Origin of the sequence: Streptomyces sp. NPDC096324 (assembly GCF_044763015.1) — a bacterium.
In the GTDB taxonomy this organism is placed as follows: domain Bacteria; phylum Actinomycetota; class Actinomycetes; order Streptomycetales; family Streptomycetaceae; genus Streptomyces.
This window is the reverse complement of sequence record NZ_JBIWFK010000009.1, coordinates 344,539-456,608: the sequence shown is the minus strand read 5'-3', so window position 1 is coordinate 456,608 and position 112,070 is coordinate 344,539. Positions and strand designations below refer to the sequence as shown.

Annotated in this window: 102 protein-coding genes, 1 tRNA gene and 2 pseudogenes (2 of these 105 only partly in view); 57 read left to right on the top strand and 48 right to left on the bottom strand. The window is 71.4% G+C overall.

Annotation, left to right across the window (positions count from 1 at the left end; genetic code table 11):
* From ACIQ7M_RS27005 to ACIQ7M_RS26970, 8 genes are all read left to right on the top strand, one after another.
* Nucleotides 1–128 carry the final stretch of a hypothetical protein gene (locus ACIQ7M_RS27005; RefSeq protein WP_403648910.1) on the top strand. The gene continues 208 nt to the left of window position 1, outside the view, so the window shows 128 of its 336 coding nt (coding positions 209–336); the start codon falls outside the window, past its left edge; its stop codon occupies nt 126–128.
* Nucleotides 128–985, top strand: a complete 858-nt coding sequence (locus ACIQ7M_RS27000; protein ID WP_403648907.1) for a protein spdB — start codon at nt 128–130, stop codon at nt 983–985. Before ACIQ7M_RS27005 ends, ACIQ7M_RS27000 begins: the two co-directional genes overlap by 1 nt.
* Nucleotides 982–1,629, top strand: coding sequence for a GGDEF domain-containing protein (locus ACIQ7M_RS26995; protein ID WP_403648904.1), 648 nt, complete (start codon nt 982–984; stop codon nt 1,627–1,629). Before ACIQ7M_RS27000 ends, ACIQ7M_RS26995 begins: the two co-directional genes overlap by 4 nt.
* A complete protein-coding gene (locus ACIQ7M_RS26990; RefSeq protein ID WP_403648901.1) occupies nt 1,629–2,009 on the top strand; it encodes an RRQRL motif-containing zinc-binding protein in 381 nt (126 codons plus the stop codon). Before ACIQ7M_RS26995 ends, ACIQ7M_RS26990 begins: the two co-directional genes overlap by 1 nt.
* Nucleotides 2,010–2,101: 92 nt before the next feature.
* Nucleotides 2,102–4,348 carry a cell division protein FtsK gene (locus ACIQ7M_RS26985; protein ID WP_403648898.1) on the top strand — a complete coding sequence of 749 codons (2,247 nt, stop codon included), beginning with the start codon at nt 2,102–2,104 and terminating at the stop codon, nt 4,346–4,348.
* 140 nt (nt 4,349–4,488) lie between these two features.
* Nucleotides 4,489–4,743: a hypothetical protein gene (locus tag ACIQ7M_RS26980; RefSeq protein ID WP_328554309.1), complete on the top strand. Its 255-nt coding sequence runs from the start codon at nt 4,489–4,491 to the stop codon at nt 4,741–4,743.
* Nucleotides 4,744–4,759: 16 nt separating this feature from the next.
* Complete coding sequence (locus ACIQ7M_RS26975; RefSeq protein ID WP_403648895.1) at nt 4,760–4,954, top strand: hypothetical protein; 195 nt, start codon at nt 4,760–4,762, stop codon at nt 4,952–4,954.
* Between the two features lie 11 nt (nt 4,955–4,965).
* Entirely contained in the window at nt 4,966–5,433 is a 468-nt protein-coding gene (locus ACIQ7M_RS26970) for a hypothetical protein (RefSeq protein WP_403648892.1), read from the top strand.
* A gap of 35 nt (nt 5,434–5,468) precedes the next feature.
* Here ACIQ7M_RS26970 and ACIQ7M_RS26965 read toward each other — a convergent pair whose 3' ends face one another.
* A complete protein-coding gene (locus ACIQ7M_RS26965) occupies nt 5,469–6,116 on the bottom strand; it encodes a hypothetical protein (RefSeq protein ID WP_403648889.1) in 648 nt (215 codons plus the stop codon).
* A gap of 27 nt (nt 6,117–6,143) precedes the next feature.
* Here ACIQ7M_RS26965 and ACIQ7M_RS26960 point away from each other — a divergent pair, with 27 nt between their 5' ends.
* The 6 genes from ACIQ7M_RS26960 (at nt 6,144) to ACIQ7M_RS26935 (ending at nt 12,209) form a co-directional block, all read left to right on the top strand.
* Complete coding sequence (locus ACIQ7M_RS26960) at nt 6,144–7,007, top strand: hypothetical protein (RefSeq protein WP_403648886.1); 864 nt, start codon at nt 6,144–6,146, stop codon at nt 7,005–7,007.
* The gene (locus ACIQ7M_RS26955) at nt 7,004–7,837 is read left to right on the top strand and encodes a bifunctional DNA primase/polymerase (RefSeq protein ID WP_403648883.1); all 834 of its coding nucleotides are present in this window, start codon (nt 7,004–7,006) and stop codon (nt 7,835–7,837) included. The genes ACIQ7M_RS26960 and ACIQ7M_RS26955 overlap by 4 nt, the downstream gene beginning before the upstream one ends.
* Nucleotides 7,838–7,839: 2 nt before the next feature.
* Complete coding sequence (locus ACIQ7M_RS26950; RefSeq protein WP_403648880.1) at nt 7,840–9,315, top strand: ATP-binding protein; 1,476 nt, start codon at nt 7,840–7,842, stop codon at nt 9,313–9,315.
* Nucleotides 9,316–9,768: 453 nt separating this feature from the next.
* The gene (locus ACIQ7M_RS26945) at nt 9,769–9,981 is read left to right on the top strand and encodes a helix-turn-helix domain-containing protein (RefSeq protein ID WP_403648877.1); all 213 of its coding nucleotides are present in this window, start codon (nt 9,769–9,771) and stop codon (nt 9,979–9,981) included.
* Nucleotides 9,982–10,046: 65 nt separating this feature from the next.
* Nucleotides 10,047–11,228: a tyrosine recombinase XerC gene (gene xerC / locus ACIQ7M_RS26940; RefSeq protein ID WP_403648874.1), complete on the top strand. Its 1,182-nt coding sequence runs from the start codon at nt 10,047–10,049 to the stop codon at nt 11,226–11,228.
* A gap of 435 nt (nt 11,229–11,663) precedes the next feature.
* Nucleotides 11,664–12,209, top strand: a complete 546-nt coding sequence (locus tag ACIQ7M_RS26935) for an NUDIX hydrolase (protein ID WP_403648871.1) — start codon at nt 11,664–11,666, stop codon at nt 12,207–12,209.
* A gap of 12 nt (nt 12,210–12,221) precedes the next feature.
* On the opposite strand, the gene ACIQ7M_RS26930 is transcribed toward ACIQ7M_RS26935, so the two are convergent.
* Nucleotides 12,222–13,469 (bottom strand): hypothetical protein, encoded by a 1,248-nt coding sequence (locus ACIQ7M_RS26930; RefSeq protein WP_403648869.1) that lies wholly within the window; start codon nt 13,467–13,469, stop codon nt 12,222–12,224.
* 180 nt (nt 13,470–13,649) lie between these two features.
* On the opposite strand from ACIQ7M_RS26930, the gene ACIQ7M_RS26925 reads away from it, so the two are divergent.
* Nucleotides 13,650–14,147, top strand: a complete 498-nt coding sequence (locus ACIQ7M_RS26925) for a GNAT family N-acetyltransferase (protein ID WP_403648866.1) — start codon at nt 13,650–13,652, stop codon at nt 14,145–14,147.
* Nucleotides 14,148–14,206: 59 nt separating this feature from the next.
* Here the strand turns inward: ACIQ7M_RS26925 and ACIQ7M_RS26920 are convergent, their stop codons facing one another.
* Complete coding sequence (locus ACIQ7M_RS26920) at nt 14,207–14,341, bottom strand: hypothetical protein (protein WP_263974428.1); 135 nt, start codon at nt 14,339–14,341, stop codon at nt 14,207–14,209.
* Nucleotides 14,342–14,503: 162 nt separating this feature from the next.
* Here ACIQ7M_RS26920 and ACIQ7M_RS26915 point away from each other — a divergent pair, with 162 nt between their 5' ends.
* Nucleotides 14,504–15,127 (top strand): class I SAM-dependent methyltransferase, encoded by a 624-nt coding sequence (locus tag ACIQ7M_RS26915; protein WP_403648863.1) that lies wholly within the window; start codon nt 14,504–14,506, stop codon nt 15,125–15,127.
* Between the two features lie 239 nt (nt 15,128–15,366).
* Here ACIQ7M_RS26915 and ACIQ7M_RS26910 read toward each other — a convergent pair whose 3' ends face one another.
* Entirely contained in the window at nt 15,367–15,867 is a 501-nt protein-coding gene (locus ACIQ7M_RS26910) for a DUF402 domain-containing protein (protein WP_403648860.1), read from the bottom strand.
* Nucleotides 15,848–16,777, bottom strand: a complete 930-nt coding sequence (locus tag ACIQ7M_RS26905) for a GNAT family N-acetyltransferase (RefSeq protein ID WP_403648857.1) — start codon at nt 16,775–16,777, stop codon at nt 15,848–15,850. Before ACIQ7M_RS26905 ends, ACIQ7M_RS26910 begins: the two co-directional genes overlap by 20 nt.
* A 71-nt stretch (nt 16,778–16,848) precedes the next feature.
* Here ACIQ7M_RS26905 and ACIQ7M_RS26900 point away from each other — a divergent pair, with 71 nt between their 5' ends.
* Nucleotides 16,849–17,223, top strand: a complete 375-nt coding sequence (locus tag ACIQ7M_RS26900; protein WP_355769415.1) for a GntR family transcriptional regulator — start codon at nt 16,849–16,851, stop codon at nt 17,221–17,223.
* A gap of 133 nt (nt 17,224–17,356) precedes the next feature.
* Here ACIQ7M_RS26900 and ACIQ7M_RS26895 read toward each other — a convergent pair whose 3' ends face one another.
* Nucleotides 17,357–18,451, bottom strand: coding sequence for a DUF5925 domain-containing protein (locus ACIQ7M_RS26895; protein ID WP_403648855.1), 1,095 nt, complete (start codon nt 18,449–18,451; stop codon nt 17,357–17,359).
* Nucleotides 18,452–18,803: 352 nt separating this feature from the next.
* Here ACIQ7M_RS26895 and ACIQ7M_RS26890 point away from each other — a divergent pair, with 352 nt between their 5' ends.
* Complete coding sequence (locus ACIQ7M_RS26890) at nt 18,804–19,610, top strand: SGNH/GDSL hydrolase family protein (RefSeq protein WP_355769420.1); 807 nt, start codon at nt 18,804–18,806, stop codon at nt 19,608–19,610.
* A 109-nt stretch (nt 19,611–19,719) separates the two neighbouring features.
* On the opposite strand, the gene ACIQ7M_RS26885 is transcribed toward ACIQ7M_RS26890, so the two are convergent.
* The 4 genes from ACIQ7M_RS26885 to ACIQ7M_RS26870 form a co-directional block, all read right to left on the bottom strand.
* Entirely contained in the window at nt 19,720–21,369 is a 1,650-nt protein-coding gene (locus tag ACIQ7M_RS26885; RefSeq protein WP_403648851.1) for a protein kinase, read from the bottom strand.
* A gap of 45 nt (nt 21,370–21,414) precedes the next feature.
* Nucleotides 21,415–23,379: a nickel transporter gene (locus ACIQ7M_RS26880; protein WP_403648848.1), complete on the bottom strand. Its 1,965-nt coding sequence runs from the start codon at nt 23,377–23,379 to the stop codon at nt 21,415–21,417.
* A complete protein-coding gene (locus ACIQ7M_RS26875; protein ID WP_403648845.1) occupies nt 23,376–25,064 on the bottom strand; it encodes a tetratricopeptide repeat protein in 1,689 nt (562 codons plus the stop codon). The genes ACIQ7M_RS26880 and ACIQ7M_RS26875 overlap by 4 nt, the downstream gene beginning before the upstream one ends.
* Before the next feature lie 170 nt (nt 25,065–25,234).
* Nucleotides 25,235–26,776, bottom strand: coding sequence for a DUF4331 domain-containing protein (locus tag ACIQ7M_RS26870; protein ID WP_355769751.1), 1,542 nt, complete (start codon nt 26,774–26,776; stop codon nt 25,235–25,237).
* A 283-nt stretch (nt 26,777–27,059) separates the two neighbouring features.
* Here ACIQ7M_RS26870 and ACIQ7M_RS26865 point away from each other — a divergent pair, with 283 nt between their 5' ends.
* From ACIQ7M_RS26865 to ACIQ7M_RS26855, 3 genes are all read left to right on the top strand, one after another.
* The gene (locus ACIQ7M_RS26865; RefSeq protein ID WP_355769754.1) at nt 27,060–27,602 is read left to right on the top strand and encodes a sigma-70 family RNA polymerase sigma factor; all 543 of its coding nucleotides are present in this window, start codon (nt 27,060–27,062) and stop codon (nt 27,600–27,602) included.
* A 55-nt stretch (nt 27,603–27,657) separates the two neighbouring features.
* Nucleotides 27,658–28,446, top strand: a complete 789-nt coding sequence (locus ACIQ7M_RS26860; protein ID WP_389849922.1) for an anti-sigma factor domain-containing protein — start codon at nt 27,658–27,660, stop codon at nt 28,444–28,446.
* Nucleotides 28,447–28,561: 115 nt separating this feature from the next.
* Nucleotides 28,562–28,831 carry a hypothetical protein gene (locus tag ACIQ7M_RS26855; protein ID WP_355769758.1) on the top strand — a complete coding sequence of 90 codons (270 nt, stop codon included), beginning with the start codon at nt 28,562–28,564 and terminating at the stop codon, nt 28,829–28,831.
* Nucleotides 28,832–28,988: 157 nt separating this feature from the next.
* On the opposite strand, the gene ACIQ7M_RS26850 is transcribed toward ACIQ7M_RS26855, so the two are convergent.
* From ACIQ7M_RS26850 to hmgA, 4 genes are all read right to left on the bottom strand, one after another.
* Nucleotides 28,989–30,197 (bottom strand): CaiB/BaiF CoA-transferase family protein, encoded by a 1,209-nt coding sequence (locus tag ACIQ7M_RS26850; RefSeq protein WP_355769761.1) that lies wholly within the window; start codon nt 30,195–30,197, stop codon nt 28,989–28,991.
* Between the two features lie 70 nt (nt 30,198–30,267).
* A complete protein-coding gene (locus ACIQ7M_RS26845; RefSeq protein WP_403648840.1) occupies nt 30,268–31,482 on the bottom strand; it encodes a type ISP restriction/modification enzyme in 1,215 nt (404 codons plus the stop codon).
* Between the two features lie 41 nt (nt 31,483–31,523).
* Nucleotides 31,524–32,273, bottom strand: a complete 750-nt coding sequence (locus tag ACIQ7M_RS26840) for a GntR family transcriptional regulator (protein WP_355769767.1) — start codon at nt 32,271–32,273, stop codon at nt 31,524–31,526.
* A 49-nt stretch (nt 32,274–32,322) separates the two neighbouring features.
* The gene (gene hmgA, locus ACIQ7M_RS26835) at nt 32,323–33,663 is read right to left on the bottom strand and encodes a homogentisate 1,2-dioxygenase (protein ID WP_386985187.1); all 1,341 of its coding nucleotides are present in this window, start codon (nt 33,661–33,663) and stop codon (nt 32,323–32,325) included.
* A 192-nt stretch (nt 33,664–33,855) separates the two neighbouring features.
* On the opposite strand from hmgA, the gene ACIQ7M_RS26830 reads away from it, so the two are divergent.
* The 8 genes from ACIQ7M_RS26830 (at nt 33,856) to ACIQ7M_RS26795 (ending at nt 43,501) form a co-directional block, all read left to right on the top strand.
* Entirely contained in the window at nt 33,856–34,365 is a 510-nt protein-coding gene (locus tag ACIQ7M_RS26830) for a hypothetical protein (protein ID WP_403648836.1), read from the top strand.
* Nucleotides 34,366–34,561: 196 nt separating this feature from the next.
* Nucleotides 34,562–35,179: a TetR/AcrR family transcriptional regulator gene (locus ACIQ7M_RS26825; RefSeq protein ID WP_355769774.1), complete on the top strand. Its 618-nt coding sequence runs from the start codon at nt 34,562–34,564 to the stop codon at nt 35,177–35,179.
* A gap of 144 nt (nt 35,180–35,323) precedes the next feature.
* Nucleotides 35,324–37,582: a molybdopterin oxidoreductase family protein gene (locus ACIQ7M_RS26820; RefSeq protein WP_403648833.1), complete on the top strand. Its 2,259-nt coding sequence runs from the start codon at nt 35,324–35,326 to the stop codon at nt 37,580–37,582.
* Nucleotides 37,583–37,733: 151 nt separating this feature from the next.
* Nucleotides 37,734–38,525, top strand: coding sequence for a hypothetical protein (locus ACIQ7M_RS26815; protein ID WP_403648830.1), 792 nt, complete (start codon nt 37,734–37,736; stop codon nt 38,523–38,525).
* A 52-nt stretch (nt 38,526–38,577) separates the two neighbouring features.
* Complete coding sequence (locus ACIQ7M_RS26810; protein ID WP_403648827.1) at nt 38,578–39,291, top strand: class F sortase; 714 nt, start codon at nt 38,578–38,580, stop codon at nt 39,289–39,291.
* 239 nt (nt 39,292–39,530) lie between these two features.
* On the top strand, nt 39,531–40,874 hold the full coding sequence (locus ACIQ7M_RS26805) for an ABC transporter ATP-binding protein (RefSeq protein WP_386985179.1): 1,344 nt from the start codon (nt 39,531–39,533) through the stop codon (nt 40,872–40,874).
* A 145-nt stretch (nt 40,875–41,019) separates the two neighbouring features.
* Entirely contained in the window at nt 41,020–42,408 is a 1,389-nt protein-coding gene (locus tag ACIQ7M_RS26800; RefSeq protein ID WP_403648824.1) for an aldehyde dehydrogenase family protein, read from the top strand.
* A 10-nt stretch (nt 42,409–42,418) separates the two neighbouring features.
* Entirely contained in the window at nt 42,419–43,501 is a 1,083-nt protein-coding gene (locus tag ACIQ7M_RS26795) for a Zn-dependent alcohol dehydrogenase (RefSeq protein WP_403648821.1), read from the top strand.
* A 363-nt stretch (nt 43,502–43,864) separates the two neighbouring features.
* Here the strand turns inward: ACIQ7M_RS26795 and ACIQ7M_RS26790 are convergent.
* Together ACIQ7M_RS26790 and ACIQ7M_RS26785 are read right to left on the bottom strand one after the other, a co-directional pair.
* A pseudogene (locus tag ACIQ7M_RS26790) lies at nt 43,865–44,815 on the bottom strand (DMT family transporter); the annotation flags it as partial.
* Nucleotides 44,816–45,009: 194 nt separating this feature from the next.
* Nucleotides 45,010–46,839: a glycoside hydrolase family 15 protein gene (locus tag ACIQ7M_RS26785; protein ID WP_403648818.1), complete on the bottom strand. Its 1,830-nt coding sequence runs from the start codon at nt 46,837–46,839 to the stop codon at nt 45,010–45,012.
* Here ACIQ7M_RS26785 and ACIQ7M_RS26780 point away from each other — a divergent pair.
* Nucleotides 46,838–47,029, top strand: a complete 192-nt coding sequence (locus ACIQ7M_RS26780; RefSeq protein WP_403648815.1) for a hypothetical protein — start codon at nt 46,838–46,840, stop codon at nt 47,027–47,029. The genes ACIQ7M_RS26785 and ACIQ7M_RS26780 overlap by 2 nt on opposite strands.
* A 7-nt stretch (nt 47,030–47,036) precedes the next feature.
* Here the strand turns inward: ACIQ7M_RS26780 and ACIQ7M_RS26775 are convergent, their stop codons facing one another.
* On the bottom strand, nt 47,037–47,921 hold the full coding sequence (locus ACIQ7M_RS26775) for a universal stress protein (RefSeq protein WP_403648812.1): 885 nt from the start codon (nt 47,919–47,921) through the stop codon (nt 47,037–47,039).
* 304 nt (nt 47,922–48,225) lie between these two features.
* On the opposite strand from ACIQ7M_RS26775, the gene ACIQ7M_RS26770 reads away from it, so the two are divergent.
* Together ACIQ7M_RS26770 and ACIQ7M_RS26765 are read left to right on the top strand one after the other, a co-directional pair.
* On the top strand, nt 48,226–48,726 hold the full coding sequence (locus tag ACIQ7M_RS26770; protein WP_403648810.1) for a hypothetical protein: 501 nt from the start codon (nt 48,226–48,228) through the stop codon (nt 48,724–48,726).
* Nucleotides 48,727–48,763: 37 nt separating this feature from the next.
* A pseudogene (locus ACIQ7M_RS26765) lies at nt 48,764–48,971 on the top strand (VOC family protein); the annotation flags it as partial.
* 277 nt (nt 48,972–49,248) lie between these two features.
* On the opposite strand, the gene ACIQ7M_RS26760 reads toward ACIQ7M_RS26765, so the two are convergent.
* Nucleotides 49,249–49,890, bottom strand: a complete 642-nt coding sequence (locus ACIQ7M_RS26760; protein WP_403648807.1) for a TetR/AcrR family transcriptional regulator — start codon at nt 49,888–49,890, stop codon at nt 49,249–49,251.
* An 89-nt stretch (nt 49,891–49,979) separates the two neighbouring features.
* Here ACIQ7M_RS26760 and ACIQ7M_RS26755 point away from each other — a divergent pair, with 89 nt between their 5' ends.
* The 3 genes from ACIQ7M_RS26755 to ACIQ7M_RS26745 all read left to right on the top strand — a co-directional run bounded on the left by ACIQ7M_RS26755 (nt 49,980) and on the right by ACIQ7M_RS26745 (nt 52,171).
* A complete protein-coding gene (locus tag ACIQ7M_RS26755; RefSeq protein WP_403648804.1) occupies nt 49,980–51,131 on the top strand; it encodes an acyl-CoA dehydrogenase family protein in 1,152 nt (383 codons plus the stop codon).
* Between the two features lie 65 nt (nt 51,132–51,196).
* Nucleotides 51,197–51,451 (top strand): YiaA/YiaB family inner membrane protein, encoded by a 255-nt coding sequence (locus tag ACIQ7M_RS26750; RefSeq protein ID WP_355773336.1) that lies wholly within the window; start codon nt 51,197–51,199, stop codon nt 51,449–51,451.
* 93 nt (nt 51,452–51,544) lie between these two features.
* Complete coding sequence (locus ACIQ7M_RS26745; RefSeq protein WP_355773334.1) at nt 51,545–52,171, top strand: TetR/AcrR family transcriptional regulator; 627 nt, start codon at nt 51,545–51,547, stop codon at nt 52,169–52,171.
* A 30-nt stretch (nt 52,172–52,201) separates the two neighbouring features.
* Here ACIQ7M_RS26745 and ACIQ7M_RS26740 read toward each other — a convergent pair whose 3' ends face one another.
* Nucleotides 52,202–52,663: a MaoC family dehydratase gene (locus ACIQ7M_RS26740; protein WP_355773332.1), complete on the bottom strand. Its 462-nt coding sequence runs from the start codon at nt 52,661–52,663 to the stop codon at nt 52,202–52,204.
* Between the two features lie 106 nt (nt 52,664–52,769).
* On the opposite strand from ACIQ7M_RS26740, the gene soxR reads away from it, so the two are divergent.
* Nucleotides 52,770–53,321, top strand: coding sequence for a redox-sensitive transcriptional activator SoxR (gene soxR / locus ACIQ7M_RS26735; protein WP_403648799.1), 552 nt, complete (start codon nt 52,770–52,772; stop codon nt 53,319–53,321).
* 16 nt (nt 53,322–53,337) lie between these two features.
* On the opposite strand, the gene ACIQ7M_RS26730 is transcribed toward soxR, so the two are convergent.
* Both ACIQ7M_RS26730 and ACIQ7M_RS26725 read right to left on the bottom strand, forming a co-directional pair.
* Nucleotides 53,338–54,444 (bottom strand): RNA ligase (ATP), encoded by a 1,107-nt coding sequence (locus ACIQ7M_RS26730; RefSeq protein ID WP_403648796.1) that lies wholly within the window; start codon nt 54,442–54,444, stop codon nt 53,338–53,340.
* 157 nt (nt 54,445–54,601) lie between these two features.
* Nucleotides 54,602–55,204, bottom strand: a complete 603-nt coding sequence (locus ACIQ7M_RS26725; RefSeq protein ID WP_355773326.1) for a hypothetical protein — start codon at nt 55,202–55,204, stop codon at nt 54,602–54,604.
* A 296-nt stretch (nt 55,205–55,500) separates the two neighbouring features.
* Here ACIQ7M_RS26725 and ACIQ7M_RS26720 point away from each other — a divergent pair, with 296 nt between their 5' ends.
* Nucleotides 55,501–58,293 (top strand): penicillin acylase family protein, encoded by a 2,793-nt coding sequence (locus ACIQ7M_RS26720; RefSeq protein WP_403648793.1) that lies wholly within the window; start codon nt 55,501–55,503, stop codon nt 58,291–58,293.
* Between the two features lie 75 nt (nt 58,294–58,368).
* Here the strand turns inward: ACIQ7M_RS26720 and ACIQ7M_RS26715 are convergent, their stop codons facing one another.
* Nucleotides 58,369–59,691 carry a serine-threonine protein kinase gene (locus ACIQ7M_RS26715; RefSeq protein WP_403648790.1) on the bottom strand — a complete coding sequence of 441 codons (1,323 nt, stop codon included), beginning with the start codon at nt 59,689–59,691 and terminating at the stop codon, nt 58,369–58,371.
* Between the two features lie 122 nt (nt 59,692–59,813).
* Nucleotides 59,814–61,061, bottom strand: a complete 1,248-nt coding sequence (locus tag ACIQ7M_RS26710; protein WP_403648788.1) for an exo-beta-N-acetylmuramidase NamZ domain-containing protein — start codon at nt 61,059–61,061, stop codon at nt 59,814–59,816.
* 218 nt (nt 61,062–61,279) lie between these two features.
* Here ACIQ7M_RS26710 and ACIQ7M_RS26705 point away from each other — a divergent pair, with 218 nt between their 5' ends.
* The 3 genes from ACIQ7M_RS26705 to ACIQ7M_RS26695 all read left to right on the top strand — a co-directional run bounded on the left by ACIQ7M_RS26705 (nt 61,280) and on the right by ACIQ7M_RS26695 (nt 64,357).
* Nucleotides 61,280–62,044 carry an SDR family oxidoreductase gene (locus ACIQ7M_RS26705; RefSeq protein WP_403648785.1) on the top strand — a complete coding sequence of 255 codons (765 nt, stop codon included), beginning with the start codon at nt 61,280–61,282 and terminating at the stop codon, nt 62,042–62,044.
* Nucleotides 62,041–63,702 (top strand): class I adenylate-forming enzyme family protein, encoded by a 1,662-nt coding sequence (locus ACIQ7M_RS26700; protein WP_403648782.1) that lies wholly within the window; start codon nt 62,041–62,043, stop codon nt 63,700–63,702. The genes ACIQ7M_RS26705 and ACIQ7M_RS26700 overlap by 4 nt, the downstream gene beginning before the upstream one ends.
* A 61-nt stretch (nt 63,703–63,763) precedes the next feature.
* Nucleotides 63,764–64,357 carry a TetR/AcrR family transcriptional regulator gene (locus ACIQ7M_RS26695; RefSeq protein ID WP_328454182.1) on the top strand — a complete coding sequence of 198 codons (594 nt, stop codon included), beginning with the start codon at nt 63,764–63,766 and terminating at the stop codon, nt 64,355–64,357.
* 212 nt (nt 64,358–64,569) lie between these two features.
* Here the strand turns inward: ACIQ7M_RS26695 and ACIQ7M_RS26690 are convergent, their stop codons facing one another.
* The 6 genes from ACIQ7M_RS26690 to ACIQ7M_RS26665 form a co-directional block, all read right to left on the bottom strand.
* Nucleotides 64,570–65,784, bottom strand: coding sequence for an acyl-CoA dehydrogenase family protein (locus ACIQ7M_RS26690; protein WP_403648778.1), 1,215 nt, complete (start codon nt 65,782–65,784; stop codon nt 64,570–64,572).
* Between the two features lie 6 nt (nt 65,785–65,790).
* Nucleotides 65,791–66,813 carry a phosphotransferase family protein gene (locus ACIQ7M_RS26685; RefSeq protein WP_403648775.1) on the bottom strand — a complete coding sequence of 341 codons (1,023 nt, stop codon included), beginning with the start codon at nt 66,811–66,813 and terminating at the stop codon, nt 65,791–65,793.
* A 214-nt stretch (nt 66,814–67,027) separates the two neighbouring features.
* Nucleotides 67,028–67,357, bottom strand: coding sequence for a DUF202 domain-containing protein (locus ACIQ7M_RS26680; RefSeq protein ID WP_355764376.1), 330 nt, complete (start codon nt 67,355–67,357; stop codon nt 67,028–67,030).
* A complete protein-coding gene (locus ACIQ7M_RS26675; protein ID WP_355764373.1) occupies nt 67,354–67,746 on the bottom strand; it encodes a DUF202 domain-containing protein in 393 nt (130 codons plus the stop codon). The genes ACIQ7M_RS26680 and ACIQ7M_RS26675 overlap by 4 nt, the downstream gene beginning before the upstream one ends.
* A 72-nt stretch (nt 67,747–67,818) precedes the next feature.
* Nucleotides 67,819–68,334 carry an NUDIX hydrolase gene (locus ACIQ7M_RS26670; RefSeq protein WP_389849843.1) on the bottom strand — a complete coding sequence of 172 codons (516 nt, stop codon included), beginning with the start codon at nt 68,332–68,334 and terminating at the stop codon, nt 67,819–67,821.
* Nucleotides 68,335–68,413: 79 nt separating this feature from the next.
* Complete coding sequence (locus ACIQ7M_RS26665) at nt 68,414–69,307, bottom strand: DMT family transporter (protein WP_355764367.1); 894 nt, start codon at nt 69,305–69,307, stop codon at nt 68,414–68,416.
* Nucleotides 69,308–69,606: 299 nt separating this feature from the next.
* Between ACIQ7M_RS26665 and ACIQ7M_RS26660 the strand changes: the two genes are divergently transcribed.
* The 5 genes from ACIQ7M_RS26660 (at nt 69,607) to ACIQ7M_RS26640 (ending at nt 75,621) form a co-directional block, all read left to right on the top strand.
* On the top strand, nt 69,607–71,262 hold the full coding sequence (locus tag ACIQ7M_RS26660; RefSeq protein ID WP_403648771.1) for an FAD-binding dehydrogenase: 1,656 nt from the start codon (nt 69,607–69,609) through the stop codon (nt 71,260–71,262).
* Between the two features lie 253 nt (nt 71,263–71,515).
* On the top strand, nt 71,516–72,466 hold the full coding sequence (locus ACIQ7M_RS26655; RefSeq protein WP_403648768.1) for a hypothetical protein: 951 nt from the start codon (nt 71,516–71,518) through the stop codon (nt 72,464–72,466).
* Nucleotides 72,467–72,506: 40 nt separating this feature from the next.
* Nucleotides 72,507–74,072 (top strand): APC family permease, encoded by a 1,566-nt coding sequence (locus ACIQ7M_RS26650; protein ID WP_403648765.1) that lies wholly within the window; start codon nt 72,507–72,509, stop codon nt 74,070–74,072.
* Nucleotides 74,073–74,288: 216 nt separating this feature from the next.
* Nucleotides 74,289–75,002, top strand: a complete 714-nt coding sequence (locus ACIQ7M_RS26645; RefSeq protein WP_386988831.1) for a molybdopterin-dependent oxidoreductase — start codon at nt 74,289–74,291, stop codon at nt 75,000–75,002.
* Nucleotides 74,986–75,621, top strand: a complete 636-nt coding sequence (locus tag ACIQ7M_RS26640) for a cytochrome b/b6 domain-containing protein (protein ID WP_403648762.1) — start codon at nt 74,986–74,988, stop codon at nt 75,619–75,621. Before ACIQ7M_RS26645 ends, ACIQ7M_RS26640 begins: the two co-directional genes overlap by 17 nt.
* 142 nt (nt 75,622–75,763) lie before the next feature.
* Here the strand turns inward: ACIQ7M_RS26640 and ACIQ7M_RS26635 are convergent, their stop codons facing one another.
* Nucleotides 75,764–77,161, bottom strand: coding sequence for a gluconate:H+ symporter (locus ACIQ7M_RS26635; protein ID WP_355764354.1), 1,398 nt, complete (start codon nt 77,159–77,161; stop codon nt 75,764–75,766).
* A 151-nt stretch (nt 77,162–77,312) separates the two neighbouring features.
* Nucleotides 77,313–77,840: a gluconokinase gene (locus tag ACIQ7M_RS26630; protein WP_403648758.1), complete on the bottom strand. Its 528-nt coding sequence runs from the start codon at nt 77,838–77,840 to the stop codon at nt 77,313–77,315.
* A gap of 130 nt (nt 77,841–77,970) precedes the next feature.
* Between ACIQ7M_RS26630 and ACIQ7M_RS26625 the strand changes: the two genes are divergently transcribed.
* Entirely contained in the window at nt 77,971–78,672 is a 702-nt protein-coding gene (locus ACIQ7M_RS26625) for a FadR/GntR family transcriptional regulator (RefSeq protein ID WP_355764352.1), read from the top strand.
* Nucleotides 78,673–78,686: 14 nt separating this feature from the next.
* Here ACIQ7M_RS26625 and ACIQ7M_RS26620 read toward each other — a convergent pair whose 3' ends face one another.
* The 6 genes from ACIQ7M_RS26620 to ACIQ7M_RS26595 form a co-directional block, all read right to left on the bottom strand.
* Complete coding sequence (locus tag ACIQ7M_RS26620; protein ID WP_386986578.1) at nt 78,687–79,061, bottom strand: YchJ family protein; 375 nt, start codon at nt 79,059–79,061, stop codon at nt 78,687–78,689.
* 4 nt (nt 79,062–79,065) lie between these two features.
* Nucleotides 79,066–80,493 carry a M1 family metallopeptidase gene (locus ACIQ7M_RS26615; RefSeq protein WP_389848396.1) on the bottom strand — a complete coding sequence of 476 codons (1,428 nt, stop codon included), beginning with the start codon at nt 80,491–80,493 and terminating at the stop codon, nt 79,066–79,068.
* Nucleotides 80,494–80,566: 73 nt separating this feature from the next.
* Nucleotides 80,567–84,442, bottom strand: coding sequence for a Pls/PosA family non-ribosomal peptide synthetase (locus ACIQ7M_RS26610; RefSeq protein ID WP_403648753.1), 3,876 nt, complete (start codon nt 84,440–84,442; stop codon nt 80,567–80,569).
* 338 nt (nt 84,443–84,780) lie between these two features.
* Nucleotides 84,781–85,776 (bottom strand): polysaccharide deacetylase family protein, encoded by a 996-nt coding sequence (locus ACIQ7M_RS26605; protein WP_403648750.1) that lies wholly within the window; start codon nt 85,774–85,776, stop codon nt 84,781–84,783.
* A 34-nt stretch (nt 85,777–85,810) separates the two neighbouring features.
* Nucleotides 85,811–86,836, bottom strand: coding sequence for a glycoside hydrolase family 11 protein (locus ACIQ7M_RS26600; RefSeq protein ID WP_403648747.1), 1,026 nt, complete (start codon nt 86,834–86,836; stop codon nt 85,811–85,813).
* Between the two features lie 337 nt (nt 86,837–87,173).
* Nucleotides 87,174–87,261: transfer RNA gene (locus tag ACIQ7M_RS26595), tRNA-Leu, on the bottom strand.
* Between the two features lie 187 nt (nt 87,262–87,448).
* Between ACIQ7M_RS26595 and ACIQ7M_RS26590 the strand changes: the two genes are divergently transcribed.
* From ACIQ7M_RS26590 to ACIQ7M_RS26580, 3 genes are all read left to right on the top strand, one after another.
* Nucleotides 87,449–88,774, top strand: coding sequence for a M20/M25/M40 family metallo-hydrolase (locus tag ACIQ7M_RS26590; protein WP_403648744.1), 1,326 nt, complete (start codon nt 87,449–87,451; stop codon nt 88,772–88,774).
* 216 nt (nt 88,775–88,990) lie between these two features.
* The gene (chpH, locus tag ACIQ7M_RS26585) at nt 88,991–89,224 is read left to right on the top strand and encodes a chaplin ChpH (RefSeq protein ID WP_386986593.1); all 234 of its coding nucleotides are present in this window, start codon (nt 88,991–88,993) and stop codon (nt 89,222–89,224) included.
* A gap of 213 nt (nt 89,225–89,437) precedes the next feature.
* Complete coding sequence (locus ACIQ7M_RS26580) at nt 89,438–90,457, top strand: chaplin family protein (RefSeq protein WP_403648741.1); 1,020 nt, start codon at nt 89,438–89,440, stop codon at nt 90,455–90,457.
* A gap of 192 nt (nt 90,458–90,649) precedes the next feature.
* On the opposite strand, the gene ACIQ7M_RS26575 is transcribed toward ACIQ7M_RS26580, so the two are convergent.
* Nucleotides 90,650–90,838, bottom strand: a complete 189-nt coding sequence (locus ACIQ7M_RS26575; RefSeq protein WP_081223519.1) for a DUF5703 family protein — start codon at nt 90,836–90,838, stop codon at nt 90,650–90,652.
* Nucleotides 90,839–90,885: 47 nt separating this feature from the next.
* Here ACIQ7M_RS26575 and ACIQ7M_RS26570 point away from each other — a divergent pair, with 47 nt between their 5' ends.
* Nucleotides 90,886–91,581: a hypothetical protein gene (locus ACIQ7M_RS26570; RefSeq protein WP_389848385.1), complete on the top strand. Its 696-nt coding sequence runs from the start codon at nt 90,886–90,888 to the stop codon at nt 91,579–91,581.
* A 323-nt stretch (nt 91,582–91,904) separates the two neighbouring features.
* Here the strand turns inward: ACIQ7M_RS26570 and ACIQ7M_RS26565 are convergent, their stop codons facing one another.
* Complete coding sequence (locus ACIQ7M_RS26565) at nt 91,905–94,136, bottom strand: helix-hairpin-helix domain-containing protein (RefSeq protein ID WP_403648737.1); 2,232 nt, start codon at nt 94,134–94,136, stop codon at nt 91,905–91,907.
* On the bottom strand, nt 94,133–95,116 hold the full coding sequence (locus tag ACIQ7M_RS26560) for an aldo/keto reductase (protein ID WP_389848381.1): 984 nt from the start codon (nt 95,114–95,116) through the stop codon (nt 94,133–94,135). The genes ACIQ7M_RS26565 and ACIQ7M_RS26560 overlap by 4 nt, the downstream gene beginning before the upstream one ends.
* 144 nt (nt 95,117–95,260) lie before the next feature.
* On the opposite strand from ACIQ7M_RS26560, the gene ACIQ7M_RS26555 reads away from it, so the two are divergent.
* Both ACIQ7M_RS26555 and ACIQ7M_RS26550 read left to right on the top strand, forming a co-directional pair.
* Nucleotides 95,261–96,316 carry an LLM class F420-dependent oxidoreductase gene (locus ACIQ7M_RS26555; RefSeq protein WP_355764319.1) on the top strand — a complete coding sequence of 352 codons (1,056 nt, stop codon included), beginning with the start codon at nt 95,261–95,263 and terminating at the stop codon, nt 96,314–96,316.
* 227 nt (nt 96,317–96,543) lie between these two features.
* Nucleotides 96,544–97,332 (top strand): ferritin-like domain-containing protein, encoded by a 789-nt coding sequence (locus ACIQ7M_RS26550; RefSeq protein ID WP_403648733.1) that lies wholly within the window; start codon nt 96,544–96,546, stop codon nt 97,330–97,332.
* Between the two features lie 13 nt (nt 97,333–97,345).
* Here ACIQ7M_RS26550 and corA read toward each other — a convergent pair whose 3' ends face one another.
* Entirely contained in the window at nt 97,346–98,344 is a 999-nt protein-coding gene (corA, locus tag ACIQ7M_RS26545) for a magnesium/cobalt transporter CorA (RefSeq protein WP_355764383.1), read from the bottom strand.
* Between the two features lie 98 nt (nt 98,345–98,442).
* Here corA and ACIQ7M_RS26540 point away from each other — a divergent pair, with 98 nt between their 5' ends.
* The 4 genes from ACIQ7M_RS26540 to mshC all read left to right on the top strand — a co-directional run bounded on the left by ACIQ7M_RS26540 (nt 98,443) and on the right by mshC (nt 101,950).
* Nucleotides 98,443–99,129, top strand: a complete 687-nt coding sequence (locus ACIQ7M_RS26540; RefSeq protein WP_355764313.1) for a histidine phosphatase family protein — start codon at nt 98,443–98,445, stop codon at nt 99,127–99,129.
* Between the two features lie 115 nt (nt 99,130–99,244).
* The gene (locus ACIQ7M_RS26535) at nt 99,245–99,835 is read left to right on the top strand and encodes a DUF3090 domain-containing protein (protein WP_355764310.1); all 591 of its coding nucleotides are present in this window, start codon (nt 99,245–99,247) and stop codon (nt 99,833–99,835) included.
* Nucleotides 99,799–100,626: an SCO1664 family protein gene (locus tag ACIQ7M_RS26530; protein ID WP_389848373.1), complete on the top strand. Its 828-nt coding sequence runs from the start codon at nt 99,799–99,801 to the stop codon at nt 100,624–100,626. Before ACIQ7M_RS26535 ends, ACIQ7M_RS26530 begins: the two co-directional genes overlap by 37 nt.
* 94 nt (nt 100,627–100,720) lie before the next feature.
* A complete protein-coding gene (gene mshC / locus ACIQ7M_RS26525; RefSeq protein ID WP_403648729.1) occupies nt 100,721–101,950 on the top strand; it encodes a cysteine--1-D-myo-inosityl 2-amino-2-deoxy-alpha-D-glucopyranoside ligase in 1,230 nt (409 codons plus the stop codon).
* 97 nt (nt 101,951–102,047) lie between these two features.
* Here the strand turns inward: mshC and ACIQ7M_RS26520 are convergent, their stop codons facing one another.
* The 7 genes from ACIQ7M_RS26520 to ACIQ7M_RS26490 all read right to left on the bottom strand — a co-directional run bounded on the left by ACIQ7M_RS26520 (nt 102,048) and on the right by ACIQ7M_RS26490 (nt 111,738).
* On the bottom strand, nt 102,048–102,665 hold the full coding sequence (locus tag ACIQ7M_RS26520; RefSeq protein WP_403648726.1) for a hypothetical protein: 618 nt from the start codon (nt 102,663–102,665) through the stop codon (nt 102,048–102,050).
* A gap of 63 nt (nt 102,666–102,728) precedes the next feature.
* On the bottom strand, nt 102,729–104,477 hold the full coding sequence (locus ACIQ7M_RS26515; RefSeq protein ID WP_403648723.1) for a S8 family peptidase: 1,749 nt from the start codon (nt 104,475–104,477) through the stop codon (nt 102,729–102,731).
* 327 nt (nt 104,478–104,804) lie between these two features.
* Nucleotides 104,805–105,956: a PAC2 family protein gene (locus tag ACIQ7M_RS26510; protein ID WP_403648719.1), complete on the bottom strand. Its 1,152-nt coding sequence runs from the start codon at nt 105,954–105,956 to the stop codon at nt 104,805–104,807.
* A 348-nt stretch (nt 105,957–106,304) separates the two neighbouring features.
* On the bottom strand, nt 106,305–107,921 hold the full coding sequence (locus ACIQ7M_RS26505; RefSeq protein ID WP_386989210.1) for an FAD-dependent oxidoreductase: 1,617 nt from the start codon (nt 107,919–107,921) through the stop codon (nt 106,305–106,307).
* 19 nt (nt 107,922–107,940) lie between these two features.
* The gene (gene glpK, locus ACIQ7M_RS26500) at nt 107,941–109,479 is read right to left on the bottom strand and encodes a glycerol kinase GlpK (RefSeq protein ID WP_403648715.1); all 1,539 of its coding nucleotides are present in this window, start codon (nt 109,477–109,479) and stop codon (nt 107,941–107,943) included.
* Nucleotides 109,480–109,595: 116 nt separating this feature from the next.
* On the bottom strand, nt 109,596–110,384 hold the full coding sequence (locus tag ACIQ7M_RS26495; RefSeq protein WP_403648712.1) for an MIP/aquaporin family protein: 789 nt from the start codon (nt 110,382–110,384) through the stop codon (nt 109,596–109,598).
* 589 nt (nt 110,385–110,973) lie between these two features.
* Nucleotides 110,974–111,738: an IclR family transcriptional regulator gene (locus ACIQ7M_RS26490; RefSeq protein WP_355774955.1), complete on the bottom strand. Its 765-nt coding sequence runs from the start codon at nt 111,736–111,738 to the stop codon at nt 110,974–110,976.
* Nucleotides 111,739–112,005: 267 nt separating this feature from the next.
* Here ACIQ7M_RS26490 and metH point away from each other — a divergent pair, with 267 nt between their 5' ends.
* Nucleotides 112,006–112,070: the beginning of a methionine synthase gene (metH, locus tag ACIQ7M_RS26485; RefSeq protein ID WP_403648709.1), read on the top strand. The gene runs 3,463 nt beyond the window's last position; the window shows 65 of its 3,528 coding nt (coding positions 1–65); it begins with the start codon at nt 112,006–112,008; the stop codon falls past the right edge of the window.

The following is a 112,070-nucleotide window of genomic DNA, read 5'->3' as shown; positions in this document are numbered from 1 at the left end:
TCCACGTGCAGTGCAACAGCCGTACCGGCGTGCTGAACGCGCAGACGAGGTACGGCGGTGCGGACATCGAGCTGACCGGCTACACCCAGGTGCCCGCCGGCGTGCGGATGCCCGCGGGGGTGGCGTGATGGCCCGCCCGACCGCTTTACCCGCCGTCGCGGTGACGGCGGTGTCCCTGGTCCTCACCCTGGCCGTGGTCGTGATGTGGCTGGGCTCGGCGATGCCGTGGCCGGTCGCATTCGTGGTCGGTCTCGGTATCGACGGGGGCTGGCTGGCCACCCTCGCCTACGAACGGCGCCTGGCCGCGCAGGGCGACCACTCCGACGCCGTGACGGCGGTTGGCTGGTCGTTCGGTCTGCTCGCCACCGGCGTCCTGGTCGCCCACGCCCTGACCGCCGAGGCAGACAGGGGCGCGTGGCTGGCGGTGGCGTGGCTGCCGCTCGCGGCGAAGGCGATGTGGCTGGTGCACGGGCTGTGGGAGCGGACCGCACTCACCCCGAAGGCACTCGGAGCGATCCGCGGCATCCAGCAGGAAGCGCGCGACGAAGCGGCCGTGGCGCGTGCACGGCTGCGGGCGGAAGCCACGACGGAGGAGACCCGGCTGACGGCCGTGACACAGGCCGGCGCGCGCGTCGCCCGCGTCCAGGCCACCACCGCCAAACGGCTCTCTACGGCATGGTCCACGCTGGAAGCGGTCCGGACCGGTGAGGACACAGGCAGGGCACTGACCAGCGTGACGACCCGCGTCACGCCCGACGTCACACCCCGCTGGGAGCTCCCCATCTGGGGACCCACAGAGCCACTGACCGCCCTGGAATCCGGGCCCGCTCTTACCGACGCCGAACTTGACGCGGTCGTTGAAGAGATCCGTACCAGCCGCGTTCCCGCGCTGTCCTACCGCGAGATGGCGACCCGCTTCCGCGCGGCCGGCCACTCCGCCTCCGAGGTCCGCCTCCGGGCCGCGTGGAAGCGGGTCGCGGCATGAACACCCTCGCCGCCCTCATACCCGCCCTGCTGCCCGTCCTCGGCTGGACGGTGCATGTCCGGTGGCTGCACGGCCGGCTGACAACGGCCCGCCGCGACCCACTCACCGGACTGTGGACACGGGACGCATTCACCCGCCGGGCCCGCCGCCTGCTGCGCGACCCGCACGCGGTCGTGGTGCTGGCCGACGTCGACAAGTTCAAGCACGTCAACGACACCTTCGGGCACGCGGTCGGAGACGCGCTGTTGAAGGCGACTGCCGACCGACTCGCCCACCACGTCGGTGCGTCCGGGGTCGCCGGACGGCTCGGGGGCGATGAGTTCGCCGCTGTGCTCATCGACGACCACGGCACCGCCGGGGATCTGCTCGCCGTGCTGCACGGCGTGCTCGCCCGGCCGATCGACGGCCAGGACCCGAGCGCCCGCACCACGGTCTCGCTCGGCTGGGTGCGCGCCGCGGACTTCCCCGCCGATGACCTGTCCGGACTGCTGAGGCGGGCGGATGAGGCCATGTACGCGGCCAAGCAGGGCCGTGCCGGAACCCGACGTGCGGGACTGGGCCGACTGTTCGCCACCGTCGCCGGGCGCCGCGCCGGCCGAACTGGCGCCCGCAAGGACGCCCCGATCGTTGGGGTGGCGGCCTGATGTCTGGGTCGTTTGGCAAGTGTTACGACCCGACCGGCGCGCAGTTCGGCATCCCTACCTACCCGTGGCGCTACGCCCCTGACGGGCTCGCCACGCGTCGTCAACTGCGCGCCCGCGGGCTGCGTCCGGGTGGTCAGTCGATAGCGGCGCAGCTCATGCGACCGCGCTACCGACGCGGTCCGCTGCTCGCCTACCTCTACCGCGTCGACTGCGCCAAGCCGGTCCGTCCGATGACGCCGGGCAAGCGGGCCGCGCTCGCTAACGCGATGCGGGCGCGCCGTACCTGCCCGGCCTGCGCCATGGACGCCGGTTACGTCATCCCGACCTCGCTCGGGGTGTGCGTGCCCTGCGCCTACCCCGAGGAACAGCGCGCCGCCTGAACTTCCCCTGCATCACGATCCGGCGGGGTCCGTCCGCCCACCTCCTACAGCGACGGCCGGACCCTGCCTTTCCTCCCTTGGAAGGACTTTCAGTGAAGCACCCCGACGACGAGAACGAACTCTTCAACCGACTCGAAGCCGACCTGGCCGCCGACTCCGGGGGAGAGGTAGTCGACCTCGACAAGGCCCGATCCGCCCGGACGGAGTCGCCCGACTCCGACCCGACCGAGTCGGCCGACGCCACGGTGTACGTGACCGACTCGCAGGGCAGCGGAGACCTCGACCCGTTCCGCGTCGCGTCAGGCGACCCGACCGCTCGCATCGTGGTTGACCAAGCCGTGAAGGCGACCGGTCCGGGCTATCTCGGCCGACTGCAAGGCGCCCGCCGACGGTCGGTCGTACCGGTCTGGCTCAAGTCCCTCGCGGAGCTGAAGACCGCGAGTGGATGGGTGGCCCGCCACTACGCCCACTCCCTCGGCTATCACGCGCTCCGCACCCCGGTCTACGCCGGCCGTCTCGCCTTCCAGGCACCGACGGGCGCGGCCCGGTTCGTCGGGGGAGTGGTGCGGTGGGTGGCTGACCGCGAGGGTGAGCCCGTCCGGCTCGCCGCGGTCCGGCGTGAGGATGCCGCGGAGTACCTGAAGCTGTCGCGGCAGCGCGATGGACGCGTGCGCCTGCGGACTCTGGTCGCTGTGCTGGCCATGTTCGTCGGGCTCGGCTCCGCGCTCGCCCTCTACGTCCTCGTCCCTGACTGGCTTCAGGCCGTGTCGGTCGGTGCGGTCGTGATGGCGCTCGGGGGCGCCGGCCGCCGCGCGGATGCTCCGGTCGTCCACCGCGCGGTGGAACTGCCCAAGGCGGTCAAGCTCACCAGTGACATCGTGCTGCGCGCGCTCGGCTCACTCGGCATCCCCGCGATCAATCAGGCGCAGGGCAAGGGGCGTGACGGGTTCGAGTTCACCGCACCGATCACTCGGGATGGTCCGGGGTGGCGGGCGGAGGGCAACCTCCCCTACGGCGTGACCGTCACGGACGTGATCGAGCGCCGGGACCGGCTCGCGTCCGGTCTGCGCCGGCCGCTGGGCTGCGTTTGGCCCGAAGCGGTGCCGGACGAGCACACCGGGCACCTCGTGCTGTGGGTCGGCGACCAGGACATGAACAAGGCGAAGAAGCCCGCGTGGCCGCTGGCCAAGGCGGGCACGGTGGACCTGTTCAAGCCCGTCGCCTACGGCACTGACCAGCGCGGACGCTGGGTCGACGTGACGCTGATGTACATCGCCGGAGTGATCGGCGCGATCCCTCGCATGGGCAAGACGTTCCTGCTGCGTCTCCTGCTGCTGATCGCGGCTCTGGACCCGCGGGCGGAGCTGCACACCTACGACATGAAGGGCACCGGCGACCTCGACCCGGTCGGCAACGCCGTCTCGCACCGGCACGCGGCGGGGGATGACGACGAGAGCATCGCCTACGCGCTCGCCGACTGGCGGGCGGTGCGCGAGGAACTGCGCCGGCGTGTGAAGGTGATCCGTGCTCTGCCGCGGGACATCTGCCCGGAGAACAAGGTGACCAGCACTCTTGCCGACAAGCGCTCGCTCGGGCTGCACCCCATCGTGATCGCAGTGGACGAGTGCCAGGTGCTGTTCGAACACCCCGACCACGGCAAGGAGTTCGAGGAGATCGCAACCGACCTGGTCAAGCGCGGTCCCGCGACTGGGATTGTGTTCTTGGCGGCAACCCAGCGTCCCGACGCGAAGTCGCTGCCCACCGGGATCTCCGCGAACGCTTCGGCCCGGTGGTGCCTGAAGGTGATGGGGCAGACCGAGAACGACATGGTGCTGGGCACGTCGGCGTACAAGCGGGGCATCCGGGCGACGATGTTCGCCTGGGGTGACAAGGGAATTCACTACTTCATCGGTGAGGGCTCCGACGCCCGGATCGTTGCCTCCGTCTACGTCGACGGCCCCGGTGCGGACGTCATCGCCGCCCGTGCCCGCAAGGTCCGCGAGAAGGCCGGACTCCTGTCCGGTTACGCGCTCGGCGAGGCACCCGAGGCTGTCACCGGCCCGGCCTACGACCTGCTCTCCGACGTCCTCGCCGTGGTCCCCGCCAAAGAGGCCAAGGTGTGGTCCGAGACCGTCGTGGCGCGGCTCGGGGAGCTGCGGCCGGAGGTCTACGACGGGTGGGACCCCGAAGGGCTCGCCGCGGCGCTCAAGCCGCACGGCGTGGCCACGATCCAGGTGGGGCGCCGGGTGAACGGCAAGGTCGTCAACCGGCGGGGCATCGACCGCTCCCACATCACGGCTGTGATTTCGGAGCGTGACGGAAAGCGGGACGTGGGCTGAGCGTTCGGGGCCGCTAGCGATAGCGGCACACCCCGCTAACGTTAGCGGCCCCGCTAGCGCCCCAAAGCTGCTGTGATCAGGCCGCTAGCGGATAGCGGCTCACCTGCGGAAATCCCTGGAAACCGCCTGGAAGGGCCCTCATGCCCCCTGCCCTGCTCGCTATCACCCTCCTGTTCGGCGTCACGTTCTGTTACGTCGCTGTGTGCGCTGGCTCGCCGTTCGGCAACTGCCGCAAGTGCCGCGGCATGGGCCACGCCCTCAAGACCGACCGCAAGGGACGCCTCAAGCGCGGCAAGGACTGCCGCCGCTGCAAGGCCACCGGCAAGCGCATACGCGCCGGCCGCTGGCTCTACAACCGCTGGGCCCGCATCTACCGCGCCGGCACCGCCGACTGACCCCGGAAGGCACCCGATGATCCTGAACATCTCCGCCGTGCTGCTGTTCGGCGCCGCGTCCGCCCTCGCCGTCAAGACCCGTTCCGCCGGTGGCGGCTCCGCCCTGGTGCTGTTCCTGTTCGGCTTCTTCGTCGCCGGGACCGGCGCGTACGAGCCCATCCACAACCTCGTGCAGGCGTCCGCCGACGCCCTGACCGCCCTCGGCAACTGAGGAGACCCGCCGTGAACGAGCACACGCCCGCCCTGCGGCCGAACCTCCCGGCCGCCCCGGCACACGACCCGCTGACCCTGTACGCGCCCACCCCAGCGGCCGTGGAACTGGCCGCCGAACGCGGGCCGGTGGTGTGGGTACCCGACGCCTACGGGCGCATGGTCCCCATGCCCAAACACCTCGCCCCCGCCCCGATCCTCGCCCCCGAGCCGCGCGACCTGACCCCGCTCCCGCTCCTGGACCCCGTCGCCCAACGCTTCCTGGGCGCGGGACTCGGAGGCGGCGCCCTCGCGGCCGGCGTCGGCTACGGCGTGGGCGAGGTCCTCAGCGCCGCGGCCGGAATCAGCGGCGGAGCACTCGTCTGGGTCGCCGTCATCGTCCTTGCCCTGCGCGCCCCGGCCCGTGCGATCAGCGGTGGTACGGGCAGCACGGTCAACATCCGCAAAGCCGTCATCAAACGCAGCCACTTCCACGGCTGACCGAAGCGTGCCGCGACGGCTGCCGTGGGCTGGGATCACCGGGTGTCCCACTCCGGTCCCGGAACGGAATCGTGCACGGTGAAAGCCCAGTCGTCGAAGTTTCCTGTGAAGAAGACCCGTGTCAGAAGGATGTCGCGGGCACGCTGGGCCCGGACCATCAGGCCGAGTTCTTCCGACATCGGTTCGCCTCCGACGGAGATCCGGAACTCCAGTCCGTGTGCCTTGGTGTACTCGAAGAAACGGTCTTCAAGCTGAGATGGCACCTGACCGATCAGGCGCATCCCGTCGATGGTGACCTGTGGCCCCTGTAGTGCGTCGACCGCAACGGCTGCCAGCGCGCCAGACTGCCGGGTATAGGCCGTGACGGCATGCACATGAGAGGGCTCACCCTTCGGGTGGAAGCAGGTCCGTCCCACCAGGGCACCGGATCGGGACATCTGGACTTTCTTGCCTACGAAGCCCTCTGCCTCCATCGCCGTGGCCACTGCTTCGAGGCTCATGCCGAACTGAAGCGGACCGACCCTTTCGAACGGCGTCAGCGTCCATTGCGCGCGCTCAGAGTCATCTACGACAGACCACGACATCCGCAAGCACCCTTCCAGGGTGCGTTCCCGACCCTGATCCGCATCAACAGGGCGGCCCCCGTCTCGCCAAAGTCCGGGGCCGCCCTTGCCTGCCAGCATCCATCCACGGAACTGGAGACATCCAGCATGACGCAACCCACCAGCGTCCCGCGAGCCTTACCGCCGGGAGCTCCCGCCACCGACGACATGCGGTTCTACCTCACCACGCACAAGCGGCACTGGCTGCGCCTGACCGACGTGCCGATGTTCTTGAAGTCCGAGCATTTCGACCGCGCCCGCAAGTGGGACATCGCCCAAGGGCCCTACGCCGTCGACTCCGGCGGCTTCACGGAGCTGAAGGACCGCGGCACCTGGACCCGTTCGCCCCGGCAGTATGTCGATGACCTGCGGCGTATTTGGGAGCACGTCGGCCCCTATGACTGGGCTGCACCGCAGGACTGGATGTGCGAGAACGCCATCATCAATGGCGGTTGGTTCGGTGGGCAGTACTTCGTCGGCACCCACCTGTCCGTCGCTGAGCACCAGCGCCGCACCGTCGCCAACTTCCTCGAACTGCGCTCCCTCGCACCAGACCTGCGCATTGCGCCGGTGATCCAGGGCGACACGGTGCCGGCCTACGAGCGGTGCGTGGGGCTGTACGAGCGGGCCGGCGTCGACCTGCGGGCCGAACCGGTCGTCGGGCTCGGCTCGGTCTGCCGGTTGCAGTCCACCCGGCAGGGCGCCGCGATCGTCACCGCGATGGCCGCGCACGGCCTGCGTCTGCACGGCTTCGGCTTCAAAATCCTCGGCCTGGAACGCGTCGGGCACCTGCTCGCCTCCGCGGACTCCGCCGCCTGGAGCTCCCACGCCCGCCGCCGCCCACCCCTACCCGGACACCCGCACAAGAACTGCGCCAACTGCATCGACTACGCCCTGAACTGGCGCCAACGCGTCATCGACGCCATCCCCACCCACCACCAAATGCTCCTCACCGACCGGAGCGCCGCATGAACAACCACCTGCACACCGCCCGCAACCTCGCGGCGCGCAGCGTGCCCGTACTGCCATTGAGGGCGGGGAAAGTGCCGTTCGGGAACTGCCCGGCCTGCGCCGACAGCGCGTGCGGTGGCCGGCCGAACATGAAGACCCCCGGCCCCTGCCTCTGCCCGTACCCGTGCCACGGTTGGGCCGCTGCCACGACCGACCCCGGCATCATCAACTCGCCTACGTGGGCCCGAGCGTGGCGCGACGCGGCGGGGGTGGCCTACCACCCCGGCGGCGCCCGCCTCACCGTCGTGGACCTCGACAACGCCGAAGCCATCGCGTGGGCCCGTGCCAGCCTGCCCGCCACACGGACCGTGCCGACCACTCGGGGCCAGCACTGGCTTTACCAGGGCGCCATGCAGTCCGCCAACGCCGTACGGCCCGACGTGGACATCAAGTCGTCCATGCAATACGCGCGGTGGCTCGGACCCGGCATCGGCAGTATCGCGCCGCTCCCAGACGTGGTGCGCGCGCTGACCCTGAAGGAACCCGCCACGATCCGGCCGGCGGCCGTCACGGTGCCCTCGCCAACCGGGGGCGGCCGGTGCCCGCACCGCACGTCGACCTATCTGGACCGTGGCATCGCCATGGCGGAGCAGCGCATCGCCGCAGCGTCCAGGGCGGTGCACGCCACCGTGTACCGGACGTTCCTCGCCGTGTTGTCCACGCACGGCAGGTGCGGCTGCCTCACCGAGGCGCACACCGCGCGGCTGTTCACCGCCGCGCAGGCCAAGGGCGAATCGCCGCGGCACTGCACCGACGCGTGGGCCAACGCCCTGACCAGGTTGGGACTCTGACCATGTCCGACGACGAGAAGACCCCCGGCCGCGAGGTCATCGCCGACTACGCGCACGAGCACTTCCGCTACTTCCGCACCGCCGACGGGACCGTGTACGCGCAGAAGAACGGCCACCCCGTGGCCCGTCCGATCCGCTCGCAGGGCACCACGGGCAGCCACCGCCAGGAACTCATGGTCGGCCTGTTCAAGGATGGCATCGGCGTGTTCAACGGGACCGCGCTCAAGGAGGCGTTGGACTTGATCGAAGCACTCGCGCTGACCGAGGACGTGCAGCCGGTGAACATCCGCGTCGCTCCCGGTTTTGACGGGGCGACGTGGCTGGACCTGGGCCGCAACGACGGGCAGTCCGTCCGCATCCACCCCGCCGGCTGGGACATCCTCACCCCCGACCCGCGTGAAGTCTGCTGGCGGCGCACCCAGCTCACCGGCGAACTGCCCTTGCCGATGAAGGACACCGACGGCAAGGGCATCGACCTCCTGCTGAGGCTGTGCAACTTCGCCACCGCGGAGACCGAATGCCTGGCCATCGCCTGGCTGATCGGCTGCCTCGGCCCGTCCGTTCCTGTCCCCGCACCGTTCCTCACCGGCCCGCAGGGCGCGGGCAAGTCCACCGGCGGGCGGATGCTCGTACGGATCATCGAGGGCATGAGCGGTGACCTGCGCCGGGCCCCGAAGGACGAGGAGAACCTGATCGCCGCGGTCGCGGCCGGATGGGTCACCGCCCTGGACAACCTCTCCCACATGACCCCCGACCTGTCCGACGCGATGTGCTGCATCGTCACCGGGGCCGAGAGCGTCAAACGGGCCCTGTTCACCGACGGGGACGTCTTCCGCGTCGGCTATCGCCGCCCCCTGCTCCTCACCGGCATCGACGTCGGCGTCATCCGACCCGACCTCGCCGAACGACTCCTGCCACTACGCCTGGAACGGCCCCGCGTGCGGCGCACCGAGGCCGAACTGTGGACGGACTACGCCGAAGTCCTGCCCGTCGTCCTCGGCTCGCTCCTGGACCTGACCGTCAAGGTCCGCGCAGTGGAGGCGGAGACCCCAACCGACCTGCGGATGGCCGACTTCGCGCACCTCTGCGCGCAACTCGACGCGGCAACCGGCCTCGGGGCGCTCACCGCCTACCGGGCCAGTCTGGACGACCTCAACGACGACGTGATCGAGGGCGACCTCCTCGCCCAGACCGTCCTCCGGCACGCCGACACCATCGAGCCGGGCGCGGCGCAGCGAATGACCTCAACCGAGTGGCTGCACTGCCTCAGTTGCCTCTACAGCGGCGAGGAACTGCGTGCTCTGCCCAAGGGGTGGCCAACCACGGGAAAGGTCCTCTCCGACCGGCTCAAGCGCCTCCAGCCGACGCTGGCCGCTCGCGGTGTCCTCATCGACACCGGCCGCACCAGCGAGGGCCGCTACCTCGAAATGACCCGCACGGCCACAGCGCCCCCGCACGAGCAAGCACGGGCGTTCTGACCCGCAGCGCGCCCGTGTGGACAAGCAAGAAGAGCACCGGCCGCGGCGCGCGTGCTCTTTTTGCTGTTCGGCGGAACGCCGCCCGAGAGGTGCGCCGCGCAGCGGCTCCTTCTTCGCGCTTGAAGCGGCACCGCACCACAACAGACACCCCCTCTTTTGTCCTAAGAGGGAAGACGCTGCGTCATCTGCGTCATGCGGGCCGGAAAACGGCACCTGACCTGCAACTACGGCCATGACGCAGACGGCGGGCCCTGCGTCATCCTGCGTCATCTGCGTCATCCGATGACGCAGCCCATGACGCTGCCATGACGCAGCCCCTAGCTCCCGCGTCACGGGAAACCGCAGGTCAGAAGCCTGAATGACGCTGATGACGCAATGACGCAGAAATCCGCACCTCGGACAGGCGCGACCCCTGAGAAGCACTCAAGACCCCCTGCTAGGAGGCACTCCGGAATGAGCGCCACGCTCGCCCCTCACATCGAGCGGGTCCTGTACCGGCCGGAAGAAGCGGCGGCCACGCTGGGCATCGGCCGGTCGCTGATCTATGAGGAGATCCGCCTCGGACGGCTCCGGACGGTCCGCATTGGCCGTCGCCGGCTTGTCCCGCCCGAGTACGTCGCGCAGTACGTCGAACTCCTCAAGCGTGAGGCCGAAGCCGCCGCTTGAATCCAGCTCCGACGCAGGGCCGCGCCTTCAGGTGCGGCCCTGCCTCTTTTGAAAGGTGAGAGCACATGACGGAGGCGCCCAAGAGGAGTGCCAGGGCGGGGCATGGCGACGACTCGATCTACTGGGACAAGTCCAAGAACCGATACATCGGCGCCGTGTCGCTGGGCTACACGCCGTCCGGCCAGCGCAACCGCTCGAAGGTGTCGGGCAAGACGAAAGCCGAGGTTCGGCAGAAGCTCCGTGAGCTGCGTAGGGAGTTGGCCGATGGCGCCAAGACGCCCGCCAACTACACCGTTGCTCAGGCCGTGACTGACTGGCTCGCCCAGGGCCTCAAGGGCAGGGAAATCACGAGCGTCGACACCTACAAGAGCCTGGCTGAGAACCACGTCATCCCGCAGTTGGGCAAGGCCAAGTTGCGTGAACTCGAAGCTGACGATCTAGACGAGTGGTTGGAGGCCAGGGCGGAGGTTCTCGCGACGCAGTCATTGAGGATGGTTCACTCAGTCCTTCGTCGGTCGATCAGCCACGCTCAGCGGCGAGGCAAGGCTGCGCGCAACATGGCTGATCTGGTCGAGGTACCGGACGGGCGAGCGGGGCGGCCGAGCAAGTCGCTGTCTCTGGACCAGGCTGCGGCGGTTCTTCGAGCTAAGGACGGTAGCTGGGTCCACGCGTACGTGGTGCTTTCGCTGCTTGTAGGGGTTCGGCCGGAGGAAGCGAGGCCCCTGACCTGGTCGCATATCCACCTCACCCGCTCAGGGAACGAGAAGCCGCACGTGGACGTCTGGCGCTCGGTGCGCCAGCACGGTGACACGAAGACGCGGAAGAGCCGGCGCTCGCTGGCCATGCCGCAGCAAGTTGTCGCCGTCATGAAGGCTCACCAGCGCCGCGAGCGGGCCGCCTGCCTCGCGGCCGGCGAGGAGTGGACGGACGAGCGGCTCGTCTTCCCGACGGCGGCGGGCGAACGTCGCAGTGCCCTGAACGTGCGCCGGAACTTCAGGACCCTTTTGAAGGAGGCCGGCTTCAAGGATCCGCAGGCATGGACTCCGCGCGAGCTGCGGACGAGCTTTGTGTCTGTGCTGTCGGACCACGGGATCCCGATCGAAGTGATCTCGCGGCTCGTGGGGCACAACGGCAGCGGGACGACCGAGAGGGTCTATCGCAAGCAACTGCGTCCCGTCATCGCCGAGGGCGCGGAAGCCATGGACCACATCTTTGGAGACACGGCTGAGGACGGCGAGAGTGACTGAGGGGCGGGAAACCGTCTGACTTTCTCGACCGTGGCTCCCTGTTTGGCTCCCAGTACCCAGGGGATCCCTCGAAGGTATGCCTCTGACCTGCGCGAAACGCGCTAGATCGGCCTATGGGTGCTTACGGTCCCTTTAAGGCAGAGCTAACGGGGGGCTGAGGAAGGGGGGTTGGGGAGGCCGGTGCCCCGTGTGCCGGAGTGCTGGTGGGCCGTCCCTGATCGTCGGAGGTTCGTGGACGGGCCGCCGTGGCGGCGGAGTTGAGGTCCGTGACGGCAGGGATGGGGTGCGTGGCGGCCGGGCTGGGGTGCGTGGCCGGCGAGTTGGGGTGCGTGGCGGGTGGGTTGTGGGCTGCTTGGATTTTTGTCGGGCCGCTTCAGGAGTGCTCGCCCGATGTAATGTGATGTCGCCTTGTGGATCTGTTCTCGGAGGCGGTCGATGCAACCACGTCGTATCCGGAGGCAAGAGGCCGTCGAGGTGTATCGGAACGCCTACGGGAGCCTGTATGACGACGCTGTCGTCTCTCCGGACGGGAAGCCGGGGCGCTATCTTCGATGGAAGTGGTCGACGCCGGGTGTCGTCGTGGTGCCTCGCTGGGGCGACACGGTCGCTCTCGTTCCCGCTTTCCGTTATCCGATCGGTGATCTGTCGTGGGAATTCCCGCGGGGAGGCCGGGAGCCCGGCGAGTCGGTCGAGCAGGCCGCGGCCCGGGAATTGAACGAAGAGACCGGTCTCACGGCGACCACCACGAAACGGCTCGGCGTGCTCTACGCGGACACCGGCCTGATCGAGACTTCCGTCGAGGTGGTCGAGGCCTTTGTGGCGACCCCCGAGTTCGGGAGGCGGTCACCGGACGTCATGGAATCGGTGGAGGAGCCGGACTGGTTCAGCTCCTCCGAATTGCGGACGGCCCTCGCGGAGCAGCGAGTACGGTGTGCGATCACCATCGCCGCCGCAGCACTGGCCTGGCCGCGGGAGCACTAGCGGCCGGTCGTTTCATTCCGGAGGTTCCGTCGGACTGACGATCCGCAGCAGCTTCTCATGCTCGGGGAGTTGCTTCTCGAGCCGCCAGGCGTTCTTGAGCCTCTCGGATTCCTTCTTCAGTTTCCTCTCCTTCTTGTCCTGGGCGATGTCGAACGGCATGGACAATAGATTCAGCATGAGCGAAGCAGGGTTGAAGCCGGAACTTATCAAGCCGATCGCGGTGTCGAGGGCTCCCGTGGCGACGGAGGACGACGAGACGTGGAGCCTGGCCGTGACCCGCTCGTCCCGGACAGCGGCCAGGGCGTCGGCGTCGAGGCCCCGGAAGGCGGCGACCGCGGCTTCCTGGAGGTGCATGCAGAAGTCTTCGACGCCATCCCTCAGCGCGTCGGTGTCCACCGGTCGGCCGCTGTGAGCCTTCGCGAATTGATCGACGACCACTTTCCGGGATTCGAGCCCGACGGCTTCGTTGACCACACCCGCGGGAAGGCGCGCCAGCACGAAGGGGTTCAGCGCATAACCGGGCAGGGCCAATTCGCCCTGGGGAGCGTCCCCTTGCAGCGCGACCGTGGACGGCGTGCGCACGGTGCCCCACGCCACCGGCATCTCCAGTACGGAGGGTAAGGACGTCCTGAAGGACCAGTTCGCCGACCGCTCGACGGCCTCCAGCGCGACTTCGGAGGTCTCCCCACGGGTCGCTCGCCGCCGCTCCTCGATCCATCCGCGCAGGGAGTTGTAGTACAGCGGATCCTGGCCGTGGATCCATTCCACCGCGGCACGCAGGGTCCGGGAATAGGAATCGTCGGGCGGCCCGATCAGCTCGGTCAGACGGTCCGCCGTCCTCCGCTTGAAACCCTCGCTCACCTTGTCCACCGAGTACGGAGCGATGTGCCCTTCGGTGATCTCGTCCATGAGCTCGGCGTATTCCTCGGTCGGGACATCGACCACATGGCGCGCCTCGTGTTCGTCCCGGATCTCGCGAAAGGAACCCGCGGAGTCGCGTCGCACGATGACCAGCATGCCCGAGCTGATCAATTCGGCGAGATCCGCGCGCCATTCGGGGGTCGACGGGGTCTGCCCGTCGAGGAGTGAACGCAATGCCACGTTGTGGAGCACCTGGGAATCGGTGATGACCAGCCGCTCGGCGAAGAGAGCGTTCTGGACTATCCGCGCCCGCAGTCCTTTGGGGTCGGTGACCGTGCTGCCATGATGTTCCGTCTCGCTCAGAAAGACATGAGTGCTGTTTCCCGCGGCAGGCGACACGGTTCCTCCACCGATGGCGATTTCGGGCGCACCCGAGGATGGTGTGCTCGCGTCCTTCGCGGCGACAGTATCGGCTCCGCCACCTCGCCTCCAGCCTTCGCGGCCGGGGAGCTTCGGGGCGGTGTTCGGTATACAAGGAGTCGTACGCGACGGCGATCAGGCAGGTAGGTGGGTGCGGGCATGGCGGAGACGCCGGGCGAATTCGGGCCGACGGCAGAGGGGTTGGGGGTGCGGATGGCCGACGTCGCCGACGTGCCCGTCGTGAAAGCCGTGATCGACGCCGCCTTCGAGCCCTATGTGGAGCGCATCGGGCTCGTTCCGGTGCCCATGGAAGCGGACCACGCGGCGAACGTGGCCGCGGGACGAGTGTTCGTCACGGGGGAGCCGGTCCTCGGGCTCGTGGTCGTCGAGGAGCGCCCGGACCATCTGTATCTCGACATCATCGCGGTCCGGCCCGATGCCCACGGCCGGGGCATCGGGGGCCGGCTGCTGCGCTTCGTCGAGGAACACGCGCGGGCGCTCGGGCTGGACGAGGTCAGGCTCTACACCAACGCGCTGATGTGGGAGAACCAGAAGATCTACCCGAGATACGGGTACGAGGTCGCCGAGCGGCGCGCCGACGGACCGTACGACCGGATCCACTACCGCAAGCGGCTGACCGGACGGGACCGGCCGTGAGCCGCCGGCGCGAGTTCACCACGATCCGGCTGAACGGCCGCCGGGCACGGCACGGCGGCTCAGCCGTCCGGCCACCAGGTGCGCGCGATGTCCTTCCGGACCTCCGGGCGCTCGGCGGGGCGCTCGTCGGGCTCGTCCCGCACACGGCGGGAGTCCGACTTCCTCAGGGGCTTCTGCACGGTCACACGGCGCATGGCTGCCTCCTCGGGCGTCTACCGGATTCCGCGGTCGTACGGAGGTAGACCCTTTCGGGGAGAGTTCCTCATCGGTCGCGATCTGTCTGTGGCGGCCGTCACCCGCGGGCCGTCCGCGCAGGCCGAGGCCGATTGTCAGTGGTGGGTGACATCGTGGAACGCATGGTGAGCGACGACGGTACGCAGGCAGGGGTGGGCGTCGACTGGGACGCGGAATCCGGCACGTTCGACGAGGAGCCCGACCACGGGCTGCGCGACCCCGAGGTCCGCGGCGCCTGGGCCGCGCGGCTGCGGGACTGGCTGCCCGAGAAGCCCGGTGATCTCCTCGACGTCGGCTGCGGCACCGGCAGCCTGTCGCTCATGGCGTCCGAACAGGGCCACAGGGTCACCGGGGTCGATCTCGCCCCGGGCATGATCGACCGGGCCCGCGCCAAGCTGGCCGGCCGTGACGCGGTGTTCCTCCGCGGCGACGCGGTGGCACCGCCCGTCGGGGAGCAGCGCTTCGACGTCCTGCTCAGCCGCCATGTGCTCTGGACGCTGCCCGATCCCGGACGTGTGCTGCGGCACTGGCGCGGACTGCTGCGCCCGGGAGGGCGGCTGGTGCTCGTCGAGGGCGTGTGGGGGACCGTGAGCCCGGTCGGCATATCCGCCGAGCGGCTGGCCACCCTGCTCCGGCCGCTGCTGCCCGACCCCGCCGATCTGCGGGTGGAGCCGCTGTCGGGCGACGCGCGGCTGTGGGGCCGGGACGTGGAGGACGAGCGGTACGCGGTGGTGGCCCGCTTCTGAGCGGCGCTGTCCACGCTGTCCATGGCGCGGTGCCGTTCGGGCGCGGTGTCGCGCCATGGGGCGTTGTCGCGCATGGTGCGGGGCCGGTCGCGGAGTGACACTGCTCGGTGAAGGCCGTGGGCGGCGTCTCCGAGCGGTGTCTCGGGCGGCGTCTCCGAGCGGTGTCCGGAGGGTGCTGCCGAGCGGGGTTGCCGGGGCGCGTCGACGAGGGCGCCCGCGGCAGTCCCACCCGGCAGGCGTCAGGCGAGCAGGGCCTCGAAGCCGCCCTCGCGGGCCAGGTGTTCGAGGTCGTCCAGGGCCTTCTCGGCGGCGGCCGCCGCGGCCGGGTCGCGGGTCGCCAGGCCGCTCTCCGCGAACTCGTCCTCGTCCAGGCGCCGTACGTCCGTGCCGTCGGCCGAGCGCCACAGGTCGAGGTCGAGATCCTCGACGACGAGCCGGCCCCCGGAGACGGTGGCCGGACGAGTGATGTCGCAGTACCAGCCCTTGCGCTCACCCGCGGCGTCCCGGACCTCCTTCACCGAGTACCAGCGGTCCCGCCAGTAGTACTCGGTGAAGATGTCGCCCTTCTCGAACTGTACGAAGCCGAAGTCGCGGACACCGTCTCCCGCCCAGGGGGCACGCACGACCAGCCGGGTGCCGTCGTCCGCGAGCAGTTCGGCCGGGTAACTGATCTTCGTACGGCCTGCCTTGACGAGTACGACCTCCAACGTGCCGGGCGTGTCAGCCGAGGTCACGGACATACTTCACCTCCGTTGCGCAGATTTCATAACCGAACCATGTGTTGATCGCCAGCATCGGACCGTTGCCGGCGTCGTTGCCCGTGAACGCGTCCGTGAACCCCGCCGCGCGGGCCCGGTGCAGTGAGTGGTTCTTGGCGAGTTTGGCCAGACCCCGGCCCCGGAAGGCGCGGGCGGTGCCCGTCATCACGGTGCCGTAGCGGGTGCCGCCGTCGGTGCGGGCCGCGCTGAACGCCGCCGGGCGTCCGTCGACGAGCGCGACGGACGTGAGGTCACGGTTCAGGAGAGGGTGGTTCCAGGTCTCCGTCAGCCAGGCGTCGTAGTCCGTGAACTCGCGCTCGGTGTCGCTCGGTTCGTCGAGAATCGTCTCCGCGTCCAGCCGGAACAGCGGTCGGGGGTCGTCGGCGAAGTCCGCTCCGGTCCGCAGCTCCACACCGTCCGGTGGGGACGGGAGCGGGGGCAGGGTGCCGTTCGCCAGGTCGAGGCGGAGGAAGTGCGCCGAGCGGGCTGCGCGATAGCCCCGCTTCTCGGCGAAGGCGCGGTGCTCGGGCGCGTCCAGCACCCAGGCGTGCAGGCGGGTCGCGCCCAGGGCGGCCAGTCGCTCCTCGGCGGCGCGGGCCAGCAGCGAACCCGCTCCGCGTCCCGTCCGTTCCGGGTGAACGTAGATGTTGAGGCTCCCCAGGCCGGGCTCCGGACTGTCGTACACGAGGCCCACCGTTGCGGTGCCGATCAGCTCCCCGTCCTCCTCGGCCAGCAACGGCCGGTAGTGGGAGTCCGGATGGGCGTACTTCACGTCGTAGGTGATGGACTCGGGGGTGAAGAGCATGAAGGGGAGGGCCTGGTGACGAACACGCGCGAAGCCCGCGGCGTCCACCGGGTCGTCGTGCCGGAGTTCGCGAACGATCACGGTCATGTGATCGCACGTTACGCGGGCGCCTCGGGCGGATGCCTCTCATTTTCGCGCGCGTACGGGACAATCGCCGGGTGACCCTGAAGATCCGCATCGCAGAGGGGGCCGCGCCGTACGAGCAGGTGCGCGCCCAGATTTCCGAGCAGGCCCGGTCCGGTGAGCTGCCGGTCGGCTACAAGCTGCCCACGGTACGGGGGCTGGCCGAGTCGCTCGGTCTCGCGGCCAACACCGTCGCCAAGGCGTACCGGGCGCTGGAGTCGGACGGGGTGATCGAGACGCGGGGCCGCAACGGTACGTTCGTGGCCGCCGCCGAGGACGCCGCGTCCCGCGAGGCCGCGTCGGCCGCGCAGGCCTACGCCGAGCGCGCACGCCGGCTCGGCCTGACCGAGGACACCGCGCTCGCCGCCGTACGGGACGCCCTGCGAGCGGCTTTCGAGGACGCCGGTTAGCCACCGGACCGCGCGTCACGGGCAAGACCGCGCGTCCCGGATCGGAGTGCGGTCCGGACCGGAGCGCGGCTCGGTCCGGGTGCTGCCTGGTCCGGAGTGTGGCCCGGTCCGGAGTGCTGCCCGGACCGGAGTGTCAGAGATACAGCCCCGCGTCCGCGCCCTCGCGTTGGTCCGGGACCGACGTCGGGGTCGTTCCGCGGCGCAGCGCGTACAGCTCCGCGAGGGTCGCGCCCTCGCGTGAGACGCCCTCCTCCGTACCCAGCCAGCTCACCGCCTCGCGGCGGGTGAGCGCTCCGACCTCGATCCGGGCGAGGCAGCGGCCGGGGCGGACGACGGCGGGATGGAGGCGCTCCAGGTCCTCGTTGGTGGTGACCCCCACGAGGACGTTGCGGCCCTGGCCGAGCAGTCCGTCGGTGAGGTTGAGCAGCCGGGACAGGGCCTGGCCGGCGGTGTGCTTGGCCTCGCCGCGGATCAGTTCGTCGCAGTCCTCCAGGAGCAGGAGCCGCCAGCGGCCCTTGCCGGTGCCGTCCTCCTCGCCGATCGCGATGTCCATCAGATAGCCGACGTCGGAGAAGAGGCGCTCGGGGTCCAGCACGCAGTCCACCTGGCACCAGTCGCGCCAGGAACGGGCCAGCGTGCGCAGGGCGGAGGTCTTGCCGGTACCGGGCGGACCGTGGAGCAGGAGCAGCCGTCCCGCGATGTCCTCCGGCGTCGTCTTCATCAGGTGGTCCATGGCGTCCGCCACCGGCGCCGTGTAGTTGGGGCGGACCTCCTCCCAGGTGCCCGCCGAGATCTGCCGGGTCGTGCGGTGCGGTCCCCGGCGCGGTGACACGTACCAGAAGCCCATCGTGACGTTCTCCGGCTGCGGTTCGGGCTCGTCCGCCGCGCCGTCCGTGGCCTGCTTCAGCACCTTCTCGGCGAGTTCGACGCTGGTCGCCGTCACCGTCACGTCGGCACCGCGGTTCCAGCGGGACACCAGCAGCGTCCAGCCGTCGCCCTCGGCGAGGGTGGCGCTGCGGTCGTCGTCGCGCGCGGAACGCAGCACCCGGGCGCCCGGCGGGAGCAGAGTGGCCCCGGACCGTACGCGGTCGATGTTCGCCGCGTGCGAGTGCGGCTGCTCGCCCGTCGCGAAGCGACCGAGGAACAGCGCGTCGACGACGTCCGACGGCGAGTCGCTGTCGTCGACGTTGAGCCTGATCGGCAGAGCGTCGTGTGGGTTCGCAGACATGTCGCCATGATCTGTCACGCGGGCGCCCCGTGCACCCGGTTTCCACGGTGCGTCGCGTGTGTCGCGCTCGGTCCCGCTCTTCGGGGGTATCCCCTCCCGCTTGTTCCCCAAGGGCGTTACGGCCCTCCCCGATCAGACGGCCGCCCATCTCACGTGCGGTGTACGGGAGTTGACGTGTCGCGCTCCCGTGTCATCCGGCTGTCATGCAACCGACATGAACATGTCGAGAAATATGTGATGAACGGGGACGGACCGGCTCGTTGATGCATAAGAGTCTTGGCATGGACACTTCCGGTCAACACGCGTAGCTGCTACCAAAGTTGTGGCAGAGATCCTGCTAAAGGGAGGTTCCATGAGACGTCCCAGATTTTCGGCATACATGACCTCACTCCTCCTGGCCGCCGGCCTCGCCCTCACCGGGGCGGCAGCGGCTCAGGCGCAAACCGCGGCGGCCACCGGCTATGTGGCGCTCGGTGACTCGTATTCCTCCGGTGTCGGCGCGGGCAGCTACATCAGCTCCAGCGGCGACTGCGACCGCAGCACGAAGGCGTACCCCTATCTCTGGAACGCCGCGCATTCACCGTCGTCGTTCGACTTCACCGCTTGCTCCGGCGCTCGTACGGGTGATGTCACGGCGAATCAGCTCGGCCCGCTCAGCTCCTCCACGGGGCTCGTCTCGATCACCATCGGCGGCAACGACGCCGGCTTCTCGGACGTCATGACGACCTGCGTTCTGCAGTCCGAGAGTTCCTGCCTCTCACGCATCGCCACGGCGAAGGCGTACGTCGACTCCACGCTCCCCGGCAAGCTCGACTCGGTCTACTCGGCCATCAGCGCGAAGGCCCCGGCCGCCCACGTGGTCGTCATCGGCTACCCCCGCTTCTACAAGCTCAACGGAAGCTGCCTGACCGGACTTTCGGACACCGAACGGTCCGCCATCAACGGCGCGGCCGACTACCTGGACAGCGCGATCGCCACTCGTGCCGCCGCCCACGGCTTCACCTTCGCGGACGTCAGGGGCAACTTCACCGGCCACGAGATCTGCTCCGGCAGCGCCTGGCTGCACAGCCTGAACTGGCTGGACATCGGCGTGTCGTACCACCCGACCGCGAGCGGTCACTCCGGCGGCTACCTGCCGGCCTTCTCCGGAGCCGTCTGACCTCCGGGCCCCCACCCCGGACTCCGGGCCCCCACCCCGGAACCCTTCGAGAGAACACCCGCCCCGGCAGGGAGAACGCCCGCCCTGCCAGGGCCCCACCGCCCGCCCCTCAGGGAGTGGCGGACACGGATGCGGAGGCCCCGTCCGTCGGGGTCTCCGTCTCACACGTGATGGTGAACGGAACGGAGTCGGAGGTCACGCGCACCGGGCTGCGCACCTCCACGCTGATCGAGTTGGCGAACTCCCCGCTCGTGTCGTACGTCGTCGCCACCACCGTCTTCTGCTGCGTCCTGCCGCCGCTCGCGGGGAACGACAGTGTCTTCCAGCCCGGATCGGTCACCTCGCCGGTCTTCGTCACCCAGCGGTACTCGACATCCACCGGGACACGGCCCACCGTGAACGTCGCCGTGAACGAGGGGGCTTCGGCACTCGGCGGCGGACAGGAGCCCCGGTAGTCGGTGTGATGTCCCACGACCGTGACGTGGACGGACTGCGCGGGTGGCGCGGTGGTCGAACTCCCGGTCTCCGGAGCGCTGCTGGAGGGGCTCCGGCCGCCGGTCGCACCGGCGGTGGCGCTCTCGCTCTTCCTGCCGCCCGAGGTACCGCTGTCGGTGGTGCCGGTGCCCCCGCTGCTGCTGTTCCCCTGCCCGGTGTTCCCGCCGTCACCGTCGCCCTTGTTCAGCAGGGCGTACGTCAGTCCGCCGAGAGCGAGTGCCAGCGCGACCAGGCCCGCGACGATGGCGACGGCCGCCCGGCGGTTGCGGTCGGGCTCCGCCGCCGGGGTGGCCGAGGGCAGGGTCGCGGGAGGCGGACCGAACCCCTGGGGCGGCGTCGCGGAGGACGGCGCCGGCACGCCGAACGCCCCGATCGTCGGCGCCTGGGACGAGCGCGTCGTGGCGCCGGTGGAGCCCATACGACGTGTGGGCGCCGTACCGCCCGCCGCGACCACGCGCAGCTCGCGCTCGGCCGAGTCCGCGCTCGTCCGCTCGGCCGGGTCCTTGGCGAGCAGCCCGTCGAGGACGGGAGCGAGCGGGCCGGCGCGACGGGGCGGCGGCAGCGGTTCGTCGACGATGGCCCGCAGGGTGCTCAGCGGAGTGGGCTGCCGGAAGGGCGAGTTGCCCTCGACCGCCGCGTACAGCAGTACGCCGAGCGACCACAGATCCGACTCGGGGCCGGGGGTACGCCCCAACGCCCGCTCCGGGGCGAGGAATTCCGGCGACCCGATGACCTCGCCCGTCATGGTCAGGGCGGAGCTGCCCTCGACCGTCGCGATGCCGAAGTCCGTCAGGACGACCCGTCCGTCGTTCGCCATCAGCACGTTGCCCGGCTTGACGTCCCGGTGCAGGACCCCCGCCTCGTGCGCGGCGCGCAGCGCGGCGAGGACCTCGGCGCCGATGTGGGCGGCGCGCTGCGGATCCAACGGACCCTCGGCGTCCAGCAGATCGGAGAGGGCGATCCCGCGGATCAGCTCCATCACGATCCACGGGCGGCCGTCCTCCATGGCCACGTCGTACACCGTGACGACATTGCGGTGGGAGACCCGGGCGGCCGCCCACGCCTCCCGCTCCAGACGCGCGTACATCCGCTCGATCTCGGAATCGGGAAGCCCGTGCGGGGCGCGGACCTCCTTCACGGCGACCTCGCGTTGCAGCACTTCGTCGCGAGCGCGCCACACCGTGCCCATGCCGCCCTCGCCCAACGGCGAGAGCAGCCGGTAGCGCCCCGCGATCACACGTTCACTGCCCGGATCTTCGGACACGTGCGTCCCCCATTCGCATCCGCGCGATTTCTCCCCAAAAGTAGCTCAGCCGAGTACGGATGCCGCCCCCTTGAGCACCAATCCGGCCCCGAGCGTCACGACGATCAGCGCCGAGCCGAGGGGCGCGAACCTGCGGACGAGGGTGACGAGGCGGCCCCCGGCCCATCGTTGGCGTCCGGCGAGGGCGCGGTTCACGCCGCTGCCGAGCTTGACGACGGCGAACCCGGCCGCTGTCAGCGTCAGGGCGAGTCCGACGCCGTACGCGAGGACGAGAAGAAGGCCGAACCAGGCCTGTCCGAGCGCCGTGGCGCCCACGAGGACGACGACCGCCGACGGGCTGGGCACCAGGCCACCGGCGAAGCCGAGCAGGATCGTGCCACGGACGGTGGGCGCGATCTCGTGGGTGTGGGTGAAGCCTCCGTGGGTGTGTTCGAGGGTGGGGGAGTGGGGGGTGCCGGCCGAGCGGTGGTCGTGGCTGTGGTCGTGGTCGTGCACCTGGCCGTGGCTGTGGTCGTGGCCGGGGTCGTGCGGGTGCGGGTGCGGGTGGGCGTGGGGTCGGGGCGCTGTCGCCGTCGCCGTCGCTGTGAGGGTGCCGGTCGTGGCGGACGCGGTGGCATGAGCCAGGACCAGGGGACGCGCGGCGTCCACGTGGTCATGGCCGTGCGCGTGGTCGTGGTCGTGCGTGTGCGCGGGGACGGGCGGGTGCTCATGGTCGTGTGCGTGACCCGGTCCGTGGTTGTGGTCGTGGGGATGGGGATGGGCCGGAGCCTGATCCCGGCCGTTGTCGTGTTCGTGTTCGTGCGCGTGACCGTGGTCGTGACCGTGAGCCGGCGTGTGGTCGTGATCGTGCGCGGGGCCGTGGCCATGTCCGTGCCCGGCGTCATGCCCATGGTCATGTCCGTGCTCGTGCCCATGGTCATGCCCGTGCCCGGCGTCATGCCCGTGCCCGTGGTCATGACCGGGGGCGTGTGCGGAGGGCCGGGTGCGCCAGGCCCGGCGCAGGAGTGTGGCGCCCGCGCCCATGACGAGGACGCCGCTGGACACGCCCAGCCAGGCGATCACGGAGGGGGCGGCCGCGGAGCCCGCGGTGACCAGCAGGCCGAGCGCGACCACTCCGAGGGTGTGGGTGACCGTCACCGAGGCGGCCAGCGGCAGCACGTCCTTGAACCGGGCCCGGCCCCCGCGCGCGGCCGCCGTCGCGGCCATCAGGGTCTTGCCGTGGCCGGGCGCGAGCGCGTGCATCGCGCCCAGGCCCACGGCGATGACCAGAGCGAGGGCGGCGAAGCCGAAGGTGAGGTCATGGCGGGCCACCAGGTTGTTCAGGGCCTGGGTCCAGCGGTCGGCACCGCGCGGGAGCACGGAGGCGGCGGGGGCCTCGCGCCGCTCCTCGACGAGGGCGGGACCGCCGGGCCGGATCCGCAGCGAGGCGGTGGCGGTGTCGGCGGGCGAGGAGAGCAGTGCCTTCGGGTACTGGGTCAGCTCCGCCGAGACGGATTTCCGCGGTACGTCCGAGGAGGTGAGCGTCATCCGGTCGCCCCGGGCGGTGATCTCGCGCCAGCCGGGACCGTGATCGGTGCCCGCGCCGTGGAAGCCCACGGTGAGCGCGCCCTCGCCGGACAGCGGCGCCGTCAGTCGGCACTCGACGCGCAGGGTGTCGAGTCCCGCCTGGCCCGGCCGCAGGCGTGCCGTGCTCGCGCCCGCGGTCAGCGTCACCGCCCGACCGTTCACCGTGACCTCGCTGCCGTGCGCGGCGGTCTCGCACCGCTGCCGGGCCCAGTCGGCCATGCCGAGCCGCTTGATGTCCGGCTTGGCCTGGGTGGCGGGGATCTCGGCCAGGTCCTCGACGTGATCGACGCGCAACTGCCCGGGGGCGGCGACGAGCCCGTCGTAGCGGTTGACCGTGAAGTTGCCGAGCGGATGGGCGTCGGCCGGCCCGGAGGGGACCAGCACGAGGGCACAGGCCGCGGTCAGGACCGTGCCGCACAGGGCGAGGAACCGGGGCGCCCTCACTTGGTGGCCTCCAGTGCCTTTCGGGCCTCGCGGGCGGCCAGCGGCGAGAAGCCCGGGTTCAGGTCCAGGGCCGCCTTGAGCGCGGTGCGGGCCTTGTCGGTGTGGCCGGTGGCCTTCTCGATGACGCCGAGGTGGTAGAGGAAGGAGGCGTTGCGGTAGCCCGTCGCCGTGGCCCGGCGCGCGTACGGCAGGGCCTCGGCGTCGCGGCCCGACACATGCAGGGCCCAGCCGAGCGCGTCCGCGGTGTGCACGGTGTGGCGGCGGGCCCACTCGGCGCGGGCCGCCGTGAGCGCCGCCTCGTGGTCGCCGTGGTCGGCGGCCGCCAGGGCGGTGTCGAGGTCGGCGTTGACGCCGTAGGCGTGGGCGAGGGAGATCCAGGCGTTCACCAGCGTGTACTGGTCGCGGGCCTTCCGCGCGTCGCCCGCCGCGCCGCGGGCCTCGTACAACTCCCCGAGCTCAACGAGGGGTTGAGGCAGCGGGTAGCGCTGCACGACCAGTTCCATCCCCTTGATCGCCGCCGCGCGGTCGCCCTTGGCGGCCTGGGTGCGGGCCCGGCCCTCGAGGGCGGGGAGGTAGGTGTCGTCGGCGGCCAGCGCGCGTGCGTAGTAGGTGAGGGCGGAGTCGTAGTCGCCCTGGTTCCAGGCGAGTTGGCCGAGCGCGGACGCGACGTACGAGATGTCGCCGCGGCTGGTGGCCGTCGCGAGCGCCTGCTCCAGGACCCGCCGGGCGGTCTTCACGTCGCCGCGCAGCTCGTGGACGTAGGCGTACCGGGTGAAGACCGGGACGCCGGGGCGGCGCGAGTCCGCCAGGTCGGCCGCCTTCGACGCCTCGTCGTAGCGCCCGAGTTCGACGAGGGCGTCGATACGGGAGGACAGGGCGCGTTCGCTGTAGGGGTTCTGCTTCAGCGCGAGGTCCGCGTACTTCAGGGCGCCGGTGAAGTCGTGCCGGGCGGCGGCGAGGGCGGCCCGGCCGGCGAGGGCGGGATCGTAGTCGGGGCGCAGCTTCAGGGACCTGTCGAGCGCCTTCTGCGCCTGGGGATAGCGCGAGGGGTCGCCCTTGGTGCGGGCCTGCTCGACATAGGCGAGACCGAGCGTGGACCAGCCGCCGAAGTCCGCCGGCTGGGAACGGAGATGGGCCTGGAGGGAGAGGACGCTCGCGTCGAGGTCGCCGCTCGCGAGCAGTTGCGGTGACACGCCGTTGGACACGGCCGCGACGGCGGGAGTCGTCGCGCCGTCCCTCAGCGCGCCGAGCACCACGGCGCCAGCCGTCATGGCGACGGCCAACGCGGCCGCGCAGAAGCCGAGTTGAGCGGCCCGCCAACGGCGTTGCGCCTGCGAGACCCGGCGCACGGCGGCCACCCGCTCGTCGCCGCCGTCCCCGACGGGGTCCTCGGCGTGGGTGTCCGCGCCGGGCACGGGCACCGGGGCTTCCGGGCCGGCCGGGGTCGAGGCGGCCGCCGGGCCGGCCGGGGTCGAAGGAGTTTCCAAGCCTGCCGTGGTCTCCTCGGCCGGGGCCGAGGGAGTTTCCAAGCCGGTCCTGGTCTCCTCGGCCGGAGTCGCCTCAGCGCTCTCCTCTGCCGAAGTCGCCTCCGTGGTCTTCTCGGCGGGCGTGGCCCCCACGGTGTTCTCGTCGGGCGTGGCCCTCTCGGCGTCCGGCGTCGCGTTGTCGTTCGTACGCGGGGACATGCCCACTCCTCAAAGTCCTTGGTGGAACGGTCGTTGTGGGGGGTGAGGCGGCGCGGCCCGCACCGTGGGGGGTCGAACTGCGTGCGGGCCGCGCCAGTAGGTGAGCCGGGTCGGAAGGCCCGGCACCGGGTCAACGGGCCGGGTGCCAGGTCACTGCACCCGGCGCCGGGTCAGTACGCCCGGTTGTACATCCGGCGGCGCCACCACAGCAGACCGGAGCCGATGAGCAGGATGCCCGCGGCGCCCGCCGCGGCGGAGCCCGCGATCAGCACGGTGTCGGTCCCGCCACCGGAGCCGCTGCCGGCCGGCTGCAGCGCGTCGCCGAGCTGGCTGCGCACGTCGGTCCCGCTGGTCGTGCCCTTGGCGAGCGCGCCGCGCGAACCCGAGGTCGGCTCGGCCACGTACGGGAACGACTTCTCGAAGCCCTTGTCGTTCTTGTCGACCGCGTCGCCCAAGTCGTTCTTCGAGCCGACCAGTTCACCCTCGACGACCTGGAGCGAGGCGTCGATCACGTCGTCCGTGAGCCGGCGTCCGTTCGGGAAGCCCGCGTTGTCACCGTCGAGGACACCGAGCCGCTTGGGGTGCATCGTCGGCTTGATCGAGGTGTTGAGACGCAGTTCCTCCGCCGGACGCACGTGCGGCGGCTGGTTGAGGCCCTTGACGCCCTTGAGGAACACGTCGACCAGGTCGTTACGGGGCTCGGCCGGAGCCTTGATCTTGTAGATCCCCTCGATGAGCTTCGGCAGCTCCGGGTTGGTCACGTTCTTCAGGAACTGGGCGTCCTCCCAGGGCGCGGACGCGTTGAACTTGTCCTTGTCCTTCTGCGGGTTGACGACCTCGTTGACCAGCGGCATGCCGAGACGCGAGACCTGGCTGTAGTGGCCGCGGGCGTCCCTGCGCTGCGTGGTGGACCAGATGCCGACGATCGGCTGGCCCTCCGACTCACGGATCATGTCGTTCGGGACCTGCAGGGCTATGGAGTTGACGTTGTAGCCCTTGAGGGTGTCCCGTCCGACCTCGCTCAGGTTCCCGCCGTACAGCAGGTCGAAGACGCGCAGGTCCAGGAAGAACGGGTCGTCCGCCTGGCCGGCGAACGTCGTCGTGCCGCCCGCGAGCTTGGAGATCGCGTGGTGACGCAGCTTCGCGTAGTCCGGCATCGACGCCTTGCCGACGTTGGACGGAGCGACCGGGACGTCGTCCGCGACCTTGGTCTTCGACACCAGCCGCTGGTTGTGCAGCCGCAGCAGGTCGATGTCGTACGTCTGCGTGATGTTGAGGTCCGGGTCGTCGAGGCTGGTGACCGGACCCGTGTTGTAGAGGAACGTGTCGCCGTTCTTGCGGTGCGTCTTGAAGGTGTAGCGGTAGATCAACTCGCCTTGCGCGTCACCGTTGTTGTCGATGTGGATGTCGTACTGGGCGTCGTCGGCGAACGTGTAGAAGTTCGGTCCGCCCGCGGGCTCCTCGAAGGGGATCCAGTTCGCCACGATCGTCGTCGTGTCCGGCTTGTCCGGGCTGACGAAGGCGTACACGTCCGTGTTGTCGTACTGGGGAGTGCCCGAGATCAGCGGGGCCTCCCGGTGGCTGGAGGCGGAGGCCGCCCCCGGCGCCAGCGCCGTCGCACCGGCGGCCGCGAGCCCCCCGGCAGCCAGCGCACCGCATACGAGGGTCGCGAGAGTCCTGCGACCCGCGCCGCTCCTGGAGATAGGTGTCATGCCGTCCGTCCTCTGTCCAACTTGCCTGACGCACGCCATTCGGAGCGGTCGCCGGGGTGGATTGGTCGAATCCCAAACGTCTTTACGGCGGTTCTCTCGGCTTGTTTCATCTGACGGGGCGGCTTCTTCGGCCGGCGGGGTGGACCGACCGGTCGCGGACACCGGAACTGATCAGCGCGGGACACGCGTTTTCGGCTTGCTGATCCGTAACCCATCCGTAGACAGGTTCGCTGCGAAGACGTAAGGGAAAGGACGGTCCGTGCACGGCCGCAGAGGGGGACGGGTGGAGGCTGACGAACTACTGGTACTGGTGGCCGGAGGCGACCAGAAGGCGTTCGAAGAGCTGTACGGACTGGTGTCCGGGCCGGTGTTCGGACTGGTGCGCCGTGTGGTGCGGGACCCCGCGCAGTCGGAGGAGGTGTCGCAGGAGGTCCTGCTCGAACTCTGGCGCTCCGCGACGCGGTTCGACCCCCGGCGCGGCAGCGCGCTGTCCTGGATCCTCACGCTCGCGCACCGTCGTGCCGTCGACCGGGTGCGCAGTGCCCGCGCGGCCACCGAACGCGAGCAGCGCGAGGGCCAGCGGAGCCACCACCCCGCCTTCGACCAGGTCGCCGAGGAGGTCGAGGCCGGGCTCGAACGCGAGTGGGTCCGCCGCTGCCTCGACCGGCTCACCGCCCTGCAGCGGCAGTCCGTCACGCTCGCCTACTACGACGGCTACACCTACCGAGAGGTCGCCGAGCGGCTCTCCGTGCCGCTCGGCACCGTCAAGACCCGTATGCGCGACGGGCTCACCCGCCTGCGCGATTGCCTGGGAGGAGTCGCGTGAACGCCACCGACGGCCTGCCGGGCCGTGATCCGAACGGAAGAGAGGGGGGTGCCGCATGAGCGTCCTCGACCGACTGCTGGGCCGCGATCTGCACTCGCTCGCCGCCCCCTACGCCCTCGACGCGCTGGAGGGCGACGAGAAACGCCGCTTCGAACGCCATCTGAAGGGCTGTGACCGCTGTGCCGAGGAGGTGCGGGCGCTGACGGAGGACGCGGTACGGCTCGCCTGGTCCACGGCGGCGGCCCCGCCGGCCGCGCTGCGCGCGCGAGTGCTGACCGCGATACGGACGACACCCCAGGATCCGGCCGGGCGGGAAGTGCCCCGCGTACGGCCCTCCCATCAGCCCGCGCGTGCGCGTGCTCCCCGGTTCCGTCCGCTGTTCGCCCCGCTCGCCACCGCCACGGCCGCGGCGGCCCTCGTCGTCGCCGCGCTCTTCGCCGTGCAGGCGACCCAGGCACGCGACGACCTGAACCAGGAGCGTGCCCAGGCGCGTGAGATCGCACACGTTCTCGCGGCGCCGGACGCGCGGGCGACCGGTGAACGGGACGCGCGGGGGCGCGGAATCGGAGTAGTGGCCTCCGCGTCGGAGCGGCGCGCCGTCGTGACACTGAGCGGACTCGGCACGCCCTCCGGCGGTCGCGTTCATCAGCTGTGGCTCATGCGCCCCAACGAGAAACCGCGTTCCCTCGGTCTCTTCGACGGCGACACGCCCCTCGTCGCCGACGGACTGAACCCGAGCGCGACGTCACTCGCTGTGACCGTCGAACCTCACGGCGGCTCAGAACAGCCCACAACCTCGCCTGTTGTCCAACTCGCCCTGGAAACGGTTGGATTCGGAGAGTAACCGTCAACCCCCTTACGGGGAAGGTGAATCCTTTGTCCGAGATACACGCGCGCCGCGAGGGGGCGATAGGGTTAGTCTGCCCGGGCCGGGTGGACTTGTACGGGTGGGGAGTGACATGGAACAGATAACGGTGCACAGCAGGGCACGCGTCCCTGCGATCACGTGCGGGAGCAGCGCGACGAGTTCGCGCCTCGACCGACATCTCGCGGTGCTCGGCGGCCCCGCCATACCGCAGCGTGAGACGGTCGAGGCGACGTCGCTGATGCGTGAGCTCACGACCCGCGACCACGCGCACGACAGCGGCTCCAGGGGTGCGCGCGTGCGGCGGGTCTCGCTCTTCGCTCCGCTCAGGCGGCTGCGGCGCTCGCTGTTCGGCGACCGCTGACCGCTGTCGGTACCGGCCTTCTCGACCCGCGCTCCGGCGACTCCACCGCACCGGCGCACCGCCGCCCTTCCGCGTCCGTCATCCCCACGGCGGGCGGCGGTGCCCGGTGATCACCACCTCCGGAGCGCGGGTCACCACCTTCACCGGGCCGTGAGGTTCAGCGCACCACTCCGTCCCGCCGCAGCTCGGCGACGTCCGCGTCCGTCATGCCCAGCGCCCGCAACACCACCCCCGTGTGCTCGCCGAGCCGCGGTACGGACCCCATGCGCGCCTCCGCCCCGCCCGGCAGCGTGATCGGAGGCAGCAGTGCCCGCAGCGGCCCGGCCGGCGATCCCACGTCCCGCCAGCGGTTCCGGGCCGCGAGCTGCGGATGCTCCGCCACCTCCATGACGTCCCGCAGCCGGGCGCAGGCGATGCCCGCGGCCTCCAGACGGGCCACCGCCTCGTCGGCGCCGAGCTTGCCCAGTGCCTCGCCGACCAGGGCGTCCACCCTCTCCCGATGGGCCACCCGCGCCGCGTTCGTCGCGAAGCGCGGATCGTCGGCCGCCTCGGGCCGCCCCACCACCTGCTGGGCGAGCCGCCGCCACTCGCGGTCGTTCTGCACCGACAACAGCACGTGCCCGCCGTCAGCCGTCGAATAGGCGTCGTAGGGAACGATGACGGCGTGGGCGAGGCCCGTACGGGCCGGCGGGGTTCCGTCGTGCATCGCGTGGTGCAGCGGATGACCCATCCACTCCGCGAGCGCGTCCAGCATCGACACCTCGACCGGGCCCCCGCGCCCGGTCGTGCCGCGCCGCACCAGCGCCGCGAGGACCCCCGAGAACGCGTACATGGCCGCCGCGATGTCCGCGGCCGGGATGCCCGCCTTCACCGGCTGCTCGGGCGTCCCGGTCACCGAGACGAGCCCCGCCTCGCACTGCACGAGCATGTCGTAGGCCCGCTTGCCCGCGTACGGTCCGGACGGCCCGTAGCCGGAGATGTCCACGGCGATCAGCCGGGGATGCTCGGCACACAGGGTCGCCGCGTCCAGGCCCAGTCGCGCCGCCGCCCCCTGGGCGAGGTTCTGCACGAACACGTCCGCGTCCGCGACGAGACGGCGTACGACGTCGAGCCCGCGCGGGTCCTTCAGATCGAGGGCGACGGACTCCTTGCCCCGGTTGCACCACACGAAGTGTGAGGCCAGGCCCTGGGCCGCGGTGTCGTAGCCGCGCGCGAAGTCCCCGCCGTCGATCCGCTCGACCTTGACGACCCGGGCGCCGAGATCGGCGAGCTGCCGGGTCGCGAAGGGCGCGGCGACGGCTTGTTCGACGGCGACGACGGTGATGCCTTCGAGGGGCAGAGGATCGGGCTGCATGCGATGGATCATGACCCCTGGACATACTTTTGTCATGCACTGATTTCGCGGAGGTGGCCCGCCGGCCGCCCGTCGGCGGATCCTAGAGCAGCGCGAACTGGCCCTCCGGACCCTCTTCGTGGTGGTCGAGCACCGAGGCCGGGCGGCGCGCCGCGGCCGGGACGGGGAGCACCCCGGCCGTGCGCAGTTCCGTCCGGGTGATCGGTGTGCGCGGCTCCAACGCGGCCTGCTGGGGCCGCAGTTCCGCGAGCAGGGCGAGGACCGTGACGAGTTCGAGGAGTTCGGACGTCCACGCCTGCGGCCAGCCGGCCGGACCGATCGCCTCCAGCGTGCCCGGCTCGCTCGGCCCGGTCCGTGCCGCGAACCACTGTTCCAGCACGCGCACGCCGCCGACCTCGAAGTCCCAGGCCTCGGGCGGCACGGGCGAGATCCTGCCCTCGCCGAGGTGCAGGGACTCCTCGGCGCGGTCGTAGTACGGGTCGGTGAGGTGGGGGCCCGTGGCCGGCCGGGTTCCCCGGGGGAGGGCGGACAGCGGCGCGCGCACGTAGGGCCGTCGGCCGCCGGGGAGTTTGGGGCGCTCGCCGTCGCGCCGCATCAGCCGCAGCACGCGCCGCCCCAACTCGACGCCGTACGACCACACGTCCGGGTCGGCGGTGAGCGGGACCAGACAGCCGTCCCGGCCGTGCCGCGCGACCGCCATCGTCCAGGCGAGGACGTCGACGGGCGTGGGCGTGTGTCCGAGGCGCGCGCCCAGATACTCCAACAGGCCGGGCGCCAGGTTCGGTTCGCGGCCGCCGGGGCGCCGGTAGAGGGGGCGCACCCGCCCGCCGCGGCCCGCGCTCAGCGGCAGCACGGACGCGGCCAGCAGCGCCGGACCGGAGGAGTCGGGCACCGGGGTCTGCTCGACCGCGAAGACCTGCTCCCCACCCGCCACCCGCCACAGCTCGGGGCGGGCCGAGTCGATCAGCCTGTGGTCCGGAATCAGCCACTGCTCGTCGAAGGGGGCGCTCAGCACGCGCACCGGCGCCGGGCAGGGGTCCGACACCCGTGCGAGGCGGGCCGTTCCGCTGGACTGGCCCGGGAGCTGGGCGACCGCGGAGTGCGTCGTGCGCGCCCGTGTCGGCTCGAACAGTGCCTCGCGGTCCTCCCCCTCGGCCCGGACGAGGACGTCCCAGCGTGCTTTCAGGGAGGTCGCGTCGGGGGCCGTCGGCCACCTCCGGCCCAGCCTCGGCGGTGCGACGGACCACGGCATGAGATCCGCGAGCAGCGGAGCGGCGTCGGACGTCACGCTCGGCATCGTACGACGCGGGCGCCGCCCGCCGTCCCCGTACGTCATCGTCAGTGCGCGTCGAGGGTGACCGTGAACGAGAAGCGGTCGCCCCGGTAGTGGATGACGGCCACGTCCAGCGCCTGCCCGTCCGTGCCGTGGATGACGCCCGTGTAGCGCAGGATCGGGCTGAGCAGCGGCACTTGGAGCAGCCGCGCCGTCTCCGGGTCCGCGAGCGTGGCCTCCACCGTGTCGGTGATCCGGCTGATGCCGACGCCGAGCACGTCCCGCAGCACCTTGGTCATCGGCCAGCGGATCAGGTCCTCCCGGTCGATGCGGTCGGCCAGTTCCGGCCGGAGGTAGTTGCGCGCGTGGTTCGTCGGCTCGCCCGTCGTCTCGTCGCTGCGCAGCCGGTGGTACGTCGCCACCTCGTCCACATCCGGGAAGAATTCCGCCAGTTCGCCGGAGACGGGCGCCTTCCCCTGGTCCAGCAGCTCGGTCGTCATGCCCGACTGCTGGGCCACGATCGCGTCCACCGAGCCGAGCAGCCGCACCGGCGCGCCTCGCCGGGCGCTCGGCTCGATGAACGTGCCCCGCCGGCGGTGCCGGGTGATGAGACCCTCGACCTCCAGCTCCTTGAGCGCCTGCCGCATGGTCAGCACGCTCACCCCGTAGTGCCCCGCGAGCTGCTCCTCGGTGGGCAGGCGCAGGGGATCCTGAGGGGTGCGGCCGAGTATGGAGGCACGCAGGGACTGCGACACCTGATACCACAGCGGCAGCTTGCGGTTCAGGACGATCGAATCGGGAGCGAAGGAGGTCACGAGGGTATCCGTACCGGTCGCGGGCGTGGAAGGCAACGGCCGGTGCCGTTCAGCCGGCCGGACGGAAGTGCCGTCCGAGCCCCTTCCACACGTCGTCGTAGCCGCGCTGGAGATGTTCCGCCCCGGCCGCCTGGGCCGTCGCGGTCACCGGCCACCGGGTCTCGAACATGAACGCCAGACCGTCGTCGATCTTCTGCGGCCTCAGCTCGGCGGCGCTGGCGCGCAGGAAGGTCTCCTCGTCCGGTCCGTGCGCCGACATCATGTTGTGCAGCGAGCCGCCGCCCGGCACGAAGCCCTCCGCCTTCGCGTCGTACGCGCCCTCGATGAGGCCCATGTACTCGCTCATCACGTTCCGGTGGAAGTACGGGGGCCGGAAGGTGTCCTCGCCCACCAGCCAGCGCGGCGCGAACACGACGAAGTCGACACCGGCCAGCCCGGGGGTGTCGGACGGCGAGGTGAGCACCGTGAAGATCGAGGGGTCCGGGTGGTCGTAGCTGATGGAGCCGATCACATTGAAACGGTGCAGGTCGTAGACGTACGGCACATGGTTGCCGTGCCAGGCGACGACATCCAGCGGCGAGTGGTCGTACGTCGCCGTCCAGAGGTTGCCGCAGAACTTGTTCACCACCTCGACCGGGCCCTCGACGTCCTCGTACGCGGCGACCGGGGCGAGGAAGTCACGGGCGTTGGCGAGGCCGTTGGCGCCGATCGGGCCGAGGTCGGGGAGCTGGAAGGGCGCCCCGTAGTTCTCGCACACGTACCCCCGGGAGCCGCGGCCGCGACCGCCCTCCGGTGCCGTGTCCAGCAGCTCCACCCGGAAGCGCACCCCCCGGGGGATCAGCGCGATCTGACCCGGCTCCACGTGCAGCAGGCCGAGCTCGGTGCGCAGGAGCAGGCCGCCGCGCTCCGGCACGATCAGCAGCTCGCCGTCGGCGTCGCTGAACACCCGCTCCATCGACGCGTTGGCGTGGTAGAGGTGCACCGCGATGCCGGTGCGCTGACTCGCGTCGCCGTTGCCGCCGAGGGTCCACAGGCCCGCGAGGAAGTCCGTCCCGGCGGGGGGCTCGGGCAGCGGGTTCCAGCGCAGCCGGTTCGGATCGGGCACCGTCTCCGTGAACGGCGCCGTCCGCACCGCGCCGTTGTCGGCGCGGGTGAACGCGGGGTGGGCGGCCGACGGCCGGATCCGGTACAGCCACGAACGCCGGTTGGACGCCCTCGGCTCGGTGAACGCCGAGCCGCTGAGCTGCTCCGCGTACAGGCCGAGCGGGGCGCGCTGCGGCGCGTTCCGGCCGTGCGGCAGGGCCCCCGGGACCGCCTCCGAGCTGTGTTCGTTGCCGAATCCGGTGAGGTAGGCCAGCCCCTCGGCCGTCTTCCTCGCGTCCCCGCTCATGATCGCTCCCTCGCGCCCGATTCCTATGCATCACCGTAGGATTCGCTTCCGTCCCGCGCAAGGGGAGGACCGGATCGGGTCGCGGATTGGCCGGATGTGCCAGGGGACTAGTCCTCAAGGGCGTCCGGGGGCTCGAAGAACCCGACTTCAGGGGGATCCGGCCGTGGCGGGCCTTGTTCTACGCTCCCGCACATGCGGTGGACACGTGCTCTGCTCGCCGCGCTCGCGGTCTGCGCCCTGACCGGCGGGACCGCGGGCTGCGGCACCGGTGACGCGCACGAGCGGGAGACCAGGATCTCGGCCTCGCCCGTGGGCACGTTGCTCGACGAGATGGACGAGGAGGGACGGCTCTACCGTGAGGTGGACAAGAAGGGGGCACCCCAGGTCGCGATCGAGATCCAGCCGGACCCCGCCACCGGCTGGGACGTGCGGCTGACCGTCCGCGACTTCGCCTTCTCGCCCGCGGGTACGCGCGCCGTGCCGGTCGCCGGACACGGCATCGCCCACCTGTACGTGGACGGCCGTACCGTCGCGCGGCTGCGCACAGCCGAGTACCACCTGGCCGAGGACCTGGTGCCGCGCGGCACCCACCACGTCACCGCGCGGCTGTACGCGGACGACGGCACCGTGTGGGCCGTCCGCGGCAAGCCCGTGGAGAGCACGGCCGACATCACGGCCTCGGGTTCCGCCGCGGAGGGCTGACACCGGCGGCCCCGCGGGCCGGCGCCCGGACGCCTTCGCGGAAGGCCGGTGCCGTGCGCCCGTACGCCGTCGAGGGCGGCGGTTCCGGGCCGCACCGCGTGGTCACGGCACGGAGGCGTCCGCCGGAAATGAGTGGTCACGGCACGCAGGTGCGTACCTATGGGCGAGGTTCACCCGACCCCGGCGGAAAGGCATCATGAAGAGCGTGCCCCATGCGACATCGCTCCGCAGAGCGCCCGTACAGCGGCGTAGCGCAGAACGTCTGACCAGAATCCTCGACGCCTGTGCCGACCTCCTCGACGAGGTGGGCTACGACGGGCTGAGCACACGGGCCGTGGCCCAGCGGGCCGGTGTGCCCATCGGCTCCGTCTACCGCTTCTTCGGCAACAAACGGGCGATGGCCGACGCGCTCGCCCAGCGCAACCTGGAGCTCTACACCGAGCGCGTCGGCCAGAGCCTGCGCGAGACGGACGGGGGAGACTGGCGGGCCGCGATGGACGCGGTGCTCGACGAGTACCTCGCCATGAAGCGCACCGCGCCGGGCTTCTCCCTCGTCGACTTCGGCAACCAGATCCCCGTCGGCGCCCGGTACGCCGAGCCCAACACCCGGGTCGCCGACCGTCTCACCGACCTGCTCTCCGGTTATCTCGACCGCACCCCGGACGACGATCTGCGCCGGTGCTTCCTCGTGGCCGTCGAGAGCGCCGACACCCTGGTCCATCTCGCCTTCCGGGTCGATCCGGAGGGGGACGAACGGATCATCGAGGAGACGCGCGAGCTCCTGCGGGCGTACCTGGCCAGGGTCCTCGACTAGCCAGGCCCTGTCCCCCGGGGGCCGTTGCCGTCCGCGCGCGGAAATCCGACGTGACCACCGCCATGCCCTCCCCGTCATGCGTACCGGTCGGTATGCTCGCTCGCGTCCGTGTGCCACCCACAGCCACCGCCTCCGGGAGGACCCGTGTCCCGTACCTCCGGCACCACCCCCGACTCCCGAACCGCGCTGCGCGTCTGCCCCCTGTGCGAAGCCACCTGCGGGCTCACCCTGACCATCGAGGGCACCCGGGTGACCGGCGCCCGCGGTGACCGCGACGACGTGTTCAGCAAGGGCTTCATCTGCCCGAAGGGCGCCTCCTTCGGCGCGGCCGACGGCGACCCCGACCGGCTGCGCACCCCCCTCGTCCGCGAGGACGGCGAACTGCGCGAGGCCACCTGGGAGGAGGCCTTCGACGCCGTGGCCGCCGGACTGCGCCCGGTCGTCGAGCGGTACGGGCCGCACGCCCTCGGCGTCGTCCTCGGCAACCCGAACGTGCACACCATGGCCGGCGCCCTCTACCCGGCCGTCCTGCTCGGCGCCCTGCGCACGCACAGCGTCTTCTCCGCCTCCACGCTCGACCAGATGCCCAAGCACGTGTCGAGCGGCCTGCTGTACGGAGACGCCAACGCGATCCCCGTGCCGGACCTGGACCACACCGACCACCTGCTGCTCATCGGCGCCAACCCGCTGGAGTCCAACGGAAGTCTGTGCACCGCCCCCGACTTCCCCGGCCGGCTCCGCGCGCTGCGGGCCCGCGGCGGCACGCTGACCGTCATCGACCCGCGCCGCACCCGCACGGCCAAGCTCGCCGACCGCCACGTGTCCATCCGTCCCGGCACCGACGCGATGCTCCTCGCGGCGATGGCGTACGTCCTGTTCGAGGAGAAGCTCGTCGACCTCGGCGCGCTCGCCCCGCACGTCCAGGGTGTCGACGAACTCCCGGACGTGCTGCGGGACTTCACCCCCGAGGCGGCGAGCGCGGCCTGCGAGGTGGAGGCCGGCACGATCCGTGAGCTGGCGCGCGAGCTGGCAGCCGCGCCCACCGCCGCCGTCTACGGCCGCATCGGTAGCTGCACCGTCCCGCACGGCACCCTGGCGAGCTGGCTGGTGGACGTCCTCAACATCCTCACCGGCAACCTCGACCGGCCCGGCGGCGCCCTCTTCCCGACGGCCGCCACCGACCGGACGCCCCGTCCGGCCGGCCCCGGTCACGGCTTCGCGCTCGGCCGCTGGCACAGCCGCGTGAGCCGGCACCCGGAGGCCAAGGGCGAACTGCCGCTGGCCGCCCTCGCGGAGGAGATAGACACCCCGACCGAGGACGGCAGCCCGGTCCGCGCCCTCATCGCCGTCGCCGCCAACCCCGTCCTGTCCGCGCCCGACGGCCTCCGGCTCGACAAGGCCCTCGAATCGCTGGACTTCATGGTCAGCGTCGACCCGTACCTGAACGAGACCTCGCGCCACGCCCACGTCGTCCTGCCACCGCCCCCGCCCTCCCGGAGCGCGCACCACGACTTCGCGTTCAACACCCTCGCCGTCCGCAACCAGGTCCGCTACAACCGCCCCGCCGTCCCCCTGGAGGAGGGCCGGATGGCGGAGACCGAGATCCTCGCCCGGCTCGTCCTCGCCGCGACCGGCATGCACGGCGCCGACCCGTCCGCCGTGGACACCATGGTCGTCGAGGGCACCCTCGCCAAGGCGGTCGGGGACACCGCCTCGCCGGTGCACGGACGCGACCCGCGGGAACTCGCCGCCGCCCTCACCGGCGAGAACGGCCCCGAGCGCCGGCTCGACATGATGCTGCGCCTCGGCCCGTACGGCGAAGGCTTCGGCGCGCGCCCCGACGGCCTGACCCTGGACCGGCTGCTGGCGCACCCGCACGGCATCGACCTCGGACCGCTCGCCTCCTGCCTCCCGCGCCGGCTCAAAACCCGCAGCGGGAAGATCGAGCTGCTTCCCGAGCCGATCGCGGGCGATCTGCCGCGGCTGCGGGACGCGCTGCGCGAACGCCCGGCGGCGATCGTCCTCGTCGGCCGCCGTCATCTGCGCTCCAACAACAGCTGGATGCACAACGTCCCCGCGCTCACCGGCGGTTCCAACCGCTGCACCCTGCACGTCCACCCCGACGACGCCGCCCGGCTGGGGCTCGTGGACGGCTCCGCCGTGCGCGTCAAGGGCGCCGGGGGCGAGGTGACCGCGCCGGTGGAGGTCACCGACACCGTTCGGCGCGGGGTGGTGAGCCTTCCGCACGGCTGGGGGCACGACCGTCCCGGCACCCGGATGAGCCACGCCTCCCTGGACCCCGGCGTCAACGTCAACCAGCTTCTCGACGGCTCGCTGCTCGACCCGCTGTCCGGAACGGCGGTTCTCAACGGGGTGCCCGTGGAGCTGACGGCCCGCCCCTGATCCGGCACCCGGGCGACGGGGCGCCCTTGCGCCGGTAGAGCGATACCTGACGGGGGTCCGGGCGCAGTTACGGCCCTGGGCGGACCTTCTGTGAGAAGTAGTCAGATGACCTGAAATTCATATGAAAATCATCTGACTCGGAGGAGTCCGCATGCCCACCCCGTCCCTCCCCGCGCCCCAACGCGGCGCCGGCGCCCTCCCCGCGCCCCAACGCGGCGCCGGCGCCCTCTCCGTGCCCCGGCGCCGCGCCGGTGCCCTCGCCGCCCTCGCGGTCGCGGGCACCGCTCTCCTCGGTGCCCCGGCCGCCGTCGCCGCCCCCGGTGACAACGGCGACGTCAAGGTCCACGACGCGAACACGCCGTTCGAGAACCAGCGGGACGATCCGAAGGTCTGCCGGTTCTACCTCGACGCCTTCGGCTTCGACGCGGGCCAGCAGGCCTCCTGGTCGATCGCGCACCAGCCCGGCGCCGCGGGCGACCCCGTCCTGGCGGGCACGCTGGCCGCGTCCCCGACCGGGCGCGCCGGGACCCGCATCTTCACCCTGCCCGACGGCCAGTACAAGCTGACCTGGAACTTCCAGGGCGAGAACGGCGCGGGCAAGAGCAAGGTCTTCAGGGTCGATTGCCCCGTGAGCGCTCCGACCCCGACGCCGGCCGGGAACGGCGGACCGATCGGGACACCCGGCGGGCAGAGCGGACCGAGCCGTGGGCCGAGCGCGACACCTGGTCAGCAGGGCGGCCCCGGCGGCCCCGGTGGACAGCAGGGCGGACCGGGCGGCTTCCAGGGTGCCCAGGGCCCCAACGGCGGACCGCCGGCGGGCGGTGGCGGACTCGCCCACGCGCGGAACTTCTCGCCCGTGGCCGGTGCGGCGGCCGCCGGTCTCGTCGTAGCCGGGGGAGTCGTGTTCCTGCGGCTGCGCCGACGCAACGATGGCGCCGCGTAGGCAGCGGAGGCCCTGGCACCGGACGCGCGCCTACCGCCTGACGAGGACCCTGGTGGTCGTTGTCGCGCTGGTGGTGGGCGGCGTCTGGTGGGCGGGGGACGACGAGCCCGCCGGGACGGTGGCGTCCGGAGCCGTACGCGGCGACGGTGCCGCCTCCCGGGCGCCGTCCGGGAAGGCGGGCACCGGGCACACGCCGGACGCCCGCCCCGGCGGCGACGCGCACGGCGGGCGGCGGCATCCGTCCCCGGCCCCCCACCGGGCGGCCCGGCCGGCACCCCCGCCCGCACCGCTGCCACGCTCCCGGGCCGCCTCCCTGCGCATCCCCTCCCTCGGCGTCGACGCACCGGTCATCGGGCTCCGACTGGACAGCGGACGACGGCTCACCGCCCCGCCCGTGGACGACCCGAAGCCCGTCGGCTGGTACACCAACGGCCCCTCGCCGGGCGAGCGCGGCACGGCCCTCGTCGTCGGCCATCGCGACACCCGGACGGGACCCGCCGTCTTCGCCCCGCTCGAACGCATCCGTCCCGGCGCGCGCGTCGAGGCACGGCGCGTGGACGGGCGGACCGCCGTCTATACGGTGGACGTCGTACGCACCTACGCGAAGGCGCACTTCCCCGACCAGGAGGTGTACGGCGACCGCGGGCGCCCCGAGTTGCGTCTGATCACCTGCGGCGGCGCCTACGACCACAGGACGGGATACGCCGCCAACGTCATCGCCTTCGCCCACCTCACACAGATCCTGGGGCGGGCCGGCCGCCACTGAGGCGAACACCGGTACGGCGTACCGCGGTTGTGCCGCCGGCTCCCGTGCCCGTCCCCGGCCCGACCGGTAGCCGATCGTCCGTTTCCGCCCGTACCGAACCCGCCCGTCCGATACCGCCACGTCTCTTCCCCCGGACGTGCGCGGTCCGTTAGCTTCCGTGACTCAAGGTCCCGTACGACCCGTACGGGACGACCGGCCGCGGAGCACCAGCGCCTTGCACGCCCCCGGGGGCACCTGTCATGACACGCGCCATCTCCCTGCACCACGTCAGCAAGTCGTACTCCCGCGGACCCCGTGCGGTGGAACGGTTCTCGCTGGACATCCGGCCCGGCGAATTCCTCGTGCTGCTCGGCCCCTCGGGCTGCGGCAAGTCGACCGTGCTGAGGATGATCGCGGGACTCGAGGAGGTCACCGAGGGCGAGGTGCGCCTGGACGGGGAGTACTCCAATGACGTGCCGCCCTCCGAGCGGAACATGGCCATGGTGTTCCAGAACTTCGCCCTCTATCCGAGCATGACCAGCCGCGACAACATCGGCTTCCCGCTGCGGATCGAGACGCCCGGCGAGGACCCCCGGGCCCGGGTGGACGCCACCGCCCGGATGCTCGGCATCCAGGACCTCCTGGACCGCTTCCCCAACCAGCTCTCCGGCGGCGAGCGGCAGCGCGTCGCGATGGGCCGGGCGATAGCGCGCCACCCCTCCGCGTTCCTGATGGACGAGCCGCTGTCCAACCTCGACGCCAAACTCCGCAACCATCTGCGGGCCGAGATCTCCAAACTCACCAGGGACCTGGGCGCCACCACGGTCTACGTCACCCATGACCAGGCCGAGGCCATGTCGCTCGGCGACCGGGTCGCCGTGATGCGCGGCGGGGTCCTCCAGCAACTGGGCACGCCCCGCACGGTCTACGCCCTGCCCGCGAACGTCTTCGTCGCCGCCTTCATCGGCACCCCGCGGATCAACCTGCTGCGCGGACTCGTCCGGGCCCCGCTCGACGGCGCCATGACGATCAGCCTCGGCAAGCAGTATCTGCGCCTGCCCGAACCCCTCTGTCTGGACCACCAGTTGCTCCGGGTGCAGCAGGGCCGCGAGGTGATCGTCGGACTGCGCTCCGAGGCCATCCGGCTCGCGGGACCGTCGCAGGCCCGGCCGGGCGAGGTGGCGATCACCGGTCTGGTCGAGCACGTGGAGTTCCAGGGGCACGAGGTCCTCGTCCACTTCAACACGGGCTCGCAGCCCGCCTTCGTGCCCGATCTGGAGTCGCCGCGCCCGTCCCGCCCGACGCGTCGGCGGCGCCGTGAGGGCACCGTCCTGGAGCGGCTGCGGGGACGCGCCGGGGCGCTGCGGGCCGGACCCGTCGTCGTCCTCGACCATCCCGCCGACGACGAGGCCGATCACGCCGGGCACACGCCCCCCGAGGGGCGGCTGCCCGGCGATCTCGTCGTGCGCACCACTCCCGACATCGACCTCCGCCACGGCATGCAGGTCCCGCTCCTCGTGGACCTGGCCCATCTGTTCGTCTTCGACCGGAGCGGCGAGCGGATCTGCCCGGCACCGGAGCGGCTGCCCGACCTGGAGGAGTGACTCCCCGGGGCGGGCGGCGCGGACTCCTCGGGGGACAGCTGACCGGTGCCCGTGACCTGCGGTGCGGAAGGTCACCCTGGCGCCGCAAAACTATCATCGCTAGTTTAGGGTCCGGACGACGCTGCCCCCGCCCGGGAGGAACACGATGAAGGCACATGACGGCTTGTACATCGACGGGGCGTGGCGCCCCGCCGCCGGACGGGACACGATCGAGGTCGTGAACCCGGTCGACGAGCAGGTGATCGGCCACGTCCCGGCGGGCACGGCCCTGGACGTCGACACCGCCGTGCGCGCCGCGCGTGCCGCGTTCCCCGGCTGGGCCGCCACCCCGCCCGCCGAGCGGGCCGCCCGCCTCGCCGCACTCAGGGACGTCCTGGCCGCCCGCAAGGACGAGATCGCCGAGACCGTCACCGCCGAGCTGGGAGCGCCGCTCGCGTTCTCCCAGGCCGTGCACGCGGGCGTCCCGGTGCTGGTCGCGGGCTCCTACGCCGAGCTGGCGGCGACGTACGCCTTCGAGGAGAAGGTCGGCAACTCGACCGTCTACCAGGAGCCCGTCGGCGTCGTCGGCGCGATCACGCCCTGGAACTACCCGCTGCACCAGATCGTCGCCAAGGTCGCCCCCGCGCTCGCCGCCGGCTGCACGGTGGTGCTGAAGCCCGCCGAGGACACCCCGCTCACCGCCCAGCTCTTCGCCGAGGCCGTGGCCGAGGCGGGCGTCCCGGCCGGTGTCTTCAACCTCGTCACCGGCCTCGGTCCGGTCGCCGGCCAGGCGCTCGCCGAGCACCCGGACGTCGACCTGGTCTCCTTCACCGGTTCCACGGCGGTCGGCCGGCGGATCGGCGCGACCGCGGGCGCCGCGGTCAAGCGCGTCGCCCTCGAACTCGGCGGCAAGTCCGCCAACGTCATCCTGCCGAGCGCCGACCTCGCCAAGGCCGTGAACGTCGGCGTCGCCAACGTGATGTCCAACTCCGGCCAGACGTGCAGCGCCTGGACCCGGATGCTGGTCCCCGCCGAGCGCTACGACGAGGCGGTCGAGCTCGCCGCGGCCGTCGCCGCCAAGTACGGCGACCGCATCGGCCCCGTGGTCAACGCCAAGCAGCGGGACCGGGTGCGCGGCTACATCGAGAAGGGTGTCGCCGAGGGCGCGCGGCTCGTCGCGGGCGGCCCCGAATCCCCGCGCGAACAGGGCTACTTCGTCAGCCCCACCGTCTTCGCCGACGTCACCGAGCGGATGACGATCGCACAGGAGGAGATCTTCGGTCCTGTCCTGTCGATCCTGCGCTACGAGGACGAGGAGGACGCCCTGCGGATCGCCAACGGCACCGTGTACGGGCTCGCGGGCGCGGTCTGGGCGGGCGAGGAGTCCGAGGCGGTCGCCTTCGCGCGGCGGCTCGACACCGGCCAGGTCGACATCAACGGCGGTCGCTTCAACCCCCTGGCCCCCTTCGGGGGTTACAAGCAGTCGGGCGTGGGGCGCGAACTCGGCGCCCACGGCCTGTCCGAGTACCTCCAGACCAAGTCCCTCCAGTTCTAGGAGCGTTCACGTGGTTCGCGCCGCCGTCCTTCCCGCCGTGGGTGCCCCGCTGGAGATCGCCGAGATCGACCTCCCCGATCCCGGACCGGGCCAGGTCCGGGTGAGACTCGCCGCCGCCGGGGTCTGCCACTCCGACCTGTCCCTGACCAACGGCACCATGCGGGTCCCGGTGCCCGCCGTGCTCGGCCACGAGGGCGCCGGCACCGTCGTCGCCGTGGGTGAGGGTGTCGCTCAGGTAGCCGCAGGCTCCCCTGTCGTCCTCAACTGGGCTCCCTCCTGCGGCCGTTGTCACGCCTGCTCGCTGGGCGAGGTGTGGCTGTGCGCCGACGCGCTGACCGGCGCGGGATCGGTGTACGCCCGCCGCGCCTCCGACGGGAGCGATCTGCATCCCGGCCTGAACGTCGCCGCGTTCGCGGAGGAGACGGTGGTGCCGGTCTCCTGCGTCCTGCCCGCCCCGGACGGCATCCCGCTCACCGAGGCCGCCCTGCTCGGCTGTGCCGTCCTCACCGGCTACGGTGCCGTCCACCATTCCGCCCAGGTCCAGCCGGGCGAGAGCGTCGCCGTGTTCGGGGCCGGCGGGGTCGGGCTCGCCGCCGTCCAGGCCGCCCGGATCGCGGGCGCCTCGAAGATCGTCGCGGTGGACGTGTCGCCCGGGAAGGAGTCCCTCGCCCGTGAGGCAGGGGCCACCGACTACGTCGTCGCCTCCGACACCACCGCCCGCGCCATCCGCGCCCTGACCGGCGGTCACGGCGTCGACGTCGCCGTCGAGTGCGTCGGCCGCGCCGTCACCATCCGTACCGCCTGGGAGTCGACCCGGCGCGGTGGCCGTACCACCGTCGTCGGCATCGGCGGCAAGGACCAGCAGGTCACCTTCAACGCCCTGGAGATCTTCCACTGGGGCAGGACCCTCGCCGGCTGCGTGTACGGCAACTCCGACCCGGCACGCGATCTCCCGGTGCTCGCCGAGCACGTGCGCGCGGGCCGGCTGGACCTCGGCGGCCTGGTCACCGACCGCATCGCCCTGGACGGCATCCCGGCGGCCTTCGACAACATGATCGCGGGCAAGGGGGGCCGGGCGCTGGTGGTCTTCTGACCGCGTCTTTCACCGGCGGTCGTCTCCGACGCCTGGGGCTGACGCAAGCGGCTGACGCCCGCGGAGCACGCCCCGGGCTGAGGCCTGCGGACCACCCGCGGCCGGCGCCTCCGGGCCGCCTCGGAAGGACGCGAGAGTCCCCGAGGCGGTCCGCGATCAGGCCTGTCCGGTCCGGCTTCCCGCCTCCGCGCCCGTCGTGGGCGCGGCGCCATCGGCCGGAGCCGGAGCCGGAGCCGGAGCCGGAGCCGGAGCCGGAGCCGGAGCCGGAGCCGGAGCCGGAGCCGGAGCCGGAGCCGGAGCCGGAGCCGCGCCCGCGTCCGCGTCCGCGGTCGGCACCGGCGCGGGTGTCGCACCGGGCCCGGAGGCCGTTCCGGCGGCGGCACCCGGCACGGCCGGCTTCGCCGGGGCAGGTTCCCGGCGCGTCCGGGACCGCGACACCGCCACGCCCGCCAGACACAGCGCCCCGCCGGCCAGTGTCAGCGGACCCGGGACCTCGTCGAGGAGGAACCAGGACATCAGCACCACCAGGGCGGGCACCGCGTACGTCGTCGCGCCCATGCGGCTCGCACTCGTCCGGGACAGGGCGTACGCCCAGGTCGTGAAGGCCAGCGCGGTCGGGAAGACACCGAGATAGACCATGTTGAACGTGGCCGAGAGGGGAGCGGCGGCCGCGTCGTGGACGAGCTGTCCCGCGAACGGCAGGCACACCACCGCCCCGACGAGACAGCCGAACGTCGTCACCTGGAGCACGCTCGCCCGCCCGAGCGCCGGCTTCTGCGCGACGACCCCCGCCGCGTACGCGACGGCCGCGAGCAGACACAGGACGACCCCGAGCACCGACGAACCGCCGCCGCCGGACATCGACAGCCCCACCGCGACCGCGCCCGCGAACGACACCGCCATGCCGGCCAGCAGCCGCGGCGGCATCGCGTCCCCCAGCAGTCGGGCGCCGAGCAGGGCGATGAGGATCGGGCCGATGTTCACGACCAGCGCCGCCGAACCGGCGTCCACCTGCTGCTCGCCCCAGTTCAGGGCGACCATGTAGAACCCGAACCACAGAACCCCGGATATCGCGATACCGCGCCAGGCGTCGCGCGGCGGCAGCCCTTCGCGGCGCACGGCACAGAAGGCACCGAGCACCAGGGCTCCCGCCAGCAGCCGTCCGAGCGCCAGCGCGCCGGGGGAGTAGGCGGCGCCTGCGCTGCGGATCGCGACGAACGCGGAGGCCCACAGCCCGACGGTGACGGTCGCCGCACCCGCGGCGAGCAATTGTGCTCGCCGGGCCGGCGGCGTGACGCTGGAGTTGTTCACCATGCTGCTGAGGCTAGGCGGAACACAGCGATCGGTCTCGCGGATTTCGGACGCGCAGGTCGGTGCGCGTGCGGGACGTGGAGTCGGGGACCGGCTCGGCCCTGTACGGGGGCCGGGGATGGCAGTGGGTACCGACGACGGAGACGGTGTCCCCGAGGGCGGAGTTCACATGCGGATCAGCTTCACTCCGGGCTTGATCATGTCGTGCCGGCCGCTTTCGCTCGGGCGAGGTTCACGCCGCTGGCGATGATCCCGATGTGGCTGAATGCCTGAGGGAAGTTGCCCATGAACTCTCCTGTGGACGGGTCGATCTGCTCCGACAGCAGCCCCAGCGGGCTCGCGCGGGCGCACAGGGAGACGTACAGCTCCTCGGCCGCCTCGATGCGGCCTTGTCCGATGAGGTTGTCGACCAGCCAGAAGCTGCACAGTACGAAGGCACCCTCGTCGCCTGCCAGGCCATCGGGTGACTCGTTGTGCAGGTAGCGGTAGAGCAGGCCGTCACCGGCTGACAGGCGCTCGGCGATGGCCGTGGTGGTGGCCGCCATCCGTGGGTGATCGGCCGGGACGACCTGGCGCAGCGGGAGCGCGAGCAGGCTGGCGTCCAAAGCGCCGCCGCCGTCCAGGTGCGCGCTGATCGTCCGGGCCGTCTCGTCCCAGGACTCCTCCAGGATGAGCCGGCGCAGCTGGTCGGCCGAGTCCCGCCACATGCCGATCTGCCCGGGAAGGCCCAGCCGCTCACCGATCGCCGCGGCCCGGTCCAGGGCTACCTGGCACATCCCGGCCGAGTAGGTGAACACCCGGCCCTCGTTGCGGACTTCCCAGATTCCCTGGTCCGGCTGCCGCCACGCCTGAGCCGCGGTGTCGGCGAGCCCGGCCAGGCTGGCCCACAGCGCGGGCTGGATCTCGCCGCCGGAGCGCAGCCACTGGTCGGCGCAGTCCAGGATCTCGCCGTAGGCGTCGTGCTGGCGCTGGTCGGCCGCACCGTTGCCCCAACGCACCGGGCCGGAGCGCCGATAGCCTTCCAGGTCGCTGTCTTCGACCTCGTCCGGTACCGGGCTGCCGTCCAGGGTGTACATGATCCGGGGCCGCCCACTCTGCTCGAAGGCGTCCAGGACCCAGCCGAGGAAGGCGTCGGCCTCGCCGGTGAATCCGATACGGCGCTGGGCGAAGACGGCGTAGGCCGCGTCGCGGATCCAGGCATAGCGGTAGTCCCAGTTGCGGATCCCGCCGACCGGTGCGGGCAGGGAGGAGGTGGGCGCCGCGACCAGCGAGCCGTTGGCCCAGTCATCACACAGCTTCAGCGTGATCGCGGCGCGCCGCACCAGGGGCTCCTGGGGACCGCTGTAGGCGAAGTGCTTCATCCAGCGGCGCCACGCCTCGGTGGTCGCGCGCAGCATCGCGTCGGTGTCGAACCTGTGGTGTCGGTGGAAGCGGCCCCAGGACAGCACGAGATCCAGCCGATCGCCTTGCTGCAGGTCGAATGTGCCGTGCAGGCCGGTGAGGGGGTGGTTGGACCGCAGGTGCAAGCGCAGGTCGGGCCGTCGGGACGGCCGCACTTCCAGCCCGCTGAACAGCGGCCGTACCTGCCCGCCGCCCCGGGGCTCCACGTCCATGCGCAGACGGACGTGGCCGTCCACGACCAGGGCCGATCGTACGAGTTCGGCCCGGTCCGCCGGGGCGTCTTCGGTGAGATCCGCGCCGGAGCGCAGGGCGAGGGCGTCGGTGAGGCGGACCACGCCGGTGGGGCTGCGCATCTCGGTGGTCAGTACGCCGGTGTCGGGTTCATAGCGCTGCCGTGCCCCGGCCAATTCTTCCGGGGCCAGCGTGAAATGCCCTCCGCGTGCGTGATCCAGCAGGCCGCAGAAGAGCGGTTCGGAGTCGAACCGGGGCAGGCACATCCAGGGAATGGAACCGTCCAGGCCCACCAGTGCGGCCGTCGCGCCGTCGCCGATCAGGCCGAGATCCTCCAGCGGGAGGTAGCCCTGGCGTTGCCGAACGGGCCGGAAGGGGGGATCGGGAGCGTACATGCCGTCTCTCTTCCGCGAGGCCGGAGCGACCGTGCGGCCGGATGATCGCGTCCAGAAGGTGATCACGAACCTGAGGCACGCCGCCGCCGGCGATGCAGCGGCGACGGCTCACCGCACGTACCTGCGCCACGCTCTCAGCGACCGGGCCGGACCGCGCTCCGGAGGCCTCGGCGGTGCGCCGTCCGAGTGAAACCGCGTCACTGCGTGCCGCCCGGGACGACGGTGACAGGGCAGTGAGCCCGATGCAGCAGAGCCTGGCTGACCGATCCCAGGAGCAACCCGGTGAAGCCACCCCGCCCCCTGGCCCCGACGACCACGAGCTGGGCGGTCCTGCTCGCCTCGATCAGTACCTCGTGGGTCACACCGAGCACCGGTTCATGTCTGACCGGGACCTGCGGATACTTCTCCTGGCGGCCCGCGAGCGCCTGGGCCAGCAGACGTTCCTCGTTCTCGGCGACCGTGCCCGCCCGGGGCACCTCCGCCAACTGCGGCGGCGCCAAGGGCAGGGGCACGGTGTCCGGCGTCCACGCGTGCAGGGCGAGGATTTCGGCTCCCCGCAGCGCCGCCTCTGCGAACGCGAAATCGACCGCTATCTCGCCGGCCGGCGACCCGTCGACGCCCAGCACGATCGGCCCGGTGGCATTCGGTTCCCCCCGCACCACCATCACCGGACACTGACCGTGGGCAGTCAGGTACACCGCCGTCGATCCCAGCAGCATCCCGATGAAGCCTCCCCTGCCTCGGGATCCGACGACCAACAGATCAGCGTCATGCGACTGAACCTCCAGCACCGTCAACGCCTCTCCGGCCACCACGTCGTGGGTGACCTCCGCCTGAGGTGCCACGCTGCCGGCACGATGCAGCGCCTCGGTCAGCACGCGTTCGGCCGCGTCCGGCAACACTCCCTCGGGCGGGCCGTACGAGGCGGCGGCCATCGGCATCGGCCCGGGCGCGATCACGGGCCCGAGGGCATGCACCACTCGAAGCTCGGCACGACGCCATCGCGCTTCTCGAGCCGCCGCCTCCACCGCTGCGAGACTGGACGGCGAGCCGTCCACCCCCACGACGACCAGGTTGCCCATGGCGCCTCCCACGATTGACCAGGCCCCTTGCTCCCAGCCTGACCCCGCCGGCACGTCAATGCCACAGGACCGGGCGACGGCGCATGGCGCCCACCGCCGAACCCGCCACGGCGTCCGCGTCGCCGGTGCACACTCGCCGAGGTCTGAGTGCCCAGCCGTCCACGTCTTCCTTGGCCGTGCTCCCGGCCCCCGAGGCCGAGTACACGCTGCAGGAGCCCACAGCGCACAGCCCACAGCCCACAGCCCACAGCCCACAGCCCACAGCCCACAGCCCGCGCACGGCGGATTGCAGTCGCGACGCCGCATGACCGAGGTGAAGATGACACGGGAGCGCGGCTGGCCCGCACGGGCAGCGTGCATCGGTGGCCGCGCCGGACAGGAAGGCGACGGCATGGCAGCGATGCCCACCAAGGTGCCGCGAGGCCCGGGGAGCCCCGACAGCAGTGGAACGATTACCGGCGTGACCCTGTTCGCCGGGGTGACGCTGATGCTGAGCGGGCCCCTCAGCATCCTTCTGGGCGCGGCCGGCCTCGCAGGCGACACCCTGTTCTCGTCGCCGCAGTACGCCTACCGGTTCGATCTGACCGCGTGGGGCTGGCTTCATCTTTTGATCGGCGTGGCCCTCGTCGTCGCCGGCGTAGGGGTTCTGGCCGGCAAGAGCTGGGGGCGCGGGGCCGGCATCACCCTGGCGGCGATCAGCCTGATCACCCAGTTCATGTTTATTCCGTACTACCCCTTGTGGTCCATCACCGTCATGGCTCTCGACCTCTTCATCGTGTGGTCGCTGGCCAGGTTCTATCCCTGAGCCGGCGGCGGATGGTGAACCCAGGCGGAGGCATGCCGGGCGGGAGCACCAGGCGGGCACACACTTCGCCGTGAGCCTGAGCGGCGACGAAGCCGATGAGCTACGCGGCCAACTGGGAGAAGCTCTCCGCCGACGGCACGGTGTCGGTTCCGCTGGAGAAGCAGATGCGGGGCGACACATTCGGCATGTGCACCGACCGGTTCGGCATCGGCTGGATGGTCAACATCAGCGGAGCCGAGGCCTGACGCGTCCCACCGGCAGCCGGTAGGCACAACTGATCGAACGCGGCGCATGAGCAGGTTCGTAGCCGTCCGGCCCCCGCTTCGGCGGGTGATCGACACCGAGGAGCGGGGGGACGGCCGGGGCAAGGTTCGCAGCGGACGTGGCACCCGCCGGAACAGGTCTCCCGGTAGTCGGGCCGGGGCCGAGAGCCCCGGCCCGACCGGATCCTTCGGCCTTGTCATGCCGTCCAGCGCGCGTCACGGACACTTCGGCGTTCACCGAACGGCCGCGCCGGCCCGCTCAGCTCTCCCGGACCAGCCCCGCGTACTGCACCGCGAGCCCGTCCAGCAGGGCGACGAGTCCCGTTTCGAAGGCCCGCTCGTCGATCTTCTCCTGCTGGTCGGCGAGGAGGTGCGCCTGTCCCAGATGGGGGTAGTCCGCCGGGTCGTAGGCGCTCTCGTCGTCCACGAAGCCGCCGGCGAAGGAGCCCAGCGCCGACCCCATGATGAAGTACCGCATCAGCGCCCCGATCGAGGTGGCCTGAGCCGGCGGCCAGCCCGCCGCGACCATGGCTCCGAACACGGCGTCCGCGAGCCGGAGTCCGGCCGGTCTGCGGCCCGGCCCGCGCGCGAGGACGGGGACGATGTTCGGGTGGTCGCGCAGGGCCGCGCGGTAGGAGACGGCCCAGTCGTGCAGCGCGGTCCGCCAGTCGCGGCCGTCCTCGAACATCGACAGCTCGACCTGCGCGCTCACCGAGTCCGCGACCGCTTCCAGGATCTGGTCCTTGGTGCTGAAGTGGTTGTAGAGGGAGGGCCCGCTCACTCCCAGTTCCGCCGCGAGCCGGCGCGTCGAGACGGCCGCGAGGCCCTCGGCGTCCACCAGGGCCCGTGCCGTCTCGACGATGCGGTCGGTGCTGAGGAGGGGCTTGCGCGGTCGGGCCATGGCGCACATAGTAGGGCTGCACCATGAAACTAGCAGTGCTAATTTAAATGTTCGGCATTCAAAGTCCGCTACCTGTGGGGTGACCCGGCATGAACCTCGGGCTCAGCGATGAGCAGACCGCCGTCCGGCAGCTCGCCAAGGACTTCGTGCACCGCGAGATCGCCCCGCACGTCGTCGCGTGGGACCGCGCGGAGGACGTCGACCGGTCCATCGTGAAGAAGCTCGGCGAGGTCGGCTTCCTCGGCCTCACCATCGACGAGGAGTACGGCGGCAGTGGCGGCGACCACCTCGCGTACTGCCTGGTCACCGAGGAACTCGGCCGCGGGGACTCGTCCGTGCGCGGGATCGTCTCCGTCTCGCTCGGGCTCGTCGCCAAGTCGATCGCCGCCTGGGGGAACGAGGAGCAGAAGCGGCGCTGGCTGCCGGGGCTGACCTCCGGCGAGTACGTCGGCTGCTTCGGGCTCACCGAACCCGGCACCGGCTCCGACGCGGGCCGGCTGTCGACGCGGGCCGTGCGCGACGGCGACGACTACGTGATCAACGGCAGCAAGATGTTCATCACGAACGGCACCTGGGCCGATGTCGTGCTGCTCTTCGCCCGCTCCACCGACGCCCCGGGCCACAAGGGCGTCTCCGCCTTCCTCGTGCCCACCGACACCCCCGGTCTGACCCGCCGCACGATTCACGGCAAGCTCGGGCTGCGCGGCCAGGCCACCGCCGAACTCGCCCTCGATGACGTACGCGTGCCGGCGAGCGCCATGCTGGCGCCCGAGGGCAAGGGCTTCAGTGTGGCGATGTCGGCGCTCGCGAAGGGCCGGATGTCGGTGGCCGCGGGCTGCGTCGGCATCGCCCAGGCCGCCCTCGACGCGGCGGTGGCCTACGCGACCGAGCGGGAGCAGTTCGGGAAGACGATCGCCCACCATCAGCTCGTCCAGGAACTGATCAGCGACATCGCCGTCGACGTGGACGCGGCGCGGCTGCTGACCTGGCGGGTCGCCGATCTCGTGGACCGCGGACTGCCGTTCGCGACCGAGTCCTCCAAGGCCAAGCTCTTCGCCTCCGAGGCGGCCGTGCGCGCGGCGAACAACGCCCTCCAGGTGTACGGCGGTTACGGCTACATCGACGAGTACCCGGTCGGCAAACTGCTGCGCGACGCCCGGGTGATGACCCTCTACGAAGGCACCAGCCAGATACAGAAACTGGTCATCGGACGCGCCCTGACGGGTGTCTCGGCGTTCTGACCCTGAGTACGTGCCTGAGTACGACGGCGGATGTGGCGGCGGCCACGTCCGCCGATCCTTGTCCCATGAGCGAGACACCCGTCAAGCAGCAGAACACGGCCGCCTTCTACGGACAGGCCGTGGCCTCCTTCTCCGTCGCCATGGCCGCCACCGCGCTCGGCATCTTCAAGCTCCAGGCCGACGCGTGGGTGCGGGCCTTCCTGGCCATCGCCGTCCTCTATCTGGTCACGTCCTCCTTCACCCTGGCCAAGGTGATCCGCGACCGCCAGGACGGCGGCCGTCCCGGTGGCCGGGTCTACGACCCCTTCGAGAAGCTCTGATCCCGGCGCGCCCCGGACCCGACCGGCGCTAAGCGCCCGCTCAGGTTCGGGGGTATGGTGTTCACCCTGTCAGTCGAGAAGGGGCGAACAGCGATGAGTACGGCGCAGGAGACGCCCGGCGGCGAGATGCAGCCGTGGGCCGAGGTGACCCCGGACGCGGCGCGGCGGCTGCTGATCGCCGCGGTGGAGGCCTTCGCCGAGCGCGGGTACCACGCGACGACCACCCGGGACATCGCCGGCCGCGCGGGCATGAGTCCGGCCGCGCTGTACATCCACTACAAGACCAAGGAAGAGCTGCTCCACCGGATCAGCCGCATCGGTCACGACAAGGCGCTCGACATCGTGCGCACCGCCGCGGAGGCCGAGGGCACGCCGGCCGAACGGCTCTCCGACGCCGTGCGGTCCTTCGTACGGTGGCACGCGGGCCAGCACACCACCGCCCGCGTGGTCCAGTACGAGCTGGAGGCCCTCGGGCCCGACGCCCGCGCGGAGATCATCGCGCTGCGCCGGCAGGTCGACGCGGAGGTCCGCGGCATCATCCAGGACGGTGTCGCGACCGGCGAGTTCGACGTCCCGGACGTCCCCGGAACCACCGTCGCCGTGCTGTCCCTGTGCATCGACGTGGCCCGCTGGTTCAACGTCGAGGGCCCCCGCACGCCGGACGAGGTCGGTGCGCTGTACGCCGACCTCGTCCGGCGGATGGTGGGCTTCAAGGCGTAGCCCCGGCCCGTTCCGGCCGGAGCGACGGTGTCAGAGGTAGTAGCGGGAGACGGACTCCGCGACGCAGACCGGCTTGTCGCCGCCCTCGCGTTCCACGGTGAAGGCGAGGGAGACCTGTACACCGCCGGGTACGTCGTCCACCGCGGTGATCGTCCCGGTGGCGCGCAGCCGTGAGCCGACCGGGACGGGCGCGGGGAAGCGGACCTTGTTCGTCCCGTAGTTGACGCCCATCCGCACGCCCTCGACGCCGATGAGCTGCGGGCCGAAGAGCGGCAGCAGCGACAGGGTGAGATAGCCGTGCGCGATCGTCGTGCCGAACGGACCCGCCGCGGCCTTCTCCGGGTCGACGTGGATCCACTGGTGGTCGCCGGTGGCCTCCGCGAAGAGGTCGATGCGCTTCTGCTCGATCTCGACCCAGTCCGTGTATCCCAGCTGCTCGCCCACGGCGCCCCGCAGTTCCTCGACCGTCGCGAACGTCCTCGGCTCTGCCATGTCCCTGGCCTCCCGCATCTCATAGTCTAAGCGACTGCTTAGCATGGTCGGCCGGGCGGCGCATGTCAACGGACCGGACGGGTGGCGCGGTCGGTAGGTTGGGGGAGTGCCCCAGATCCCCGAGACGATCCACGAGCTGACCGTCGGACAGTTGTCGGCCCGCAGCGGCGCGGCCGTCTCCGCCCTGCACTTCTACGAGTCCAAGGGCCTGATCAGCAGCCGCCGCACCTCGGGCAACCAGCGCCGCTACCACCGTGACGCGCTGCGCCGTGTCGCCTTCGTCCGGGCCGCCCAGCGCGTCGGCATCCCGCTCGCCACGATCCGGGAGGCGCTGGCCGAACTCCCGGAGGAGCGCACCCCGACGCGCGAGGACTGGGCCCGGCTGTCCCGGGCCTGGCGCTCCGAACTCGACGAGCGCATCAAACAGCTCGGCCGGCTGCGCGACCACCTCACGGACTGCATCGGCTGCGGCTGCCTCTCCCTGGAGACCTGTGTGCTCTCCAACCCCGACGACGTCCTCGGCGAGCGCCGGGCCGGCTCCCGTCTCATGGCGGAACCGGCCGGCGCGCGCCCGGTGCCGGACCCGCAGGAGCGGAAGCCGGCGGCGGCGTGCGAACCCGGGCCGCGCGGGGAACGGGCGGCGGGAGACTGCCGTTGACGTCCGGTGGCCGCGCCTACTCGTACTCCGTGCCGCCCTTGCGGGTCAGGTAGGCCGGGCTGACCGCCTTCGCTATGGCCCGTCCGCCCGTCACCGGGCTGTACCGCTCGGCGGCGACGAAGGTCCCCTCCGGCCCGTCGGGGGCGGGAGTGCCGGGGCGGATCACGACGCCCTCGCGCAGATGCAGGGCGCGGCCGGACACGGTCTCCCGGCCGGAGGCGATCTCCAGGACGCGCTCGACGTCGTACGGCCCCTCGTACAGCCTCGGTACGAGCGGGAGTTCACCCGTCAGCAGCTCCTGCGCGTCCAGCCAGCGGACCTCGCCGTCGATCTCCGCGGACACGTCGAACACGGCGTAGCCGATCGCCTCGCGGCGGCCGTCGGCGCCGTACGACAGGTCCTGCACACCGGCCCCGTACACCTCGCCGAAGATGCCGACGCGGCGCGCGTCGAGGCGTCCGGCGATCCGGGCGGCGGCCTCCGCGACACCGTGTCCGTGCACCGCGCGCCAGTACAGATTGCGCGGATCCTCCTTCAGCGCGAGGGACTTGGCGCCGAAGCCCTTCGAGGACACCTGGACGCGGTCCTCGTCGGCCAGGTAGGTCAGCAGGCAGGCCGAGCCGTGCAGCTTCTCCGTCACGACGACCGGCTCGCCCGGGGTGAAGATGTCCGGGTAGCGCTGGATGTTCTCGATGTCGACCCAGGGCAGCAGATCGGGCGCCGCCTCGACGTCGCCGTTCATCGTGGGCGGGATCGGCGGGACCCATTTCACGATGCCGAGGAACTCCGCGAAGTCCGTGCCCTCCTCGGCGGCCCGCGCGAGGTCCACGTCCGCCAGTGCCTTCGGGCGGCACACGATCCCCTGCGACAGCTCGCCGCGCAGCCGCACCGCCCTGACCCGGTCCGCCGAACTGCCCGCCAGACGCCCCGTCAGCCCCAGTTCCTCGATGAGCGGGGCCGGCAGCACGGACTGCTCCGGGATGTAGAGCGCCCACTCGCCGGTGCGGTACGCGCCCTTGGCGACCACGGCCCGGTACAGGCCCACCTGGGCCAGTTCGAGCGCGTCGGCGTTCGGATGTTCGTGGACGGTCAGCACTTCGGCCGTGACGCGCAGCGTCGACATGGGGGACTCCTCGGGTTGCTCAGCCGTGTTTCATCGCCCCCAACTGTCCGGCGGAGAAACGGCTGGAACCAGTGGATTTCCTGCTGCTACCGTCGCCGCCCCGCGCCTTCGAAGGACACCCGGCCGCGCGGGCGCGCCGCTCGGCCGGGCGGGGTGCTCACGCGGACACGAGCAGCCGGACGCGCCTGGCGCCGGCCAGGGCCTCCGGGGTCAGGACGGGCCGCGGCACCACGATTCCGCAGCTCGTGCAGACGGGGCCCGACGACGGTTCGTGGGCCAGGTCGTACATCCAGACGAGGCGCTCACCGGCGCACACGGGGCAGCCGGTGCCCGGTTCGCGCTCCAGTGCCGCGATCAGCCGGCGCAGCACCTCGGCCAGCGGTTCATGGGGGTGGACACGGGGGTCGTCGCACCAGGCGACGCCGAAGCCGCCCCAGGTCAGCCGGTGCCAGTCGTCGACGGTGCCCGGCCTGCGCAGCCCGTCGTGCTTCTCCTTCTTGCGGCGCTCGGCGAACTCGACCTCGTAGGCGAGCCAGACGGAGCGGGCCTCCTCCAGTTCGTCCAGTGCGGCCACGAGCCGCGCCGGATCGGGGGAGCGGTCCTCGGGGTCGAACCCCGCCCGGGAGCACAGATGGTCCCAGGTCGCCCGATGCCCGTAAGGGGCGAACCTCTCCAGGCACTTGCGCAGTGAGTACCGCCGCAGCGCCAGATCACACCTCGGATCTCGCGCCTGTCTCGCCAGACTCCGGAAACCGGCCATCGTCCTGCACCTCCGTCACACCTGCACCTGTACTCCGGTCACTTCGGCGCCGTCCCGTACGGACGTCGTCGAGTAGACGTATCGACAAGCGATTCGGCTCCATCCAATTTTTCGACGACCCCCGCGAGCCACTCGCCGAGTGTCCTGAGCCCGCCTCCCGTCACCGTCGGCCGGCCGCCCGCCGGAACCCCGGCGTGCCCTCACTCGCTGTGAATCCCAAAAACTGACGCATGTTCATCTTCAAACTCGGGGATACCGGCGGTAACGTCCGGCCACCCCCGTTCGTAGGAGCTGACATGGCACCCAGCACCCCACGCACCACCTTGGACAGACTGAGAACTCCCCGCAGATTCCCCAAGTTCCTCAAGGCGGCATCCCTATGCGTGCTCATTGCCGGTCTTTTGTCGCCGCTTTCCCCGGCGGCGGCCGCGGACACCTCGGCCGCGGCCGCCGCGAACGACTACTGCGGCGGCCAGTGTTCGGACATCCTGCCGCCCGGTGAGAACGGCAACGCCACCCTCGCCCAGATCCTGCTCAACCAGATCTTCGGCACCCAGCCCGGTCACGCCGAGGACCAGCTCGGCCTCTACGGCAACCTGCCCTCCGGCTACTCCACGCTCACCGACGCCAAGATCAACGACTTCTTCAACGACGCCTCCTTCGGCGTCGCCTCGGGCCAGGTCGAGTCGACCACCAAGCCCGGCGGCCGCACGGACGTGACGATCGTCCGCGACAAGAAGACGGGCGTCCCGCACATCACCGGTACCACGCGCTACGGCACCGAGTACGGCGCCGGGTGGGCCGCGGGCCAGGACCGGCTGTGGCTCATGGACGTCTTCCGGCACGTCGGACGCGGCCAGCTCACCAGCTTCGCCGGCGGCGCGCCCTCCAATCAGGGCCTGGAACAGGAGTTCTGGCGCAGCGCGCCCTACACCGAGGCCGATCTGCAGGCCCAGATCGACAGCGCGACGAGCAAGGCCGGAGCCCGCGGCACGCAGGCCCTCGCCGACGCGAACGCCTACATCGACGGCATCAACGCCTACATCGACGCCTCCGACAGCGGCCGCTACTTCCCCGGTGAATACGTCCTGACCGGCCACAAGGACTCCATCACCAACGCGGGCACCATCGACCACTTCAAGCTGACCGACCTGGTCGCGCTGGCATCCGTCATCGGCTCGCTCTTCGGCTCCGGCGGCGGCGGCGAGGTCAACAACGCCATCTCCCTGCTCGCCGCCCAGTCCAAGTACGGCGTGACCGAGGGCACCAAGGCCTGGGAGTCCTTCCGCGAGCGCAACGACCCGGAAGCCGCGCTCACCGTGCACGGCGGTGAGAGCTTCCCGTACGCCTCCAAGCCCGACAGCGCGCAGGGCCAGGCCCTGCCCGACGCCGGCTCGGTGACCCAGGAGCCGCTGGTCTACGACCGCACCGGCAGCGCGGGCACCGCGAGCGCCACCGGCGTCTCGGCGACCGCGGCCACGACCTCGCTCACCTCCGCCAAGCGCGGCATGTCCAACGCCCTCGTGGTGAGCGGCAAACACACCGCCAGTGGCCACCCGATCGCCGTCTTCGGTCCCCAGACCGGCTATTTCGCGCCACAGCTCCTCATGCTCCAGGAGATCCAGGGGCCCGGGATCAGCGCCCGCGGCGCCTCCTTCGCGGGCCTGAGCATGTACGTCGAACTCGGGCGCGGCCAGGACTACTCCTGGAGCGCGACGACCTCCGGCCAGGACATCATCGACACGTACGCCGTCGAACTGTGCCAGGACGACTACCACTACCTCTACCACGGCACCTGCACGGCGATGGACAAGGTCGAGCGGACCAACTCCTGGAAGCCGACCACCGCCGACGGCACCGCCGCCGGTTCGTACCGGATGCAGGTCTACCGCACCAAGTACGGGCCCGTCGAATACCGCGCGACGGTGGGCGGCAAGAAGGTCGCGTACACCACCCTGCGCACCTCCTACCTGCACGAAGCCGACTCGATCATCGGCTTCCAGATGCTCAACGACCCCGACTACGTGAAGAGTCCGGCGACCTTCCAGAGCGCGGTGCAGAACATCAACTACACCTTCAACTGGTTCTACGCGGACTCGGCCCACACCGCCTACTACAACAGCGGGGACAACCCGGTGCGGGCGAGCGGGGTCGACGCGGAGTTCCCGGTGTGGGCGCAGTCCGCGTACGAGTGGCAGAACTGGGACCCGGCCACGAACACCGCCTCCTACACCCCGGCGTCCGCGCACCCCAACTCGGTGGACCAGGACTACTACATCTCCTGGAACAACAAGCAGGCCAAGGACTACACCACGGCGTCCTGGGGCGACGGCTCCGTGCACCGCGGGGACCTGCTGGAGGACCGGGTGTCCAAGCTCGTCGCGGCGGGCGGGGTGACCAGGTCCGCGCTGGTGAAGGCGATGGCCGACGCGGCACTCGCCGATCTGCGCGCCGAGGACGTGCTCCCCGGCCTGCTCGAGGTCGTCAACAGCTCCCCGGTCACGGACTCCACGGCGGCCGCGGCCGTGAGCAAGCTGTCCGCGTGGGTGGCGGCGGGCGCCAAGCGCAAGGAGACCTCGTCGGGTTCGCACACCTACGCCGACGCCGACGCGGTCCGCATCCTGGACGCCTGGTGGCCGCTGCTGGTGAAGGCGGAGTTCCAGCCGGGGCTCGGCAGCGACCTGTACACCGCGTTCGGCAACAACCTCCCCGTCGACGAGGCGCCGTCCGCCGGACACGGACCGACCGGCTCGCACGCCGGAAGCTCCTTCCAGTACGGCTGGTGGAGCTATGTCGACAAGGACATCCGGAAGGTGCTCGGGGAACCCGTCCAGGGCGGCCTGTCGCAGACGTACTGCGGCGGGGGCAGCCTCACCGCCTGCCGGGACCTCCTGATCAGCTCGCTCAAGGAGGCGGCGGGCAAGACCGCGGCGACCGTCTACCCCGGAGACGACCAGTGCTCGGCGGGCGACCAGTGGTGCGCCGACTCGATCGTCCAGCGGACGCTCGGCGGCATCAAGCACGGCAAGATCACCTGGCAGAACCGGCCGACCTTCCAGCAGGTCGTCGAGTACACCTCGCACCGATGAGCACGAGCACGAAGCGGCGCCGGAACCGCTCCTAGGGCACGCCCCAGGGCGGTTCGGCGCCGAAGCGGCGGCGGGTCAGCGGACGCGGCCCGCCGCCAGCACCACCTGGGCCAGCTCACGATGGCAGATGTCGCTGTGCGCGCCCGCCGGGGCGCCGCCCCGGCACACCACCGAGGCGGCGTCGACGTTCACGCACCCCGAGACCGGAAGCCGGGTGCGCAACGCCTCGGCGAGCGTGAACGACTTCGTCCCCGGCACCGCCTGCACCCCGTCGTGGCCCATCGCACCCCACTGCGCGCCGAGCGCGCGGCCGATGCCGAAGTCCGCCACGACCGACCGGTCGTCCCCGGCCATCCGCGAGGCCAGCGGGTAGACCGTGCCGAGCGCCGAGTCGAAGTGGGAGTAGCAGCACACCAGCGGGCCGTCGATCCGGTGGTACTGGCCGTCCAGCACACCGCTCGCCCGCGGATCGTGGGGCAGCCGCGCGGCGAACGCGTAGTGCGAGAAGGCGCCTTGGAGCAACGTCACCGACTTCACGGTGTGCACTCCGGGAGGCAGCCCGCGCAGCGCGAAGGAGACCAGCCGGCCGCCGAAGCTGTGCCCGACCAGATGCACGCGCACATCGGGCGCCACCGCCGCGAGCCGGCCGACCGCCGGCCCGAGCCCGCGCTCGCCGACCGTGCCCGCGCGTCTCTTCATCGCGTAGTACGTCGCCTGGCGCAGCAGTTCCAGCGCCCCGTCCCACGGCCTGGGCAGCGCGAACGTCGCGGCGCCGGGGGCGTCCGTGCCCGCGAGCGCCCGCGCGAACTCGCCGCACACCGTCGCGGTGTCCCCGAAGAGCATCTCGGGATCGCTCTCCGGGACGCCCTCCGCGAGGGTGTCCGCCGCGAAGGAGGTCTGCGGTCCCTGAGGCCGGACCTCGACCAGCAGCCGTACGAGACGGCCGAACTCCTCCAACGAGGCTTCGTCGTCCGGCTGCTGGTCGAGCAGCCGGGCTATCTGCTCGACCACGGTGGCCCGGCCGGGGAACACCTCCAGGAGGGCGTGCCGGGTGTCCTTGCCGAGCCGCGAGGCGGCGGCAGGGGCGAGGGCGGCGGCCACCGACCTGGGGAAGTCCGGGATCGGTTCGTCCGAGAACCGCATCGAGGGCCAGACCACCCCCACGTATCCCAGGCGCGCGGCCGGCGCGAGCTCGGGAACCGGCGCGAAGAACTCGCTGAAGAGGCGGGTGGCCGCCGAACGGTCGCTGTTCCAGCCGTGCGTGAAGACGATCAGGTCGCGGACCTTTCGCCGCGGCACCTCCTGGAGCCATCGGTCCCGTTCTCGGCCGTCCACGTCACCGTCCGCGTCGAACGTCAGCTCCCAGTAGGGAGAAACACTCACTGCCGGTTCCGTCATGTCAGGCCCCCTGACCCCGCGGGCGGTGCGATATGGGCGCATCGTCCACCCGGCGGGGAAAGTTGGCCATACATGACGACCTATCCGTCACGCATTCACTCGTCCGTGGAAGCGGCCCCGGCCTACTTGTAGCTGAGGTAGTGCTTCCGGACCGTGCGGAAGGCGTCCAGTTCGTCCTGCCAGCCCGCCACGACCTCGTCGGTCCCGGCACCCGCGTCGATCATCGTGCGCACCAGCGTCGAGCCCGTCAGCTTGTCGATCCAGTTGTCGGAGCGCCAGGCGAAGCCGCTCCACACCTTCCTCGCGGTCACCAGGAGGGCGATCCCGGCGCGGACGGGCTCGTACGCCGCCCGGTCGTGCACATGGATCTGGACGCCCCCGATGGTCTTTCCCTGGAACTTGGAGAAGGTCGGAGCGAAGTAGGCCTCTCTGAAGTGCACGCCGGGCAGGGCCAGTTCACCGGCCGCCGCCGCCCAGCGCCCGTCGACGCCCTCCGCGCCGAGCAGTTCGAACGGGCGCGTCGTGCCCCGGCCCTCCGACAGGTTCGTCCCCTCGAAGAGACAGGTCCCGGAGTACACCAGCGCGGTGTCCGCCGTCGGCATGTTCGGGCTCGGCGGCACCCAGGGCAGCCCCGAGGCGTCGTAGAACCGGTCGCGGCTCCAGCCCGACATGAGCACGGTGTCCAGTTCCACCGGCGCCGCCAGGAACTCCCCGTTGAAGAGCCGGGCCAGCTCCGCCACCGTCATCCCGTGCGCCTGCGCGATCGGCTGCCGCCCGACGAACGTCGCGAACTCCTTGTGCAGGACGGGCCCTTGGGCCGAGCGCCCGGTGACCGGGTTCGGCCGGTCGAGGACCACGAACCGTTTCCCGGCGAGCTGCGCCGCTTCCATGCAGTCGTACAGCGTCCAGATGTACGTGTAGAAGCGCGCCCCCGCGTCCTGGATGTCGAAGACGACGGTGTCCACGCCGGACGCGGTGAACACGTCCGCGAGCGCCTGGCCGCTCTTCAGATACGTGTCGTAGACGGGCAGTCCGGTCGCCGGATCGTCGTAGCGCCCCTCGGACCCGCCCGCCTGCGCGGTGCCACGGAAACCGTGCTCGGGGCCGAAGACCGCCGTCAGGTCCACACGGGAGTCCGCGTGCATGACGTCGACGATGTGCCGGACGTCGCGGGTGACGCCCGTGGGGTTGGTGACGATGCCCACACGTCTGCCGTCGAGCAGGGCGTACCCGTCCCCGGCCAGGCGCTCGAATCCGGTGCGCAGCCGGGGGCCGGAGCGCGCGGGCCGCTCCGCCGCCCCGGCGGGCAGGGGGGTCAGGGCGGCCGCGGCCGTGCCGGCCGCGAGCAGGGACCGTCGGGACATGCGCATGATGGGACCTCCGTGATCGCGGAAGGCTGGCACAGGCACGCTAAGGGCTCCGGGGGGAGGTCCGCAGGGCTCGGACGCGGCCGGGTCCTGTGTGGACTCGGGGCGGGGCCTGTGGCCGGACCGCCCGCGCGGCTGTCCGGAGCCCTTCCCTTGTTACATACCGACTGGTTAGTCTGGCGTCGCAGCAGAGCCGTGTCACGTCGCGTCGAAGGAGACCCGTGGTGGAAGCCATGCAGGGTGCGGGAGTCGTCGTCACCGGAGCGGGGGGCGGGATCGGGGCCGCGCTGGCCCGCCGCTTCGCCGCCGAGGGAGCGCGGGTCGTGGTCAACGACCTCGACGCCGCCAAGGTGAAGGCCGTGGCCGACGAGATCGGCGGCATCGCGCTCGTGGGCGACGCCTCCCGGATCGTGGCCGAGGCCCGCGACGCCCTCGACGGCACCGTCGACGTCTACTGCGCGAACGCGGGAGTCGGCTCGGGCGGCTCCGAGGCGGCCGACGAGAGCGTGTGGGCCCTGGCCTGGGACGTCAACGTGATGGCCCACGTGCGCGCCGCCCAGGCGCTGCTCCCGGACTGGCTGGAGCGCGGCGGCGGCCGGTTCGTCTCGACCGTCTCGGCCGCCGGACTGCTCACGATGATCGGCGCCGCGCCCTACAGCGTCACCAAGCACGGCGCCTACGCGTTCGCCGAGTGGCTGTCCCTGACGTACCGCCACCGCGGTGTGAAGGTGCACGCGATCTGCCCCCAGGGCGTGCGCACCGACATGCTGGAGGCCACCGGCAGCGCCGGCGACCTGGTGCTCCAGCCCACCGCCATCGAGCCCGAGGCCGTCGCCGACGCGCTCATGAAGGGCATCGAGGAGGACCGCTTCCTGATCCTGCCGCACCCCGAGGTCGCCGGGTACTACCAGGCGCGCGCCGCCGACCCCGACCGCTGGATGACGAACATGAACAACCTCCAGCAGAAGTGGGAGACCACCGAGTGACCAGCTACGCCGACAAACCCTGGGTGGCCCTGCTCAGCGAGGCCCAGCGCGGCCCGGTGAACCCCGCCGACACCCTCGTGCACGCCCTCGCGGACGTGGTCGCGCACACCCCGGACCGCACCGCCCTCGCCTACTTCGACGGCCGGCTGAGCTACCGCGAGCTCGACGAGCTGAGCGACTCCGTGGCCGGACACCTCGCCGCCGGGGGCGTCGAACGGGGCGACCGCGTGGCGATCATGCTCCAGAACTCCCCGCACTTCGTGCTCGCCCTGCTCGGCGCGTGGAAGGCCGGCGCGACGGTCGTGCCCGTCAACCCCATGTACAAGTCCGGCGAGGTCCGGCACGTCCTGCACGACGCAGAGGTCGCCGCCCTCGTCTGCTCCGACCGCGCCTTCGACGCGTACCTGCGCGAGACCGCCGCCGACTCACCCGTGCGCGTCGTCCTGACGGCCTGCGAACTCGATCTCCAGACCAGGAACGACCAGCGCGTGCTGGCCTTCGGGCGGCTGCCGCTCGACGAGGCGGCCGACGACCTCCTCGCCGTCGCCCGGCAGGGCCACAAGGCCCCCGGCGACCGCTCCCTCGGCCCGTCCGACATCGCGCTGATCAGCTACACCTCGGGCACCAGCGGCACCCCCAAGGGAGCCACCAACACCCACGGCAACATCATGTACAACGCCGAGCGCCAGCGGACCGGCCTCGCGCTGCCCGAGGCGCCCGTGTACTTCGCGATGGCGCCGCTCTTCCACATCACCGGAATGGTCTGCCAGCTCGCCGCCTGCCTCGACAGCGCGGGCACGCTCGTCCTCGCGTACCGCTTCGAGTCCGGGGTCGTCCTCGACGCCTTCGCCGAACACCGGCCGCTCTACACCGTCGGCCCCTCGACCGCGTTCATGGCGCTGGCCGCCCACCCGGACGTCACGCCGGACCACTTCTCCTCGTTCGTGAACATCTCCTCCGGCGGGGCCCCGCTGCCGCCCGCCCTCGTCGAACGGTTCCGGGCCGGCTTCGGACCGTACATCCGCAACGGCTACGGGCTCACCGAGTGCACCGCGCCCTGCGCCTCCGTGCCGCCCGGCCTGGAGGCACCGGTGGACCCGGCCTCCGGCACCCTGGCCGTGGGCGTTCCCGGCCCGGACTCGGTCGTCCGCATCGTCGACGACCTGGGCCAGGAGGTCCCCTTCGGAGAGCAGGGCGAGATCCTCGTGCGCGGCCCGCAGGTCGTGCCCGGTTACTGGCGCCGCCCCGAAGCCACCGCCGAGACCTTCCCGGACGGCGAGCTGCACACCGGCGACATCGGCTTCATGGACGAGAACGGCTGGCTCTACGTCGTCGACCGGAAGAAGGACATGATCAACGCGTCCGGCTTCAAGGTCTGGCCGCGCGAGGTCGAGGACGTCCTGCACACCCACCCGGCGGTCCGCGAGGCGGCCGTCGTCGGGATCCCGGACGGCTACCGCGGGGAGACCGTCATGGCGTACATCAGCCTGCGCCCGGGAGCCACCGAGGACCCCGAGGCGCTGGCCGCGTACTGCAAGGAGAGACTGGCCGCCTACAAGTATCCCCGGCGGGTGGAGATCCTGCCCGAGCTGCCGAAGACGGCGAGTGGGAAGATCCTTCGTCGGGAACTGCGTTCCCGGTCCCAGGACTCCCAGTAGTCTCCAGGACTCCCGCAGACGACGGACATCGATGTGAACGCACGGAAGGCAGGTGGCGGCAGTGCCCAGGACGACGGACGGTGACGGCACGCCCGTCCCGCAGCGGCTGCTCGCCGCCGCCACCCGGCTCTTCGCCGAGCAGGGCTACGACCGCACCTCGGTGCAGGAGATCGTCGAGGCGGCCGGGGTCACCAAGGGGGCGCTGTACCACTACTTCGGCTCCAAGGACGACCTCCTGCACGAGGTCTACGCGCGCGTGCTGCGTCTCCAGCAGGAGCGGCTGGACGCCTTCGCCGACGCCGACGCGCCCGTCGAGGAGCGGTTGCGGCGAGCGGCGGCCGACGTGGTCGTCACGACCATCGACAATCTGGACGACGCCTCGATCTTCTTCCGGTCGATGCACCACCTGGGCCCCGAGAAGCTCAAGCAGGTGCGGTCCGAGCGGCGCCGCTATCACGAGCGGTTCCGGGCGCTGGTCGAGGAGGGCCAGAAGAAGGGCGTCTTCTCCACGGCCACCCCGGCCGACCTGGTCGTCGACTACCACTTCGGCTCGGTCCACCACCTGTCCACCTGGTACCGCCCCGACGGCCCCCTGGCCCCCCAGGAGGTCGCCGACCACCTGGCCGACCTCCTCCTGCGCGCCCTGCGTCCCTGAACAGCCGTCTCCCGCCCGTTCCCGGGGGCACCGCCCCCGGACCCCCGCTCCTCAATCGCCGGAGGGGCTGAACTTTCCCGCCGGAGAGTTTCAGCCCGTCCGGCGATTGAGGACGAGGCCGTCAGGCCGAAGCGGGGGTCTGGGGGCGGCAGCCCCCGGGAACGGGACGGGTAGGGGCGGAGGGGGCGAAGAACTCCCCCCGCCCCACGGCGTCAAACGTGCTTCTTGATCTCCCGGTGGGCCAGCGAGCGCTGGTGGACCTCGTCGGGACCGTCCGCGAGCTTCAGGGTCCGCGCGGCGGCCCACAGCTCCGCCAGCGGGAAGTCCTGGCTGACACCACCCGCACCGTGCAACTGGACCGCCTTGTCGAGGATGTCCACCACCGCACGCGGAGTGGCGATCTTGATGGCCTGGATCTCGGTGTGGGCACCCTTGTTGCCGACCGTGTCCATCATCCACGCGGTCTTCAGGACCAGCAGGCGAAGCTGCTCGACGGCCACCCGCGCGTCGGCGATCCAGTTCTGCACGACCCCCTGCTGCGCCAGCGGCTTGCCGAACGCCGTACGGGACACCGCCCGGCGGCACATCAGCTCGATGGCCCGCTCGGCCATGCCGATCAGCCGCATGCAGTGGTGGATCCGGCCCGGACCGAGCCGCGCCTGCGCGATGGCGAAACCGCCGCCCTCCTCGCCGATCAGGTTGCTCGCCGGGACCCGGACGTGGTCGAAGACGACCTCCGCGTGCCCGCCGTGCGAGTGGTCCTCGTAGCCGTACACCTGCATGGCGCGCCGGACGACGAGACCCGGTGTGTCGCGCGGGACCAGGATCATCGACTGCTGACGACGGATGTCGGCGCCGTCCGGATCCGTCTTGCCCATCACGATGAAGATCTTGCAGTCGGGGTTCATCGCCCCGGAGATGTACCACTTGCGGCCGGTGATGACGTAGTCGTCGCCGTCCCGCTCGATCAGCGTGGTGATGTTCGTGGCGTCGGAGGACGCGACCTCCGGCTCGGTCATCGCGAACGCGGAACGGATCTCCCCGGCGAGCAGCGGCTCCAGCCACTGCTTGCGCTGCGCCTCGTCACCGAACTGGGAGAGCACCTCCATGTTCCCGGTGTCCGGGGCGGCGCAGTTCAGCGCCGTGGGCGCCAGGTGCGGGCTGCGGCCGGTGATCTCGGCGAGCGGCGCGTACTGGAGGTTGGTCAGCCCGGCGCCGTACTCGGAGTCCGGCAGGAAGAGGTTCCACAGACCCTGCCTGCGGGCCTCGGCCTTCAGCTCGCCGACCACGGCGGGCGTGTCCCACGGCGAGGCCAGCAGGGCGCGCTGCTCCTCCGCGACCGCCTCCGCCGGATAGACGTACTCGTCCATGAAGGCGAGCAGCTTCCCGCGCAGCTCTTCGGTGCGCGCGTCGAATGCGAAGTCCATGGCGGATCAGCCTTCCTGAAGGGTGGTCAGGCCGTGCTCGATGAAGACGGGGACCAGCTCGCCGATGCGGTCGAAGCCGCCGCCGACCGTCTGGCCCTTGGTGTAGCGGTAGTGGATGCCCTCCAGGATCACGGCGAGCTTGAACCAGGCGAAGGCCGTGTACCAGGAGACCGCGGAGACGTCGCGCCCCGAGCGCGCGGCGTACCGCTCGACGATCTCGGCCGCCTCGGGATGTCCGTCGGCCGAAGCGGTCGTGCTGATGGGAGAGTCGGGCAGTTCCAGGCGCGTGCTGTACATGACGAGCAGCCCGAGGTCGGTGAGCGGATCGCCGAGGGTGGACATCTCCCAGTCCAGGATCGCCCTGATCCGGTCGTCGGGCCCGATCAGCACGTTGTCGAGGCGGTAGTCGCCGTGCACGACGGTGGGCGTGGGGGAGGTGGGCAGTTCGCGGCCCAGGGCGGCGTGCAGTTCGTCGATGCCGGCGAGCTCGCGGTTGCGGGAGGCGTCCAACTGCTTGCCCCAGCGCCGCAGTTGCCGGTCGAGGAAGCCCTCGGGGCGGCCGAAGTCGGCGAGGCCGACCGCGGCCGGGTCCACCGCGTGCAGCTCGACCAGGGTGTCCACGAGACCGAGTACGGCATCGCGCGTGCGCCGCGGGCCGATCGGGGCGAGCTGGTCGGCGGTGCGGAAGGGGGTGCCCTCGACGAACTCCATGACGTAGAACGGGGCGCCGAGCACCGACTCGTCCTCGCACAGCAGCACGGGGTCCGGGACCGGCACGGCCGTCGGGTGCAGCGCGCTGATCACCCGGTGCTCGCGCCTCATGTCGTGCGCCGTGGCCAGCACGTGGCCCAGCGGGGGCCGCCGTACGACCCAGCGGGAGGTGCCGTCGGAGACCGCGTAGGTGAGGTTCGACCGTCCGCCCTCGATCAGCCGGCCGGTCAGCGGGCCGTTCACCAGTCCGGGCCGCTCACGGTCGAGCAGGGCTCGCAGCCGGTCGAGATCGAGACCTGGCGGGTGGTCCGGGCTCATCTGTTGCTCCTCAGCACGCGGGTAACGGGACACGACCATGATGCCGACCAGTCGGTATGTCGTCCAGCGGCTGCACCAAACGTGATCGGCATCTCGCCCCGGGAACACCCCTGCGGGGGAGGGGGGAGAGAGCCGGCCGGGATGCCGGAGCGCCCGCGGCCGCGGGGAGTCCACCGGCGCACCGGGGCGCCCACGCCCGCGGGAAGCCGGTGCCTCAGAACACCAGCGCCAACGCGAACACGGCCAGCGCCACCGTGCACAGCACCGCCGCCGTCGCGTGCCGGGGCGCGAGCGCGGCCGGACCCGTCGGGTCCGCGGCGGCCAGGGTCCGGATGCGGCGGTGGGCGAGGGCCAGGAACGCCAGCCACGCGGCGCAGCAGAGCGCGAACGCGACGATCCCGGTGGCCGAGTCCCGCTCGTGCAGGGCAGCCTTCGCGGCGAGCACGGCGGCGACGGTGCAGGAGAGGGTCGTACGGCGCCACGCGAGCCGTGTGCGCTCCGGCTGGAGGCCCGGATCGCGCTCCTGGCCGAGCGCGGTGGTCATCCCGCCCAGCCGACGAGGACGACGACGACCATCGCGATCGCGACGACCGCGACGACGATGCTCAGCACCGCGGGGAAGCGCGACACGGGCAGGTCCTCGCCGCGCCGCATCGCCCGCTCGCAGCGCACCCAGTGATTGACGGCCCGCAGTGCGCACAGCACGCCCGCCGCCAGCAGCGCCAGGGCGAGACCCGCCCGCCAGGCCCAGCGCAGGTCCGGCAGGAACTGGTCCACCGCGAAGCCGCCGCCGATGAGGGCGAGCGCCGTGCGCAGCCAGGCCAGAAAGGTCCGCTCATTGGCCAGCGAGAACCGGTAGTCCGGAGTGCTGCCCTCGGAGCGGACCTCCTGCGGCGCGAACCACAACCGGACATTGCGCACGAGTTCGATCACGCCCCGGACCCTACCGGGCCCCCTCGCGCGGGGCTCCTCCGGTGCCGACCCGGCGGCGCCCGGCCGGACGGATCAGTCCATCGCCCGGTAGTCCGTGAGCCGTGCGTGGGCGGCCAGTCCGTCCGGCACCCACGTCCACTCGTCCAGGCGGCGCTCCACCTCGCCGTCGGTGAGGAAGTCGTGCCAGGCCACTTCCTCCACCTGCGGGTTCACCGGAAGCTCGCAGCGGACCTCGTACACGGCCGACCACCAGGTCGCGCCCGCCCCGTCGTCGTACAGGAACTTGAACAGGGGAGTCGGCCGGGGGAGCCCCGAGACGCCGAGTTCCTCCTCGGCCTCGCGGAGTGCCGCGTCGTCGTAGGACTCGCCGGTGCCGACGACCCCGCCCACGAACATGTCGTAGAACGAGGGGAACACCAGCTTGGTGGGGGTGCGCCGGTGGACGAAGACCCGGCCCTGTGCGTCCCGCGCCTCGATGAACACGCACCGGTGGCGCAGCCCGCGCGCGTACGCCTCCCCGCGCGGGGACTGCCCGATGATCTCGTCGTTCTCGTCCACGATGTCGAGGATCTCGTCAGCGGCGTTCATGGGTTCCATCCAAGCAGTTCCCGCCCCCGGACCGCCTCCGCACCGGGTCCACAAGGGTGCTCGGCGCGGCCGGAGGCGCTCAGTGCGGCTGGAGGTCCCGCGAGCGCTCCGGTTCCGCCGTGCCCGAGGGCATCGCCGGGTGCATGCCCAGCAGGACGATGCCCGTCACGATGCCCGCGAGCCCCGCGGCCTGCCATGCGAGGGCGCCCGGGTCGGTGCGGAGCTGGTCCCCGAGGAAGCCCACCCCGCAGGCGATCCCCGCCAGCGGCTGGGCGGCGGTCAGCGCGGGCAGCGACATGCGCAGCGGCGCGGTCTCGAAGGCGCTCTGGACGAGGATCAGCCCCGTCACACCGAGGACGACCACCGCGTACGGCTGCCAGCCGGTGAACAGTTCGGCCATGCCGCCCGCGCTGAACCGCTGGCCGCTCACCCGGGTGAGCGCGTCCTGCAGTCCGTACAGCAGACCGGCGGCGGTGGCGAGCAGCACGGGTCCGGCGCTCAGCCGGGACCGTTTCGCGCAGGTGGTGAGCAGGAGGGCGAGCCCGACCACGATCCCGATGATCAGCCAGTGCCGCAGCGGGTCGTCGATGGCCTCGCCGCCCTGGGGCTGCCCGGCGATGATGAAGGCCGAGACACCGCCCGCGAGCAGCAGCAGCCCGGCCCAGCCCTGCCGGCCCAGCGGCTGTTTCGTCTGGTGGCGGGAGAGCGCGAGCGCGAAGAGCAGGTTGGTGGCGAGAAGCGGTTCCACCAGGGAGACCTCGCCGTTGCCGAGCGCGATCGCCCCGAGCACCATGCCGCACACCATCAGCCCGATGCCGCCCAGCCAGCGGGGGACCCGGATGAGGTCGAGCAGGATGCGGGGGGAGAGGAAGTCGCTCAGCGGGGCGTGCGAGGCGGCGTTCTGCTGGAGCACGAAGCCGAAGCCGAGGCAGCAGGCCGCGCTCACGGCGAGGACCAGAACCAGTACCGACACGCTGGGTACCTCGATGCGTCAGAAGTCGGGGCGGGCCAGTGTTGCGTATCCCGCCGACTGTAGTGCCATGGTCCGCGCGCCCGCCCTCGGGAACAACCGGAACCAGGCAGTTGACTCGGTCACCTTTCTTGCCGAGGATTCGGACCCATCAGTAACAAGTGCTGGTCGGGCGCATGGTCGACCAGCACCAATGTCTCACCAACCAGCGACGCCGCCGATCGGTTCGTGACAAACGTCATCAAGTCGTCCCCGTGACGCCGACCCGATCAGACCCGTCGGAATGCCGAGAGGACGGGCCCATGGCCTACGACGCAGATGTGATCGTCATCGGAGCGGGCCTCGCGGGGCTCGCGGCGACCGCGGAGCTCGTCGACGCCGGCCGCAAGGTGATCCTTGTGGACCAGGAGCCCGAGCAGTCGATCGGAGGCCAGGCGCACTGGTCCTTCGGCGGACTCTTCTTCGTCGACTCGCCCGAACAGCGCCGCATGCGGATCAAGGACACGCACGAGCTGGCCCTCCAGGACTGGATGGGCACGGCCGGTTTCGACCGGCCCGAGGACCACTGGCCGCGCCGCTGGGCCGAGGCCTACGTCGACTTCGCGGCCGGCGAGAAGCGGCCCTGGCTGCACGCGCAGGGCGTGCGCTTCTTCCCTGTGGTGGGCTGGGCCGAGCGCGGCGGCTACGACGCCAACGGGCACGGCAACTCGGTGCCGCGCTTCCACATCACCTGGGGGACCGGGCCCGGCCTCGTCGCGCCCTTCGAGCGCCGGGTACGGGAAGGGGTGGCCCGCGGACTGGTCGAGCTGCGCTTCCGGCACCGGGTCACCGGACTGTCCCGCAGCGCGGGCTCCGTCGACACCGTCACCGGGGAGGTCCTGGAGCCGTCCGGCATCGAGCGCGGCCAGGCCAGCAGCCGCACGGTCACCGGCGCCTTCGAGCTCAAGGCCCAGGCCGTGATCGTCACCTCCGGCGGCATCGGCGGCAACCACGACCTCGTGCGCGCCAACTGGCCCGAACGCCTCGGCACCCCGCCCGAGCGGATGATCTCCGGCGTCCCCGCGCACGTCGACGGCGCCATGCTCGGCATCGCGGAGGAGACCGGCGCCCGGCTCATCAACCGCGACCGCATGTGGCACTACACCGAGGGCATCCAGAACTGGAACCCCATATGGGACAAGCACGGCATCCGCATCCTGCCGGGCCCGTCCTCCCTCTGGCTGGACGCGCGGGGCAACCGGCTGCCGGTGCCGCTCTTCCCGGGCTTCGACACGCTCGGCACCCTCGAACACATCATGAAGACGGGTTACGACTACACCTGGTTCGTGCTCGACCAGAAGATCATCGGCAAGGAGTTCGCGCTCTCCGGCTCCGAGCAGAACCCCGACCTGACCGGCAAGTCGATCCGCGGCGTCCTCGGCCGGGCCCGCGCGGACGTGCCCGGACCGGTCAAGGCGTTCATGGACAACGGTGTCGACTTCGTCGTCGAGAAGGATCTCGGCGCGCTGGTGCGCGGGATGAACGCGCTGACCGAGAAGCCCCTCATCGACGAGGCGGCGCTGCGCCACGAGATCGTCGCCCGCGACCGGGAGATCGCCAACCCGTTCACCAAGGACCTCCAGGTCATGTCGATCCGCGGGGCCCGCAACTACCTCGGCGACAAGCTGATCCGCACGGCGAGCCCGCACCGCATCCTCGACCCCGCGGCCGGACCGCTGATCGCGGTGCGGCTCAACATCCTCACCCGCAAGACCCTCGGCGGACTGGAGACGGACCTCTCCTCGCGGGTGCTGGCCGACGGCGGCGACCCGCTGGAGGGTGTGTACGCGGCCGGTGAGGCCGCCGGTTTCGGCGGCGGCGGAGTCCATGGATACCGGTCGCTGGAGGGCACCTTCCTCGGCGGCTGCCTCTTCTCCGGCCGCACGGCGGGCCGGGCGGCGGCCGAGGCGGTGAGCTGATCGCTCGCCCCGGGCGGCCGTTGTCATCAGGACAGTGGCGGCCGCCCGCGGCTCGGCGACAGAGGGAACCGCCAAGTCGGGCGGACAAGGCGCCTGTTCAGGACTTTGCGGGACGCTGTGCAGGTAACTGGTGTGTACAAGTGGACAGTTGACACGTGTAGTGGGCCCGCTCGAGCTTGACTTGAACCCGTGGCTCCGGGTTTGCTGTGCGTGATCACCCATTGACGAACCGCGCCTGTGAGGTTGAGCAGCGGTGTCACCACCCCCACCTCCGCTGGGCCGCGGCCGCAAGCGGGCGTCCCAGACCTTCGACGCCGCTCTCGACGACGCCGAACTCGTCACCGCACGTGCCGCGTTGAACCAGGGTCGGTGGACAGACGTCCGGGCGCTGCTCGCGGCGACCGGCGACGACTGGGACCGCCGAGGGCACCGCGTCACCGTCCTCGCCCAGGAGCCCGCGACGCTCGCCTGGGCCCGCGACTGGCAGCTCGCCGAACCGGAATCCGCCGACGCCGCCGTCCTCCTCGGCTGTGCCTCCGTGGAACGCGCCCTGCGCGGCAAGGAGCGCCCGGACGGTGCCCGCGAGGCCTGCCGCCGGGCGGCGGACCTCGCCCCCGACGACCCCACTCCCTGGCTCGGTCTCCTCCTCCTGGAACGCTCGCTCGGGGCCGAGGACGACGTGGTCCGCCTCTTCGACGAGGTGCGCCACCGGCACGCCGTCCATCACCACGCGCACCATCTGATGGTCGCGAGGCTCGCCGAGCGCCGCGCCGAGGCGGGCCAGGACCCGCTGCACGAGGTGTACGACTTCGCCAACTGGTCGGCCGAGCAGGCGCCCGCCGACTCGCCGCTCGCGATCCTCCCGGTCGTCGCGCACGCCGAACGCTTCCGGGTGCTCGCCGGCGCCGGGAGCGAGCCCGCCGACCCGGCCGCCTCCGGGCACTGGGCCGGGCGCCGGGCCCGCCAGGTGATGAAGGCCGCCTTCGACTGGTGGCTGGAGTGGGAGCAGACCGACCACCCGCGCCGCCTGGTCGACCTCAACTTCCTCGCCCACGCCAAGATCTGCGAGGGCCGGGACGGCGAGGCCGCCGCCCTGTTCCTCCGGATCGCGGACCACCCGACCGCGGCGCCGTGGTCGTACCCGGACCGCGACGGACACCAAGCCTTCCGTGCCGCGCGCGACCGCGTGCTCGGCACGGTGTGAACGCCCCCGAAGAACAGCCATCCGAAAGGACGACCCCGCGATGACGACGGGCAGTTCGAGCACATCGAGTACGTCGAGCACGGGAAGACCCGACGCCGAGAGCGCCGGCATCAGCACGTTCAAGGGGCAGGACCGGGCCCTGCGGGCCGGCCGGCTGGGCACGGCGGGACTGCTGCTGTCCGTTCTCGCGGCGACCGCCCCGCTCATGGTGGTAGCGGGTGTCATGCCCGCCACATTCGCGGTGATGGGTATCGTCGGGCAGCCGCTGCTCTTCGTCATCCTCGGGATCGTCCTGGTGCTCTTCAGCGTCGGGTACGCCGAGATGAGCCGGCACGTCCACAATGCGGGCGCCTTCTACGCGTACATCTCGCGCGGACTCGGTGGCACCCCGGGCGCGGGCGCCGCCGCGGTCGCCCTCGTCGCCTACAGCGCACTCCAGGTCGGCATCTACGGCCTCTTCGGCTACGAGGTCTCCGGGTTGTTCGCCACCTACCTCGACACCGAAGTCGTCTGGTGGATACCGGCGTTGGCCGCCGTGCTCGTCGTGGGCGCGCTCGCCTGGCTGAAGATCGACGTCAACGCCTGGGTCCTCGGCGTCCTGCTCGTCATCGAGGTGACCCTCGTCGTCGTCTTCGACGTCGCCGCCGTCGGTGATCCCGCCAAGGCGGGCCTGTCGCTGCACGCCTTCAACCCCGACACCCTCACCGGGGCGGGCGTCGGCACCGCGCTGTGCTTCTGCATCGCCGCCTTCACCGGCTTCGAACAGGCCCCGGTCTACGCCGAGGAGACCAGCCGCCCGCACATCCTCGTGCCGCGCGTCATGTTCCTCGCGATCGGTTTCGTCGCCGTCTTCTTCGCGATCAGCTCCTGGGCGCTCACCGTCGCCACCGGACCCTCCGCGATCGTGGGCACCTCCCAGAAGCAGAGCGCCGGACTGCTGTTCTTCCTCACCGAGTCACGCCTCGGCTCCACGTTCACCGACGTCCTGCACGTCCTCTTCGTGACCGGCATGTTCGCGGCGCTGCTCAGCTTCCACAACGTCGTCGCGCGGTACGCCTTCGCCATGGGCCGCGAGGGTCTGCTGCCCGCCGCCTTCGGCCGCACCTCGGAGGCCAGCGGAGCCCCCGGCACCGGCTCGCTCCTGCACACCGTCGTCTCCCTGGTCGTGGTCGGTGGCTTCGCCCTGTCCGACGACAAGCCGACCGGTGACGCGACCGTGCCCGTGCTCCGGCTCTTCACCTGGGGCGGCAACGTCGGAGCGCTCGGCGTCACCCTCCTGATGGCGGCCGCCTCCCTCTCGGTCATCGTGTTCTTCGTCCGCCGCGGCGCGGCCCGCGCCCAGTCCTGGCGCCTGGTCACCTCCGCGATCGCGGGCATCGCCCTGCTGGTCATCGCGGTCTACACCGTCAAGGACTTCGACGTCCTCGTCGGCTCGGGTCCGGACTCCGTCCTGAACGTGCTGCTGCCCGCCGTCATCGGGGTCGCGCTGATCGTCGGACTCGTTCAGGGGCTGCTCCTGCGCTCCCGCAAGCCCGAGGCGCACGCCCGGATCGGCCTCGGCAACGAGGCGTTCCAGTTGGACAAGGCGGCCGAGTCAACCTCCTGATGAGGCCCTGTCGTCCTCTCCGGGGCCGATCTCGGCGGCCCGTAGGTAAGAAGAGATGACGGAACGCTGACGAGCACCCGCGACCGCTGGCCTTTTGGGGGTCGCGGGTGCTCGAATCAAGGGGTGAACACTGAACGGCCCGGGAAACCCGACGACCACGGGGAACGTGACGAGCTCCGGGAACCCGACGAGCACCGGGAACGGGACGAACACGAGGTGTCCGGCGAGCGCGGCAGGCCCATCGGCCGCCGGGTACTGCTCGGCACGCTCGGACTCGGTGCCCTCGGCGTCCTGACCGCCCCCGCGCTCCAGCGCGCGACGGACGCCTTCCTCGCCGGCGCCTCCCAGAAGGACCCCACCGGTCTGACGGGACTGCTGCCCAACGGCGGCGGCTTCCGCTACTACTCGGTGGCGGCCTCCGTCCCCCACAAGAACGAGACGAACTACCGCCTCACCGTCGACGGCCTGGTCGACCACCCCACCAGCTACACCCTCGCCGACCTGCGCGCCCTGCCCCAGACCCGGCTGGTCCACGACGTCCAGTGCGTCACCGGCTGGCGGGTGCCGAGCACCCCCTTCGAGGGCGTACGCCTGTCGGACCTCCTCGACGCCGCGGGAGTGCACCACACGGCCGGCGCCATCCGGTTCACCTGCTTCGACGGGACGTACACGGAGAGCCTCACCCTGCGCCAGGCCCGGCGCCCGGACGTCCTGGTGGCCCTGCGCATGCAGGACAAGCCCGTCGGCCACAACCACGGCGGTCCCGTCCGCCTCTATGTGGCCCCGATGTACTTCTACAAGTCCGCCAAGTGGCTCTCCGGCATCACCGTCACGAAGGACGTCCGTCCCGGGTACTGGGAGGACCGGGGATACGACGTCGACGCCTGGGTCGGCCGTTCGAACGGACGTGACGATGACCCCACGAGCTGACGAGTCCCCGGCCGTGGCCGCGCACTCCTCCCACGTACGCCGCTTCACCCGCGCCGAGCACTGGGTCCACCGCGTCACCGCCCTGCTGATGGGCCTGTGCGTGGCCACCGCGGCCTGCCTCTACATCCCCCAGTTCGCCGAACTCGTCGGCCGCCGCGAACTCGTCGTCCGGGTCCACGAGATCGCCGGAGTGATGCTTCCGCTGCCGGTTCTCGCGGGCCTCGCCTCGCGCGCGTTCCGCCGGGATCTGGGCTTCCTCAACCGCTTCGGCCCGCACGACCGCGTGTGGCTGCGGGCGGCCCTGCACCGCGACAAGGACCCCGAGTCCCGCCCGGCGGGCAAGTTCAACGCCGGACAGAAGGTCTACGCCGCCTGGATCGCGGGGGCGACGCTCGTGATGCTCGGCACCGGTCTGCTGATGTGGTTCACCCATCTCACCCCGCTGATGTGGCGCACGTCGGCGACCTTCGTCCACGACTGGCTGGCCCTCACCGTCGGCATCGTCCTCGCGGGCCACGTCGGTATGGCGCTCGGCGACCCGGAGGCCCGGCGGGGCCTGCGCACGGGATCGGTGAGCCGCGAGTGGGCCGACCGCGAACATCCGCTGTGGCGGCCGTGAGCGGCCGCTGACGACGAGCCCGCCGTGAGCACCCGCCGCCGGAGGCGAGAACGGGCCGCAGGGAGAACCGTCTCAGGTTCTCCCCGCGGCCCGTTCGCCCTTCCGCCCTGCCGTGACAGGAACGGCCCGGCGGAAGAGCCGGCTAGATGACGAGCGACAGCAGCAGCACCAGCGCCCCGGCCACCACCGAGATGATCGTCTCCATGACGGACCAGGTCTTGACGGTCTGGCCGACGTCCAGGCCGAAGTACTCCTTCACCAGCCAGAAACCGGCGTCGTTGACGTGGCTGAAGAAGAGCGAACCCGCGCCGATCGCGAGGACGAGCAGCGACGTGTGGGCGGTCGACATGTCGGCCGCGAGCGGCGCGACCAGACCGGCCGCCGAGATGGTGGCGACGGTCGCCGAACCGGTCGCGAGCCGGATCGCCACCGCGATCAGCCAGGCCAGCAGCAGCGCGGGGATCGACCAGTCCTTGGAGATCTCCAGGATCATCTGGCCCACACCGGAGTCGATCAGCGTCTGCTTGAATCCGCCGCCCGCGCCGACGATGAGCAGGATGCCGGCGATGGGCGCGAGGGACTTCTCGGTGGTCGCCGCGATCCGGTCCTTGGTGAAGCCCGCCGCCCGGCCCAGCGTGAACATGCCCACGATCACGGCCGCGAGCAGCGCGATCAGCGGCGCTCCGACGATGTCGAAGACGCGCTGCGTCATGTCCGTCGGGTCGTCGACGACGATGTCCACCAGCGCCTTGGCCAGCATCAGCACCACCGGGAGCAGCATGGTGGCGAGGGTCGCGCCGAAGCTCGGACGCTTCTCCAGGTCCTCCGAGGCACGCGCCGGGACCATGCGGTCGGGAGCCTGGACGTCCACCCAGCGGGCCGCGTACCGCGAGAACACCGGACCCGCGATGATCACCGTCGGGACGGCGACCAGGACACCGAGCGCGAGGGTGAGGCCCAGGTTCGCCTTGACCGCGTCGATCGCGACCAGCGGACCGGGGTGCGGGGGAATCAGACCGTGCATCACCGACAGGCCCGCGAGCGCCGGGATACCGATGCGCATCAGCGAGTAGTTGCCGCGCTTGGCGACCATCAGGACCACCGGGATCAGCAGCACGATGCCGACCTCGAAGAACAGCGGCAGGCCGATCACCGAGGCGATCAGCACCATCGCCCAAGGCATCGCGCGACCGCCCGCCTTGGCGAGGATCGTGTCGACGATCTGGTCGGCGCCGCCCGAGTCGGCGAGCAGTTTGCCGAGGATCGCGCCGAGGGCGATCAGGACACCCACACCGGCCACCGTCGAGCCCAGTCCGGTGGTGAAACTGAGGATGGTCTTGTCGAGCGGGGCGCCGGCGAACGCGCCGAGGGCCAGCGAGCCGATGGTCAGGGCGAGAAAGGCGTGCAGCTTGAACCGGGTGATGAGCAGGACGATGACGGCGATGCCCGCCAGCACGGCTATGCCCAGTTGAGCGTGGCCCGCCGAGGTGATCGGTTCGACGGCGTCCGCTGCCAGCATCTCGACACTGAGTCTGGTCACGGTTGTTCCCTTGCTTGAGAAAAGGACACGGGGAGGGTGGTGAGCGCTGCCGCCCGGGCGACAGCGTTGTCACGGGTACGGGTACGGGTACCGGTATGGGGTACGGCGTCGGGAGCCCCGGGGTGCTGAGGCCGGGCCGAGGCCGGGGGCGCTACGGCCGGGGCGGTTCGAGAGCGCCGAGCGCCGCGACGGCCCGCTCGGTGATCTCGGCGGGCCCGCCGGAGACGTCGACCTCGACCCCCGCCTCGTCCGCCGCCAGCGGCTGGAGCGTGGCGAACTGCGAGTCCAGGAGCGCCGTGGGCATGAAGTGCCCCTTGCGGTGCGACATCCGGTCCTCGATGAGCTCGCGGTCGCCGGACAGATGCACGAAGACGACCCCGGGCGCGGCCGCGCGCAGCCGGTCCCGGTAGACGCGCTTGAGCGCCGAGCTGCTGACCACACCGCCGAGCCCCGCCCGGCCGTGCGCCCAGTGCCCGATGGCGTCCAGCCACGGCCACCGGTCGTCGTCGGTCAGCGGCGTCCCGGCCGTCATCTTGGCGATGTTGGCCTGCGGGTGGAAGTCGTCGCCCTCGGCGTACGGCACGCCGAGCCGGGCCGCGAGCAGCGGGCCGATGGTGGTCTTCCCGGTGCCTGCGACGCCCATGACCACGACGACATGGGGGGTGGGACTGTGCTGCATCACGCTCTCGCTGTCTTCGTCGACATCTGATGTCGACGCCACTGAAACGCATTAGGTACGACGAATTCAAGAGTGTGTGACATATAAGTCTGACTTTTTGTTCGTGACGTAAGCCTCGTACCCTGACCCCATGACCACACGGGGCCGGGGACTGCACGGACACGTACTCGAAAGCCTCGGGCCGGCGATCACGGCGGGCGACTACCCGCCCGGCAGCGTGCTACGCACCGACGAACTCGCCCAGCGCTTCGAGGTGTCCCGCTCCGTCATGCGCGAAGCGGTCCGGGTCCTCGAGTCCATGTACCTGGTCGAGTCCCGCCGCCGCGTGGGCGTGACGGTCCGCCCCAAGTCCGAGTGGAACGTCTACGACCCCCAGGTCATCCGCTGGCGGCTGGCCGGCGCCGACCGTCCCCACCAGCTCCGCTCCCTCACCGTCCTGCGCTCGGCGATCGAACCCGTCGCCGCGGGACTGGCCGCACGGCACGCCACCCCCGAGCAGTGCGCGGAACTCACCGAGTGCGCGCTCGGCATGGTCGCCACCTCACGCGGGCACCAGCTCGAGGGCTATCTCGTCCACGACGTCGCCTTCCACCGGGTGATCCTCAAGGCGTCCGGCAACGAGATGTTCGCCCGCCTCGGGGACGTCGTCGCCGAGGTCCTGTCCGGCCGCACCCATCACGACGTCATGTTCGAGGACCCCGACCCCGCCGCCGTCACCCTGCACGTCCAGCTCGCCGAAGCCGTCCGCGAGGGCGACGCCGCGCGCGCCGAGGAACTCACCCGCGAGATCACCGTCGGCGCACTCCAGGAACTGGACGTCCTGGCCCCCTGACGGACCGCCCGAGGTCAGTCCAGGAACTCCCCGTCCACATACACCCAGGCCCCGTCCACCCGCTCGAACCGGCTCCGCTCGTGCAGCGAACCACCCCGGTAGGAGGCCCGGAAGGTCACGGTCCCGGTGGTGTGGAACGCCGAGCCCTGACCGGTGTCCAGGATCTCCAGGCCGGTCCACCGCGTCCCCGGGTCGAACTCCACCCGGGCCGGCCGCGTCCGGGGATGCCAGGTCCGCAGCAGGTACCCCTCGTCCTCCTTCACGAAGGCGCAGTAACGCGACCGCATCAGCGCCTCGGCACTCGGCGCCGCGGCCTCGCCGCGATGGAAGCGCCCGCAGCAGCGCACGTACGGTCCGGGGAGCCCGCAAGGGCAGGAACGGCTGGTCATCGCGTCATTCTCCCCGGACCCGCGCCGGGTCCGCGCCCGGCGGCGGATAGGTGGGCGGATAGGCGGGCCTGGCCGGCACCCGCGGTGCGGCGTTCGGCAGGTGCGCGGCCGCCTCCGGCAGCGGCGGCAGCGCCGTCTCGTACAGCCACGCCGTGAAGAGATCGTCCAGCGGCTCGGCCGCGTGGCGCGAGACGTGCCCGGTGAAGACGGACGTCGTGACCGTGCCGCCCCGGTGCAGCGTCGCCCAGCCGCGCAGCATGCGGAAGAAGGCCTCGTCGCCCATCGCGCACCGGATCGCGTGCACCGTGAGCCCGCCGCGCTGGTAGAGCCGGTCGTCGAACATCAGCTTGCGGCCCGGGTCCGCCAGCAGCAGATCCTGCGGCAGCGCGGCCAGCTTCCGGTGCGCGGCGGCGGCGAGCTGACGGGCCGGGCGCCCGCCGGAACGCTCCGACCACAGCCACTCGGCGTACTTCGCCAGCCCCTCGTTCAGCCAGATGTGCCGCCAGTCCGCGATGGTCACACTGTTGCCGAACCACTGGTGCGCCAGCTCGTGCGCGATCAGCCGCTCCGAACCCCGCGCCCCGTCCACATGATTGGCGCCGAACAGCGAGAGACCCTGGGCCTCGACCGGGACGTCGAGCTCCTCCTCGGTCACCACCACCGCGTACTCGCCGAACGGATACGGCCCGAAGAGATCCTGGAACAGCTCCATCATCGCGGGCTGCCGCGCGAAGTCGCGGGAGAACTCGGGCAGAAGCTGCGCGGGCAGATGCCCGGACTGCGGTACGCCGGACAGGCCCGGATCGCCGAGCAGCACCGTCTGGTACTTCCCGATCGACAGGCCCACCAGATAGCTGGAGGTCGGCGCGGGCTGCTCGTACACCCAGGTCGTCGTCGACGCCTTCGTCGTCCGCGTCAGCAGACGCCCGCCCGCCACCACCGCGTACGCGGACGGCGTGGTCACCGAGATCTGGTACGCGGCCTTGTCGGCCGGCCGGTCGTTGCACGGATACCAGGACGGCGAACCGACCGGCTGGCTCGCCACCAGCGCCCCGTCCTCCAGCTCCTCCCAGCCGATCCCGCCCCAAGGGCTGCCGACCGGCTTCGGATTGCCCGACCAGTGCACCTCGACGGTGAACGCGGCGCCCGCCCGCACCGGCTTCGGCGGACGGATCCGCAGCCTGCCGCCCCGGTGCGTGTAGTGCGGGGCCTTGCCGTCGACACGGACCCGGCCGATCCGGAAGTCGGCCAGGTTGAGCTGGAACTCGGCCAGCGCGGAACGGCCCGCTATCGCGTTGATCCGCGCGGTGCCGGAGAGCCGGTTCGGGCCGGGGCGGTAGTCCAGCGCGAGCTCGTACCGGTGCACCCGGTAACGGGAATCACCGTTCGCCGGGAAATAGGGGTCCGGTCCCGCTGTCTGCTGAACGCTCACTGCTGCGACTGCTCCCTGCCCTGTGCTCGACTCTCCGCTGTACCGCCCTTCCTGTCCGATCGGGTCACGTCTGCTACGAACGCCAGGCCTCGATCGGGTTGCCCAGCCAGCGGGTGTCGTCGGGAACGGACTCCGCCGCCATCACCAGCGACGCGGGACCCAGAGTGGAGCGGGCCCCGATCGTGCTGCCGGGCAGGACGATTCCGCCCGGACCCAGAGTGGCGCCCTCACGGAGGACCACAGTATCCGTCCGCAAGATCCGGTCGTGGAAGAGGTGGGTCTGCAGGACACAGCCCCGGTTGACCGTCGTCGCGTCCCCCAGCGTCACGAGATCCGACTCCGGCAGCCAGTAGCTCTCGACCCAGGCACCCCGCCCGATCCGGGCGCCGAGCCCCCGCAGCCACGCGGTCATCAGCGGCGTACCGGGCACGGATCCCGCCAGCCACGGCACGGCGACGACCTCCACGAAGGTGTCCGCCAGCTCGTTGCGCCACACGAAACCGCTCCACAGCGGGTGCTCACCGGCACGGTGCCGCCCCACCAGCAGCCACTTCGCCACGACGGAGACCAGACACCCGAGCACACCCACGGCGAGCAGCACCGCACCCGCGAACGCCCACGCCCACGGCCCCAGCGCGCACAGCGCGGCGACCGTCAGCACGGCCAGCGCCGCCGAACAGAACACCGGCACCAGCCGGCACAGCTCCACCAGACCACGCGCCCACAGCAGCCGGACCGGCGGCTCGTACGTACGGCTCTGATCGCCGCCCTGCGCCGCACGCGGCAGCTTCATCGGCGGCAGCCCCAGATACGAGCTGCCCTTCTTCGCCTTCTTCGGCGTCGCCGACAGCACCCCGACCAGACCGCCGTCCGGCACACTGCGGCCCGGAGCGGTCATCCCGGAATTGCCGAGGAACGCCCGCCGCCCGATCTCGGCCCGCCCGATACGCATCCAGCCGCCACCGAGCTCGTACGGAGCCGTCAGCGTGTCGTCCGCCAGGAACGCGCCGTCCCCGACCGTCGTCAGACTCGGCAGCGCGAGCACCGTCGACACCTCGGCGCCCCGGCCGATCCGCATCCCGAGCAGCCGCAGCCACACCGGCGTGATCAGCCCGGCGTACAAAGGGAACAGCGTCTCCCGGGAGCGGTCCATGAGCTGCGTGACGGTCCAGGCCTGCCAGCCGATCCGGCTGTGCGTCGGATGCGTGCCCTCGTGCAGTCCAAGACTCAGCAGCCGCACCGCGACCAGCAGCAGCAGCGCGTACGCGAGACCGAACGCCAGCGTCGCCGGAACCAGGGCGAGCGCCGCACCGCGCAGCGCCGCGCCGAGCCCGGCGTCCGCGCTCACGAACACCCGGGCCACCAGCAGCGCCGCGACGGCGGCCAGCACCGGCAGCGCGCTCAGCGCGAACCCGGTCGCGCCGTACATCACCCGCCAGGACGTGCCGCGCTGCGGCCGGTCCTTGGGCCACGCCCGCTTCGCCTTGCCGAGCTTGACCGCGGGCGCCCCCGCCCAGCGCTGCCCGGTCGGGATCTGGCCCGTCACGGCGGAACCCGGAGCCACCTCGGAGCGCTTGCCCACCCGGGACCCGGGGAACAGGATGCTGCGCGTCCCGACGACGGCACCGGCGCCCACCTTCACCGGGCCGATCTCCAGCCGGTCCCCGTCCAGCCAGTACCCGGACAGGTCCACCTCCGACTCGACGGCGGCACCCCGGCCCATCTTGAGCATGCCGGTGACCGGCGGCAGCGAGTGCAGATCCACGTCCTGGCCGACCTTGGCGCCCAGCGCACGGGCGTACCGCTCCAGCCAGGACCCCGTCAGCGAGTTCGCACCGCTGAACGCGGCCAGCCGCTCGGCCGTCCACAACCGCAGATGGACACTCCCGCCGCGCGGATACCGGCCGGCCCTCACACCGCGCAGCAGCAGCCGCGCACCGCCCGCGGCGACGGCGAGCCGTCCCGGCGGGCTGTACAGAACGAGCGCACCGGCAGCCACCAGCCACCACGAGGCGCCGGGCGCCCACGGGTAGGGGCCGAACCGGTGCAGGACGTTGCCGAGCGCGGTCAGCGCCACCGTCCAGCGCAGCCCGAGCAGGCAGAACAGCGGCAGCAGTACGACCAACTGGATCAGCTTGGCGCGCACCGGGACCGGCGCGATCACCCGCTCCGCGCCGTCGTCCTGACCCGATCTCTCCAGGTGCCGGGCCAGCTTGCGCAGCACCGGCTGCTGATAGATGTCGAGCACGGCGACGTTCGGATAGCGGGCGCGCAGCCGCGTCGTGAGCTGGGCGGCCGCGAGGCTGCTGCCGCCGATCGCGAAGAAGTCGTCGCCGGCCCCGCCGACGGGGATGCCGAGCACCTCGCTCCACTGCTCGGCGAGCCAGGCCTCGGTGCCGTAGAGCGCCTCCTTGGCCCCGCCGGTCTCCAGACCCTCCAGCGGCCAGGGCAGAGCGTTCCGGTCGACCTTGCCCGACGTCCGGGTCGGCAGGTCCTCGACCGGAGCGATCAGCGGAACCAGCGCGGCGGGCAGCTCGGCCCGCAGCTTCTGGACGGCGGCCGCCTGGTCCCAGCCCTCCTGGGTCACGACATAGCCGACGAGGAGCTGATTGCCGCCCCGCGCGGTCCGCACGGCCGCGGCGGCACCCGCGACACCGGGCAGCGCCTGGAGCGCCGCGTCCACCTCGCCGAGTTCGATCCGGCGTCCGCCGAGCTTGATCTGCTCGTCGGCCCGCCCGAGGAAGATCAGCCCCTCGGGTTCCGCCTTGACCAGGTCACCGCTGCGGTACGCCCGCTCCCAGCCCAGTGAGACGAGCGGCGCGTACTTCTCGGCGTCCTTCTCCGCGTCGAGATAGCGGGCGAGTCCGACCCCGCCGATCACGAGCTGGCCGCTGCCGCCCATCGGCACCGGCTCGCCCGCCTCGTCGACGACCGCGAGCTCCCAGCCGTTCAGCGGCAGCCCGATACGGATGGGCTCGTCGCCGGTCAGCAGCGCGGCGCAGGCCACGACGGTCGCCTCGGTCGGCCCGTACGTGTTCCACACCTCCCGGCCCTCGGTCACGAGGCGCTGGGTCAGCTCGGGCGGGCAGGCCTCGCCGCCGAAGATCAGCAGCCGGACCTCGTTGAGGGTCTCGGGCTCCCACAGGGCCGCGAGGGTCGGCACGGTGGAGACGACGGTGATCTCCTGCTCGACCAGCCAAGGGCCGAGGTCGGCGCCGCTGCGCACCTGGGAGCGCGGTACGGGCACCAGGCAGGCCCCGTAGCGCCAGGCCAGCCACATCTCCTCGCAGGAGGCGTCGAAGGCGACGGACAGGCCCGCCATGACCCGGTCGCCGGGGCCGATGGGCTCCTCGGTGAGGAAGAGGTCCGCCTCCGCGTCGACGAAGGCGGCGGCGCTGCGGTGGCTCACGGCGACGCCCTTGGGCTTGCCGGTGGAACCCGAGGTGAAGATGATCCACGCGTCGTGCTCGACGCCGGGCCGCCCGGCGGGGACCTCGGAGCGGCCGTTGACGGTCAGCTCGTGCCCGGCTCCGACGACCGCGCGTACACCGGCCTCGCCGAAGACCAGCTCGGCCCGCTCGTCGGGGTCCTCGGCGTCGACGGGGACGTAGGCGGCACCGGCGGCGAGGACGGCGAGGATCGCCACGTACAGCTCGTTCGTGCCGGACGGGACCCGCACGCCGACCCGGTCGCCGAGGCCGACCCCGGCCTCCGCGAGCCGCGACCGTACGACGTCCACCTCGGCGGCCAGGGCGCGGTAGGTGAGGGCGCGCCGGCCGTCGTCGAGGGCGGGCTCGTCCGGGTACGCCCGTACGGAGGCGTCGAGGATGTCGACGAGGGTGCGCGGCGAGGCGGCCGCGGCGGCGGAGAAGCGGGCCTGGTCACCGAATTCCGCGCGCACCTCGTCGTCGGACAACGCGAGCGCGGGGCCTTGCTGGAGGGCTGCCATCGGGTCCTCACGTGTTGTTCCCGGATACTCCGGGGAGCCGGTGGGCCCGCAGGTACGCCTGGGGATATTCCGGTCCAGCTCCGAACAAGCCTGCAATTTTAGTACGACGCTAGCTTCGGACCTGCGGATCAGCGATGCGAGGCGTCCCCGATGGGTTCCTCCGGCCCCTTCCTCCAGCGCTGTGACGTGGGCGGATGTCAGCGTGACGAGATCTGCCCCACATCTTTCCGTGACACCGTGAACACAGTGAGCGAGGGCCCCGATCCGGTGATCGGGGCCCTCGCCCGCCGTGCTCGGTGACGCGGGGCGGCGCTGTTCCTCGGTGCGGTCCCGCCGGGTCAGCCCGCGGCGCAGGAGACCGTCGGCCACGTCCATGTGCCGTTGGTCTGAATGGTGACGCCGAAGGTGTTGCCGCTGCCGTTGGGTTTGGCCGTCAGGACCTGGGCGCTGGGGTAGCTCGCGCTGATGTTCCAGGTCGAGAGGATCTTCTCGGGCGCGGGCACGTTCATCGTCACGGTCCAGTTGCTCGATCCGGTGACGGCGACGTTGAGGTTGTACCGGTCGCTCCACTGCTGTCCGACGGACAGTGTCGCGGTGCACCCGCCACCGCCGCCACCGCCGCCCGTGCCGCCGCCGTCGGGCGCCACGGCGCGGCCGGTCCCCGGGGAGATCATCCCGGCGCACAGGCCGCGGGCGGCGAGACCCTGCGCGATGCGGGGGATCGCGGCGATCGTGTTGGCCGGCCAGTCGTGCATGAGGATGACCTGGCCGTTGGTGAGCCGGCCCGCCGCCTGCACGATCGCGTCGGTGCTCGCGCCGTTCCAGTCCTGCGAGTCCACGTCCCAGATGATCTCGGTCAGGCCGTACTTGGCCTCGACCGACTTCACCGTCGCGTTGGTCTCCCCGTACGGCGGACGGAACAGTTTCGGCGTCCCGCCGCCGGCGGCGGCGACGGCCTGCTGGGTCCGGGAGATCTCCGAGTCGATCTGTGCCTGGCTCTGCTGGACGAGATGCGGGTGGGTGTAGCTGTGGTTGCCCACCCACATGCCGGCGTCGACCTGGGCCCGTACCTGGGCAGGACTGGATGCCGCGTACTGGCCCTCGTTGAACATGGTGGCCCGCAGCCCGTTCTGCTTGAGGGCGTTGAGCAGGGTCGAGGTGGTGCTGGACGGCCCGTCGTCGAAGGTGAGTCCGACGTACCCGTTGCAGGTGGCGGCCCGCGCCGGTCCGGTGCCGAGGGCGAGGGTGCCCGCGGCGGCCGTCGCCACGACGGCCAGGCCCGTGATCAGCGTGCGTAACGAGCCGAGTCGTCCGGATCGCCTGCGGAATCTCATGCGAAGGCTCCTTCGGCCTTGTGGGGGCGGGGGGTCAGCTCGTGCTGCACGACACCGTGGGCCAGGTCCAGTTGCCGTTGGGCTGGACGGTGACGCCGAAGGTGTTGCCGCTGCCGTTGGGTTTGGCCGTCAGGACCTGGGCGCTGGGGTAACTGGCGCTGATGTTCCAGGTCGAGAGGATCTTCGCCGGGGACGGCAGGTTCATCGTCACGGTCCAGTTGCTCGATCCGGTGACCGTGACGTTCAGGTTGTAGCGGTCGTTCCACTGCTGGCCGGCGGAGAGGGCCGCCGCGCACCCGCCGGAGCCGCCGCCCCCGCCCCCGGATCCGCCGCCCGATCCCGCGTCGCCCACCGTGATGTTGGAGTTCCCGCTGCTCTGATAGCCCTCGGTGGCGAGGATCATGTAGTAGTTGAAGCTGCCCAGATTCATCCCGGCGCGGGCCCAGGCGTCGAAGTGGTTGCCGGTGGTGATGGTCCCGCCCGTGCGCTTCGACTGCCGGACGCTCCAGTACTGGTCGAAGGTGCGTGTGCCTTCGACGGAGGGCGCGTTGGTCCGCGTCGTCTTGTAGATGTCGTACGTGCCGCCGTCGGTGGTGACGGTGCCCTTGAACGTTCCCGTGGGCCGGTAGGTGCCCCAGTTGTCGACGATGTAGTACTCGACGAGCGGGTTGGACGTCCACCCGTAGAGCGCCAGGTAGGCGTTGCCGGACGGGTTGAAGGTGCCCGAGTAGGTCACGCTCCTGCGCCCGCCGTTGCTCCAGCCCTTGCCGGCGACGAAGTTCCCGGTGTTGCTCCACGAGGTGCTGTAGTTGCCGCCGGAGCCCAGGTTCATGGACACCGTCCCGCTGCTGTCGGTCCAGAACGAGTAGTAGTACCCGTTGTCGGTGCCGGTCTGGTTCGACGTGACGACCGTGTCGGCCCGTGCGGTCCCGGGCAGGGTCATCGCGGCCACGGCGACCAGCAGCATGGTGCAGACACCGCTGACGAGCAGCCTGAGGTGACGGAACGTCCCCGGGCGACCGCTGCGGCTGCCCGGCGGATGTGCGGATGCGTCGGTCATGTGCGTGTTTCCTCCTCGTTCTCGTGAGGTGACGCGCTGCGAATCGCCCACAGTGTTGAACTGGCCCTGTCAAGTGTCAATGGTTTCGGCACGATGGTCGAAACATTCGTCGGCCTCGATAGGGCGAAGGGAGGATGAAGTGCCTGCTCAGGCAGGCAGAGTGGCCCGTTCAGAAAAGACAGATCGTCGACGGTCCACCTGTCAAGATCAATGCAACCTCACAAGTCCTCGAAAGTTTCGAAGACTTCCCGAATCGTTCGGCGAGAGTGGAGGGCAGGGTGCGGCGGGCGGGGCGGGGTCCGGATACGCAAAAGACCCCACCGAAGTGGGGTCTCGCTGGTGTCCGAGGGGGGACTTGAACCCCCACGCCCGATAAAGGGCACTAGCACCTCAAGCTAGCGCGTCTGCCATTCCGCCACCCGGACAAGGTGTTTGTCGCGCGGGGTTTCCCTCGCGGCGACAGGTGAAACATTACCAGGCTTTGGAGGTGCCCCGATCACCCCCCGTCGCGGCGTGAACGGCGCGTGACGGACGGGGGCCGCCCTTGGGCGGGAGGGCGGGTGGGAGAGAGGATGAGGGTGACCACCAGCGGCGACAGCGGGAGGAACCAGCGTGAGCGAGAGCGGCAGGACCAGGAACGTCACGGGCGAGGACGAGGTCGTGGACCTCTGTCGCGAGCTGATCCGGATCGACACCAGCAACTACGGGGACCACTCGGGCCCGGGCGAGCGCAAGGCCGCGGAGTACGTCGCCGAGAAGCTCGCCGAGGTCGGCCTCGAACCGCAGATCTTCGAGTCGCACAAGGGCCGTGCCTCCACCGTGGCCCGCATCGAGGGCGAGGACCGCTCGCGGCCGGCGCTCCTCATCCACGGCCACACCGATGTCGTACCGGCCAACGCGGTGGACTGGACCCATCACCCCTTCTCGGGCGAGATCGCCGACGGGATGGTCTGGGGCCGTGGCGCGGTCGACATGAAGGACATGGACGCGATGACGCTCGCCGTCGTACGGGAGCGGATGCGCACGGGCCGCAAGCCCCCGCGTGACATCGTCCTCGCCTTCCTCGCCGACGAGGAGGCCGGCGGGACCTTCGGCGCCCGCCACCTGGTGGACAAGCACCCGGATCTCTTCGAGGGTGTCACCGAGGCGATCGGCGAGGTCGGCGGATTCTCCTTCACGGTCAACGAGAAGCTGCGGCTGTACCTCGTCGAGACCGCGCAGAAGGGCATGCACTGGATGAAGCTGACCGTGGACGGCACCGCCGGGCACGGTTCGATGATCCACAAGGACAACGCGATCACGGAGCTGTCCGAGGCGGTCGGTCGGCTCGGCCGGCACAAGTTCCCGGTGCGGGTGACGAAGACCCTGCGGCACTTCCTCGACGAACTCGGCGACGCCCTGGGCACCGAGCTCGACCCCGAGAACATGGACGAGACGCTCGCCAGGCTCGGCGGCATCGCCAAGCTCATCGGCGCCTCGCTGCAGAACACCGCCAACCCGACCCAACTGGGCGCCGGCTACAAGGTCAACGTGATTCCGGGCCAGGCCACCGCGCATGTCGACGGCCGCTATCTGCCGGGCTACGAGGAGGAGTTCCTCGCCGACCTCGACCGGATCCTCGGTCCCCGGGTCAAGCGTGAGGACGTGCACGCGGACAAGGCGCTGGAGACCGGCTTCGACGGTGCCCTCGTCGACGCCATGCAGACCGCGCTCTCGGCCGAGGACCCGATCGCGCGCGCCGTGCCGTACATGCTCTCGGCCGGCACCGACGCCAAGTCCTTCGCCGATCTCGGCATCCGCTGCTTCGGCTTCGCCCCGCTGAAGCTGCCCCCGGAGCTGGATTTCGCGGGCATGTTCCACGGAGTCGACGAGCGGGTCCCGGTGGACGCTCTCCAGTTCGGCGTGCGTGTACTGGACCGATTCATCGACGCGTCCTGACGGGGCGCCGGCGGCACGCCCCGCCCGGGCGTCGGCGGGCTGACCTGCCGAACCGCCCGGGAGGCGCGGGGTGTTGACGCCGGCATTCGCCCGTGCGTGCGGAGATCGCCCGGGACGGGTGAATGCGACCATAAGCCCATAGCTCTACTACTCCCTCCTCGTTACAGGTGTTGCGATCCGCTGCTTTGGACCGCGTTTTGCCTACCAGGAGGAATAATGATCAAGAAGATCGTCGCCGCCGCTGTCGCCACGGGCGGTCTGGTTCTCGCGGGTGCGGGTCTGGCCGCCGCCGACTCCGGTGCCCAGGGTGCCGCCGTGGGTTCCCCGGGCGTCGCCTCCGGCAATGTCGTTCAGGTGCCCGTCCACGTTCCGGTGAACGTCTGCGGCAACACGATTTCCGTGATCGGGCTGCTGAACCCCGCCTTCGGCAACGCCTGCTTCAACCACTGACGTCGCGCCTCATCCCATGAGGGGGATCCCCCGGGTCACCTCATGAGGGTCACTTCGTGAAGGTCTGAGCTCGTCCGCCCCGGAGTGCGCGCCATGCGCTCCGGGGCCGACCGGCTTTCCCGCGTACGCCCAGTGGTGTGCGTGTGCTCTCGATGGTCCACGTCCCAAGGACTGTTGGTCCACGTCCCAGGACTGAAGGCAGGGATTTCAGCTATGCGACAGGTCACCCGCAAAGGCCTGATGACCGTGGCGGCGGCCGGTGGTGTCCTCGCGGTCACCAGCGTCTCCGCGCACGCCGACTCGGGCGCGATCGGTTCCGCGTCGAACTCTCCCGGCGTGCTGTCGGGCAACACCGTGCAGGCGCCCGTGAACGTGCCGGTCAACGTCTGCGGAAACACCGTGAACGTGGTCGGGCTGCTCAACCCGGCGATGGGCAACACCTGTGTCAACCACGGCGGCGGAGGCGGTTCGTCCGCGGGCCGGGGACATCAGGGCGGTCACGGCGAGCGGGGCGGTCAGGCCGGCCGGACCCACTCCGGCGGCTCACGGGCCGGCGGCAGCGCCGCCCACTCGCCGGGCGTGGGCTCCGGCAACCACGTACAGGCGCCGGTCGACGCCCCCCTGAACGTCTGCGGCAACAGCGTGAACGTCGTCGGGATCGGCAACGCGGCGGGGGGCGACAGTTGCGCGAACGGAGGGGGCGAGGGCAGCCACCACCCCGGCCACCCGAGCCATCCCGGTCATCCGAGCCATCCCGGTCATCCGGGTCAGCCCGGACACCCGGGCCACCCCGGTCAGCCCGGACATCCAGGCCACCCTGCTCACCCTGGTCACCCTGGTCACCCGGGCCACCCTGGTCATGACGGTGACTGTGAGCACCCCGGTCACCCCGGGCACCCGGGTCAGCCAGGCCACCCTGGTCACCCGAGCCACCCTGGTCACCCGAGCCACCCTGGTCACCCCGGAACGCCCGGTCACCCCGGAACGCCCGGCAACCCCGGAACCCCCGGTCACCCGGGCACGTCCACCTCGGGCGGTGGCAAGCATCGTGCCGGTGCCGTGCAGGTCGGTGGGCCCGGCTCGCGGGCCGACGTGCGGACGCCGGCCGCGGACGGCGGCGCCGAGCTGGCCCACACGGGCAGTGAGCTGCCGGTCGGAGCGGTCGTACCGGCGGCAGCCGCCGCGCTGCTGGCCGGCGCCGTGCTCTACCGCCGGGCACGCGCCGCCGCGTGACGCGGAGACGTGGTCCAAGCCAGAGAAGTTGCGATGATCACATCGGGGAGTGGGGCGCAGACGTGTCCTCACGCCCGCAGGGCTGATCACCGCGCGGCACGGCCACGACCGGGGAGCTACGGCTTTCCCGTGACGTGAGTGACGGTGCGGGCCTCGCGCAGGCGGGGCCCGCACCGGTTCAGCGGCCGTCTGTCACCACGTGGCGCGTACCTGGCGGATGATCCGCCGGCGCAACCGCACTCTGCGGCTGCCGTCGCGGAGCAGGCTCAGGCGGTCCAACTCCCAGTGTCCGTACTCGGCATGGTCCGTCAGCAGACGTGTCGTCTCCTTGCGGGAGACCCCGCGAGGTACGTACACGTCGACAAATTCGTATTCCGGCATCGCATCTATTGTGCGGGCAGAGCCCCTGTACGGATAGCGTCTGCACTATGTCTGATGCTGTGCAGCCCACCGCTGCCGAGGTACGCGCCGCCGCAGAGGCTGTCAAGACCGCACTCGACCGTCACCTGGCCGCGGTCGAGCGCAGGACGGGCGATGACGACCCGGACGTCTACGAGGCTTTCAACGAGCTCGCCGCGGCGGCCGAGGAGTACGACGAGCTCCTCTACGACCGCTACGACGAGGTCACGCCCTTCGAGATCCCCGGCGGTGACGACACGCTGCCTCCGTACACCGGACCCGAGGAGCCGAACGCGCTCAGCGTGGTGATCCGCCGGGACTACGCGGTGGTGGAGCCCCAGCGGCTGCTGGCGCAGGCCCAGCGGGTGGAGGCGGTGGAGGAGGACGGCGCCACCGCCGACGAGGGCTTCGACGCGGCGGCCGGCACCGTTCACGGTGCGCTGGGGGTCCTTTTCGGAGAGTTCGAGCCCGATGAGATCGCCAGCCGGCACAAGGAGTTCGGACTGGAGGAGGGCGACTCCACGCTCTGGGTGACCGCCGCGGACGAACCGGCCGAGCCCGGTGAATGGCTGGAGACCCCCTTCGAGTCGATCGACCCGCAGCGGGTCGTCTGCCGCTTCGACGTCAGCGCGGTCTTCGACGAGGAGTCGGACGACGACGACCTGGACGACCTCGGCTCCGGCGCGGACATCGACTCCGTGGAGCGGCTGGACGCGGATCGCTGAGACGACCCGGCACGAAAGTGCCCCACGGGTGGCGGCCACCGGACTCCGGTGACCGCCACCCGTGCGTTCGAGCCTGACGGCCGCCGGGGCCCATGCTTGCCCGGTCTCACGGTCGCGCGGTCGGCCCAGCCGCCCGGTCTAACGGTTGCGCGGCCGCCCGGACACACCGACTCCCGGACCCACCGACTGCCCGGTCCCACGGCCGCCCGGCCTGCGGCTGCCCGAGGTCCCGCGGTCGGCCGGAGCCCCGAGGTCGACCGGAGCCCCTGGATCGACACAGGGTCCCGGCCCCTGGCCCCCAGCCGCGCGGGATCAGCCGATGGTCAGCCCGAAGCCGGAGCCTGCGCCTTCAGCAGGGCCTGTAGGCGGGTCGTGCGCGGCTTCTGCGGGATCTCGGCCACCGCGTGCGGCAGCGCCTGTTCCACTCCGTGCACGACGGACAGATGCCGCTCGGCCCGCCCGAAGGCCGTGTAGACCCAGGGCCGGGTCAGGGCCGCCGCGGCGTCCCCCGGCAGCACCACGACGACGGCCGGCCAGCGCAGCCCCACCGCCTGGTGCGCGGTGAGCGCCCAGCCGTGCCGCACGGTCTGCTCCACGCGCTCCTTCGGTACGACCACAGAGGTGCCCGAGCAGTCCAGGTGCAGCCCCTCGGCGTCGGCCCTCACCACGCGGCCCGGCAGCGAACGGCCCGGCGCGGGGGAGTGGACGATCCGGTCGCCCGGGTCGAAGCCGCCGAAGCGGCCGGGACCGGGGTTCAGCCGCTCCTTCAGGGCGGTGTTCAGTGCGCGGGTGCCGACCGGGCCGCCGTGCCCCGGGGTGATGACCTGGGTCTGCTCGGCCGGGACGCCGATCGCGCGCGGCACCGAGTCCGCGACGAGCTGAACCGTCCGGTGGACCGCCTCGCCCGCGTCGCGCACGGGGACGATCACCACCTCCTTGCCGGGCGCCTCGACCTGGTTGAGCTCGCCGATGCCGATCCCGGAGACCAGCTCACCGATGGGCCCGGGGTCGGGGGTCCGCGAGGCCACCTGCGGGCAGGCGCGGGCGGCGAGCAGGTCCGCGAAGACCCGGCCGGGGCCCGCGGACCACAGCACACCCGGATCACCGCTCAGCACGAGGCGCGCCCCGTCCGGCAGCGACTCCGCGAGCACGGCCGCCGTCTCGACGTCGAGCTGCGGCCCGTCCAGGACGACCAGGACGTCCAGGTCCAGGGCGCCGTCCGTGTCCCGGCCCGGTCCTTCGGCGCCGGAGAGAAGCCCGGCGACCGTGGCGGCTCCGGTCGCCTCGCCAACCGTGGGGCGGTCCGCGGCGTCGTCCGACGGCTCGTGCCGGGCGAGCCGGGCGGCGAAGCCGTCGCGGCCGCCGGAGGTGTGTGCGGCGGCCCAGCCGCGCAGTCCCAGCGCGCGGGCCGCGTGCAGCAGCGCCGCCGCCTCGGACCGCGAGGCCTCGCCGCCGGTGTGCAGCACCAGGCCGTGGGCGGCGACCGCGCGGATCAGCTCCCCGGCCGAGCGGGGAGCCGAGGCCGCTTCCCGCTCCCAGTCCGCGGCCGAACCGTCCTCCTTCGGCACCGAGTTCATCAGCCGGGCGAGTCCGTCGGCGAGGCTCTCCTCGGCCAGCGCGTACCGCTCCAGGCCGATCAGGATCCGCACCGGGCGCTCCTGCTCCTCCTCCGCGTCGTCGTCCGGGGCCGCCGCGGCCGGGGGAGCGGAGTCCAGCGCGTCCTGGAAGACCAGGGCCTCGCCCTCCGCGAGAGCGCTCTGCACGGCCCCGTCCGGGTCGGGAACCGAGCGCTGGGAGAGCGCCGCGATGAGGGCCGGGGCGTCCAGCGCGGTGTGACCGGCGGCGGCGGCCTGCTCCAGCAGCCACACGGTCAGCGCCGTGCCCCGGCGTTCGTCGTCCGGACCGCACTCCGCGCCGAGCAGCGCCCGGGCGAATCCGTCGGCCTGCTCGGGCCGCACCCCCGGCACCCGCAGCAACTGCCAGGGGTCCTCGCGGAGCGTGCCGTCCGCGCCCTCGCCCAGAACCGCGACGGCCTGAGCCGCGAGTCCCTCGGGGGCGCCGGCCCCGGCGAGCACGGCACGGACGGCGGCGACGGCCTCCGGCGGGGCGCCCGGTGCCGGTGCGGCCGGCGCCGCGAGCGGCTGAGGCCGCCGCACGGGCTCCGGGGCGGCCCGGCGCGGAGCGGGATCCGGCTCGCGGAAGGCGGTGGCCACGGGCTTCTCGCCGCTCTCCACGGCCCGCACCGCCGCGAGCAGGTCCGCGGCCGTGCCGCTGAGTTTGCCGCCGGCCTCGATCGGCGCCTGCTTCTCCGCCTTTCGCCGCTCGATCCGCTCCCGCTCCACACGCTGGGCCGCCAGCTCGGCGGCCGCCTCGGACACCTGCGCGGCCGCTTCGGCGGACCCGGTCCCCTCGGCGCCCGTGCCGTCGCCCTCGTCGCCGGAGCGCGCGTCCGCCCGGTCCACGTCCTCGCCCGTCGGCTCAGAGGCGCCGGCGGCCGTGTCCGCGCCCGGCGTCTCCGGCTCCGCGTCCTGAGTGGTCTCGGGCTCCGTGCTCACAGCGTGCTCCAGTCGTGATCGGGATAGTGGTGCACCGGGGCCGACACGTCGTCGAGCGCCCGGCAGATCTCGTCAGGAAGACTAAGCGTCTCCACTGACAACGCGGCCGCGAGTTGCTGTGCGTTGCGCGCGCCGACCACGGGGGCGACGACCCCGGGCCGGTCGCGGACCCAGGCGAGCGCCACCTGGAGCGGGGTCACGGCGAGACCGTCCGCCGCGATCGACACCGCCTCCACGACACCACTCGCCGTCTCGTCGAGATAGGGCGCCACGAAGGGCGCGAGGTGTTCCGAACCGCCCCGTGAGTCGGCCGGCGTCCCGGCCCGGTACTTGCCGGTGAGCACACCGCGCCCGAGCGGCGAGGAGGGCAGCAGGCCGACGCCGAGGTCGAGGGCGGCGGGCAGCACCTCCCGTTCGATGCCGCGCTGCAGCAGGGAGTACTCCATCTGCGTACTGGCCAGCCGGGTGCGTATACCGGGGGCCGAGAGCTGCCAGGTGGCGGCCTTGGCGAGCTGCCAGCCGCAGAAGTTGGACACGCCCGCGTAGCGCGCGCGACCGCTGCTGACGGCGAGGTCGAGGGCCTGGAGGGTCTCGTCGAGCGGCGTGTCGGGGTCGTAGGCGTGCACGTGCCACACGTCCACGTAGTCGGTGCCCAGGCGGGCGAGCGAGGCGTCCAGGGCCGACAGCAGATGACTGCGCGAGCCGTCGAAGCGGCGGTCCGGCTCGCGCACGCTCCCCGCCTTCGTCGAGATGACCAGGTCCCGGCGCGGAACGAGCCCTTCCATGAGCTGCCCGAGGAGATACTCGGCCTCCCCGTCGCCGTACACGTCCGCCGTGTCGACGAGGTTCCCGCCCGCTTCCCAGAACGTCTTCAAGAGGTCCGCGGCGTCATGCTCGTCGGTGTCCCGCCCCCACGTGAGGGTGCCGAGCCCGATCCGGGAAACACGCAGGCCGGTACGGCCGAGATGCCTCTGCTCCATGGACGCCGAGATTACTGTCCGGCACCGGCGGTGTGGGGGCCTGTGGACAACGGAAATCCAGCGGAATGCCGCTCCCCGCCGGGGGCGCCCGCACGCTAGGGTCTCGGGCACAAGGGACGTTACTGATCGGTAAGGGGATCGGCCATGCAGCTCGGCATCAATCTCGGCTACTGGGGCGCCGGAATGGACGCGGACAACCTCGCCGTCGCCCGGGAGGCCGACCGGCTCGGATACGCCGTCTGCTGGGCCGCCGAGGCGTACGGCTCCGACGCGGCCACCGTGCTGAGCTGGGTCGCCGCCCAGACCGAGCGCATCGACGTCGGTTCGGCCATCTTCCAGATCCCGGCGCGCCAGCCCGCGATGACCGCGATGACCGCCGCGACGCTGGACTCGCTTTCGGGCGGCCGTTTCCGCCTCGGCCTCGGCGTCTCCGGCCCGCAGGTCTCCGAGGGCTGGTACGGCGTCAAGTTCGACAAGCCGCTGGCCCGCACCCGCGAGTACGTGGAGATCGTGCGCAGGGCCATGACCCGCGAGCGGCTGTCGTACGAGGGTGAGCACTGGACCCTGCCGCTGCCCGGCGGTCCGGGCAAGCCGCTCAAGCTGACCGTGCACCCGGAGCGTGAGCACATCCCGCTGTACATCGCCGCGATCGGCCCGAAGAACCTGGAGCAGACCGGCGAGATCGCGGACGGCGCGCTGCTCATCTTCCCCTCGGCCGAGCACATCGAGGACACCGCGCTCACCCACCTGCGCGCGGGACGCGAGAAGGCCGGGAAGACGATGGAGGGCTTCGACGTCTGTCCGACCCTGCCGCTCGCCGTCGGCGCCGACAAGGACGTCCCCGCGCTCGCCGACATGTTCCGCCCGTACACCGCGCTGTACGTGGGCGGCATGGGAAGCCGCAAGCAGAACTTCTACAACCAGCTCGCGCAGCGCATGGGCTACGAGAAGGAAGCCGCCGAGATCCAGGACAAGTACTTGTCCGGCGACAAGGAGGGCGCCGCGGCCGCCGTCCCGCACACGCTGATCGACCAGACGACCCTGCTCGGCTCGGTCGACCGCATCGCCGACCGCATGCGGGCGTACGCCGCCGTCGGTGTCACCACGCTCACGCTGGCCCCCGCGGGCTTCACGCTGGAGGACCGGATCGCCTCGCTGCGGGCCGGCTCCGAGGCCCTGGAGCGGGCCGGACTCGCGTAACCCCGGCGGAATCGCCGCCGGGAGGTTTCTGCGGCCGTGGTGGGGGCTCGGGGGTCTTCCCCGCCACGGCCGTCACGGAGAACAACGCGCCGACGGCCCCTTGGTTACGCCTCCGGGCCCGCCGCGTCGTCCATCATTCGGCGGATTTGTCGGACACATCGGTTGCCGGGTCCCAGACAACCCATTTGACTCGTTTTCTGCACAACTCTGCAGAGAGGGTGTCAATCATGCTGTCCGCCAAGAGCCTGTTCCAGGAAATCCTCGACAACGACGAGTCGTACCGCCTCTTCTGCTCCATCGCCGCGAGCGGGGAGTCGCAGGGCGGCTGGGAGAACGCCCGGATCGCCGCACTGGTCCCGGAGAGCGAGCGCGCCCTCGCCCCCAAGATCGCCCGGCACGGCGCCGACGAGGACAAGCACGGACGCATCTTCAACGCCCTCATGAAGAAGCGCGGCCTCGAACCCGTCGAGGTGCCGCCCGACACCGACTACACGATGCTCCTGGAACGGCACGGCATCGGCCTCGCGCACGACAAGCTCAAGGGCGACCAGCCCCTCACCGTGCGGGACATCGTCACCTATCTGGCCCACAGCCGGGTCACCGAGCAGCGCGCCTCCGAGCAGATGGACCTGCTGCGCAAGCACTTCGCCGACCACCCCGACATCGGCCGCGCGGTGCGGATGATCTCGGCCGACGAGGACAACCACCTCGCCTACTGCCACGAGGAACTGCTGCGCTTCGCCCACGCCGGCCACGGCCGCGCCATCCAGCGCGCACTGCGCGAGTGCGCCCTCGCCGAGATCCGCATCTACCGCGACGTGAGCCTCGCCGTGATGGCCCACATGGGCCGCCTCCTCGGCTGGTCCCGGGCCAGGGCGGCCGTCCTGGCCGCGGGCATCCACGCCGTGTACGCCTACGAGCGCGCAGTGGGCTGGCGCCGGATGGTCACCCTGAAGATGCCCGAGCTGCGCGGCGCCCTGAACGGCCCCGCCACCACGGCACCGGAATTCGCCTGAACCGCGCGCGGACCTACAGCCAGCCCCGCCGCTTGAAGAGCCGGAACAGCGCGAACTCCAGGACGACCATGCCCCCGATCACCGCCGGATACGACCACAGCCAGTGCAGCTCGGGCATGTGATCGAAGTTCATGCCGTAGATCCCCGCGATCATCGTGGGGACCGCGGCCATGGCCGCCCACGCCGAGATCTTCCGCATGTCGTCGTTCTGCCGCACGCTCATCTGCGCCAGATGCGCCGACAGGATGTCGGACACGAGCCGGTCCAGGCTCTCCACGGACTCGTTGACCCGCAGCAGGTGGTCGTTGACGTCACGGAAGAAGGGCTGCGCCTCGCCGTCGACGAACGGCACGTCCGCCGTCTTCAGGCCCGAGCCCGCGAGCCGTGCCAGCGGCATCGCCAGCGGCACCGTCGCCCTGCGGAACTCCTGGACCTGCCGCTTGAACGCGTAGATCCGCGAGGCGGTGTGCCGCGAGCCGCCGAGATGGGGCGAGAAGACCTCCGCCTCCAGCTCCTCCAGGTCGGTGCCGAGCTCGGTCGCCACGTCCAGGTAGTGGTCCACCGTGGCGTCCGCGATCGAGTGGAGCACCGCCGTCGGCCCGTGCCGCAGCGTCTCCGGATCCGACTCCAACCGCTGCCGGACCGCCTTCAGCGGCGACTCCTCGCCGTGCCGCACGGTCACCACGAACGAGTCGCCCACGAAGACCATGACCTCGCCCGAGGTGACCGTGTCGCTCCGCGGCTCGTACGACACCGGCTTGAGGACCACGAACAGCGAATCCTCGTACACCTCCAGCTTGGGACGCTGATGGGCCTTGAGGGCGTCCTCGACCGCCAGCGGGTGGAGCCCGAACTCCTCCGTGACCAGGTCGAACTCCTTCTCCGTCGGCTCGTGCAGGCCGATCCACACGAACGCGTGGCCCCCGGCACGGCACTGCGCCAGGGCTTCGGAGAGGTCGTCGGCGCCCTCGGTCCGGCGGCCGTCACGATAGATGGCGCAGTCGACGATCACGGTGCGCATTCTCCCTTCGCCGTGGCCCCGTCGCACGCCGGGGGCCGCTTTCCACAGGGCCCGCCGCCTTCCCGGGCCGTCCGTTTACGCTGGGCCGCATGCCCACCCTGATCCTCGTCCGGCACGGACGCTCCACCGCCAACACCGCGGGACTCCTCGCCGGCTGGACGCCCGGCGTCGCGCTCGACGAGCGCGGTACTCAGCAGGCTTCGGCCCTGCCCGGCCGACTGGCCGGGCTGCCGATCGCCGAGGTCGTCACCAGCCCCCTCCAGCGCTGCCAAGAGACCGTACAGCCCCTGCTCGAGGCCCGCCCCGAGGTCCCCGCGCACACCGAGGAACGCATCGGGGAGGCCCACTACGGCGACTGGTCGGGCCGCAAGCTCGCCGAGCTCAAGGACGAGCCGCTGATGGACGTCGTCCAGTCGCATCCGTCCGCGGCCGCGTTCCCGGGCGGCGAGTCGATGCGGGCCATGCAGACCCGCGCCGCCGAAGCGGTACGCGAGTGGAACGCGCGCGTGGAGCGCGACCACGGCGGTGACGCGGTCTACCTCATGTGTTCGCACGGCGACATCATCAAGTCGCTCGTCGCCGACGCACTCGGACTTCATCTCGACCTCTTTCAGCGGATCTCTGTGGAACCGTGTTCCATCACCGCGATCCGTTACACCCGCCTGAGGCCCTTTCTCGTGCGTCTCGGGGACACCGGTGATCTCGCCTCCCTGGCCCCGCGCGAGGAAACCCCGGAGGGCGACGCACCGGTCGGAGGCGGTGCGGGCGCACCGTGATCGTCGGCCGCAGTAGGGTGAAGCGGTCGAACCAGCACAGTAGTTGTCAACCCGTTCTCAGCCGACGCGGGCCGATGGCCGCCCGGCTCCCCTGCCGATTCAATGGAGACAGGACGTGTCCCGTCAGGTGTTCCTCTACGACCCCCCGGACCGCTTCGTGGCCGGTACGGTCGGGTTGCCCGGACGCCGTACCTTCTTCCTGCAGGCAACCTCCGGCCCCCGGGTGACGAGCGTGGCCCTGGAGAAGACCCAGGTCGCCGCGCTCGCCGAGCGCATGGACGAACTCCTCGACGAGGTCGTCCGGCGCACCGGAGGCAGCGCCCCGGTCCCCGCGATGGCCTCCACCGAGGTCTCCGACACCGCCCCCCTCGACACCCCGGTGGAGGAGGAGTTCCGGGTCGGCACCATGGCGCTGGCCTGGGACGGCGAGGAACAGCGCATGATCGTCGAGGCGCAGGCGCTCGTGGAGGTCGAGGCGGAGTCCGACGAGGACCTCGCCGAGGCCGAGGAGCGGCTGCTCCAGGACGAGGAGAACGGCCCGCCCATGCTCCGGGTCCGGCTCACCGGAGCCCAGGCCCGCGCCTTCGCAAAACGGGCCCTCGACGTCGTCAACGCCGGCCGGCCCCCCTGCCCGCTGTGCAGCCTCCCGCTCGACCCGGAAGGACACGTATGTCCGCGCCAGAACGGATACCGTCGCGGAGCGTGACGACCGCCGAGCTGCTCGCCCGGGGCGAGCTGAAGGTGCGCGGACGGATCCGCGAGGCCTCGAACGCGGTGCTCTACTGCTCCGTGTCCTACGAGGACCGTGAGGCATTCTGCGTCTACAAGCCCGTCGCCGGGGAACGGCCGCTGTGGGACTTCCCCGACGGCACGCTCGCCCAGCGCGAGGTCGCGGCCTACGAGGTCTCCGAGGCGACCGGCTGGGGGCTCGTGCCCACCACCGTGCTGCGCGACGGGCCGTACGGCGAGGGCATGTGCCAGATGTGGATCGAGCCGTCGGCCACCGAGGACGGGGACGGGCTGCTCGCGCTCGTGCCGGGCGAGGAACCCGCCGAGGGCTGGAAGGCCATCGGATTCGCCGAGGTCGGCGAGGGCGAGACGGCCCTGCTCGTGCACGCCGACGACGCCCGGCTGCGGCGCCTCGCCGTCCTCGACGCCGTGATCAACAACGCCGACCGCAAGGGCGGCCATCTGCTGCCCGCGCCGGAGGGCCGCCTCTACGCCATCGACCACGGGGTCACCTTCAACGCCGAGAACAAGCTGCGCACCCTGCTGTGGGGATGGGCCGGGGAGCCGCTCACGGACGAGGCCCTCCAGGTCCTGGCCTCCCTGCGCGAGGGCCTGGCCCCGGGCGCACCCCTGGCCACCCGCCTGGCCGAACTCGTCACCCCCGCCGAGACCGAGGCCACACGCGCCCGGGTCGAGGGCATGCTCGCCTCCGGAAAACACCCGGAACCGAGCGGCGACTGGCCCGCGATCCCCTGGCCCCCCGTGTAGCGCGCCGCCGCGTCCACACCGCGCGACACGTTCTTGCCGACGTCAGTTCATGCCCAGTTCGTATACGGAAGTCCCGTCCGGTTAGGCTCATGACATGTATGCCTGGCCCGCTTCTGAGGTCCCCGCCCTGCCTGGTGAGGGCCGCGACCTCCGGATCCACGACACCGCGACCGGTGGGCTCGTGACCCTCGACCCCGGTCCCGTCGCCCGTATCTACGTGTGCGGCATCACGCCGTACGACGCCACCCACATGGGACACGCGGCGACCTACAACGCGTTCGACCTGGTGCAGCGCGTGTGGCTCGACACCAAGCGGCAGGTTCATTACGTCCAGAACGTGACGGACGTCGACGACCCGCTGCTGGAGCGGGCCGAGCGCGACGGCGTCGACTGGGTGGGACTCGCCGAGAAGGAGACCGCCCTCTTCCGCGAGGACATGACCGCCCTGCGGATGCTGCCGCCGCGCCACTACATAGGCGCCGTCGAGGCGATACCCGGCATCGTGCCGCTCGTCGAGCGGCTGCGCGACGCCGGAGCCGCCTACGAACTCGAAGGCGACGTCTACTTCTCCGTCGAGGCCGACCCCGACTTCGGCAAGGTGTCCAACCTGGACGCCGCCACGATGCGCCTGCTCTCCGCCGAACGCGGCGGCGACCCGGACCGGCCCGGCAAGAAGAACCCCCTCGACCCGATGCTGTGGATGGCCGCCCGCGACGGCGAGCCGAGCTGGGACGGCGGCTCACTGGGCCGCGGCCGCCCCGGCTGGCACATCGAGTGCGTCGCCATCGCCCTCGACCACCTGGGCATGACCTTCGACGTCCAGGGCGGCGGCTCCGACCTCGCCTTCCCGCACCACGAGATGGGCGCCTCGCACGCCCAGGTGCTGACCGGCGAGTTCCCCATGGCCAAGGCGTACGTCCACGCCGGCATGGTCGCGCTGGACGGCGAGAAGATGTCGAAGTCCAAGGGCAACCTCGTCTTCGTGTCCCGGCTGCGGCGTGACGGCGTCGACCCCGCCGCCATCCGGCTCGCGCTGCTCGCGCACCACTACCGGTCCGACTGGGAATGGACGGACGCCGTCCTCGAAGAGGCCGTCGCGCGCCTGGCCGACTGGCGGGCCGCGGTGTCCCGTCCCGACGGGCCGTCCGCCGACGCGCTCGTCGGGGAGATCCGCGCCGCGCTCTCCGAGGACCTCGACGCGCCGGCCGCGCTCGCCGCGGTCGACCGCTGGGCCGCGCTCCAGCACGAGACGGGCGGCACCGACGAGGGCGCCCCCGGCGTCGTCTCGCGGGCCGTCGACGCCCTCCTCGGCGTCGCCCTGTAGAACCTCGTCCCGCCTCGCTCCCACGAGCGCGGCGCGACACCCGAGTGCCGGGCGGAGATCCTCCGCCCGGCACTCTTCGTGTTCCTGGAACCCCCGCCTACCGGGTCACGATGACGGACTGGAGGGCACCGGTGCCGGTGTCGTAGATCCCGTGGACCTGCTGCCCGTAGGCGAAGGCCCTCTGGACCACGTCGTGGGTGACCGGGTCGGGGTGCACGAGCCGGCGCCAGCCGTTGTCGATGAACAGGTACAGCGCCCGCGGCTGGCCCGGGAGCGGGGTCACGACGTCCTGGAAGTGCTGGGCCGTGCCGATGGCCAGCGCCCGGGTCTCGACGGCGCTCGGCAGGATCAGCGGCTCACCCTGCTGGACCTGCTGGACCTGCTGGTGCTGCTGTCCACCGAGCTGCTGGAGCAGTTGCTGGAACGGCTGCTGCCGGCCGAGCTGCTGGAGCTGCTGCTGGAGGTGCTGCGGAACCTGCTGCCCGATCTCGTGCCGGTCGAAGGGCTGCTGGATCTGCTGCCCGATCTGCATCTGACCGGCCGGCATCTGCTGACCGATGGGCATCTGTCCGAACGGCGTCTGCTGGTGGATGGGCATCTGCTGTCCGAACGGCTGCTGTTGGGCGATGCCCTGCTGCTGGTACGGCGACGTGCTCGGGTACTGCTGCTGACTCTGCTCCTGACCCTGCTGGCTCATCTGCGGGATCACGCTCATGCGGGGTGCCACCTTCCATCCATGGTTGGTTGCGTTCCGTCCCGGTCCGGTGGGACCACGTCCTCAGCCCGTGACGACCAGGCCGACGATGTCGTCGTCCGAGAACCAGACCCGTACATCGGGCCGTCCCGCCGCGAAGGCGGCGTGCACCGCCTGCCGGATCTCGGGGGACGGGTGGTCGAGGTTGCGCCAGGCGCCGGACACGTACAGCCGGAGCCTCGGCGGGAGTTCGTGCGGATACGGCAGCAGCTCGTCCCAGTACCGCTCGGCACGGCCCGAGCCGACCGCCTCCGGCAGCAGCCGGGTGACCGCCGCCTTGATGTCCGGCCGGCTGCCGATCCGCTGGGAGGCGGGCCTGCCCGGCGCGTCCTGCTGCGGGGAACCCGTGCCCCGCAGCAGGACACGCGCACGTTCCGGGGACATCGGCGGCCGGCCCGCGGCCTTGAGCATGCCCTGCAGCGCGGCCAGGGCGCCGACCACCACCGGGGAGGCGGAGGAGGTCCCGGAGAACGTGTCCGTGTACCAGGTGATCTCCTCGGCCCCGCCCTGCAGATCGCCGGGCCGGTCCCAGAAGCCACCGGTGGTCGTGACCTCGCGTCCCCAGCCCTGGGCGTCCACGCGGGCGCCGTAGTTGGAGAACGCGAGCCGTGAACGGTCCGGCCCGTGGTCGCGGCCGTGGGTGCCGGGCGGCGGCGCGCCCGCGCCGACCAGGATCGCCCCGGAGGACGGGTTGGAGGGGTTGAAGGGATTGCGCCACCACTCGGGGAACTCCGCCGGCCGGCGTTCGTAGAGCGCGTCGTCCAGCGACTCGCCGCCGTTGCCGGCGGCCGCCACCACGAGGATGCCCCGGGAGGTCGCGTCCTGGACGGCCGCGAAGTCGTCGGGCCACCACTCGAGCGCGATGTAGCCCTCCTGGCTGTCGCGCTCCTCGAAGTCGAACCGGGGTCCTGGAGCGTGCAGTTCGACCAGGATGATGTCGCCGGGACCCAGCCGTTCCGCCGCCGCGTGGATTGCCGCGGCCGTCCCGATGCCCCGGAACGACGCGGCCGCCGTCACGGCCTCCGGCACGATGCCGGTGATCCCGCGCTCGTTGCGGTCGCCGCCGAGCACGCCGATGACCGCGGTGCCGTGGTTGCGCCAGGCGAGGTCCGTGTGCGGCGTGCCGACGACGACCCCGGCGAGCTTCGACGCCAGGTCCTCGTGTCCGAGCTGCCAGGCGCCCTCGACGTCGATCACGGTGACGCCCCGGCCCGTACCGCCCGGCCGCTGCCACGCCCAGTACGCGTCGACGCCCTCGGGCGCCGGCCGCAGGTAGCCCTGCCTGCTGGTGAAGTCGGGGGTGACCGGCGCCCCTTCCTTCAGCCGTGGGCCGTCGTCGGTGCTCCGGCCGGTCCACGTCGCCGGTTCCGGGGTCGCGGGAACGGCACCGGGCTTCACGTACGCCGCGTCGATCCCCGGCAGCGCGGCGATCCGGGCCCGCAGTTCCTGGGCGCGGCTGCGCGCGCCGCGCAGTCGGTAGAAGAGCGCGAGGTCGGGTCCGCTCCCGGTGCCCGCCTCCGTGGACTGCCGGAGCCGGTCCTCGCTGCCGAACAGCGGCTCCAGGACGAGCTGTTCGTCGCTGAGGAACATGTCGAGGGCGGAGACGTCGGCGCCCGCCGCCGACCGGACACCGTCGGCCCGTGCGCGCAGCCTGGCCTCCGGGCGGGCGACGACGATCAGCTCCTGCTCGGCTCCTCGGTAGGTGAATCCGGCTCCGTCGGGCCCCGGCCCGGTCGTTCCCGGGCCTCGCGCCGGCTGTACCTGGTCGGTCATCGCGTACCGCTCCCTTCGATCCCTGGGGTGCCGGTCCCTGCGTGTGCCGTACGCCGCACAACCTGGCACGCCCTCGGCATCCCGTCCACCCCGAATTCGCCAACTTGGTTTGAAAACAAGTTGAATTGGGCAACGTGTGCAATCCGTCCTGAAACAGATGTCACGCCGAATTCACGCCAAAGGCCAAGGAGACGGATGTCATGCCGTGGGACGGCAGCGGTGAGCCGGAAGGGCGGGGCACGCGGAAGGGGCGGTACGCGTCACGCGTACCGCCCCTTCCGCCCGTCTGTCGGGCGCTGGCCTCGATCCCGTGGCCCGGCCGGGAGTTCAGTCCTCCGAGGAGTCCGTCCCGTCCGAGGTGTCCGGCGTGTCACCGGACCCGGATTCCGGCGCGCCGGGCGGGTCCGAAGAGCCCGAGGAGTCCTCGGAGCCCGGTGCACGGTCCTGGGCGTCCGCGCCGGCGCTGTCGCCCTGGCCCGTCGCCTTCCGCGGATCCCCGGTCCCGGTGTCCTGACCGGTGTCCGACTCCGGGCGCTGGGGCACCGACGGCCGGCCGCGGCCGCCGGGGGTGTCGCGCAGGTACGAGGCCGGCTCGCCGCTCTCCGTGGCGTGGCCCGGGGACCCCGCCGTCGGTCCGCCGCCGTCCCTGCGGCGCAGATAACGCTCGAACTCGCGGGCGATCGCCTCACCGGACGCCTCCGGGAGCTCGGCGGTGTCCCGGGCCTCCTCCAGCGTCTGCACGTACTCGGCGACCTCACTGTCCTCGGCGGCGAGCTGGTCGACGCCGAGCTGCCAGGCCCGCGCGTCCTCGGGCAGCTCGCCCAGCGGAATGCGCAGGTCGATGAGGTCCTCCAGGCGATTGAGCAGCGCCAGCGTCGCCTTCGGGTTGGGCGGCTGCGACACGTAGTGCGGTACGGCCGCCCACAGGGACACGGCGGGTACGCCCGCGTGCGTGCACGCCTCCTGGAGGATGCCGACGATGCCCGTGGGGCCCTCGTACTTGGTCTCCTCCAGATCCATCGTGCGGGCCAGGTCGGAGTCCGAGGTGACACCGCTGACCGGCACCGGACGGGTGTGCGGGGTGTCGCCGAGCAGGGCGCCCAGGATCACCACCAGCTCCACGCCCAGTTCGTGCGCGAAGCCGAGCAGTTCGTTGCAGAACGAGCGCCAGCGCATCGACGGCTCGATGCCCCGGACCAGCACCAGGTCGCGCGGCTTCTCGCCGCCGATCCGGACCACCGACAGACGCGTGGTCGGCCAGGTGATCTTGCGGACGCCACCGTCCAGGAACACGGTGGGGCGGTTCACCTGGAAGTCGTAGTAGTCCTCGGCGTCCAGCGCCGCGAACACCTCGCCCTTCCATTCCCTGTCCAGGTGCGCGACCGCGGCGGAGGCGGCATCGCCGGCGTCGTTCCAGCCTTCGAACGCGGCCACCATGACTGGGTCGATCAGCTCGGGAACCCCCTCCAGCTCGATCACCCAGCGCCTCCTTCCGATCTGCCCTCGCGTACGCCTCAACCTTACGGCGTGCCGAGGGGACCTCCGCAGCCCCCTTGCACGGGGGAGTGAACGGATCACTGCCCCGTCGAAGGCCCGGAAACACGCGAGCCCGCCACCGCCTCCCGCGCTCCCGTCCCGGCCGGCCCCCGCCGACTCGCCCTCCAACTCGACCGCCGGTCGCGAGCGTTGCCGTGCGGGAAGCGGCCTCGGAGCACCCGGCTCCCGCACGGCGGAGAGCGGCGGCGCCACCCCCGTGGAAGTCGCCCCCGTACGGGAAGAGGGGCGGCACCCCCCGTGGGAGCCGCCCCTCGTCCGTCCGCCGGACGCCTACTTGCCGTCGAGCAGGTCCTGCACCTTGCCGCGGACCTCGTCCGTGGCCAGACCGCGGATCGTCAGTGTCGTACGGCGGCGCAGTACGTCGTCCGCCGTCTCGGCCCACTCGTTGTCCCGGGCGTAGACGACCTGCGCCCAGATCTCCGGGGCGTCCGGGTGGACGCGCTCGCCGAGCGCCGGGTTCTCGTTCGCCAGCCGGGCGATGTCGAAGGCCAGCGAGCCGTAGTGGGTGGCCAGATGCCGGGCCGTGTCGGCGGCCATGCGCGGACCGGGAGCCGGTCCGTCCACCAGCAGGCGGTGGGCGACCGCGCGCGGGTTGGCGACACCGGGGAGCGGCATCCGCTTCGGCAGTTCGGAGATCGGCTCGAAGTCCTCGCCCAGCGGGTGGCCGGGCAGTGACTCCAGCTTCTTCATGACGGTCCGGCCGATGTGCCGGAAGGTGGTCCACTTGCCGCCCGCGACGGACAGCATGCCGCCGCGGCCCTCCGTGACGACCGTCTCGCGCTTGGCCTTCGACGTGTCGCCGGGACCGCCGGGCAGCACCCGCAGACCGGCGAAGGAGTACGTGATCAGGTCGCGCGAGAGCTGCTGGTCGCGGATGGAGAACGCGGCCTCGTCGAGTATCTGGGCCGTGTCCTTCTCGTTGACCGAGACGTCCGCCGGGTCGCCCTCGTACGCCTCGTCGGTGGTGCCGAGCAGCAGCATGTCCTCCCAGGGGAGGGCGAAGGTGATGCGGTACTTGTCGATCGGGGTGGCCAGCGCCGCCTTCCACGGGGAGGTGCGCTTCAGGACCAGGTGCGCGCCCTTGGACAGACGGATCGACGGAGCCGCGTTCGGGTCCTCCAGCTTGCGCAGGTGATCGACCCACGGGCCGGTCGCGTTCAGCACGAGACGGGCGTTCACGCCGAACTCGTCGCCGGACAGCCGGTCCCGCAGCTCGGCACCCGTCACCCGGCCGCGGGTGAAGCGAAGGCCCGTGACCTCGGCGTGGTTCAGCACCGCCGCCCCCGACTCGACGGCCGCGCGGACCGTCATGAGGGCCATGCGGGAGTCGTTCATCTGGTCGTCGCCGTACACGGCCACGGCCTTGAGGTTGTCGGTGCGCAGCTCGGGCACGTCCTGCGCGGCCTTGGAGGGGCTGAGCAGGTGTCCCACGCCGTCACCGAACGCCGACAGCGCGGAGTAGGCGAAGACGCCCGCTCCGAGCTTCGCCGCGCCGTGCGGCCCGCCCTTGTACACGGGGAGGTAGAACGTGAGCGGATTCGCCAGGTGGGGTGCCACCTGACGGGAGACCGCACGGCGCTCGAAGTGGTTCTCCGCCACCAGCTTCACCGCGCCGGTCTGCAGGTAGCGCAGACCGCCGTGGAGGAGCTTGGAGGACGCGGAGGAGGTGGCGCCGGCGAAGTCGCCGGCGTCGACCAGAGCCACCCGCAGCCCGGACTGCGCGGCGTGCCAGGCGGTGGAGATGCCCAGGATGCCGCCGCCGATGACGAGGAGGTCGTACGTCGCCTTGGAGAGCTGCTCCCGGGTCTCGGCGCGGCTCGGGTTGGAGCCGGAGGCCGGGTGCGTACCGAGGGCAGGCACGGACTGCAGGGTGGACTGGCTGGTCATTGCGGGTTCTTACTCCTCGTCAGTTCTCGTCTTCGATCCAGCCCATGGTCCGCTCGACGGCCTTGAGCCAGCTCTTGTACTCACGGTCGCGGACGTCCGCGTCCATGTTGGGGGTCCATTCCGCGGCCCGGCGCCAGTTGGCGCGCAGGTCCTCGGTGTTGGTCCAGAAGCCGACGGCCAGACCGGCGGCGTAGGCGGCGCCGAGGCAGGTGGTCTCGGCGACCATCGGGCGCACCACGGGTGCGTCCAGGACGTCGGCCAGGGTCTGCATCAGCAGGTTGTTGGAGGTCATGCCGCCGTCGACCTTGAGCGCCGTGAGCTCGACGCCGGAGTCCTTGGTCATGGCGTCGCTGATCTCACGGGTCTGCCAGGCTGTGGCCTCCAGGACGGCGCGCGCGATGTGCGCCTTGGTGACGTACCGGGTCAGGCCGGCGATCACACCGCGGGCGTCGGGACGCCAGTACGGGGCGAACAGGCCGGAGAAGGCCGGCACGAAGTAGGCGCCGCCGTTGTCCTCGACCGAGGACGCGAGCGTCTCGATCTCGGCGGCGGACTGGATCAGGCCCATCTGGTCGCGCATCCACTGCACCAGCGAGCCGGTGACGGCGATGGAGCCTTCCAGGGCGTAGACCGGCTCCTGGTCGCCGATCCGGTAGCCGACCGTGGTCAGCAGGCCCGAGTACGAGTTGATGATCTTGTCACCGGTGTTCATCAGCATGAACGTGCCGGTGCCGTACGTGGACTTGGCCTCGCCCTCGGCGAAACAGGTCTGGCCGAACAGGGCCGCCTGCTGGTCGCCGAGCGCGGAGGCGACCGGGATGCCGCCGAGCAGCTCGCCGAGCGGGCCGCCGGTGACCTCGCCGTACACCTCGGCGGAGGAGCGGATCTCGGGCAGCATCGCCAGCGGGACACCGATCGACTCGGCGATCTTGTCGTCCCAGGCCAGGGTGTGCAGGTTCATCAGCATGGTGCGCGAGGCGTTGGTGACGTCGGTGACGTGCTTGCCGCCGTCGGGACCGCCGGTCAGGTTCCAGATGACCCAGGTGTCCATGGTGCCGAAGAGGATGTCCCCGGCCTCGGCGCGCTCGCGCAGGCCCTCGACGTTGTCGAGCAGCCAGCGCGCCTTGGGTCCCGCGAAGTACGACGCGAGGGGCAGGCCGGTCTCGCGGCGGAAGCGGTCCTGGCCGACGTTGCGGCCGAGTTCCTTGCACAGCGCGTCGGTGCGGGTGTCCTGCCAGACGAGCGCGTTGTGGACGGGCTCACCGGTGTTCTTGTCCCACAGCAGCGTGGTCTCACGCTGGTTGGTGATGCCGATGGCCTTGATGTCGTCACGGGTGATGCCGGCCTTCGAGATGGCTCCGGCGACGACCTCCTGGACGTTGGTCCAGATCTCGGCGGCGTCGTGCTCGACCCAGCCCGGCTTCGGGAAGATCTGCTCGTGCTCCTTCTGGTCGACGGAGACGATGCGTCCGTCGCGGTCGAAGACGATGCAGCGCGACGAGGTGGTGCCCTGGTCGATGGCGGCGATGAAGGGGCCGGCGGTGTGTGCGTCGGTCACGGTGTGCTCCTGGTGTCCGTGGGAGAGGGGCTGTATACGGCGCGGTGCTTCAAAGCGGTGCTGTGCGGCTCATGGTGCATGGGGCGCGGCTTCCAAGCGTGCTGGAGCGGGGGCTCCTAGGCGAAGGCGACGTTGTATATGCCTGCCGCGATCGCGCCGCCGATGAGCGGGCCGACGACCGGGATCCAGGCGTAGCTCCAGTCGGAACCACCCTTGTTGGGCAGGGGGAGCAGGGCGTGCACGATGCGCGGACCGAGGTCACGGGCCGGGTTGATCGCGTAGCCGGTGGGGCCACCGAGGGAGAGGCCGATGCCCACCACCACGAAGGAGGTGATCAGGGCACCGAGGACGCCCAGGCCGTCGCCGTTGTTGTTCAGTCCCTGCGTGAGGATCGCGAGGACCAGGACAACGGTGCCGATGATCTCGGTGGCGAGGTTCTGCACGGCGTTGCGGATCTCGGGGCCGGTCGAGAAGACGCCGAGCACCGGTCCCGCGGCCGCCTCCTCGGCCTCGACGGCCTTCACGGCCGGCTTGCCGGAGCCGCCGACGATCTCGCTGTCGGTGAGGTGCGCGAGGAACTGGCCGTAGTAGGTCACCCAGACCAGCGCCGCACCGATCATGGCGCCGAGAAGCTGCCCGCCCCAGTAGGTGGCGAGGTTGCTGTAGTCGTCGTCCTTGATCGCGAGGGCGAGGGTCACGGCCGGGTTGAGGTGCGCGCCCGAGAGCGGCGCCGAGATGTAGACCGCGGTCATGACCGCGAAGCCCCACCCGAAGGCGATGGCCAGCCATCCGGCGGCTCGCGCCTTGGAGGCCTTCAGTGTGACGGCGGCGCACACGCCACCGCCGAGCAGGATGAGAACGGCGGTACCGATGGTCTCGCCGATGAAGATGTCGGAGCTGGACACCCGCGACTCCTTTGTCCTTCGTCCAGGGGAAGCCGAACCCCGGGTCCCACCGGTGGTTCGTGCTCTCGGGGAGTGAGAGCGATGTCGGCCCTGGCATTGGCACACCTTAGCGTCTATTGCCGGTAGGTGTTCGACAATGCCGACCGATGGACGGGAGTCTTGCTCTCGCTTCGCCGACTCGTCAAGGGTTGGGTTATCGAAAGCGGGATCGTTATTGATTGCTGTGTGCTATCAGTGCGTCGCCGCTCGTCAGAGGGCATACGAAGGAGGCCGGGAAGCATTCCGCTTCCCGGCCTCGACACCCGCGAGTTCCGTACCTCGTCCCGCACGAAACCGGGACCTGGGTCTGTGAAAAACACCGTCGAACGGTGTACGCGTCAGGGCCACCGGTCATGGGCAGGCACGCCCCGCACGCCCCGCACGCCCCGCACGCCCCGCACGCCCCGCACGCCCCGCACGCCCCGCACGCCCCGCACGCCCCGCACGGCACCGCGAGTGCCGCCGTGCGGGACGGTCGCGGCGCGGTGGCGGCCGGAACCGCCCGGCGCCCGCTGTACGCGCCGGTACGGCCCCGCGAACGCCGTTCGCGTCAGAACCGCCCCGCGCCCAGGTCGCGCGACACCGCGCGGGCGCAGTCGCGTACCGCGGCGATCAGCTCCGGACGCAGTTCCCCGTCCTTGCACACCCGCTCCACGGCCCCGGTGATGCCCACCGCGCCGACCGGCATGCGCCGCCGGTTGTGGATCGGGGCGGCGACCGAGGCGACACCCGTCCACGTCTCCTCCACGTCCTCCGCGTACCCCCGCGCGCGGGTCACGTCGAGAACGACCTCGAAGTCGTCCAGTTCGCTGATCGTCCGCGGGGTGAACGGCTTGCGCTCGACCTCCAGGACCTCGCTGTGCGCCACCGGGTCGTACGCGGACAGCACCTTGCCCAGGGCCGTGGAGTGCAGCGGCTGCATCGCCCCCACCTCCAGGACCTGCCGGCTGTCGTCCGGCCGGAAGACGTGGTGCACGATCAGGACGCCCTGCTGGTGCAGCACGCCCAGATAGACGCTCTCGCCGCTGGAGCGCGCCAGGTCGTCGGTCCACACCAGGGCGCGCGCCCGCAGTTCGTGCACGTCGAGATAGGTGGTGCCCAGCCGCAGCAGTTCGGCACCGAGCTGATAGCGCCCGGAGGCGGAGTCCTGCTCGACGAACCCCTCCTGCTGGAGGGTGCGCAGAATGCCGTGGGCCGTACCCTTGGCCAGGCCGAGCGAGGAGGCGATGTCCGACAGGCCGAGCTGTCGCTCGCCGCCCGCGAGCAGCCGCAGCATCGCCGCTGCCCGTTCGAGCGACTGGATGTTCCGTGCCATCGCCGTGCTGCCTCCGTCCCCTTCGACCGTCGGCGCGACTTCCCGCTGCCGTTCGGCAATGTCGAACACTACCGGTCGTCGCCGAGCTCCCGCCAATGGGTGGTCGCCCCGCGTTCCGTCCTTCTCCACACCGCCGTCACCGACGCCACGCCCGTCCGCCTCGTGGACGCCCATGACCGATCCGTGGTGCTCCGGGCTACCCTGACGGCGTGCGCCTTCCATGGGAAGCGCAAAGCCGACAGCCGTCGCACTCCAGGGAGCACCTTCATGGCCTCGTTGCCGAACCCGTCCCTTTCGTCCGGTCCCTCCGAAGGCCGGCAGCGAACCGACGC

Excerpts from the sequence above, each read along its gene's own strand:
- ACIQ7M_RS26870 (WP_355769751.1), bottom strand. The coding sequence starts at position 26,776 with ATGACACCTATCTCCAGGAGCGGCGCGGGTCGCAGGACTCTCGCGACC.
- ACIQ7M_RS26775 (WP_403648812.1), bottom strand. The coding sequence starts at position 47,921 with ATGGGCAACCTGGTCGTCGTGGGGGTGGACGGCTCGCCGTCCAGTCTC.
- ACIQ7M_RS26800 (WP_403648824.1), top strand. The coding sequence starts at position 41,020 with ATGAAGGCACATGACGGCTTGTACATCGACGGGGCGTGGCGCCCCGCC.
- ACIQ7M_RS26600 (WP_403648747.1), bottom strand. The coding sequence starts at position 86,836 with ATGACCGACGCATCCGCACATCCGCCGGGCAGCCGCAGCGGTCGCCCG.
- ACIQ7M_RS26690 (WP_403648778.1), bottom strand. The coding sequence starts at position 65,784 with ATGGACTTCGCATTCGACGCGCGCACCGAAGAGCTGCGCGGGAAGCTG.
- ACIQ7M_RS26720 (WP_403648793.1), top strand. The coding sequence starts at position 55,501 with ATGGCACCCAGCACCCCACGCACCACCTTGGACAGACTGAGAACTCCC.
- ACIQ7M_RS26740 (WP_355773332.1), bottom strand. The coding sequence starts at position 52,663 with ATGGCAGAGCCGAGGACGTTCGCGACGGTCGAGGAACTGCGGGGCGCC.
- ACIQ7M_RS26925 (WP_403648866.1), top strand. The coding sequence starts at position 13,650 with ATGGCGGAGACGCCGGGCGAATTCGGGCCGACGGCAGAGGGGTTGGGG.
- ACIQ7M_RS26980 (WP_328554309.1), top strand. The coding sequence starts at position 4,489 with ATGCCCCCTGCCCTGCTCGCTATCACCCTCCTGTTCGGCGTCACGTTC.
- ACIQ7M_RS26505 (WP_386989210.1), bottom strand. The coding sequence starts at position 107,921 with ATGACCAGCCAGTCCACCCTGCAGTCCGTGCCTGCCCTCGGTACGCAC.
- ACIQ7M_RS26895 (WP_403648855.1), bottom strand. The coding sequence starts at position 18,451 with ATGTCTGCGAACCCACACGACGCTCTGCCGATCAGGCTCAACGTCGAC.
- ACIQ7M_RS26995 (WP_403648904.1), top strand. The coding sequence starts at position 982 with ATGAACACCCTCGCCGCCCTCATACCCGCCCTGCTGCCCGTCCTCGGC.
- ACIQ7M_RS26755 (WP_403648804.1), top strand. The coding sequence starts at position 49,980 with ATGAACCTCGGGCTCAGCGATGAGCAGACCGCCGTCCGGCAGCTCGCC.
- ACIQ7M_RS26920 (WP_263974428.1), bottom strand. The coding sequence starts at position 14,341 with ATGCGCCGTGTGACCGTGCAGAAGCCCCTGAGGAAGTCGGACTCCCGC.
- ACIQ7M_RS26950 (WP_403648880.1), top strand. The coding sequence starts at position 7,840 with ATGTCCGACGACGAGAAGACCCCCGGCCGCGAGGTCATCGCCGACTAC.
- ACIQ7M_RS26905 (WP_403648857.1), bottom strand. The coding sequence starts at position 16,777 with ATGACCGTGATCGTTCGCGAACTCCGGCACGACGACCCGGTGGACGCC.
- ACIQ7M_RS26610 (WP_403648753.1), bottom strand. The coding sequence starts at position 84,442 with ATGGCAGCCCTCCAGCAAGGCCCCGCGCTCGCGTTGTCCGACGACGAG.
- ACIQ7M_RS26850 (WP_355769761.1), bottom strand. The coding sequence starts at position 30,197 with ATGATCCATCGCATGCAGCCCGATCCTCTGCCCCTCGAAGGCATCACC.
- mshC (WP_403648729.1), top strand. The coding sequence starts at position 100,721 with ATGTATGCCTGGCCCGCTTCTGAGGTCCCCGCCCTGCCTGGTGAGGGC.
- ACIQ7M_RS26520 (WP_403648726.1), bottom strand. The coding sequence starts at position 102,665 with ATGAGCGTGATCCCGCAGATGAGCCAGCAGGGTCAGGAGCAGAGTCAG.
- ACIQ7M_RS26745 (WP_355773334.1), top strand. The coding sequence starts at position 51,545 with ATGAGTACGGCGCAGGAGACGCCCGGCGGCGAGATGCAGCCGTGGGCC.
- ACIQ7M_RS26680 (WP_355764376.1), bottom strand. The coding sequence starts at position 67,357 with ATGACCACCGCGCTCGGCCAGGAGCGCGATCCGGGCCTCCAGCCGGAG.
- ACIQ7M_RS26830 (WP_403648836.1), top strand. The coding sequence starts at position 33,856 with ATGCGGTGGACACGTGCTCTGCTCGCCGCGCTCGCGGTCTGCGCCCTG.
- ACIQ7M_RS26965 (WP_403648889.1), bottom strand. The coding sequence starts at position 6,116 with ATGCTGGCAGGCAAGGGCGGCCCCGGACTTTGGCGAGACGGGGGCCGC.
- ACIQ7M_RS27000 (WP_403648907.1), top strand. The coding sequence starts at position 128 with ATGGCCCGCCCGACCGCTTTACCCGCCGTCGCGGTGACGGCGGTGTCC.
- ACIQ7M_RS26890 (WP_355769420.1), top strand. The coding sequence starts at position 18,804 with ATGAGACGTCCCAGATTTTCGGCATACATGACCTCACTCCTCCTGGCC.
- hmgA (WP_386985187.1), bottom strand. The coding sequence starts at position 33,663 with ATGAGCGGGGACGCGAGGAAGACGGCCGAGGGGCTGGCCTACCTCACC.
- ACIQ7M_RS26975 (WP_403648895.1), top strand. The coding sequence starts at position 4,760 with ATGATCCTGAACATCTCCGCCGTGCTGCTGTTCGGCGCCGCGTCCGCC.
- ACIQ7M_RS26875 (WP_403648845.1), bottom strand. The coding sequence starts at position 25,064 with ATGTCCCCGCGTACGAACGACAACGCGACGCCGGACGCCGAGAGGGCC.
- chpH (WP_386986593.1), top strand. The coding sequence starts at position 88,991 with ATGATCAAGAAGATCGTCGCCGCCGCTGTCGCCACGGGCGGTCTGGTT.
- ACIQ7M_RS26915 (WP_403648863.1), top strand. The coding sequence starts at position 14,504 with ATGGTGAGCGACGACGGTACGCAGGCAGGGGTGGGCGTCGACTGGGAC.
- ACIQ7M_RS26730 (WP_403648796.1), bottom strand. The coding sequence starts at position 54,444 with ATGTCGACGCTGCGCGTCACGGCCGAAGTGCTGACCGTCCACGAACAT.
- ACIQ7M_RS26685 (WP_403648775.1), bottom strand. The coding sequence starts at position 66,813 with ATGAGCCCGGACCACCCGCCAGGTCTCGATCTCGACCGGCTGCGAGCC.
- ACIQ7M_RS26910 (WP_403648860.1), bottom strand. The coding sequence starts at position 15,867 with ATGTCCGTGACCTCGGCTGACACGCCCGGCACGTTGGAGGTCGTACTC.
- ACIQ7M_RS26605 (WP_403648750.1), bottom strand. The coding sequence starts at position 85,776 with ATGAGATTCCGCAGGCGATCCGGACGACTCGGCTCGTTACGCACGCTG.
- ACIQ7M_RS26770 (WP_403648810.1), top strand. The coding sequence starts at position 48,226 with ATGACCGAGGTGAAGATGACACGGGAGCGCGGCTGGCCCGCACGGGCA.
- ACIQ7M_RS26540 (WP_355764313.1), top strand. The coding sequence starts at position 98,443 with ATGCCCACCCTGATCCTCGTCCGGCACGGACGCTCCACCGCCAACACC.
- ACIQ7M_RS26530 (WP_389848373.1), top strand. The coding sequence starts at position 99,799 with ATGTCCGCGCCAGAACGGATACCGTCGCGGAGCGTGACGACCGCCGAG.
- ACIQ7M_RS26945 (WP_403648877.1), top strand. The coding sequence starts at position 9,769 with ATGAGCGCCACGCTCGCCCCTCACATCGAGCGGGTCCTGTACCGGCCG.
- ACIQ7M_RS26550 (WP_403648733.1), top strand. The coding sequence starts at position 96,544 with ATGCTGTCCGCCAAGAGCCTGTTCCAGGAAATCCTCGACAACGACGAG.
- ACIQ7M_RS26760 (WP_403648807.1), bottom strand. The coding sequence starts at position 49,890 with ATGGCCCGACCGCGCAAGCCCCTCCTCAGCACCGACCGCATCGTCGAG.
- ACIQ7M_RS26815 (WP_403648830.1), top strand. The coding sequence starts at position 37,734 with ATGCCCACCCCGTCCCTCCCCGCGCCCCAACGCGGCGCCGGCGCCCTC.
- ACIQ7M_RS26660 (WP_403648771.1), top strand. The coding sequence starts at position 69,607 with ATGGCCTACGACGCAGATGTGATCGTCATCGGAGCGGGCCTCGCGGGG.
- ACIQ7M_RS26575 (WP_081223519.1), bottom strand. The coding sequence starts at position 90,838 with ATGCCGGAATACGAATTTGTCGACGTGTACGTACCTCGCGGGGTCTCC.
- ACIQ7M_RS26560 (WP_389848381.1), bottom strand. The coding sequence starts at position 95,116 with ATGGAGCAGAGGCATCTCGGCCGTACCGGCCTGCGTGTTTCCCGGATC.
- ACIQ7M_RS26990 (WP_403648901.1), top strand. The coding sequence starts at position 1,629 with ATGTCTGGGTCGTTTGGCAAGTGTTACGACCCGACCGGCGCGCAGTTC.
- ACIQ7M_RS26860 (WP_389849922.1), top strand. The coding sequence starts at position 27,658 with ATGAGCGTCCTCGACCGACTGCTGGGCCGCGATCTGCACTCGCTCGCC.
- ACIQ7M_RS26955 (WP_403648883.1), top strand. The coding sequence starts at position 7,004 with ATGAACAACCACCTGCACACCGCCCGCAACCTCGCGGCGCGCAGCGTG.
- ACIQ7M_RS26490 (WP_355774955.1), bottom strand. The coding sequence starts at position 111,738 with ATGGCACGGAACATCCAGTCGCTCGAACGGGCAGCGGCGATGCTGCGG.
- ACIQ7M_RS26935 (WP_403648871.1), top strand. The coding sequence starts at position 11,664 with ATGCAACCACGTCGTATCCGGAGGCAAGAGGCCGTCGAGGTGTATCGG.
- ACIQ7M_RS26670 (WP_389849843.1), bottom strand. The coding sequence starts at position 68,334 with ATGAACGCCGCTGACGAGATCCTCGACATCGTGGACGAGAACGACGAG.
- ACIQ7M_RS26805 (WP_386985179.1), top strand. The coding sequence starts at position 39,531 with ATGACACGCGCCATCTCCCTGCACCACGTCAGCAAGTCGTACTCCCGC.
- ACIQ7M_RS26960 (WP_403648886.1), top strand. The coding sequence starts at position 6,144 with ATGACGCAACCCACCAGCGTCCCGCGAGCCTTACCGCCGGGAGCTCCC.
- ACIQ7M_RS26715 (WP_403648790.1), bottom strand. The coding sequence starts at position 59,691 with ATGACGGAACCGGCAGTGAGTGTTTCTCCCTACTGGGAGCTGACGTTC.
- ACIQ7M_RS26515 (WP_403648723.1), bottom strand. The coding sequence starts at position 104,477 with ATGACCGACCAGGTACAGCCGGCGCGAGGCCCGGGAACGACCGGGCCG.
- ACIQ7M_RS26650 (WP_403648765.1), top strand. The coding sequence starts at position 72,507 with ATGACGACGGGCAGTTCGAGCACATCGAGTACGTCGAGCACGGGAAGA.
- ACIQ7M_RS26570 (WP_389848385.1), top strand. The coding sequence starts at position 90,886 with ATGTCTGATGCTGTGCAGCCCACCGCTGCCGAGGTACGCGCCGCCGCA.
- ACIQ7M_RS26855 (WP_355769758.1), top strand. The coding sequence starts at position 28,562 with ATGGAACAGATAACGGTGCACAGCAGGGCACGCGTCCCTGCGATCACG.
- ACIQ7M_RS26785 (WP_403648818.1), bottom strand. The coding sequence starts at position 46,839 with ATGTACGCTCCCGATCCCCCCTTCCGGCCCGTTCGGCAACGCCAGGGC.
- ACIQ7M_RS26845 (WP_403648840.1), bottom strand. The coding sequence starts at position 31,482 with ATGCCGAGCGTGACGTCCGACGCCGCTCCGCTGCTCGCGGATCTCATG.
- ACIQ7M_RS26620 (WP_386986578.1), bottom strand. The coding sequence starts at position 79,061 with ATGACCAGCCGTTCCTGCCCTTGCGGGCTCCCCGGACCGTACGTGCGC.
- ACIQ7M_RS26640 (WP_403648762.1), top strand. The coding sequence starts at position 74,986 with ATGACCCCACGAGCTGACGAGTCCCCGGCCGTGGCCGCGCACTCCTCC.
- ACIQ7M_RS26630 (WP_403648758.1), bottom strand. The coding sequence starts at position 77,840 with ATGCAGCACAGTCCCACCCCCCATGTCGTCGTGGTCATGGGCGTCGCA.
- ACIQ7M_RS26580 (WP_403648741.1), top strand. The coding sequence starts at position 89,438 with ATGCGACAGGTCACCCGCAAAGGCCTGATGACCGTGGCGGCGGCCGGT.
- ACIQ7M_RS26825 (WP_355769774.1), top strand. The coding sequence starts at position 34,562 with ATGAAGAGCGTGCCCCATGCGACATCGCTCCGCAGAGCGCCCGTACAG.
- ACIQ7M_RS26725 (WP_355773326.1), bottom strand. The coding sequence starts at position 55,204 with ATGGCCGGTTTCCGGAGTCTGGCGAGACAGGCGCGAGATCCGAGGTGT.
- ACIQ7M_RS26780 (WP_403648815.1), top strand. The coding sequence starts at position 46,838 with ATGCCGTCTCTCTTCCGCGAGGCCGGAGCGACCGTGCGGCCGGATGAT.
- ACIQ7M_RS26710 (WP_403648788.1), bottom strand. The coding sequence starts at position 61,061 with ATGCGCATGTCCCGACGGTCCCTGCTCGCGGCCGGCACGGCCGCGGCC.
- xerC (WP_403648874.1), top strand. The coding sequence starts at position 10,047 with ATGACGGAGGCGCCCAAGAGGAGTGCCAGGGCGGGGCATGGCGACGAC.
- ACIQ7M_RS26555 (WP_355764319.1), top strand. The coding sequence starts at position 95,261 with ATGCAGCTCGGCATCAATCTCGGCTACTGGGGCGCCGGAATGGACGCG.
- ACIQ7M_RS26625 (WP_355764352.1), top strand. The coding sequence starts at position 77,971 with ATGACCACACGGGGCCGGGGACTGCACGGACACGTACTCGAAAGCCTC.
- ACIQ7M_RS26750 (WP_355773336.1), top strand. The coding sequence starts at position 51,197 with ATGAGCGAGACACCCGTCAAGCAGCAGAACACGGCCGCCTTCTACGGA.